We start from the raw sequence: 115,343 nt of genomic DNA, 5'->3' as shown, positions 1-115,343 counted from the left end.
TCCCCGGACGAAGAGCGTTTCACCGTGGTGTTCTTCGGCGGCGAACCGCTGAGCAATCGCAAGCTGATCGAGTACATGGTCGATTACTGTGAGAAGCGTTTCCGCGAGGCCGGCAAGTTCGTCGAGTTCGTCATGACCACCAACGCCACGCTGCTCACCGAAGAAACCGTGGACTACCTGAATGCCCACCGTTTCGGGCTTTCGGTGAGTATCGACGGGCCGAAAACCGTGCACGACCGCAACCGCATCACCGTGGGCGGGCAGGGCACTTATGACGTGGTGCGGCGCAAGGCCGAGATGCTGCTGTCGCGCTACAACAGCCGACCGGTGGGCGCTCGGGTCACGTTGACCACCGGCGTTACCGACGTCGAAACCATCTGGGATCACCTGTTCAACGAACTGGGTTTTGCCGAAGTCGGCTTTGCCCCGGTGACCTCCGGCGACATCAGCACCTTCAACCTGTCCAGCGACGAACTGATCGATGTCTTCGCCAACATGAAGAAGCTCGGCCGGCGTTACCTGGAAGCAGCGCTGGAACACCGCAACATCGGTTTTTCCAACCTGCACCAATTGATCACCGACATCCACGAAGGCCACAAAAAAGCCCTGCCGTGCGGCGCGGGCCTGAAGATGCTGGCGGTGGATCACAAGGGCGAACTGAACCTGTGTCACCGTTTTACCGGTTCGAGTCTGCCGACCTTCGGCAACGTGCACAGCGGCGTCAAACAGGTCGAATTGAACGACTTCCTGTCCCAGCGCCTCGACCGTACCAACACCGGTTGCGAGGATTGCCAGATCCGCAACCTGTGCTCCGGCGGCTGTTACCACGAGAGCTACGCCCGGTACGGCGACCCGACCCACCCGACCTATCACTACTGCGAACTGATGCGTGACTGGGTCGACTTCGGCATCGAGGTCTACACCCGGATCATGGCCCACAACCCTGCGTTTATCAGCAGCTACATCACTCCGCGCAAGGCTCACTGATATGAAACATCTCAAGGCAATCAACAATAAAGCGCTGAAACTGGACGAGGCTGCGGCCGAAAACCGTATCGAAGAAGTGGTGGCGATGAGCTCTGTGGCGGGCTGCGCCTCGACCACTGACCCAGGCTGGGAAATCGATGCGTTTGGCGGGGTGTCGTCGCTGTGCCAGCCAATGGAAGCCGACCTGTATGGCTGCTCCGACCCGTGCTGGTGGCCGGCCCAGGTGCCCGACATGATGAGCACCTACCCGGACTGGAACAAGGATGCCCAGGCGTCCAACGAAAACTGGCGCAACCTCGGCACTGTCTTCCCCAAAGACAAATGATCGGTCAGATAAAAGGATTCCAGCATGCACAGCATCAAAGCCTGCGGCCTGGCCGCATTCGCCGTCCTGAGCACGTGTTCGCTCAACGTTCTGGCCGATGAAAACTCGGCACTGCAAGACGGTCACGAGTACATGGTGACCACCAATTATCCGAACAACCTGCACGTGATCGACCTGGCCACCGACACGCTGTTCAAGACCTGCAAGATGCCCGACGCGTTCGGCCCCGGCACCGTGCAACTGTCGCCGGATCGCAAGACCGCCTATGTGCTGAACAACCACTATGCGGACGTCTACGGCGTCGAGCTGGACAGTTGCAAGCAGGTGTTCCACGCCAGCATCACCCAGAAACCGGGCGAGAAAGCGAAGTCGATGTTCGCCTTCACCCTCAGCCACGACGGCAAGGAACTGTTTGCCATCGCCAACCCGACGCTGATGCTCAATGACCGCTACGAAGTGCAGCAGCCGCGGCTCGATGTGTACAGGACTGACGCCGGCATGGACGCTAAACCCGTGCGCAGTTTTCCGGCGCCGCGGCAGCTGACCATCATGCAAAGCGGCGACGACGGCACGTTGTACGTGGCCGGGGCGGACGTCTACAAGGTCAATGTGAACACCGGAAAATTCGACGTGCTGATCCCCAGCCGCCACTGGAAACGCCCGAACTACAGCGCGCCGGACGTGCTCTACGTATGGAACCAGCAGACCTATCGCCATGATTTCTCGCTGCTCTACACCGCCGCGAAATTCAAGGACAAGAAGCAGGACCCGTTGACCGCCGAATACCTCTACGGGCTGTTCAGCATTGACCTGAAAACCGGCAAGACCGAAACCACCGACTTCGGCCCGTTGACGGAAATCTACTTCAGCGGCATGCGCTCGCCGAAGGACCCGAACCTGATGTTCGGGGTGCTCAACCGCTTGGCCAAGTACGACATCAAGGAAAAGAAAATGCTCCAGTCGGCGACGCTGGATCATTCCTACTACTGCATTTCCTTCAACAAGGACGGGAGCAAGATCTACCTGGCCGGGACGTTTAACGACGTGGCGATTTTTGATGCCGACAGCTTGAAGCAGATTGGCAGCATCAAAATGCCGGGCGGGGATATGGCGATTACCACGGCGCAGGTGTTTGTCCGGTAATTGCGGCGCCTGACAGGCCGCCATCGCGAGCAAGCTCCCACACTGGAACTGTGAACACAGGGCCAATGTGGGAGCGAGCTTGCTCGCGATAAGGCCCTAGAGAACACCGCAGATTTACTGTCCAGGCACCGGACACCCCACATCCCCCTCCTGACACTTCAGATAATTCCTGAACGTCTGGACCCGCGCCTTGGTCAAGTCAGTGGTGCAACTGCTGTAGATCAACGGATACACACTGCCACCTTCCACCCCCGACGCCGAAAACTTGCACTCGGTATCGCGAAACGCAACCCACGCCCGTTGCGCTGCCACCAGTAGTTTCTTGCGTTCGGGCTCAGCTTTCAGACGCGCGGTGATTTGCTGATACAGCGCATTCAACTCCTTGTCCGCTGCCGCATCCTGTTGCGCTGCGCACTGGTTCATCGTGGCCTGGTCGGTGGCGTTGTCGCAATCTGCGGCGAACGTCATCGAGGTGAACAACACCGGCGCCAGCGCCAGGAAAATGCGTGAATACATGGCGAGAACTCGCTGTGGCAGAGGAAATTGCGGGGCAGTGTAGCGAATCGCCAAGGGCTTGCAGCGACAGAACGCATGCCGACGCCAGCACCAGACTCGCCCGCAAACTCGAACTTATGCGCACAAATATGGCCGAATATCCCGAGCATCGTGGATCGCGACAAGCGATTGGTCCAATTTTAGGGTTGGTCTTGTGGTTGTTACTGACCTACTGTTCAGTACAGGAGGTGACTTATGAATCCAACATCAGATCGAGATCGCATCGAAAGGAAAATCCTGCTCAAGGCGAAGCGGTCGCACGTGTGGCGCGTGCTGGCCAATGCCGAAGCGTTCGGGCAGTGGTTTGGCGTTGCGCTGGAAGGCAAACGTTTCGTCGCCGGTGAGTGGACCCAGGGACAGATCACCTTTCCCGGGTATGAGCACTTGCTGTGGAATGTGCTGGTGGAGCGTGTCGAGCCAGAGCGGTTGTTTTCGTTTCGCTGGCACCCGTACGCCATCCACCCGGACGTCGACTACTCCCAGGAGCCGACCACACTGGTGAAATTCGAACTCGAAGACATGGATAACGGCACGCTGCTCAAAGTGTCCGAATCCGGTTTCGATCACATCCCTCAAACGCGCCGCGAAAAGGCGTTCCGCATGGACAGCCGTGGTTGGGAAGAGCAGATGAACAACATCGAACAGTTTCTGGCCGAAAGCGCCAAAGCCCACGAGCGCGAAGGCGGTCAAGGCTGATGCCCAATGAACTGGCGTCCTCCAGCCTCTAAGCCTGAGACGTCTAAGGGTTTTCGGAAGGGTGGGTATAGCGAATGTCTTACACGCGGTGGTAGCTATGTCGTCTATCGCAGATTGGATCCGACACGTAATCTAGCTCCATCAACTGAAGCACAGGGAGCGCTTCAGGATCATGGATGATCGACCATCAGCAAGGATTGGCTACCGACAGGGAGTCGACAATGGTCTTGGGAAAAACCCGCTTCGGCGGGTTTTTTTTTGCCTGTCGAAAAGTCCGGCAGCGCTTAGAGTCTGGCCGCTGCCCGTTCGGTGATTTGCGTGCGCAGCTCAAGCGAGGCGGCTGCACGGTGCTGTGCTTCAGCCAGGACAGTTGGCGATGCCGTTTCCGGACTGCCCGACTGGAACGGCGGTGCCGGGGCATATTCCAGCTGCAATTGCACCAACTGAGCCGTGTCTTTATCGAACAGTTCCGCCGCCAGGGTCAGGGCAAAATCGATCCCTGCGGTAATCCCGCCTCCGGTCAACAGATTGCCGTCGCGCACCACCCGGTCCTTCACCGGGATCGCCCCCAGTGGCTGGAGCAGTTCGTGATAGGCCCAGTGCGTTGTCGCCCGCTTGCCCTTGAGCAAACCCGCGGCGCCGAGCACCAGTGCACCGGTGCAGACCGACGTGACATACCGCGCGTTGGCGGCTTGAGTCTTGATGAACGCCAGTGTTTCTTCATCTTCCATCAACGGCCCGACGCCACCGCCGCCGGGAACGCAAATCACATCCAGCGCCGGGCAATCGTCGAACGTGATGGTCGGTTTCAGCACCAGACCAGTGCTCGCGGTAACCGGCACCAGGTCTTTCCAGATCAAATGCACCTTCACGTCCGGCAGTGAGGCCAACACATCGTAAGGGCCGGTCAGGTCGAGTTGCTGAACCTGGGGAAACAACAGAAAACCGATCTGCAACGTCATGGGGTCTTTCTCCTGAAGTGGGTGGACGTCTTCACTGTAGGCTCGTAGGATTTGGCGTATCCGCCAATCACCCCACGAATTACGCCAACATGCCGAAAATCATTCACGTACTCGCGTTTGCCAATGTGCAACTGCTCGACGTCACCGGTCCTTTGCAGGTTTTCGCCTCGGCCAACGACATCGCTCGCCAGAAAGGGTTGCCGCTGCCTTATGCGCCGACGGTGATTGCCAAGGGCGGCGGGGTGGTGATGTCATCGGCGGGGCTGGCCCTGTTGGCCGAACCGTTGCCCGACGGCGAAAGCGACACACTGGTGATTGCCGGTGGCTGGGGCGTTTACGCGGCGGCGGAAGATCCGGCGCTAGTGGGGTGGGTACGTGAGCATGCGGCAGCTTGCCGGCGGGTTTCGTCCGTGTGCACCGGGGCGTTTTTACTGGCGGCCAGCGGCTGGCTGGATGGCCGTCGAGTGGTCACGCACTGGACGCGTTGCGAGCAGTTGGCGCAGAAGCATCCGCGCCTTCACGTCGAACCCAATCCGATCTTCATCAACGACGGCCCGGTCTGGACCTCGGCCGGAGTCACGGCTGGCATCGACCTCGCCTTGGCCATGGTCGAAGAGGACCTCGGCCGCAACATGGCCCTGGAAGTCGCCCAGCAACTGGTGGTGTTTCTTAAGCGTCCCGGCGGGCAGTCACAATTCAGCGTGACCTTGTCTTTGCAGAAAGAAGGCGACCGGTTCGACGAACTTCATGCCTGGATCAGTGAAAATCTCACCAAAGACCTCGGCATTCCGACCTTGGCGCTACAGGCTGGCATGAGCGAACGCAGCTTTGTACGCCACTACCGCGCCGACACCGGGCAAACCCCGGCGCGAGCCATCGAATTGATTCGGGTTGAAACGGCGCGACGCTTGCTCAGCGACACCGGCGTGCCGATCAAACGGGTGGCGGTGCAATGCGGGTTTGGCAGCGAAGAAACGCTGCGGCGCAGTTTTCTGAGGGCCATGGGGGTGACACCGCAGGCGTATCGCGAGCGGTTTTCGGTCAGTGTTGCAGCAGATCCAGTAATGCGTTGAGCGTCGCCCCGGGGGCTTCCTCGGGAATGTTATGACCGACGCCTGCCAGCACGCGCCGCTCGTAAGGGCCGGTGAAATGCTCGCTGTCATCATCAATGTCCGGTGGCGGTCCGACGCCATCGTCGGCACCGCACAGGGAAATCGTCGGGACGCTGATCGGCGGCTGTCGGGTCAGCGCCTGTTCCATCCATTCCAGCGCCGGATCGCCGGCTGCATACATGAAGCGGTGGCGATAAGAATGGATGACCACCTCGACGAAGTCCGGGTTATCAAAGTCCGGCGCGCTCAATGGGTACAACTCAGGGCCTTTGATCCAGGTCGGTGACCATAACTTCCAGAGCCATTCGCACAAACTCCGGCGATTTTTCGTCAGGCCTTCTACCCCGCGTGGGGTATGGAAATAGTACTGATACCACAGGCGATGTTCCGTCTCCGGGTCCCGCGGTTCGGTGGAGTTCGGGATGTCCTGCAGGTTGTAGCCGTCCCCCGTCACCAGGCAACGAACCCGCTCCGGCCACAACGCCGCGACGATACACGCGGCGCGACCGCCCCAGTCGTAGCCACACAGGGCGGCTTGCTGGAAAGCGAGCGCGTCCATCAAGTCCAGCAAGTCCTGGGCAAGAGCGGCCTGCTGGCCGGAGCGCAAGGTGTCGGGGCTGTTGAAGCGTGTCGGGCCATAGCCGCGCAGGTACGGGACGATGACACGGTAGCCCTCGGCGGCGAGGGCTGGGGCGATGTCGTCGTAGGCGCGCGGGGAGTAGGGGAAGCCGTGGAGCAGGATCACGGGATCGCCGGTCGTGGGGCCGTGTTCCTCGTAAGCGATTTTCAGGTTTGGGGTCTGGGCAAACTGGATCAACGCGTCAGGGGTCATTCGATACTCCAGTGCGATTGTTTCGAGCGGCTTGAAGCAGCTTCCCTACGCTTCCACTTCCGCCACCTGATTAAAGTACTTCGACCGATCTGGCGTAAACGTCACCAACATCCCGGTCCGGGAGCATTCCAGCGCCCGCTCTTCAGCCAAATCAACATCCAGATCCTCCCCGCGCAAACCCTGCCATTGCGCCAGGTATTTGAGAGATCCGTATTTTTCGAGTTTTTTCAGGCTGCGACTGACACCACCCTTCCAACCCAAAACCGGTAGCTCCCCGGCAAGGCTGCGATGTGCGAGGTTGGGGAAGCGGACGGCGCGTTGACGGCCGATTTCCCAGCATTTGATCAGGCCTTTGTCTGGGCCTTCCCACAACTGATCGCGGTTCAAACCGGACCGAAGGGGAGAGTTGATGCTGCGGTGGATGCGCTGGCTCATTCAGGTTCCTTGAATTCGGGTTTTGTTGGACAGCTCCGCTGTACCCGTTGTTGCTGGATGTTAGGGGCGGATGTAACGACTGGCAACAAGGTATTTCGGGCTGTAGGAATGGGGCGTGCTGGGGTCAAAGGGGAATGTTTGTTTAATTTTTGTAGGAGGGTTGGCCCAAGTGCCCGCAAATGCTCGCCAGCGTTGGGTTGGTATGTCTTGGGAGGGTGTTTAAGCCTCTTGTGGGCAAGCTTCGTTCCTACAAGCGGCAGCGTAAAACGGGAAATTTCTGACGGGCTTTGTCGTTAATGGGTGTGGGAGCTGATGGCCGCACCAGGGTCTCAAGGCTGCCAAAAGCCCTTCTCCCCACTCAGTTTCCGATCGAGAAAACTCGCCGCGCTGATCAGCGCCAAATGGGTCAATGCTTGCGGCGTGTTCCCAAGATGTCGCGCATGTCTGTCCAGCTCTTCGGCATACAGCCCCAGCGGGTTGGCATACCTCAACAACTGTTCAAACTCCAGATGGGCCTTTTCCACCTGACCGGCCCGCGCCAGGCATTCGACGTACCAGAACGAGCACGCGGCGAAGGCGCCTTCGGTGCCGTCGAGGCCGTCGATACGGCTGTCGTCATTGCGATAGCGGTAGACCATGCCGTCGCGCACCAGGGTTTTTTCGATGGCCTGGAGGGTGGCGAGCCAGCGCGGGTCCTTGGCGCTGACGAAGCGCACCAGCGGCATCAGCAACATCGAGCCGTCGAGGGCGGTACCGCCGATGTGCTGGACGAAATGGCCGCGTTCTTCGTTCCAGAAGTTTTCCCAGATGTCGGCGTAGATGGCCTGGCGCATCTGGTCCCAGCGGGCGAACGGGGCGGGGAGTGAGCGTTTCGAGGCCAGGCGAATGGCGCGGTCCAGTGCGACCCAGCACATCAGTCGCGAGTGCAGGAAGTGATGCTGCTCGCCACGCATTTCCCAGATACCGACGTCTGCCTGCTGCCAGGTTTCGCACACCTGATCGACCACTTCCACGGTGTGTCTCCAGCCCTCGTGAGAAATGGCCTCGCCATATTTGTTGACCAGATAAATCGCGTCCATTAACTCGCCGAAGATGTCGAGCTGGATCTGATCATAGGCACCGTTGCCGATGCGCACAGGCGTCGCGCCGCCATGTCCGGACAGGTGCGCCAGTTCGACCTCCGGCAGTTCCTGTCGACCGTCCATGGCGTAGAGAATGTTGAGCTTCTTCGACTGGCCATGACAGTCGCTGACCCGACCGCGCAGCCAGCGCATGTAGTCGTTGGCTTCCTGGACGAACCCCAGGCGCATGAACGCGTAGACGGTAAACGAGGCGTCGCGGATCCAGGTGTAGCGATAATCCCAATTGCGTTCGCCGCCGGGAGCTTCCGGCAGGCCAAACGTGGCGGCGGCGAGAATCGCGCCGTGTTTGCGCGAGGTCAGCAGCTTCAGGGCGAGCGCCGAGCGGTTAACCATTTCCCGCCAGCGACCGCGATAGTTGGACTGACCGATCCAGTCGCGCCAGAACTTCAGGGTGCGCTCCAGGCACAGGTCGGCGGCACCGCCCTCAAAGCGCGGGTCGTCGAGTCCACCGAGCAGGAACTGCGCACTCTCATCTTGCTTCAGGGTGAATTCGGCCACCGCTGCATCGCCATCAACTCGCATTACCTGATCCGATGACAGACGCATGGACGGTTGATCGGCAGCCTCGAACGTCGCGTCTTTTTTGTCCATCCGCGCACGGGTCTTGGCGCGAGCGTAGTCATGACACACGGCGCAGTGCATGTGAAACGTCGCCTCACCGCTGACCACCCGGACCCTTCGCATTAACATCGGTAGATCGTCTTCGGTGTCGCCGATGGGCAGCAGGTCGGTGACTTCGACCACCGCGCGATCACTGAGCCAGCGGGTTTGCAGCACGTTGGTGTCCGGCAGGTAAATCTGCTCGCGACGGGCATCGGGCAAGTCCGGCGCCAATTGGAAGATACCGGCCTCGGGCGTATCCAGCAGCGAGCAGAAAATCGACGGGCTGTCGAATTCCGGCCAGCAGAAAAAGTCCACGCTGCCCTTGTCGTTGACCAGCGCAGCGCTGCGCATGTCGCCGATGATGCCGTGGGCGTCGATGGCGCTTTGTTGTTCGGGATGAAGATCAGCCATTGCCGCGAAACTCCGGATAGAGGCTCATGCCGCCGTCGATGAACAGGGTGGTGCCGACGATGTAGTCGGAAGCATCTGAGGCGAGAAATACCACCGCGTTGGCGATGTCTTCGACGTCGCCGATACGCCCATAAGGAATCAGTTTGAGCAGTTCTTCAGCGGCCGCCCCTTCGGTGGCCGCCCGATTGATCGCCGTGCGAATCGCCCCCGGTGCGATGCCGTTGATGCGAATGCGCTGGTGGCTGACTTCCTGGGCGAGGGTTTGCATCAGCATGTCGACGCCACCCTTGGACGCGGCGTAATTGACGTGACCAGCCCAGGGAATGCGCTGGTGCACTGAACTCATGTGGATGATTTTGCCGGCAGCACGGGACACCCCTTCGCGAACGCCTTGTCGGTTGAAAATACGCAGCGCGGCGCGGGCGCAGAGGAACTGGCCGGTGAGGTTGACGCCAATGACTCGGTTCCAGTCATCGAGGCTCATATCAACCGCATTGGCGTCTTTTTGCAGGCCGGAATTGGCGACCAGAATGTCCAGTGAACCAAAGGCATCGAGGGTTTGCGCGAACAGCCGTTCGACGTCTGCTTCTTTGGATACGTCAGCGCCGATGGCGATTGCCCGCCCGACTTCTGCATTGATCTGCCGGGCCAATTCTTCGGCCGGAGCAGGCTGGGAGTTGTAGTTGATCACCACGGCGGCCCCGGCAGCAGCCAAGGCTCTGGCGGCCCCGGCGCCGATGCCGGAGCTGGCGCCGGTGATCAGGGCTACTTGTTGGGCGAGGGAGATCTGCATGAAGGTTAGCGCCTTGCGGTGAGGGCCTAACTAGCTGACCGGTTTGAGCGCTCTAGAGTTCATTTGCCGGGAGGGTGATGGTGATTGTTCTGGCCTCATCGCAAGCAACCTCGCACACGGGGGGTGCGTCGTTCACGCATCCAGCGTGGGAGCGAGCCAGCTCGCGAAGGGACCTTCACATTCAACCAACAATTCCCCGCTTTCCCCTCAATCAGCCTTATGGCAATTTGCAGACCCCTGTCGAGACCCGCAAGCCATGGCTAATCCTTACCGCGCTCTGTTCAAAGCCCCTGGCAGCCGAGCCTTCGTGCTGGCCGGCATGATCGCGCGCATGCCGATTTCCATGACCGGCATCGGCCTGATCACCATGCTCGCGCAATTGCAGGGTGGCTATGGACTGGCCGGTGCTGTGGCGGCGACGTTTGCTCTGGCCACAGCCTTCTGTGCGCCACAGGTCTCACGATTGGTCGACCGCTACGGCCAACGCCGGATCCTGCCGATTTCGGCGCTGATCGGTGGCGGGGCGTTGTTGTTGGTGTTGCTGTGCACCCGTTTGCAGGCGCCGCACTGGACGCTGTTCGTGTTCGCCGCGCTGGCCGGTTGCATGCCCAGCATGTCGGCGATGGTGCGGGCACGCTGGACCGAGGTCTATCGCGGCCAGCCCGAACTGCAAACCGCCTATGCCCTGGAGTCGGTGCTGGACGAGGTTTGCTTTATCGTCGGGCCGCCAGTGTCGGTGGGCTTGTGTGTGGTGGCGTTCCCCGAGGCTGGACCGCTCGCTGCCTTGTTGATGTTGGCGATCGGCGTCACAGCGTTCGTCCTGCAGCGCGACACCGAGCCGGCCATTCATCCCTATGAAGAACACCAGCAAGTCTCGATCATACGTTCCGTCGAGATTCAGTGGCTGATGCTGCTGATGGTCGCCATGGGCATCATTGTTGGCGTGGTCGATGTGGTCAGTGTGGCGTTCGCCCAGCAGCAGGGCCAACCGGCGGCAGCGAGCATTGTGTTGTCGGTGTATGCGATTGGTTCATGCATCGCCGGGCTGGCGTTCGGGGCCTTGCGCTCGAAGGTGCCCTTGCCGCGATTGTTCCTGTACAGCGGGGTGGCGACGGCATTGACGACGCTGCCGTTGTTGCTGGCGAGCAACATTCTCGGGTTGTCGTTGGCAGTGTTCGTGGCCGGGCTGTTTTTTGCGCCGACCTTGATCGTCGCCATGGCCCTGGTGGAGCGCATCGTGCCGCCGGCCAAGCTGACGGAAGGCCTGACCTGGCTGGTGACCGGGTTGAGTATTGGCGTGGCGGTTGGCGCGGCGAGCTCGGGATGGCTGGTGGATGCGTTCGGGGCGCGTAGCGGGTTTTGGGTGGCGATAGCTGCCGGTCTGGTTGTCCTCATTTCCGCCGTCCAAAGCTTCCGTCATTTGAAATAACCAACGCCCTGCAGGCTCACTCCTACCAGGGGGATGTGTACGACTAATTCTCCTCGGCGCTCATCCGTTCCCTTGATAGACACCTTTTCGAGGTAAGCCCGGTGACCCAGCTGACATTGCTGTGCCTGCCCTATTCAGGCGCGAGCGCCATGGTTTACAGCCGCTGGCGGCGCAAACTGCCGGAGTGGCTCACACTGCAACCGGTGGAACTGCCCGGCCGTGGTGCGCGCTTTGGCGAACCATTGCACACCGACATGCGACGCCTGGCGCTGCAACTCGCGCAGGAGCACATCGCCACGCTCAAAACCCCTTACGCGATATTCGGCCATAGCCTGGGCGCCTTGCTCGCCTGTGAACTGGCCCATGCGTTGCGCTCGCTCGGTTGCCCGGAACCAGTGGCGCTGTTCGTTTCAGGCACCGCCGCGCCGACGATGCGCGCTGAATATGATCGCGGTTTCGCCGAGCCGAAAACCGATGCCGAGCTGATCGAGCAACTGCGCACGCTCAACGGCACCAGCGAGGAAGTGCTGGCTAACGAAGAGCTGATGACCCTGACGCTTCCGGTTTTGCGTGCTGATTTTCTGCTGTGCGGACGCTTCGAACCGCAGCAACGCCCCTTGCTTCAATGCCCGGTGCACGTGCTCGGCGGCAAGGCTGATCGCGCGACCACGGAACAGCTGATCGGCTGGAGCAAGGAAACCCACGGCAGTTTTTCCGTGGACATGCTCAGTGGTGGTCACTTCTTCATCCATGAACACGAGGCCAAGGTGCTGCGGGTGATCAAGGATCAGCTCGACATCCACCACCGCCGCCACGCCATGGCTGCCAGCGCCTGACACGATCCCTGTAGGAGCTGAGCTTGCTCGCGATGGCGGACTAATATTCAACATTGATATCGACAGATACACCGCTATCGCGAGCAAGCTCGGCTCCTACGGGGTTCACTTCACATCCCGCCTCAACCCTCGCTATTTCTTCCTTCCTGATACTTGTTCTCATTCGTTAATTTTTCCGGTGTGCATTCGTTTTATAGGGACGACGTGCCTTTGTGCTTCCCGCCACTGATCCGGATGCTTAGAAATGAATGCTGAAGACGCCTTGAAACTTGCTCGCCGGTTTATCGGGTTGCCCCTGGAAAAGCGCCAGATGTTCCTTGCGGCCTTGCACAAGGAGGGCATTGATTTCGCCCGGTTTCCCATCCCGGCCGACGCCTGCGCCGAGGATCGCCAGGCCTTGTCCTACGCCCAGCAACGCATGTGGTTTCTCTGGCAGCTGGACCCGCACAGCGGCGCGTACCACCTGCCGGGCGCGGTGCGCCTGACCGGGCGGCTGAATCAGCCCGCGCTGGAGCAAGCGTTCGCCAGTCTCGTTGAGCGTCACGAAACCCTGCGCACCGTGTTCCAGCGCCAGGCCGACGACCGCTTGCTGCAAGTGCCGGCCAGCGCGCCGCTGGTCATCGATCAGGCGGACTTCAGTGCGCTCCCGGGCACGGAGCGCGAACTCGCCGTCGCACGAGCCGCCGAACAGCAATCGGTGCTGCCGTTCGATCTGTCAGTCGGCCCGTTGCTGCGCGTCACCTTGCTCAAACTCGCCGAGCAGGAACACGTACTGCTGCTGACCTTGCACCACATCGTCTCCGACGGCTGGTCGATGAACGTGCTGATCGACGAATTCATCCGCTGCTACGACGCGTTCGACGCGGGTACACAATCGCCACTCGCGCCATTGCCGATCCAGTACAGCGACTACGCCCTGTGGCAACGCCGCTGGCTGGAAGCGGGTGAGCAGGCGCGCCAACTCGATTATTGGCAAGCACAACTGGGCAACGAACACCCGGTGCTGGAATTGCCCATCGACCACCCGCGCCCGGCCATGCCGAGCTATCGCGGCACGCGTTACGAATTTGCCGTCGATGCACAACTAGCCGAACAGCTGCGGGCCACCGCGCAGAAACACAACATCACCCTGTTCATGCTGTTGCTCGGCGCCTTCAACGTGCTGCTGTACCGCTACACCGGGCAGACCGATATCCGCGTCGGCGTGCCGATTGCCAACCGCAATCGCGCCGAGATCGAAGGCCTGATCGGCTTCTTCGTCAACACCCAGGTGCTGCGCACGCAACTCGACGGTCAGACCCGCGTCGACGACTTGTTGCGCGCCATCAAGGAAACCGCGCTCGGTGCCCAAGCCCATCAGGATTTGCCATTCGAACGTCTGGTCGAAGCGCTGAAACTGGAACGCAGCCTCAGCCACACGCCGCTGTTCCAGGTGATGTACAACCACCAGCCGCAGGTTGCGGACATTGCCACGGTCAGCACGGCGTCTGGCCTCGCGCTGGGCGTGATCGAGTGGGAAGGGCGCACTACGCAGTTCGACCTAACCCTCGATACCTATGAAAAGAGCGGCAAACTGCATGCAGCGTTGACGTACGCCAACGACCTGTTCGATGCCGACACCATCAAGCGCATGGCGCAGCACTGGACGCGTCTGCTGCAAGGCATGGTCAGTGATTCGACGCAACGCATCAGCGATTTACCGCTGCTGGATAGCGCGGGATACCAGCGCATCGTGCAGGACTGGAATTGCGCCGACGAAAGCTTTGCACAGGACCGGTGCATTCATGAACTGATCGGCCAGCAAGTTGCCGCCAGTCCGAATGCAGGGGCGGTAACCTTTGGCACCAAGCAGCTGACTTACGCCGAACTCGACATTCAGGCCAATCGCCTGGCGCACAAACTGATCGAATTGGGCGTCGGCCCAGAAGTGCGCGTTGGCGTAGCGATGCAGCGCTCGGAAAACCTGTTGGTGGCATTGTTGGCGGTACTCAAGGCCGGCGGCGCCTACGTGCCGCTGGACCCGGACTACCCGGCCGAACGCGTCGCCTACATGCTCGAAGACAGCCGCGCCTTGGTGCTGCTGACAGAACAATCGGTCGCCGCAACATTGACCGTGTCAGCCGATACCCCAGTGTTGCTGCTGGACGACAACACGTGGGCTGAGTACCCGCCAACCGTCCCCGAAACGGGCGTCACGCCGGACAACCTCGCTTACGTGATCTACACCTCCGGTTCCACCGGCCAGCCAAAAGGCGTGGCCATCGCCCATCGCAACGTACTGGCGCTGATCGACTGGTCGGCATCCGCCTACAGCCGCGAAGACATCCAAGGCGTGCTGGCCTCGACCTCGGTGTGCTTCGACCTGTCGGTGTGGGAACTGTTCGTGACCCTGGCCAACGGCGGCTCGGTGATCATCGCCCGCAACGCCCTGGAGTTGCCGCAACTGCCGGCGCGAGATCTGGTGCGCCTGATCAACACCGTACCGTCGGCGATCAATGCGTTGCAGCGCGACGGGCAGATCCCGCCGAGTGTGCGCATCATCAACCTGGCCGGCGAGCCGCTGAAACAGAGCCTGGTGGACGCGCTGTATCAGCAGCCGACCGTCGAACACGTCTACGACCTGTACGGCCCGTCGGAAGACACCACGTATTCGACCTGGACCCGACGTGCGGCCGGCGGCCGCGCGAACATCGGTCGACCACTCAAACACACCGCCAGCTATTTGCTCGACGCCGAACTGCAACCGGTACCGCAAGGCGTGTCTGCCGAGCTCTATCTGAGCGGCGCGGGCATCACCCGTGGTTACCTCGCGCGGCCGGGCATGACCGCCGAAAAGTATGTGCCGAACCCGTTCGCCAGCAACGGCGAGCGCCTGTACCGCACCGGCGACCTGACGCGCTTTCAGGCCGATGGCACGCTGCAATACGTGGGACGTATCGACCATCAGGTCAAGGTCCGTGGCTTTCGCATCGAGCTGGGTGAAATCGAAGCGCGACTGTTGCAGCAGGACACCGTGCGCGAACTGGCGGTGCTGGCGCAGGTCGGGGTCAACGGCCAGCAATTAGTGGCCTACATCGTGCCGAACGATCCCGCGTTGCTGGTCGATATCGACGCTCAAGCGACTCAGCGTGAAGCATTGAAAGCCGCGCTGCGCCAGCATCTGCCGGATTACATGGTGCCGGCGTTTCTGCTGTTCCTCGATCACCTGCCGTTGACCCCCAATGGCAAGCTCGACCGTAAGGCGTTGCCAGCGGTTGATGGCTCGCAGCAACAACGCGAACACGTCGCGCCACGTAGCGCACTGGAAAAATCCCTCGCCGTCATCTGGCAGGACGTGCTGGCCATCGACAACGTCGGTCTGGAAGACAACTTCTTCGAACTGGGCGGCGATTCCATCGTGTCCATGCAAGTGGTCAGCCGCGCGCGTCAGGCCGGGATCGTGTTGAGCCCCAAGGACCTGTTCCAGCACCAGACCATTCGCAGCCTCGCTCAAGCAGCCCGAAGCGGCAAACACGCATTGAACGACCAAGGACCGGCAATCGGCGCGGTGGCGTTGGCGCCGGTGCAACAATGGTTTTTCGAACAGGCAATCCCGGAGCGCCAGCACTGGAACCAGTCGCTGCTGCTGGTACCGCGCGAGGTGTTGAGCGCCGAGGTGCTGGGCCACGCCCTTGAGCAATTGCTGACCCACCACGACAGCTTGCGCCTGCGCTACGAGCAAACCGCTGAAGGCTGGCAGCAAACCTACGCCGCGCCGACTACGGAGTCGGTGCTGTGGCAGCGTCAGGCGCATTCCGTCGACGAACTCAACACCCTGTGCGATGAAGCCCAGCGCAGCCTCGATCTGCAAAACGGCCCACTGATGCGCGCGCTGCTGGTGGCGATGGCTGACGGTATGCAGCGCCTGTTGCTGGTGATTCATCACCTGGCGGTGGACGGTGTTTCCTGGCGCGTACTGCTGGAAGATCTTCAGCAGTTCTACAGAGACGGCCACGTATCGTTGGTTAAAACCAGCACCTATCAGCGCTGGGTCGCCCGTCTGCAAGATCATCTTCCAGCCTTTGAAACCAGCTTGGGTTACTGGCTGAGCCAACTGAAAGACGCAGCGAATAATCTGCCCTGCGACCGCCCGAACGGCGCAATGGAAAACCGTTTCGAACACAAAATCGAGCTCAAGCTCAACGCCGAACACACCCGCAAACTGCTGCAGCGTGCCCCGGCTGCCTATCGCACCCAGGTCAACGACTTGCTGCTGACCGCCCTGGCGCGCGCGGTTTGCCGCTGGAGCGGGCAGGGCAGCGCGCTGATTCAGCTCGAAGGCCATGGCCGCGAAGACCTGTTCGACAACATCGACCTGACCCGCACCGTGGGCTGGTTCACCGGTCTGTTCCCGGTCAACCTGGTGCCGTCGAGCGATCTCGGCGCCTCGATCAAAACCATCAAGGAACACTTGCGCGGCGTGCCGGACAAGGGCCTCGGCTACGGCGCACTGCGCTACCTCGGTACTCCGGAAATGCGCGCCGAGCTCGCCGCGCTGCCGCAACCGCGCATAACCTTTAACTATCTGGGGCAGTTCGACCGCCAGTTTGACGACGCCGCGATGTTCGTGCCGTCCACCGAAGGGAGCGGCGTGGCGCAGGATCCGTCGGCGCCGCTGGGCAACTGGCTGACCGTCGAAGGCCAGGTCTACGGCGGCGAGTTGTCATTGAGCTGGGGTTTCAGCCGCGAGATGTTTGACACCGCGACCATCCAGCGTCTGGCGGACGACTATGCGCAGGAGCTGACAGCGCTGATCGATCACTGCTGCGCCGTTGAAGTGCCACAAGCCACGCCGTCGGACTTCCCGCTGGCGCGCATCACGCAAGCACAACTCGACGCATTGCCGGTCGCGATGCTTGAGGACCTTTATCCGCTGTCGCCGATGCAGCAGGGCATGCTGTTCCATACGCTCTACGAACCGCAGGTCGGCGCGTACATCAGTCAGTTGCGCCTGGACATTCAAGGCCTCGATCCGCAGCGCTTTGCCCTCGCCTGGCAGACTGCACTGCAATGCCACGACATCCTGCGCAGCAGCTTCCACTGGCAGGGCCTCGACTCCGCGCATCAGGCGATTGTCCGTCAGGTGGCGTTGCCGCTCGAGGTGCTGGAAGCGATCAACACCGATACGCTCGCCGATACCGAGCGCGCCCAGGGTTTCGAATTGGGCTGCGCGCCGCTGTTCCGCTTGAAACTGGTCCGTACCGACACTGACGCCTGGCACCTGATCTACACCAGCCACCACATTTTGATGGACGGCTGGAGTAACGCGCAGCTACTGGCCGAAGTAATCCACCAGTACGCCACCGGGCAATCGCTGCCCGCACCCACCGGGCACTACCGCGATTATCTGAGCTGGTTACAGCAGCAATCCGCCGATGCTGGCGAGCACTTCTGGAAAGCCGCGCTGGCGCCGCTGCAAACGCCGACCCTGCTCGCCGAAGCCTTGCGTCCACCCGTGGGTGCCGAGGGCAATGAAGTGTATCGAGTGGCCCTCGACCGTCGCGCCACCCAGCGTCTGGCCGACTTCGCGCGTCAACAGAAAGTTACCCTCAACACGCTGCTGCAAGCGGCATGGAGCCTATTGCTGCACCGCTACACCGGTCAGGATTGCGTGGTGTTCGGGGCCACCGTCGCCGGTCGTTCGGCGCCGTTGCCGGGGATCGAAGAACAACTCGGGCTGTTCATCAACACGCTGCCGCTGGTCTGTGTGATGAAGCCTGCGCAAACCGTCAGCCAATGGCTGGGCGAGCTGCAAGCGCTGAACCTGGCCATGCGTGAGTTCGAGCATGTGCCGCTTTACGACATTCAGGGTTGGGCAGGGCAGCAGGGTTCGGCGCTGTTCGACAGCCTTCTGGTGTTCGAAAACTTCCCGGTCGCCGAAGCGCTGAAGCAGGGTGCGCCGGCCGGGTTGTCGTTCGGCAACCTGCACAACCACGAACGCACGCACTATCCGCTGACCCTCGGCATCGAACTGGGCGAAGGTTTGAACCTGGACTTCAGCTTCGACGCGGCACGGTTCAGTGCGGCGCAGATCGCTAAGTTGTCGGCCAACCTCAAGCATCTGCTGATTCAGTTGATGGCGCTGCCAAACGCGGCTTTGGGTGCGCTGGAATTGCTCGATGTCGAGGGCAAAAATGCGCTGCTTGCGCTCAGTCAGCCGGCCCCGATTCAGTTATCCACCACCTTGTTGGTCCACGAACAAATTGCCGCTCAGGCCGTCGCCACTCCGCAAGCGCTGGCGTTGCAAGTTGACGGCCAATCCCTGAGCTACGCCCAGTTGAATACCCAGGCCAACCGCCTGGCCCATCGCCTGATTGCAAACGGCGCCGGCCCCGGCAAACGTGTCGGGCTGGCACTGCACCGTGGGCCGCAACTGATCGTCAGCCTGCTGGCTGTGCTGAAAAGCGGCGCGGCGTACGTGCCGCTGGACCCGAGCTACCCGGCTGAACGCCTGGCCTACATGATCGACGACAGCTGTCTCGACGTGCTGCTGTGCGAATCCGGCCTGCTGGAAAATGCTAAAGGCGTGCGCCGTCTCAGCCTCGATGACAACACCGGCTTCCCTGAACACGATCCGCAAAACCATGCGGTTGCCGAAGACCTGGCCTACGTCATCTACACCTCCGGCTCCACCGGCCGACCCAAAGGCGTGGCCATTGCCCACGCCGCGTTACGTGAGTTCTGCCAATCCGCCGCCGACTATTCGGTGCTGTCGGCGGCGGACCGCGTGTTGCAGTTCGCGACCTTCAGTTTCGATGGCTTCGTCGAACAATGCTTCCCGACGTTGTGCGTCGGCGCGGCGTTGATCATGCGTGGCGATGCGCTGTGGGATGCCGGGCGACTGGCGGCTGAAATCGTCCAGCAAGGCGTGACCGTGGCGGACTTGCCAGCGGCTTACTGGTACTTGCTGGCCCGCGACTGCGCGAGCGGCGTGGTGCGCGATCTCGGCAATTTGCGTCAGGTGCATGTCGGCGGCGAAGCGATGTCGGTCGAAGGTTTGCGCTTGTGGCATCAGGCTGGATTGATCCACGTGCGACTGCTGAACACCTACGGCCCGACCGAGGCGACCGTGGTGTCCAGCGTGCACGAATGCCGTCTCGAGGATGCCAGCGATGCGTTTGGCATTCCGATTGGCCGCGCCATCGCCGGACGTGCGTTGTATGTGCTGGATGCTTCCGCTCAATTGCTGCCCGACGGTGGCGTCGGCGAGCTGTGCATCGGTGCATCGGCTTGCCTCGCGCAAAGCTACTTCAATCGCCCGGCGCTGACCGCCGAACGCTTCCTGCCAGATCCGTTCGCCCGTGAGCCGGGTGCGCGGCTGTACCGCAGCGGCGACTTGGTGCGCTACAACGCTGAAGGGAATCTGGAATACGTCGGCCGTATCGATCACCAAGTGAAGATTCGCGGTTTCCGCATTGAAATGGGCGAGATCGAAGCCTGCCTGCAAGCCCGCGAGGACGTGCGTGAAGCGGCGGTTATCGCCCAAGACGGGACGCAACTGGTGGCGTATGTCGTGGCCAGCGATGCGCTTGTTTCTGAAACTGACTATCTGGAACGGCTCAAGGCTGTTCTGCGTCAGTCGTTGCCGGAATACATGGTGCCCAGCCACCTGATCCTGTTGGCCAGATTGCCGCTCAACACCAACGGAAAGCTGGATCGCGGAGCCTTGCCGCGTGTTGAGTCCAGCGACGTACAGCGTGACTTCGTGGCCCCGGCCCAAGGGCTGGAAACGCAGTTGGCGTTGATCTGGCAGGACGTGTTGCAGGTCGAGCGAATAGGCCGCAACGACCATTTCTTTGCACTGGGCGGTCACTCGTTGCTGGTGCTGCAGGTGATCTCGCGGGTGCGTCAACAATTGCACCTTGAACTGTCGGTGAACAGCCTGTTTTCGGCTGCGAATCTCGCGGATTTTGCCGAACGAGCAACGCTGGCGAACGTCAGTGGCCAACCGATCCTGCAACCTGCACCGGTTGATCAACCGCCGATGCTGTCCTACGCCCAACAGCGCCAGTGGATTCTCTGGCAGCTGGCCCCGCAAAGCCCGGCCTACAACATTCCCGCCGCGTTGCGCCTCAAGGGCCTGCTCAACCTCAATGCCTTGCGCCAAGCCTTCGCGCAATTGCAGGCCCGTCACCAAACCCTGCGCACCACCTTTGAACAGGATGACCAGCAGGCGCGCTCGGTGCTGCACGACACGTTGGCGCTGCAACTGGAGCAGCGCACGCTCGATCAATCGTCGGTCGACAGCGCGGTGGCGGAAGAAATCGCCCGGCCGTTTGACCTGCGCAATGGCCCGCTGTGGCGGGTCTTGCTGTTGCACCTAAACACCGACGAACTCGTGCTGGTCCTGACCGTGCACCACATCGCCGCCGATGGCTGGTCGATGCAGATCATGGTCGATGAGTTCAGCGCTTTATATCAGGCGGCTGTCGACGGTCGCGCTGCCGGTTTGGCCAGCCTGCCGGTTAACTACATCGACTATGCCCGCTGGCAACGCGACTGGCTGGAGGCCGGCGAGGGCGCACGGCAATTGGCATGGTGGAGGGAACAGCTGGTCGGCAGCCAAACGCCGTTGGAATTGCCGAGTGAACTGACCCGTCCGGCCCGTCGCTCCGAGCGTGGCGCCAGCCTGATGCTAAACGTGGATCGAGAACTGCTGGCCGGTTTGCGCCAACGTGCCCAGGAACACCAGGTCACGCTGTTCATGCTGTTGCTGGCGAGTTTCCAGACCTTGCTGCATCGCCAGAGCGGGCAAGCGAGCATCAGCGTCGGCGTGCCAAGCGCCGGGCGTTCGCGCCTCGAAACCGAAGGACTGATCGGCTTCTTCATCAACGCCCAGGTGCTGCGTGCGGAGATCGACGGACAGCAGCCGTTCAGTGCGTTGCTGCAGCAGGTCAAACAGGTTGCCCTGGATGCGCAAGCCCATCAGGACGTGCCGTTCGAGCAACTGGTCGACGCCTTGCAACCAGACCGCAGCCTCAATCACCACCCGTTGTTCCAGGTGCTCTACAACCACCAGCAGCAGTTGGGCGCCAGCGTCGAGCGCAACGTGGCCGGTTTGCAGGTTGAGCGTTTGCACTGGCAGCAGCAGACCACCCAGTTTGATTTGGTACTCGACACCCAGGAGCAAGGCGAAGCGCTGGATGCCTGCCTGACTTACGCCACGGATCTGTACGACGAAGCGTCGATGCAGCGCTTCGGGGAGCAATGGCTGAACCTGCTGCGCGCGGTGGTCGATGATCCACAGCAACGCGTTGCCGGGCTGCCTATGCTGCACGCGCCGCAATCCGACGCATTGATTCAGCACTGGAACCCGGCATTCGAGGCACAACCGTCGTCGCCAACCTTGCATCAACTGTTCGAAGCTCAAGCCGCACAACAGCCAAACGCCATTGCACTGGTCTACGCAGGCGAGCAACTGACCTACGCCGCGCTCAATGCCCAGGCCAATCGAGTGGCGCGCACACTGCGAGAGCAGGGCGTCGGGCCGGAAGTGCGCGTCGGTATTGCCACTGAGCGGGCGATGCCGCTGGTGGTCGGCTTGCTCGCGATTCTCAAGGCCGGTGGCGCCTACGTGCCGCTCGATCCGCATTATCCGGCGGAGCGCCTGAGCTACATGATCGACAACAGCGGCATCACGCTGCTGTTGACCCAACACCACTTGATCGACGGTTTGCCCTCTCGCGATGGCGTGCAGGTGCTGAATCTGGAATCGTTGCAACTGGACGCTTTCAGCGACGAAAACCTGCCAGCGCTGGCAACCCCGGACAACCTCGCGTACGTGATCTACACCTCCGGTTCTACCGGGCGGCCGAAGGGCGCATTGCTCAGCCATGCCAACGTCGGTCGTCTGCTGAGCGCCACCGCCGCCGAGTTCAACTTCGGCCCGGACGATGTCTGGACGCTGTTCCATTCCTACGCCTTCGACTTCTCGGTGTGGGAGCTGTTTGGCTCGCTGTGCACCGGCGGACGCCTGGTGATCGTGCCGCATGACATCAGTCGTGAGCCGCAAGCGTTTCACCGCTTGCTCTGCGACGAAGGCGTGACGGTGTTGAACCAGACCCCGAGTGCGTTCCGTCAACTGTTGCCGATTGCCTGCGCCAGCCCGCGCAGCATGGCCCTGCGGCAGGTGATTTTTGGCGGCGAAGCCCTCGACGTTGCGAGCCTGCGACCCTGGTTCGAACGCTTCGGCGACCAGCAACCCACCCTGGTCAACATGTACGGCATCACCGAAACCACGGTGCACGTGACCTACCGCGCGATTCGTCTGGCCGACCTGGACGGTAAGGCGCAAAGCCCGATTGGCCTGCCGATCCGCGACCTGCGCTGGTACTTGCTCGACAGCCAGTTGCAGCCGGTGCCGGTGGGCGTCGCGGGTGAGTTGTACATCGCTGGCGCCGGTCTGGCGCGCGGTTACCACGGGCGTTTCGGCCTGACCGCCGAGCGCTTTGTGCCAAGCCCGTTCGACACGTCGCAACGCCTCTATCGCAGCGGCGACCTGGCCCGCCAGCGCGCCGACGGCAGCATCGATTACCTCGGCCGCATCGACCAGCAAGTGAAGATTCGCGGTTTCCGCATCGAACTCGGCGAAATCGAAGCCGCGTTGCTGACCCAACCGGGCGTGCGCCAAGCGGTCTTAAACGTCCATAACGCCGACGGCGGAGCGCAGGTGACCGCCTACGTCGTGGCTGAGCAAACCCCGGATGACCCGATCGCCTGGCGCGATCACCTGCGCACTGCGCTCAAGGTCGATTTGCCGGATTACATGGTGCCAAGCCACTGGCTGCTGCTCGACGCCTTGCCGCTGACGGGTAACGGCAAGCTCGACCGCAAGGCCTTGCCAGTGCCGGATGCCGAGGACTGGCAACGTCCGTTCGAAACTCCCGAAGGCGATCTCGAGCAGCAACTGTCGGCGATCTGGGCCGAGGTGCTGGGCGTGGCGCAGATCGGCCGGCGCGACAACTTCTTTGAACTGGGCGGGCATTCGTTGCTCGCCGCCCAGGCCAGTGCCCGTGTGGAACTGGAACTGGGCATCGAGCTGCCGCTGCGCGCGCTGTTCGAGTCCACCGACTTGCAGGCTTACGCCGCCATGGCCGTGCAACACGTCCCGGCTGACAACGATGCACGTCTTGATGCGCTTGAGTCGCTTCTCGACGAGATGGAGATCAACTGATGGAACACACCACTGCCCAGCGTATCGCCCGCCGTTTCGTCGGCCTGCCTGCCGACAAGCGCCGCGAGTTTCTGAACCGCATGCAAGAGCAGGGCGTGAGCTTTGGCCAATTGCCGATCCTGCCGGCTGCCGAGGCGCAAACGAGCTTTGAACTGTCGTACGCGCAGCGGCGCCAATGGTTTCTCTGGCGGCTTGATCCGCAGAGCGCTGCGTACAACATCCCGGCGGCGTTGCGCTTGCACGGGCCGCTGAATGTCGCGGCGTTGCAGCAGAGTTTTGACGTGTTGCTGGAGCGCCATCAAAGCCTGCGCAGCCGGTTTGTCGAGAATGACGGTCTAGTCATTCAGACACTGGCCGAGTTCACATCGCTGTCGATTGAGCACATCGATCTGCGCGGCGAACCTCAAGAAACTCGCCTCGATCTCGCGATGAAAAACGTCGAGTTGGAAATCGCTCGCCCGTTCGATTTGCAACACGGTCCTTTGCTGCGGGTTAGCCTGTTGCAACTGGATGCCGAAGACCACGTGCTGTCGTTGACCCTGCACCACATCGTCACTGATGGCTGGTCGATGGGTGTGTTGGTGGAGGAATTCTCCCGGCTCTACGCGGCGCATTGCCAAGGGCAGAACGCAGCACTGCAACCGCTGCCAATCCACTATTCCGATTACGCCCTGTGGCAACGCCGCTGGATGGAAGCGGGTGAACTGGAGCGCCAGCTCAATTGGTGGCGCAACACGCTGGGCAGTGAACAACTGCTGCTGGAATTGCCGACCGATCGCCCACGCCCGGCGCAACCAAGCCAGCGCGGCGCGCGTCTGGATTTCGCCCTTGATGCCACGTTGGCCAGCGGCCTGATGACCTTGGCCAAACAGCGCGGTGTCACGCCGTTCATGTTGTTGCTGGCGAGCTTCCAGGCCTTGCTCTATCGCTACAGCGGCCAGCCCGACGTGCGCGTCGGCGTGCCGATGGCCAACCGCAACCGCGCGGAAACCCGTGGCCTGATCGGCTTCTTCGTCAACACCCAGGTGATGCGTGCCGAACTCGATGGACGCCTTCCATTCAGCCAATTGCTCGACCAGACCCGCACCGCGTCGCTGGACGCCCAGGATTATCAGGACGTGCCGTTCGAGCGTCTGGTGCAGGCGCTGCAAGGTGAACGCAGCCTCAGCCACAACCCGTTGTTCCAGGTGATGTTCAACCACCAGCAAACCAAACCGGCGGCGGTCAGCGGCTTGCTCGCCGGGCTGCGGGTCGAAGCGCTGAACGCCACGGCGCGCACCACGCAATTCGACCTGCAACTGGACACGCAGGAGGAGGGCGACAAGCTGTTCGCCAGCCTGACCTATGCCACGGATCTGTTTGACGCCGAGCGCATCAAGGACTTGGCCCGTCATTGGCGCAACCTGTTGGCCGGCGTGCTGGCGAACCCGCAATGCCCGCTCGCCGAGTTGCCGCTGCTGGACGCCGACGAGCGTCTGCATATTCTTGATGACCTCAATGACACCGCACAGGCCTATCCAGGCGAGGTCTGCGTGCAGCGTCATTTCGAAGCGCGTGTGGCTGACAATGCGGCGGCGACAGCGCTGGTGTTCCAGGGCCAGAGCTTGAGTTACGCCGAATTGAACCAGCGCGCCAACCGCCTGGCCCATCACCTGCGAGCTCAGGGTGTCGGCCCGGAAGTGATCGTCGGGATTGCCTGCGAGCGTTCGTTTGAAATGGTGGTCGGCCTGTTGGCGATTCTCAAGGCCGGTGGCGCGTATGTGCCGCTGGACCCGGAATACCCGCTGGATCGCCTGGGCTACATGATCGAAGACAGTGGCATTTCGTTGCTGCTGACTCAGGAGCATCTGCTGGCGCAATTGCCTACGCCTGATAACGTACGGACCTTGTGCCTGCGCGCCGAGGACGACTGGCTGAGCGATCTGCCGGGCACTGATTTGCCCAACCTCGCCATCGCCGAAAACCTCGCCTACGTAATCTACACCTCCGGTTCCACCGGCAAACCCAAAGGCGCGGGCAACCGGCACGTAGCGTTGCATAACCGTTTGGAGTGGATGCAAGACGCCTACAACCTGCTGCCGAGCGACCGCGTGCTGCAAAAAACACCGTTCAGTTTCGACGTGTCGGTGTGGGAGTTTTTCTGGCCTTTGACGAAAGGCGCCACGCTGGTCATCGCTGCGCCGGGTGAGCATCGCGATCCGCAACGCCTCGCCGCGTTGATCGTCGAGCAAGCAATCACCACGCTGCACTTCGTGCCCTCGATGCTTTCCGCGTTCATCGGTGCCGACGAGTCGTTGGCCTGCACCTCGCTGACACGGATCATTTGCAGCGGTGAAGCGTTGCCGATGGAACTGCAACGCCAGACCTTGCGCAGCCTGCCGCAAGTTAATCTCTACAACCTCTATGGCCCGACCGAAGCAGCCATCGACGTGACCCACTGGACCTGCGTGGAAGAAGGCCGCGACAGCGTGCCGATTGGTCGCCCGATCGCCAACCTGCGCACCTGCATCCTCGACAGTGAACTGCAACCGTTGCCGCTGGGCGCGGTGGGCGAGTTGTACCTCGGTGGCGTCGGCCTGGCGCGCGGTTATCACCGTCGCGGCGCGTTGACCGCCGAGCGTTTCGTGGTCGATCCGTTCGGCAGCGGCGAGCGCCTGTATCGCACCGGAGACCTGGCGCGTTATCGCGCAGACGGTGCCATCGATTACTGCGGCCGTATCGACCACCAAGTGAAGATTCGCGGTTTGCGTATCGAATTGGGCGAAATCGAAGCGCGCCTGCAAGAGCATGCCGATGTGCAGGACGCCGTGGTGTTGGCCCTCGACGGCCCGAGTGGCAAACAATTGGTCGCGTTCCTCGTGCCGCAGGATCGCGCACTGCTGGACGCCACTGCCGGGCAACAAGGCGCGTGGCGCGAAACCCTGAAAAGCCATCTGCTCGCCAGCCTGCCGGACTACATGGTGCCGGCGCAGACCGTGCTGATCGAACAAATGCCCCTCAGCCCCAACGGCAAACTCGACCGCAAACGCCTGTCCGCGCCCACCGCGCACGTCAGCCAGCGCGCCTTCGAAGCGCCACGCAGCGAACATGAACAGGTGCTGGCGCAGATCTGGCAGGACGTGTTGGGCGTGGAACAGGTCGGGCGTCAGGACAACTTCTTCGAACTGGGCGGCGACTCGATCATCTCGATTCAAGTGGTCAGCCGCGCGCGCCGTGCGGGGCTGAGCCTTCAACCGCGTGACCTGTTCCAGCAACAGACCTTGCAAGCGCTGGCCGCTGTGGTCAAAGAACACGCGGCACCGCTGGCGCAACAAGGGCCGGTGGACGGCGTGCAAACGCTCACGCCGATCCAGCGCTGGTTCTTCGCCGAGCCCATCGCGCAACGCGCGCACTGGAACCAGTCCGTGTTGCTGACCCCGCATGAAACCCTCGAGCTGCCACGCCTGCAAGCCGCGCTGCAACGCCTGCTCAATCAACACGATGCCCTGCGTTTGCGCTTCAGTCAGGTCGACGGCCAATGGTCGGCGCGTTATGTCGGAACCGACAGCTGCGATGTGATCGACATGCTCTGGACCGCCCGCGTGGCCAGTGATGCCTCGCTGGAATCGGTGTGCGATGAAGCGCAACGCAGCCTCAGCCTTCAGGACGGTCCATTGCTGCGCGTGGCGTTGATTGCGCAGGCCGATGGTTCCCAGCGTTTGCTCTTGGTGATCCACCATTTGGCGGTGGACGGTGTGTCCTGGCGGGTGTTGCTGGAAGATTTGCAAGCTGCTTACCAAGGACAAGAACTGCCGCCGAAGACCAGCGCTTTCCAGGCCTGGGCCGACAAGCTTGATGCCTATTCCCGTTCCGAAACCGCTGCTGACGAACTGAACTGGTGGCAGGCGCAACTGAGCGTCGCCAATGATTCGCTGCCAGCCGCCAACGCACACGCCCGTCAGGCCGGGCATCTGCGCCAGGGTGTCAGCATCGGGCTGGACCGCGAACAAACCCGCCAATTGCTGCAACAGGCGCCAGCGATCTACCGCACGCAAGTCAACGACCTGCTGCTGACCGCAATGGCCCGCACCCTCAGCCGCTGGACCGGGCACGATTCGGCGCTGATTCAGCTCGAAGGCCATGGCCGCGAGGAGCTGTTCGACGACATCGACCTGACCCGCACCGTCGGCTGGTTCTCCAGCCTGTTCCCGGTACGCCTGACGCCGACCGCCGACCTGGCCGGTTCGATCAAAGCCATCAAGCAACAGCTGCGCGAAATCCCCGGCAAAGGCATGGGCTACGGCCTGTTGCGCTACATGGGCGATGCGTCGACCCAAGCGGCATTGGCCGCGTTGCCGCAGGCGCGGGTGACGTTCAACTACCTTGGCCAGTTCGACCAGAGCTTTGCCGAAGACGCATTGTTCACCCTGGCCCGCGAATCCAGCGGTGCCGCGCAATCGGCGGACGCACCGTTGCCGAACTGGCTGTCGGTGGACGGTCAGGTCTATGGCGGCGAACTAAAACTCGACTGGACCTTCAGCCGCGAACGCTTCGACCTGGGTGAGATCGAAGCTCTGGCGGCAGATTTCCGGCATGAATTGCTGGCGCTGATTGCCCATTGCCTGAGCGATGGCGCAGGCGGCGTGACCCCGGCGGACTTCCCGCTGGCGCGGCTGACCCAGGCGCAACTCGATGGTCTGCCGGTGCCGCCGGCGCAAATCGAGGACGTGTATCCGCTGTCGCCGATGCAAGCCGGTCTGTTGTTCCACAGCCTGTATGAGTCAGAGTCTGGCGCTTACGTTAACCAGGTCAGCGTCGAAGCCCGTGGCCTCGATGCCGAACGACTGGGGCGCGCGTGGCAAGCGGTGCTCGACACCCATCCGATCCTGCGCAGCAGTTTCCACTTCCCCGACGGTTTTGAAGCGCCGGTGCAGTTGGTCCATCGTCATCTGCAACTGCTGATGACCTGTCTCGACTGGCGCGGCCGCAACGATCAGGCCGAAGCGTTGATTCAATTGATTGACGACGAACGCCTGCAACTCGATCCGACCCGAGCGCCGTTGATGCGCTTGACCCTGGTGCGACTCGACGATGAGCGTCAGCAACTGATCTACACCCACCATCACCTGTTGCTGGATGGCTGGAGTAATTCGCTGCTGCTGAGCGAAGTCTTGCAGCGCTATGCCGGGCAGGAAGTACACGCACCCACCGGGCGTTTTGCCGATTACATCGGCTGGCTGCAACGTCAGGATGCGCAAGCTGATGAACTGTTCTGGCGCGAGCAACTGGCCAACCTCGACAACCCCACTTTGTTGGCGCAGAGCCTGGCCCATGGCGGCGGTAAAAACCTGTCGACGGCAACGTTCGGCGACCATCGCCAGACGTTCGACGTCGCCACCAGCCAACGTTTCAGCAAATTCGCCCGTCAGCAAAAAGTCACGCTCAACACTTTGGTCCAAGGCGCGTGGGCGCTGCTGTTACAACGCTACAGCGGCCAGCGCAGCGTGGCGTTCGGCGCGACCGTGGCGGGACGACCAGTGGATTTGCCGGGGGCCGAAAGCCAGCTGGGGCTGTTCATCAACACCTTGCCGGTGATCAGCACGCCGGATGCGCTTGAAAGCGTCGACCAGTGGCTGAGCCGCTTGCAGGCGCAGAACCTCGAACTGCGTGAGCATGAATTCACCGCGTTGAGCGATATTCAGCGCTGGGCCGGGCGTGCCGGCGAGGCGCTGTTCGACAGCCTGCTGGTGTTCGAGAACTTCCCGGTGGCCGAAGCGTTGCAACAGGGTGCACCGGCCGGGTTGAGCTTCTCGATTCCGCAGAACCATGAACGCACCAACTTCCCGTTGACGTTGGCGGTGACTGCCGAAAGCCAGCTCAGCCTGAACTGGAGCTACCAATGCGCTCAGTTCAGCGCCGAAGCGATTGCCCGCATGAGCGAGCATCTGGCCGCGCTGCTGACGGCGATGGTCGCCGCGCCACAGGCTGCATTGAGTGAACTGGAGCTGCTGACCGCAGCAGAACGCGCGCAACAATTGCTCGAGTGGAACCCCGCGTTCACCGCAACGGAGAACCCGCTGTGCGTGCATCAATTGATTGAGGCCCAGGCGGTTATCCGCCCGCACGCCACGGCGGTGATCTTCAACGACCTGGAACTGGGCTTCGACCAACTCAACCGTCGCGCCAACCAACTGGCCCATCGCCTGCGCGCATTGGGCATCGGCCCGGAAGTGCCGGTCGGCCTGGCGATGCAGCGCTCGCCGGACATGATCATCGGCTTGTTGGCGATCCTCAAGGCCGGCGGCGCCTACGTGCCGCTGGACCCGGCATATCCGGCTGAACGCTTGCGCTACCTGATGGAAGACAGCGGCATTGCGCTGCTGATCAGCCAGTCGTGGCTGCGGGAAAAACTGCCGCTGCCGCAAGGTCTGGCGGTGCTGGAAGTCGACCGCGAACCGCTGGAATCGATGGCTGACACCAACCCGGTCAACCTGACCTGTGGTGAAAACCTCGCCTACCTGATTTACACCTCGGGCTCCACCGGCCGGCCGAAAGGCGTCAGCGTCGCCCACGGTCCGCTGGCCATGCATTGCCTGTCGATTGGCGAGTTGTACGGCATGACACCGGACGACCGCGAGCTGCAATTCGCCTCGATCAGCTTCGATGGCGCCCACGAACGCTGGCTGACGCCGCTGGTATTCGGTTCGGCGGTGATGCCCCGTGACGATGAGTTGTGGAGTGTGGAGCGCACCTGCGCCGAGATCGAAAAACACCGCATCACCATCGCCTGTTTCACCCCGAGCTATCTGGCGCAGATCGCCGATTTCATGGGTGAGGCGGGGCGTGATCTGCCGATCCGTTCCTACACCCCGTGCGGTGAAGGCATGGCCAAACATGCCTTCGATGAAGTGCAGCAGGTGCTGCAACCGAAACGCCTGATCAACGGTTATGGACCGACCGAGACGGTGATCACGCCGCTGATCTGGCTGGCGTACCCGGGTACCGAATTCGACTCGGCGTTCATGCCGATTGGCCGGCCGGTCGGTAAGCGCAGCGCCTATATTCTGGACGGCGGTTTGCAGCCGCTGCCGGTCGGCGTCGCGGGTGAGTTGTACCTGGGCGGCGAGGGCGTCGCCCGAGGTTACCATCAACGTCCCGATTTGACGGCTGAACGCTTTGTGCCGGATCCGTTCGTGCCGGGCGCACGTTTGTATCGCAGTGGCGACCTTGCACGGTTCCGTGCCGATGGCGTCGTTGAGTACCTTGGCCGGATCGACCAGCAAGTGAAGATTCGCGGGTTCCGTATCGAACTCGGCGAAATCGAAGCCTGCCTGCTTGAACATGAAGGCGTGCGTGAAGCCTTCGTGATCGACCGCGACGGCCCGGTCAGCCGCCAATTGGTCGGTTACGTGGTGCCGTGCGATCCGCTCGCCGATGAGCAGGACCTGCGTGAAGCGCTGACGGCTCATCTGCGCAGCCGATTGCCGGCGCACATGCTGCCGGCGCATTTGATGTGCCTGGCCGCGTTGCCGCTGACGCCGAACGGCAAGCTTGATCGCCAAGGCTTGCCGGCGCCTGAGGCCACTCGGCAGCAGCACGATCACGTCGCTGCCGCGTCGCCGGCCGAAGCGCTGCTGGTGGACATCTGGCAGGAACTGCTGGGGCTGAAATCGGTGGGCGTCACCGAAAACTTCTTTGAACTGGGCGGGGATTCGATCATCTCGCTGCAAGCGGTGAGCCGTGCCGGGCAACGCGGGTTGGTGTTCAGTCCAAAGCAACTGTTCGAACAACAGACCATCCGCGCGTTGGCCGCGGTGGCCAGCAGTCGTGAAGCCACGTTGGTTGACGCGCCGACAGTCCCGGCGTTTGCGCTGGTGCCGCACATCGACGTTGCCGCCCGTGAAGGCCTGCAAGACGTGTATCCGTTGTCGCCGATGCAGCAAGGCATGTTGTTCCATTGCCTGGACTCACCGGAGCTCAACCCTTACGTCAACCAGCTGAGCGTGGCGGTGGACGGTTTGCAGGTGCCGCGTTTCCGCGCGGCCTGGCAGGCCTTGGTTGAGCGTCACGAAGTGCTGCGTGCGGCGTTCCGCTGGCGCGATGGCTTGGCCGATCCGCTGCAAGCGGTGTTCGCCGACGTTGAGTTGCCGATTGAAGAACTCGACTGGCGTGAGCGTAGCGACACTGAGCAGGCGTTGAAGGACCTGGCGGCAGCGGAACAGGCCAAGGGTTTCGACCTGAGCTGCCCGCCGTTGATGCGTTTCATCCTGGTGCGCCTCGGTGATGACCGTTACCAGATGATCTGGATTTACCACCACTTGCTGCTCGACGGCTGGAGTGCCTCGCGGCTGTTGGGCGACATGCTGCGCCTGTACCACAACAACACCTTGCCGACGCTGACCGGTCGTTACGCCGATTACATCGCCTGGCTGCAACGTCAGGACGGCGCACAGGCCGAAGGCTTCTGGCGCGAACGCCTGGCGTTGCTTGAAGAACCGACCATTCTGGCCAAGGCCTCGGGTGCCGCAGGTTCCGGCCACGGCGTGATGTACAGCAACCTCGACAGCGAGGCGACGCGCAAACTGCACAGCTTCGCCAAGCGCCAACGCGTGACGCTGAACACGCTGGTGCAAGGCGCCTGGCTGCTGCTGTTGCAACGCCACAGCGGCCAGCGCAGCGTAGCGTTCGGCGCCACGGTGGCCGGGCGTCCGACCGGATTGGCCGGGGCGCAAGACATGCTCGGTCTGTTCATTAACACCTTGCCGGTGATCCAGACCCTTGATCCGCAACAGCCGTTGGGCGAGTGGCTGCGCGAGTTGCAGGACTACAACCTGATGGTCCGCGACTACGAGCACACGCCGTTGTCGGACATCCAGCGCTGGGCCGGGCAGGGTGGCCAGGGCTTGTTCGACAGCATCATCGTGTTCGAAAACCATCCGGTCGACCGTGCGCTGCGCGGCGGTGAGGAAGGTGAGTTGCGCTTTGCCGAGGTCGGCAGTGGCGGCGTGACCAACTTCCCGATGGACTTGATGGTCAGCGCCAACGAAGAAGGCCTGGAAGTCGAATACCTGTTCCTGCGTGATCGCTTCAGCGACGTGGACGTGGAGCGGATTCGTGCGCAGCTCGAAGGGTTGTTGCGTGCGTTGCCGGCGGATGCGACGTGTCTGCTTGGCAATATTGGCTTGCCTGAATCGCGCATCAGCCTGCCGCAAGCGTCGATCAACAGCACCGATGTGCTGCACGCGTTCAATCAGCATGTACAAACGCAGCCGCAGAAAATCGCCTTGGTCTGCGAGGATCGGCACGTCAGTTACGCCAGGCTTGAGGCGCAGGCGAATGGCCTGGCGCAGCAACTGATCAATCGGGGTATCGGACCGGAAAGTCTGGTGGCGGTAGCGTTGCCGCGTTCCGAACGCACGATTGTCGCGTTCCTCGCGGTGCTCAAGGCCGGCGCGGCTTACCTGCCGCTGGACCTCGCGTACCCGGCCGAACGACTGGCTTATATGTTGAGCGATTCGGCCGCGAGCCTGTTGCTCTGCGACAGTGATCTGGGCGAACGGCTGCCGTTGGCGGATAGCCCGCCACGCCTGCTGCTCGATCAGTTGCGCGTTGCCGATAACGTGGCGTGCCCGGTTTCCAACCCGTTGCCGGGGCATCTGGCGTACCTGATCTACACCTCCGGCTCCACCGGTCAACCGAAGGGTGTGGCCGTGGAACGTGGACCGATTGCCCGGCATTGCCGCGGCATCATTGAGCTTTACGAACTGGCACCGCGCAGCCGTGAATTGCATTTCATGTCGTTCGCCTTCGACGGCGCTCAGGAGCGTTGGCTGAGCGTGCTGTTAGCCGGCGGCAGCCTGGTGATCCGCGAGGACACTTTGTGGACCCCGGAACAGACCCTTGAGGTGTTGCAGCGTCACGCCGTCACCGTCGCCTGCTTCCCGCCGGCGTACCTGCAACAAATGGCCGAAGTCGCCGAGCGTCTGGGCAATCCGCCAGCGGTCGAGGTGTATTGCTTTGGCGGCGACGCGGTGCCGGACGCCAGTTTCGAACAGGTCAAGCGCGCCTTGCGTCCGCAGCGACTGGTCAATGGCTATGGCCCGACCGAAACCGTGGTCACGCCGCTGTTGTGGCGCGCCGAAGCCAGCGAAACCGGCGACGCGGCGTACGCACCGATTGGGCGCGGCGTGGCCGGGCGTGGTGTGTACGTGCTCGACGCCGACCTCAATCCGTTGCCGGTGGGCGTCAGCGGCGAGCTGTATTTGGGCGGCGAATGCCTGGCGCGGGGTTATCACCAACGCCCGGGCATGAGCGCCGAGCGTTTCATCCCCGATCCGTTCGACGCCGGTGGCCGCATGTACCGCACCGGCGACCTGGTGCGCCAGCGCGAGTGCGGGTTGATCGACTACCTGGGACGGCTCGACCAGCAAGTGAAGATCCGTGGTTTCCGTATCGAACCGGGCGAGATTGAAGCGCGTCTGCGTGAGTGCGCGGGCGTGCTGGATGCCGCCGTGGTGGTCCATGACACGCCGACCGGCAAGCAATTGGTCGGTTATGTGGTGGCGGACGGCGCAGTCGGGCTGGATCGTCGCTTGAAGTCTGAACTGCAAACACAACTGCCGGATTACATGGTGCCGGCGCGGATCATGCTGCTGGAGCGCTTCCCGCTGTCGGCCAACGGCAAGCTTGATCGTCGTGCACTGCCAACCCCTGAATGGGCGCTGGGCGGCTACCGTGCGCCGCGCAATCCGCTGGAAACAGCGCTGACCGCGATCTGGCAAGAGGTGCTCGGCGTGCCGAACGTGGGCATCGATGACAACTTCTTCGAACTCGGCGGCGATTCGTTGCAGGTGCTCAAAGTGATTTCGCGGGTGCGCAGTCAGCCGCAATTGGGCTTCGAATTGAAGCTGCGGGATCTGATGCAGAAACCCTGCATCGCCGAACTCAGTGGCTATCAGGTGGCAGAACCGGCGACCGCGCCGGACCCCTTGCTGGCGCTGAATGCGCGAATCCCCAACGTGCCGGCGCTGTTTTGCCTGCACGCGGGTTTCGGCACGGTGTTCGATTACGAGCCGCTGGCGCGACGTCTGGAAGGACGGCGCACGGTGTACGGCGTTCAATGCCGGATGTTGCTGGACCCGCAGTGGCAGGACGAGTCGCTGCTGGCCATGGCGCAAGCCTATGCGCAGCGGATTCGCAGTCAACAGGCCAAGGGGCCGTATTACTTGTTGGGCTGGTCGCTGGGCGGTGCGTTGACGCAACTGGTTGCTCACGACCTGGAATCCCGGGGTGAAACGGTTGCGTTTGCCGGGCTGGTCGACAGCTACGTGGCAGGCACCGCTGAAGCGGGGGACTGGCGCGAGGATCTGGGCGACTTCCTGACGTTTGTGCTCGGGTTGCCGGCCGATGAGGCACAGGCATTGATCGCGCGGAAAGCCGCTGACTTGGACGAGCGCGCGGGCTCCATTGCCGTGATCGAGGCGGCCCTGCACGGTTCCAATGAACAAGTCGCATTGGGCGCGGGGGAGCTCACGCAGATCTTCGCTACCGGTTCACGCCTCAAGCAATTGGCGCTGGCACATCGGCAGTTGCCGGTGGTTCAAGCTTCGACGCATCGCTGGTGGATAGCTGAGCGCGACGAAGAGCGCAGGGTGTTCGAGGCGCAGGTCGGCAGCCGAGGCGTCGATCGCCTGTTGGCCGGCGGGCATTACGAATTGCTGCGTGGTGATGAGTTGCTGAATGAGTTGGAAGACTTGCTGGAGCGCCGGATGGCCATTGCGTGAACGAACGATGAAAAACCTGTGGCGAGGGGGCTTTTGTGGCGAGGGGGCTTGCCCCCTCGCCACAGGGTTCTGCTTTCGTATCGAAAATTTATTGACATCTTCGTGTAAAAGGATTCATCCCATGGCCGTATTGCCAGAACTTGAAGCATTTCTAGAACTCGCCGAGTTCGGCCGGATGACCGGCAAAAGCCGCGCGATGCATGAACAATCGCCGCAACAGGCGCGAGTCGATTTTGAAGCATCGTCAGGGTTTCTCGATGTGCCGCTGGACACCGTGGCCTGTGAGCATTTCACTATTGCTGCCCGCGACGGCCATAGCCTGTCGGCAAGGGTGTATCGCGATGGGCAAGCGGTCGAGGGCTTGCAACCGGTGGTGCTGTATTTCCATGGCGGCGGCTATGTGGTCGGCAGCCTCGACTCCCATGACGCACTGTGCCGGCGACTCGCCTCGCAGGGTGGTTTTGCGTTGCTGGCGGTGGACTATCGACTGGCGCCGGAATGGTGTTTCCCTACACCCGTGCAGGATGCCTGCGATGCCGGCAACTGGCTGGTGCGTGAAGGCGCGGCACGAGGGCTGGATGCCAATCGGGTGACAGTGGCCGGTGACAGCGTGGGCGCGACATTGGCCACGGTGCTGTCGATCATGGCAGTGCGTGAACCTGAGGAGCTGACGTTGAAACCCAAGGCGCAGGTGTTGCTGTACCCGGTGACGGATGCGCTGACCCAGCGTGCTTCGCATCGGGATTTCGCCGAGGGTTATTTGCTGGAGACGCCGACCCTGGATTGGTTCTACGCGCATTACGGGCGCACACCGCAGGATCTGGCGGACTGGCGCTGCTCGCCGTTGCTGACGGCGGATTTATCCGGCGTGTCGCCGGCGCTGGTGTACCTGGCCGGGCATGATCCGTTGCATGACGAAGGGCTGGCCTATGCCGATCGGCTGCGTGCGGCGGGAAATGAGGTGACGTTGCTGGAGCAGCCCGGGATGACCCATGACTTTATGCGCATGGCGGGGTTGTTGGGGGAGGTTGAAGGGATTCATGCGGAAGTGGCGGGGTGGGTGCGTTCGCGGGTTTGAGATGAACTGAAAAAAAACCGCCATGCCTGGATCAGGGGTGGCGGTTTTTTTGTGCCTGGCCTGACATCCAACACAAATACCCCAGACAAAAAAATACCCGCCTCTCACGACACGGGCATTTTCAGTTTTAGCTCACACCTCAGAAATCATACTTGGCCGTGATCTGCAGATTCCGCGGCTCGCCGTAGAACGTCGTACCGAAGTTGCCCAGGCCAGACATGTACTTCTTGTCGAAGACGTTATTGGCATTGGCGGTGAAGCTCAGGTGCTCGTCGTACTGATAGCGGGTCATCAGGTCGACGAGGGTGTAGCCGCCTTGCTTGAGCAGGGTGCTGCCACCTTCGCCGTTACCCACGTTCGGGCTGAAGCTCTGGCCGTAGAACGCGCTCTGCCAGCTGATACCGCCACCGACGGTGAACTGGTCCAGCGCGCCCGGCAGGCGGTAGGTGGTGAAGGTGCGCACCACGTGTTCCGGCTTGCTGGAGGCCAGCGGGAAGCCGTAGATCCGTTGCTCGTCCTTGTCGCGGGTGCGGGCGTAGGTGTAGCCGGCCGACAGGTTCCAGCCTTCGGCCAGTTCACCGGCCAGTTCCATTTCCACGCCTTTGGTGGTGGCGCCGGAGATGGCTTCATAGACGTCTCGACCGGTGCCGACGTCCGTGGTGACGTACTGGGCAACGTTGTCCTGGTTGATCTGGAACAAAGCAAAGGTGGCGTTCAGCCTGCCTTCGAAGTAAGCCGCTTTCAGGCCCGTCTCGTAGCTGTCGCCTTCAACCGGGTCAAGGGTCGAACCGCTTGCGTCCAAATAGATCTGTGGCTGGTAGATCTTGGTGTAGCTGGCATAGACCGAGTACGTATCGTTCAGGTCATAGACCACACCGGCGTACGGCGTGACAACGCCATGTTCCTTGTAGCTGGCATGGGAGTCGGTCTGGGTTGCCCCCGGATAGTACGAGTAATCTTCGTTGTACTTGAAGGTGCTCAAGCGGCCGCCGAGGATGAACGACAGGTCGTCGGTCGGACGCAGGCGGGTAGCCATGTAGACACCGTTCTGACTCTGGGTGCGTTCGTACTTGCCGTTCTTCGGGAACTCCTGTTTCGGCAGGTGGCCGTTCCAGTCGAAGAGGCTGCCCGGCACCAGTTCGAAGGCGCTGGTGTCGTAGGTGGCGCCGGTCTGGCGCGAGTGGGCGGCCATGAAGCCCGCCACCAGTTCATGCTCGCGCCCCCCCAGCGAGAACGGACCGGAGATGTTCACGTCCCCCGAGTTCTGCACGCGATGACCTTCCCAGCGTCCCCAGTACAGGAAGTTGCCTTCGCCCGTGACAGGGTCTGCGGAGCCACCGCTGGCCGAGGCCAGTTGGGTGTCGTGATCGGTGGTTTTCTGGTCGAAGCTGGCCTTGAATTTCCAGCCACTGGCCAGCGCTTGTTCAAGCGACGCGAAGTAAGTCGTGCTGTCGAAATCGCGGCGGCTCCAGTTCGCACCCGGGTTGAAGCTGCGCGAGAAGTCGGTACGGCTGCCGTCGGTGAAGTACGGTGCGTTACCGGTCCAGGTGCTGCCGCGCGGAGTGACACTGGACTTGTCGATACCAAACGTCAGCAGGGTGTCGTCCGTCAGATCGGCTTCGAGGATGCCGTAGAAGATGTCTTTTTTCTGGCTGTAGTGGTCGATGTACGAGTCTTTGTCCTGGTAGGCGCCGACGAAGCGACCACGGACGTTGCCGCTATCGGTCAGCGAACCGGAGATATCGCCTTCGGTGCGGTAGTTGTCCCAGGAACCGGCGGTGGCGCTGACCGAGGCCTTGAACTCCTTGGTCGGTTTCTTGCGGATCAGGTTGACGGTGGCAGACGGGTCGCCCGCGCCGGTCATCAGGCCGGTAGCGCCTTTGACGACTTCGATGTGGTCGAGGCTGGCCGCGTCGTCGCCGTTGTTCGGGTTCTCACCGTACACGCCGTCGTAGGGAATGTTGACGCCGTCGTACTGGAAGTTGGTGATGGCAAAGCCACGGGCGGAAAACTCGGTGCGGTCACTGTCGTACTTCTGCATCGTGACGCCGGGGGTGTTGCGCAAAGCGTCAGACACACTCTGAACGCCGCGATCGTCCATCTGCTGACGCGTTACCACGGTGACCGATTGCGGGGTTTCACGAATGCTCAGCGGCAACCCGGTCGCGGAGGCGGTGGCGCCGGTGGTGTACGAGCCGGTGTCTTCCGTGGTCAGGCCCAGGCCCTGGCCGGAAATGGTGGTCGCGCCCAATTGCAGGCCAGAACCGCCACCGGACACCAGGGTCACGGTGTTGCCATTGATCTGGAACGAAATGCCGGAACCTTGCAGCAGTGCCTTCAGGGCATCAGACGGTTCCAGCGAACCGGACACCGCACGGGACTTGATGCCGGCTACCTGGTCCGGGCTGTAGAGGATCTGCAGATTGGTCTGCATGCCCAGTTCGGTCAGCGCGTTGGAAAGCGGCTGGACGGCGATATTCACTTTTACAGGTGCAGCATTGGCCACCGAGCTCCCCAGCAAGGTGGCGGTCAGCACTACGCTTGTAAACAGGGTGCGATGCAAAGTCGGGCGCTGTACGGCCAGCGCGAGAGGTGTGCGGCGTGGTTGAGGTCGCATTACGTACCTGAGCTCCTGAAAAGTGGGGTGCAAAGTTATTGTTAATAAGAATGATTATTAAGACGGGGCATGGACGTAAAACCGGAAAGAAACCTGAGAAATAAATTTCAGAAGGGCGAGTCACGGGGGCATTTGGTTTGCCCACATGCCAGTCAGTCAGTCAGGAGAACAAACTGTGGGAGCTTGCTCGCGATAGCGGTGGGTCAGTCGCCATTCATGTTGAATGTGACGACCCCATCGCGAGCAAGCTCGCTCCCACGAGTAATCAGTGATCAGGCAGGGGCCAATTCGGTAACCACGCGGCCGCTTTCCATGCGCACCAGTTGATCGGCGACATCGAAATAACGGTCATCGTGGGAAATCACAATGATGGTCTTGCCCAGGCGTTTGAGGTCCGGCAGTAGCTCGGTATAGAAAATCCGGCGGAAGGTCGGGTCTTGATCCGCCGCCCATTCATCGAACACCAGCACTGGACGTTCCTCCAGCCACGCGTTGACCAGCGCCAGGCGCTTGCGCTGGCCGGTGGAGAGGTCAGTGGTGGTGAAGTTGCCGTCCTTGACGCGGACCTTGTGCGCGATCTCCAGCCGTTGCAGGTATTTATTGGCGTCTTCGGGGAGGTGCGTATCGCCCTGGACCACGTCATCGAACAAGTAGTAATCGGCGAAGATCGTGGTGAACAACTGACGATAATCATCGCGATTCTGCGCGTCGATGGTCTCGCCGTTGACACGGATCTCGCCCTGCTGCGGCGTGTACAGACCCAGCAGCAACTTGATCAAGGTGGTCTTGCCGCAACCGTTCTCGCCGACGATAAAGGTGATGTCGCCTTGCTTGATCGTCAGGTTGACCGGCCCGAGCTGGAACGGCGCTGCCCCTTCAACGGCCGGGAAAGCGAAACGTACATCGGCCAGTTTCAGTTCGTGCACCGCTTGTTTGACTTGGCCCTGATCGCTCAAAAGCAGATGCGGTTCTGGAGTGGAAAACTGCTCGGACAACTCGGCGATGCGGCGAAAAGCAATCTGCGCCCGGCTGACAATTGGCAGGGTGCCGATCAAGTGTTCCAGCGGGCCTTTCATGTACAGCAGCACCAGCACGAAACCGCTCATCACGGTTTTATCGGCGCTCGGCCAGAAGGTTTGCAGGGCCAGCGCCAGGCCGATCACCACGAAGAACAGCATCGAGCCAAAGGTCTTGGCGATCACGAACGTGTTGATCGAACGCACCTGGGTGTTGCAGATGAATTCGGCGGTGGCCTTGATGCCCGAGACAAACATGCGCTGGCGGCGCGGGCGATGGATGCGCAGTTCCTTGGCGCCTTCGGCAATCGCGTTGTAGTGCTTTTGCAGTTCGTCTTCAGCGTCGCGGGCGGCCATGAAACCCTTCACGCCTTTGCTCTGGGCGTAGGCCTGAATCGCCGTGCCGATCAGGATCGCGGCGACCATGATCAGGAACATCGGCCACGACAGGATCGCCAGGTAGCCCATGCAGCCGAGGGTCACGGTCACGGAAATCGCCAGCGGGGCGAAGGCGAAAGCGAAGTCGCTGATGGTGTCGACGTCGTGGGTCAGCACCGGGATCAGCCGGTGGCTGCGGTAGCGCTCGATCTGTTCGATAGGCGCCGACAAGACCTTTTCGCCGAGCTGTTTACGCAGCTTGGCGATGATGTGCTGGCCGACGTAGTTGGTGCCGATGTCGGAACAGATCGAACTCAGCAGCGCCAGCAGGCACAGGCCGGCGAACAGCGCAACGACGCCTTGGGTCAGGCCGGTGTCCGAATGCAGGGCGTTGTTGATGGTCGCCAGCAAGACCGTGACGCTCAGGCCGCCGACCATGCCCAGGAAAATGGACGCGGCGACGATCAGCCGAAAGGGTTTCAACAGGGCGAACAATTCGCCGATGGCGCCACGGGGAGGCTGGGTCATGGGAGACGGTTCCTTGGGTGGAAAGGCAGATACCCAGTAGAACGTCTGATCGAAGGCTTAATTTAGCGACCACCGATTGATGGCGGGGCGGCTGACACCACACACAACTTTGTGGGAGCGAGCTTGCTCGCGATGGCGGACTATCAGTCGACATCTACATCGACTGGAAGTCAGCCATCGCGAGCAAGCTCGCTCCCACAGGGGAAAGTGCTAAGGCTTAAGGTCACGCACCACGCGAAAGCCCATCCAGTCTCCGCGCTCTTGCGGATACTGGCTGTTGCGGTTGCCGGAGCGTGAGAACACCGGCGCTTCACCCCAGTCATTGCCGCGAATGCGCACGGCTTCGCAGTTGGCCTCTACCCACGCGCTGCCATCGGTGGGCGCACCGACGTAGTCCGGGTGTTCGCAATCTTCGACCCATTCGTACACGTTGCCATGCATGTCATACATGCCAAATGCGTTCGGCGGGTAGCTGCCCACGGGCGAGCTGTAGCTGTAACCGTCCGCCGGGCCGTAGGTGTTGGCGTGCTTGGCGATGCTGTATGACTTGCCTTCATCAAAGGGGAAAGGGAATGGCCCTTTTGTGCCACTCCGTGCGGCGTATTCCCGTTGGGCTTCGCTGACCATGTGGTAGCTCTGCCCGGTTTTTTTCGACAGCCAGGCGACGTAGTTCTTCACGTCATCGAAGTTCATGCACACCGCAGGCTGACGCGGTGTCTGCGGGTAACGTGGCTTGCTGGCGACACATTCGCGGCCTGGCCGGGTGTCGCCATTGGCAATGATCACGCCGCTCTCGCGCACATAACTGTCCCATTCACCGGCGGTGACCTGGAAGCGGCTCATGGCGAATGGCTTGGCGAAGGTCACGTCGTGCATCGGGCCTTCGTCGGGTTCACGGCCGACTTCATCGTCCGGCGTGCCCATGGTGTAAGTGCCGGCGGGCAGCACCACCATTTCCGGGCAGTCGCGGCAGTCCTTGAAGACTTTGCCGGGTGGCGGTGCGGTGGCGGCGTGGGCGCCTCCGATCATCAATGCGGTCAGGGCCAGGGCCTTGAGTGGCCGTGTCAGCAGATCACTGTTCATGCGTCATCTCGATTGAAGAAAATATGGGGCTGCATGCACGATCCAATGTGGGAGCTGTGTCATGGCGTCATGCGGTTTTGTTCAGCAGGGCCATGAAGCGGTCGATCTGGTCTTCGGTGTTGAGCAAGCCCGGCGCAATCCGGATCACCGGGCCGACATCGCGCTCCACCGAGTCGCAGACCACGCGGTTCTCCATCAACCGGGCGGCGACTTTTTCGCAGTCGCGGTCCTTGATGCGGAAGAAGGTGAAGCCGGCCGAAAGGACCGGACTCTTCGGCGTGACCAGTTCGATCTGCGGATGCTCCAGCAAGCGGCTTTTCGCATAGGCATTGAGCGCATGAATCCGCGCCTGCACCTCGGCCTTGCCCAGCTGCAGATGCAACTTGAACGCCTCGTCCAGTGCCCAGCGGTGTTCAAAGCTGTGATAGCCACCGGGGGTCATGATGGTCGAGAAGGTGGTGGCTTCGGAGAAGGTCGGAATGATCGGCGTGACGTCTTTGAGCTCGGCGGAACGGGCGCAAATGATTCCGGTGCCGCGCGGGCCGAACATCCATTTGTGAGTGCCGGCAATGAAGAAGTCGCAGTGCATGTCGGGGAAGTCGAGGTCTTCGACGCCAAAACCGTGCACACCGTCGACCACATACAGAATGCGGTCCTTGTCGTCGCGATTACGGTTCTGTTCTTCCACCAGTTTGCCAATCTCGCCGATCGGCAATTTTACGCCGCTGCCCGATTGCACCCAGGTCATGCCCAGCACGCGGGTGTGCGGGCGAATGCCTTTGGCGATGGAGCCGAGCACTTCATCGACGGACACGTCGCGGCTGTTCTCGAACAACTTGAGCTTGCGCACCTTGACCCCGTCCTTTTGCTGGCGGTAATCCAGCGCATAGTGGGTGGCGTAGTGTTCGTGTTCGGTAGTGAGGATTTCCTGATCCGGACGCACATGAATGCCGCCGTAGATCAGCGACAAGCCTTCAGTGGTGCTGCCGGTGAGGGCGATCTGCTCGGGTGTTGCGTTGAGGTAACGCCCGGCCCAGACGCGCACGTCCTGTTCGCGTTTTTCCGTTTCGCCGAGGTCCCAGTCCATCGCCCGGCCGGGGTTGCGGTCGAGCTTGGTGCGGTGCCGTTCGATGGCCTCGCGCACCGGTCGCGGGTGCGACGTCACCAGAAAGTTGGCGAAGTGCAAATAGTCCGGGTCCTGATCGAACAGCTGGCGCAATTGTGCCCACTTGTCCTCGGGCAGTGGCTGCGCGGTGGCAGCCCTTGCCGGCAACATCACAGCGCTGCTCAGGGGCAGGCCGGCCGCAAGGATCCCGGCCTGCTTGAGGAATGAACGACGGTTGGTCATCAGCAAGGTTCGCTTTTGCAAAGGGGATTCAGTGGTTCGCCACCGGCCGGGAAGACTTCTGCACCTGGTCCCAGACCCGCAGGAAATTGCCGCCCCACAACTTGGCGATATCGGCCTCGCTGTAGCCGCGGCTGATCAGCTCGGCGGTGACGTTTCGCGCTTCGCTGACATCCTTCCAGCCCTCGAGGCCGCCGCCGTCGTTGAAGTCGGAGCTGATGCCGACATGGTCGATGCCGATTTTCTTCACCGCGTAATCAATCGCGTCGCCGTAGTCCTTCAGGGTGGCTTTCGGTTCTTCGTCGACAATTGCGTAAAGCTGGCTGGCGTACTCGCCGAAACGCTGCTCGGACCAGACAGTGATCACCGGGTCACCGGGCATCAGCGCCATTTCCAGGCCTTGCAACGGTTGCAGGTCGAAGCGGGCGCGCAGGGCGTTGAGTTTGTCTTGGGTGGTTTGACTCAAGGGGCGGATGTAAGTCGGGAAACCGACGATCTGCACCACGCCGCCGCTGTTCTTGATCAACTGCATTTCCGGGTCGCTGAGGTTGCGCGGGATGTCCACCAATGCACGCGGCGCCGAGTGCGAGGCGACCATCGGCGTGCGGCTCAGTTGCGCGACTTGTTCCAGAGCCTTGGTCGACATTTGCGAGACATCGATGATCACGCCGAGGTCGTTGAGGCGATGCACCGCTTGTTTGCCGATGTCCGACAGGCCGCCGAGGGCATCGCGCGAATCATTGAAAAACGGCAAGGGGCGCGAGGAGTCGGCCCAGGCGTTATTACCGACGTAACTGAAGCCGAACATGCGCATGCCACGGGCGGCCCACGTGTCCAGGGCATTGAGGTCGTTGCCCAGCGGATAGGCGTTGAGCATGCTCATGAACACCGCGAACTTGCCTTCGCCGTGCAGGCGCCGGAAGTCGTCGGGGGTGTAGGCGATGGCGACCTGGTTGGGGAAATCGCGAACCATGGCGCTGATGATTTTGTAGCGGGTTTCCTGCTCGGATCGTGCCTCGTCGACGAAGCCGGCGGTGGGACGGTGCGGGGCATTGGCGCCGCTCCAGATTTCCGGCCAGCCGAAGATGGTCAGGGCCGCGCCGGACAGGCGTCCGCGCCCGGTCTTGACCAGGTCGAACTGCCCGCTGCCATCTTTGTCCGCTTCATTGCCGGCGGTGCCGAAGTCCAGCGGCACGGTGACGTGGCTGTCGAACGAGAGGATGCGCGTTTGCAGCTCATCGGCCTGTTGCATCACTTTGACCGGGTAGCCGGGGTTGTCCTTGAACCAGTGATCCCAGACGGCATAGCCGGCACCGGCGCTGATGGCCAGCGCCAAGGGCAGGCCCAGGTACAGCGGCTTTTTTGAACGTGGTTTTTTCATGTTCATCTCAGTCAGGTTCGTTGCCCCGGTGTGGGGGCTTTGCTATCTGGGATGGACGAGTGGCTGATCCGATAATTTAGGTATGTCTGCCGGCCTCTTCGCGGGCTTGCTCGCGAAGCTCTTAAATTTTTGAAGGGGACGAACGTTCTAGCTTGGATAAAGCCTGCTTCATGGCTGACACAGGTAGGGCAATGACGATTTCTCGACGAGGGTTCATGGCAGGCCTGGCGCTGACCGGCGCTGCCGTGCCTGCGGCTTTTTATGGGCATCGCGAATGGACGAAAGCGGATCCGACGATCACGCCCGGCGAAGCGTCTTTTGATGTGGCGGATGTCGCCGGCCAACGGTTGGCGGACACACTGCGGGGTGTGTGGCAGATTCGTTTTGAAGGGCGTGACGCCGGGATTGAAGGGTTGCCTCGCGACGGTCTGGAAGTGTTTCTGGATGTCGGCCACAAAGGGCGCGGCCTGATCGGATTTCTCGACACGGCCAAGCGTTTGCGTTCAAACGAAACACCGCGCTACCGGGTGATCGGTGATCTGGCCGACGCCAACGCGGCGCAATTGAGTTGGCGGCTGGTCAGTGCCGACGCGGCCAACGGCACGCCCGATTACGAATTCAGCATGACCCTGGACGAAGTCTGGGCCGGCTTCGGCAATGCCGGCAGCGGCACTCTCAGCGGTCGCGTCTTGAACCTCGATCGGCCGCTGATGATGACCGCGCAGGACAATCGCTTCATCGCCGTGAAACGGGTTTTCCCCGAAGCTCGCGAGCGCACGGGCCTTAACGCGCCGTTGCTGGCCTGGCTGATTTCCCCCGAGCATCGGCTGTTTCACCAGCTCTGGCATGCCTCGCGGGACAAATGGCACACCCTGGCCGAAGACAAGCGCAATGCCTTGCGCGGCCTCGGTTGGCAGCCGGGTCCGCGTGACAAGGAGCGTGATGCCCGTGGTGCGCGCAAGGATCGCAACGGTTCCGGTGTGGATTTTTTCTTCATGCACCGGCACATGCTCGGCACGGCGCGGTCGATGCAGGACTTGCCATCGTGGCAGTACTTTCCGTTGCCGCAACCGGAACTGGCCCGTGACCGCATCGGCTTCGCCCAGTACTGCGACAACCACGACGGCACCGCGCTACCGCCAACCTGGCTGGCTGACGACGATGCCGAATATTCGCAATGGGTCAGCGACATCAAGACCGCCGAGACTTATCACAGCAACTTCCAGGTCTGGGAGTCGCGCTACCGCGATCCGCGTTACCTGTCGAAGCTGACCCTGGGCCAGTTCGGCTCAGAGGTTGAACTGGGCCTGCACGACTGGCTGCACATGCGTTGGGCCTCGGTGCCGCGTGATCCATCCAACGGCCATCCCGTGCCGTTCGCCCGGGATCCGTCAGACTTTTCCGCCCGTTGGTTTGCACCGGAAAACGACTTTCTGGGTGACCCGTTTTCGTCCCATGTGAACCCGGTGTTCTGGCACTTCCATGGCTGGATCGATGATCGACTGGAAGACTGGTTTCGCGCGCATGAACGTTTTCATCCGGGGGCGGTGAGTCGGCTCGAGGTCAATGGCGTGGCGTGGTTCGCGCCGGGACGTTGGGTGGAAGTCGATGATCCGTGGCTCGGGCCGAGCACCCATGGTTGCAACACCACGCCGGGGTTGCAGGCAGGAAAATCGGTGGAGATGGACCCGGAAACCATGAAGCTGGCGTTGCGGATTACGTTTGGCGAGGATGAGAGGAAGCTCGCTGACTTGTTCAGGAAAGTGCCTCAGCGGCCCTGGTATGCGCGGCATTTGAAGGCTAAACCGGTTATCAGTTAATCAGTTAGCCCGCGTTATCGTTCATCGCGGGCAAGCCCGGCTCCCACAGGGTTTTATGTGTGCCGCATGATTTGGGTACGACATAAAACCTGTGGGAGCCGGGCTTGCCCGCGATGGCGGACTCACTGGCGACACACATTACAAAGTTTGCCACCCGCCCCCCAGTGCCTTGTACAGCGCAATACTCGCCTGCAACCGCGACAACCGCAGCTGCACATTCAAATCCTGCGCCGCATACAGCGTGCGTTGCGTCTCCAGCACCGTCAGCAAATCCTCGGCCCCGGCCTGATAACGACTTTGTGCAATATCGAATGCGGTCTGCGCCTGTTTCAGTTCCTCGCCTTGCCATTGCCGCTGTTCATCCAGCCCACGAATGCTGTTCAGCGCTTTTTCGACGTCGGCGAAACCGTTGATGATTGCGCCGCGATAAGTTTCAAGCAGTTCCACCTGGCGGGCCGTGGCCTTGTCGCGTTCGGCGCCCAGGCGTCCGTTGTTGAACACGGGCGCAAGCAACCCGGCGGTGAGGTTGTAGAACGGGCTGCGCAGAATGTCCGACGCGCGATCCGCGCCCGAGCCGATTTCGGCGCTCAATGTCACGGTAGGCAACATCGCGGCGCGGGCCACGGTGACGTCCGCCTGCGCCGCCGCCAGTTGCGCCTCGGCGCGGGCAATGTCCGGGCGACGGCTGATCAGTTCACTGGGCACGCCAGCGTCGATGGCCGGCCATGACAGCTGATCAAAGTGCTCCTGCCCCAACGACAACTGCTGCACCGGCCGGCCGAGCAGGACGGCAAGGCTGATCAACGTGTCCTGCGCCTGTTGCTGCACCAGCGGCAATTGCCGTTGTTGCGCGGCGACCAGGCTTTTCTGTTGGGCCAGCTCCAGCGCCGTGGCCGAGCCTGAATCAAACCGCGTCTGCACCAGTTTCAATACGTTCCGCGCATTCGTCAGGTTCAACTCGGCGATGCGGCTCTGTTCATGCAGCGACAGGGTTTGCGCGTAGCCGCTGGCAACACTGCTAAGCAGTGTCAATTCCACTGTGGCCTGATCGAACTGGCTGGCCTGCAAGGCAAATTGCGCGCTGTCGCGGGAAGCCCGTTGGCCGCCCCAGAAATCGATTTCGTAGCTGGCGCTGAGGTTGGCGTTGAAATAGTCCACGGCGCTGTTGTCGCTGTCGGCATCCAGTTGGCTGTAGCCATTGCCGCGCAGCAGTTTCTGGCGATTGGCATTCAACCCCGCCGTGACCTGCGGCAGTTGCGAACCGCCGGCCACCACCGTCTCGGCCTGTGCCTGGCGCACCCGGGCGACAGCGGCAGCCAGATCAAAACTGCCGACGCGCGCCTGTTCGATCAGTTGGTCCAGCTGCGGGCTGCCGAACTGCGTCCACCATTGCGGGTTGCTGCGCGCAGCGTCTTGTGTGTGCGGTGATTGCCAGGACGCGGGCGGCACGATACCGGCGTCGGGGCGCTGGGCGGGCGTGCCGCAAGCGCTGAGCAACAGGCAGAGCGTCAACAGACTGAGTGGCGGCTTCATCGAGAAATCATTCACTGGTAAGGGCCGTGACCGGGTCGAGTCGGGCAGCTTTGCGGGCCGGCATGAAGCCGAAGACAACACCGGTGACCAAGGCGCAGCCGAAGGCGCCGAGCACCGCTATCAAGGAAAATGCGACAGCGACTTCGCTGAGAATCAACACACCGCCGACGATCAGCGCCAGGGCAATTCCGGCCAGCCCGCCGACCACCGAGAGCATCACCGCCTCGGTCAAAAACTGGCGCAGGATGTCGCGCTGCCGGGCCCCGGTGGCCATGCGGATGCCAATCTCGCGGGTGCGTTCGCGCACCGTCATCAACATGATGTTCATCACGCCGATCCCGCCCACCAGCAGTGAAATCGCGGCAATCGAGCCGAGCATCAGCGACAGGGTGTTTTGCGTGCGCGCCTCGGCCTGGATCATTGCGGCGTTGTTGGTGAGTTCGAAATCCTTCTTGCCGTTGTGCAGGCGCAGCATCAACTGCTCGATGGCAGTTTCGGCTTCCTTGACCTTGCGCGCATCGGCGGCGGCGATAGCCACGTATTCCGGGTTGTGCGTGCCGAACAGCCGGACGCTGGCGGCGGAGTAGGGGATGGCGATGCGGTCGTCGCTGTCGGCGTCGCCGGAGCTGGCGCCTTTTTCCGCGAGCACGCCGACCACCTGAAACGGCACGTTTTCGATCAGGATGTAGTGGCCGATCGGGTTGGCCACATTTTTGAGCAATTTGCTCCGCACCTTGTGGCCAATCACCGCGACCGCCGCGGCGTTTCGCTCATCGGCCTCGGTGAAGTAACTGCCTTCGACCACCGGCCAGTTGAAGATCGCCGGGAAGTGGGTGTCGTTGCCACCGACGTAACTCAAATGATCGAGGTTACCGAAGCGCACCCCGGCTTCCTGACCGTTGACCGGCATGATCTGCATCACCTGCGGCAAACTGGCCACCGCAGCGACGTCATCAAGCGTGACGATGCCCGGCGCGGTGCGCGGGTTCGGCGCCGAGCCGCTGAGGTAAATGATGTTCGAACCGAAGGCGCCCATCTGCGCCATGACCTGGCGCTTGCTGCCTTCGCCGACGGCGAGCATCACCACCACCGAGGCCACGCCGATGATGATTCCGAGCAGTGTCAGCGCGGTGCGGAAGCGGTTGATCCACATCACCCGCCACGCCGCTTGTACGGCGTCAATCAGTTCGCCTTTCCACGCGCCGGTGGCCTCGGCACCTTCGCTCAGGCGCTTGCGCAGGTCCACGGCTTGTAACGCACCGGGGTTGGCTGAGATCTGGGCTTCAGGGGTGTCGCGGGCGCTGTCGCTGATGATCAGACCGTCGCGGATTTCGATGATGCGTTTGGCCCGGGCTGCCACTTCGCGGTCGTGGGTGATCAGGATGACCACGTGGCCCTGGCTCGCCAGTTCATCGAGCAGGGTCATGACCTCAGCGCCGCTGTGGCTGTCGAGGGCGCCGGTGGGTTCGTCGGCGAGGATGATATGGCCGCCGTTCATCAAGGCGCGGGCGATGGACACCCGTTGTTGTTGGCCGCCAGAAAGCTGATGCGGGCGATTGCCAGTGCGCGAGGCCAGGCCGAGGCGATCGAGCAGGGCCGCGGCGCGGGCGTGGCGTTCGGCGGCCGGCAAGCCTGCGTAGATGGCCGGCATCTCGACGTTTTCCTGGGCCGAGCCGGACGGGATCAGGTGATACCCCTGGAACACGAAACCGAAGGCTTCGCGGCGCAGCCAGGCCAGTTCATCACTGTCGAGCCCGGCGACGTTTTCCCCGGCGAAGCGGTATTCACCCGACGTCGGGCGGTCGAGGCAGCCGAGGATATTCATCAGCGTCGACTTGCCGGACCCGGAGGCGCCGACTATCGCCACGAACTCACCGGCATGGATCGACAGGTCGATACCGCGTAGCACATGCACTTCGGGAGAATCGCCACCGCCGTAGGCTTTGCGAATGCCTTGCAAGTCGATCAGAGGCGTCTGCATTCAGCCGCCCCTCCCGTCGGCCGCGCCGATCAGCAGGTGATCGCCTTCCTGCAAGCCGTCGAGGATCTGCACCCGCAGGCGATCACTGATGCCGGTGCGCACTTCGCGCGACTCGATGCTGCCGTTTTTGGCCACGACTTGTGCCGTCTGAGTGTCCGGATGTGCGCCGCCTTGTAGCGCTGCGATGGGCGCGGTGAGGACGTTTTTTGCCTGGCCGGACACGAAAAACACCTGAGTCGTCATCTCGGCCATCAGCGCGTTGTCGGCGTTATCGACGTCGAGCAACACGGTGTACAACACCACGCGGGCACTGCCGCTTTTGCTCGAACTGGCCGGGCTGCCGCCACCCTGGCTGGTCTGGTCGAGTGGCTTGGGCGGTACGGGCAGGACCTGCCGCACCGTGCTGTTCCAGCGACGATTGCCACCGCTGAGGGTGGTGAACCAGGCATTCATGCCGGGTTTGACGTGGCCGATGTCGGCTTCCGAGACTTCGGCCCATACGGTCATCGGCGATAACTTGGCGATGCGCAGAATCAGCGGGGTTTGTTGTTGCGCGTTGAGTGTCTGGCCGACCCGGGCATCGAGGGCGACGACCGTTCCAGACATTGGCGCATAGATTCGGGTGTAACCGAGCTCGGCCTGATCACTGCGCAGGCTGGCTTCGGCCTGGCGGATCTGCGCCTGGAACATGTCGATGCGCGCCTGGGTGGCGCGCAGCTCGGCCTGCGCGGTTTGCACGTCTTCCTCGCGGGTGGCGCCGCCGGCCTTGAGGTTCTGCTGGCGCTGGTACTTTTGCCGCGCGAGTTCATGCTGGGCCCGTTGCTCCTGAAGCTGAGCCTTGAGATTTTCGATGGAAAAGCGCCCGGCGTCGAGCTTGGCCTGTTGCGTGGATGGGTCGATTTCCACCAGCAATTGACCTTCCTGGACCACGTCGCCGACCTCCACATGAATCTTGTGGATCTGCCCGGAAGCCTGGGCGCCGACGTCGACATAACGCCGAGGTTGCAGGGTGCCCAGCGCCGTGACGCTGCTTTCGATGTCGCCACGGCTGACGGCCACGGTGGCGAACCTGTCGCGCCCGGGCGGAATGATTTTCCAGGCGGCGACGGCGATAACGGGGATCAGGCTAAGTGCTACAAGCAGGGCGCGTCGGGTGTGTCGTGGACGTTTCATGCAGGGTTCCGGCCAATGGGTATCGGCCCGTCGTTCGACCTGCGCGCAGCTAACAGCGACAGCCGAAAGAGACGGGGAGCTGTCCTGTAAACGAGGAAGGGTGCGGGGAATTTAGGTGCGGACACATAGGGTTACACCCAGTCGTCACGACTATTTGTGGGGCAAGGACACGCAGTACTTTAAATCTATATGAGAATTACTATAAATTACGCGCTTCGAACTGCCACTATCGTGCCACTGCCTATTTTCGGCGGTTGACGAGGGGGCTCAAGGACAGAAACCGCACCCGTGCGGCCGGGAGTCATGTTGGAAAACTACTATCGCGAGCTGGTGTGTTTCCTGAACGCCAAGCTAGGCAACCGTCAGGTGGCCGAAGATGTGGTGCATGACGCGTATGTGCGAGTTCTGGAGCGCTCCAGCGACTCACCCATCGAGCAGCCTCGGGCGTTTCTGTATCGCACGGCCCTCAATCTGGTGATCGACGACCATCGACGTAATGCCTTGCGTCAGGTCGAATCGCTGGACGTGCTCGACACCGAAGAGCGTTACTTTACGCCATCCCCGCACAATTGCCTCGATCACGGCCAGCGCCTGCAAATGCTCCAGCGTGCCTTGGCGGAACTGCCACGGCTGTGTCGCGAGAGTTTTCTGCTGCGCAAGATCGAAGGACTGTCCCACTCGGAGATCGCCGAACAGCTGGGCATTTCGCGGGCCCTGGTGGAAAAGCATATCGTCAATGCGATGAAGCATTGCCGGGTGCGGATGCGCGAGTGGGACGCCCATTGATCCCTGCCGATTAAATTTTATTTCACTGTCCTCGTTCCTACTCAACAGACGACCTGCTGTCCTGCCCAAGGCCGGTCAGGTCACTTAGGCTTACTCCCTATCTGCTTAGGGGCTCATCCAGAGGACACTGGAAATGACACAGGCAATTGCATCGCCCATCGTTCACGACCTGATCGGCGTCGGATTCGGCCCTTCGAACCTGGCGCTGGCCATCGCTTTGCAAGAGCGCGGGCCACGCCAGGGCGAGCTGGATGTTCTGTTTCTCGACAAGCAGGTGGATTACCGCTGGCACGGCAACACGCTGGTGGCCCAGAGCGAACTGCAGATCTCGTTCCTCAAGGACCTGGTGACGCTGCGTAATCCAACCAGCCCGTATTCCTTCGTCAACTACCTCAAGCATCACGGTCGCCTGGTGGACTTCATCAACCTGGGCACTTTTTATCCGTGCCGCATGGAGTACAACGACTACCTGCGCTGGGTCGCCGTGCAATTTGATTCGCAGAGCCGTTACGGCGAAGAAGTGCTCACCATCGAACCGGTGCTGCACAGCCAGCAGGTCGAAGCGCTGCGGGTGATCTCGCGCGATACCCAAGGTCAGCAGCACGTGCGCACCACCCGTTCAGTGGTGGTCAGCGCCGGCGGTACGCCGCGCATTCCGCAAGCGTTCAAGGCGCTGAAGGATGACGGACGGGTGTTCCATCACTCGCAGTACCTGGCGCAAATGGCCAGGCAGCCGTGTGCGAACAACCAGCCTATGAGCATCGCCATCATCGGCGGCGGGCAGAGTGCCGCGGAAGCCTTCATCGATCTGAACGACAGCTTCCCGTCGGTGCAGGTCGACATGATCCTGCGCGGCTCGGCATTGAAGCCGGCGGATGACAGTCCGTTCGTCAACGAAGTGTTCTCGCCGGAGTTCACCGATCTGGTGTTCCAGCAAGCCCACAGCGAACGCGAACGACTGGTCAACGAGTACCACAACACCAATTATTCGGTGGTGGACATCGACCTGATCGAACGTATCTACGGCATCTTCTATCGCCAGAAAGTCTCGGGCATTGCCCGTCATGCATTCCGCACCCTGACCACAATCGAGAAAGCCACGGCCACTGAGCACGGTATCGAGTTGGCGGTGCGCAACAACGCCACCGGTGAAGTCACGGTTCGTCTCTACGACGCCGTGGTTCTGGCCACCGGTTACGAGCGGCAGATGCACCGCGAATTGCTGGCACCCCTGGAGCAGTACCTGGGTGATTTTGAAGTGGATCGCAATTACAAACTGATCACTGATGAGCGCTGCAAGGCCGGCATTTATATGCAGGGCTTCTGCCAGGCGAGCCATGGGTTGAGCGACACGCTGTTATCGATCCTGCCAATTCGGGCGGATGAGATTGCCGGTTCGTTGTATGAGCATGGCAAGAACCGTGGGCATAGCCAGTCGGTGGTGGACTTGTTGTTGGCGACTGCCAGTTAATCTTCGGCGCCTGTCAGGCCGCCATCGCGAGCAAGCTCGCTCCCACAGGGGGCCAGTGAACACAGGTCCATTGTGGGAGCGAGCTTGCTCGCGATGGGGCCTTCAAAAGCAGCACAAATCTTGAATCCTGAACCCTTCCTGAAGAACCCCGCGATTCCCCCACCGCATGCCGTTCCTTCGTTTACTCTGCCTAAATCGCGGCGTAAGCTTCGCGCGTTTTCATCAATAGCGGAGACCCACAGTGGGTACTTGTTCGAGTGACAGTAGTCGGCCGGTTTCAGTAACCGGCACCTTCTCGGCAAGATAACGCGCCGCTTTTTTGTGCCGTTGTCTCGCCGAACAGCGAGCAGCGGCCTCCCGGTCGAGCCAGTTCTGGCCCGATTCCCGATGTCCTCTCATCGACACACTTTCGTGTGATGGCGCCTGCCTGGTTGTCATCGCCGCGACTCGACACGCCTGCTCGAAGGTTTCCCGGCTGACCCTGGGGGGCAACGCCATGAACCTGACCCTGCTCAAGGAATTCTTCGCCGGATTTCTGCGCACCCGCCACATCGCCCGGCACTTCCGACGTCTGGCGTTGCTGGAAACCTTCACCGACACCACGGTCAGCCGTGAAGTACCGCCGACGCTGGCGCAAACCCTGGTGGTTGCCGCCAACAGCGACACCGGTCAATTGCTGGAAAAACTCGGCACTCACACCGATGGCCTGAGTGAAGGGGAAGCCGACACCCTGCGCGAGCGTTTCGGCCTCAACGAGGTCGAGCATGAACAGCCATTGCCGTGGTGGACTCACCTGTGGCACTGCTACAAGAATCCGTTCAACCTGCTGCTGACGTTGCTCGCGGTCATCTCCTGGCTGACTGAGGACATGAAAGCCGCCATCGTGATTTTCTCCATGGTGGTGCTCTCGACGTTGCTGCGGTTCTGGCAGGAAACCAGGTCCAACCAGGCCGCCGACGCGCTGAAGGCGATGGTAAGCAACACCGCGACAGTCCTGCGCCGCGACGCACAGCGCATCGAGTTGCCGATCAAGCAATTGGTGCCGGGCGACTTGATCGTGCTCTCGGCGGGGGACATGATCCCCGCCGATTGCCGGGTGCTCAGCGCCAAGGACCTGTTCGTCAGTCAGGCGGCGATGACCGGCGAATCGATGCCGGTGGAAAAGTTTCCGCGCCAGCAAGACCACGACACCAGCAACCCGCTGGACCTCGACAACATTCTGTTCATGGGCACCAACGTGGTGTCCGGCACGGCGATGGCAGTGATCCTCACCACGGGCAACGACACGTATTTCGGTGCGCTGGCGCAGCGAGTGGGGGCCACTGATCGTGCGCCGACATCGTTCCAGACCGGGGTCAACAAAGTCAGCTGGCTGCTGATCCGCTTCATGTTCGTGATGGCGCCGCTGGTACTGTTCATCAATGGTTTCACCAAGGGCGACTGGACCCAGGCGCTGCTGTTCGCGTTGTCGATTGCCGTGGGCCTGACCCCGGAAATGCTGCCGATGATCGTCACCTCGACGTTGGCCAAAGGCGCGGTATTCCTGTCGCGTAAAAAAGTCATCGTCAAACGTCTGGATGCGATCCAGAACTTTGGCGCCATGGACGTGCTATGCACCGACAAGACCGGCACCCTGACCCAGGACAAAATCTTCCTCGCGCGCAATGTCGACGTCTGGGGCAACGACTCCGACGACGTGCTGGAAATGGCCTACCTCAACAGCTACTACCAGACCGGCCTGAAAAACCTGCTGGACGTAGCGGTGCTGGAACATGTGGAAATCCACCGTGAACTCAAGGTCGGCACCGCGTTTCGCAAGATCGACGAGATCCCTTTCGACTTCACCCGCCGGCGTATGTCGGTGGTGGTCGCCGAGCGTGAACATGCTCATCTGCTGATCTGCAAAGGCGCGGTGGAAGAGGTGCTTGCCGTGTGCACGCGGGTGCGTCACGGCGTGGTGGATGAAGTGCTGAGCGATGAACTGTTGGCACGGATCCGCCAGGTTACTGCCACCTTCAACGCCGAAGGGTTACGAGTCGTCGCGGTGGCTGCGCGACCAATGATCGAAGGCCGCGACACGTATAGCCTGGCCGATGAGCGGGAGCTGACACTGATTGGCTACGTGGCGTTCCTCGATCCACCCAAGGAAAGCACCGCGCCAGCCCTTAAAGCGCTGGCGGCTCACGGTGTGGCGGTGAAAGTGCTGACCGGGGACAACGAACTGGTGACCGCCAAGATCTGCCGTGAAGTCGGTCTGGAGCAGCAGGGCCTGCTGATGGGCAACGACATCGAACGCATGAGCGACGCCCAACTGGCCGTGGCGGTGGAAACCACCAACGTCTTCGCCAAACTCACGCCGTCGCACAAGGAGCGCATCGTGCGTTTACTCAAGGGCAACGGCCACGTAGTCGGGTTCATGGGCGACGGCATCAACGACGCCCCGGCGCTGCGTACCGCCGACATCGGTATTTCAGTGGACAGCGCCGTCGACATTGCCAAGGAAGCGGCCGACATCATCCTGCTGGAAAAAAGCTTGATGGTGCTGGAGGAGGGCGTGCTGGAAGGGCGCCGCACTTTCGCCAACATGCTCAAATACATCAAGATGACCGCCAGTTCGAACTTCGGCAACGTGTTCTCGGTGTTGGTGGCCAGCGCGTTCATACCGTTCCTGCCAATGCTGCCGATGCACCTGCTGGTGCAAAACCTGCTCTACGACATTTCGCAGATCGCCATCCCGTTCGATCACGTCGATGCAGAAATGCTCAAGCAACCGCAGCGCTGGCAACCGGCGGATGTCGGGCGCTTCATGCTGTTCTTCGGGCCGATCAGCTCGATCTTCGACATCACCACGTTTGCCCTGATGTGGTACGTGTTCGATGCAAACACGCCGGATCACCAGACGTTGTTCCAGTCCGGCTGGTTCGTGGTCGGGCTGCTGACCCAGACGCTGATCGTGCACATGATCCGCACCCCGAAAATCCCGTTTCTGCAAAGCCGCGCGGCGATGCCGTTGATGGTGATGACCGGGATCACCATGGCGGTCGGCATTTTCCTGCCGATGGGGCCTTTGGCGCACTATTTCAAACTGCAGGCGCTGCCATCGATGTACTTCGTCTTTCTGCCGGTGATCCTGCTGGCTTACATGGCGCTGACGCAGGCGGTGAAAGGGTTCTACATTCGCCGGTTTGGGTGGCAGTGATACCGTAACCGTTGATTCGCTTTGGATTGCTACAATGCCCGCGGTGTCTTGCAGAGGTTCATATGTTCAAAGCGATGGTGGTAGACGATCATCCGTTCATTCGGTCATCGGTCAAAATGCTCTTGAAGCAGGAAAACTTCGAGGTGGTTGCCGAGGCAGACAACGGTGCCGATGCTCTTCAGCTGGCTCGTGAACATGCACCGGACTTGATTGTTCTGGACATCGTGATGCCCAGACTTGATGGGCTGGAGGTCATCAGTCGCCTGACGGCGTTGAACCTGAAAAGCAAAATTGTCGTGCTGACGTCCAAGTCGGCGATTTTCTACTCTTTGCGTTGCATGAAGGCCGGTGCAGCCGGCTACATTTCCAAGACCGATGACCTGGATGAGCTGACCAAAGCCATCAAGGTCATCATGGATGGCTATACATTTTTTCCCAATCTGGCCATCAGCTCGGTGCGTCGCAGTGATGCACAGGCTACGGATCTCGAAATGATCCAGAACCTGTCCGACCGCGAACTGATGATTCTGCAGCAACTGTCACTAGGCTTGAGCAACAAGGAAATTGGCGAAACCATGCTGCTGAGCAGCAAGACCGTCAGCACTTACAAGTCTCGTCTGATTGAAAAGCTGAACGTGAAATCGGTGGTGTATCTCGCCGAGTTTGCCAAACGAAACCAGTTGATTTGATGAACATGAAATTACGCACATTGCTGACGCTGGTCCTGTTGTCGAGCCCGCTGGGCACGGTGCTGGGCGCCGACAATGAACCGCAAGCATTGCGCGTGTTGGGACGTTCTCAAGTCGAGGACTACAGTGTGGTGCTCGAGGCGCCGGACCTGGACTGGCTGCGGAGCAAAGGCACGTTGCTGCTGGGGACTTCGGCGCCCGATTACGCGCCGTTCGTGATCACCAACAATGGCAACGATTACGAGGGCGTGACTGCCGACTATGCGCAGCTGCTCGGCCAACTGCTGCACGTGCGCGTCGAAGTCCGTCGTTATGATTCGCGATCCGAAGTGCTTCAGGCGCTCAAGCGCGGCGAAGTGGACCTGCTGGGCACTTCCAATGATTTTGAGGCGGCAGACCCTCAACTCACACTGTCAGCGCCCTACGCCAATGACCAATCCGCCCTAGTGACCCGCATCGGCGACGGCCAGAACCTGACGCCGGACCTGGCCGGCAAGCAAGTGGCAATGCTTTATCACTACTTGCCACCGGAAAAGGTCAAGGCGTTATACCCCGATGCCGGGTTACAGCTTTATCCCTCGACGCTGAGTGCGATTGGCGCCGTCGCCTTCGGCACCGCCGATGTGTATCTTGGTGACGCCATCAGTGCCAATTACCTGATCAACAAAAATTATCTGAACAACGTCCAATTGGCCGGTTTCGTGGAGAGAAGCGGACACGATTTCTCATTCGCCCTGTCACACGAAAACCAGCGACTGTTGCGTATTGTCAATGAAGCACTGGCCGTCATCCCGAACAGTGAGCGCATCACCATCCTGCGACGCTGGGCAGGGGGCGCAAGCATGGCGGGGCTCCATTCGCCGCATTTCAGTGCCAGCGAACAACGCTGGATCGAGCAGCATCCGCGACTTCGGGTGGCAATCGATGACAGCTTCCTGCCGTTGTCTTTTTACGGGAACGAGGGCGAATTCCGAGGTCTTGCTGCTGAAGTACTGGCCAAGGTGGCGTTGCGCACGGGGTTGAAATTTGACACGCAGCGGTTGCACTCGGTCCCGGAATTGATCAAGCAGATCAGTACCGGCCAGGCTGACCTGCTGGTTAGCCTGACCCCCAGTCCCGAACGTGAACAGCTGTTACGTTTTACGCGACCCTACCTGAGCACCCCCTACGTTCTGGTCAGCCGTACGGTATCCGGCAGTCCAGGAACGCTGGATGAGATGAGCGGCAAACGGCTGGCGGTAATACGGGGTACTCCGGTGCGGGCCCTGCTGCTCGAACATTACCCGGGCATCGAACTGGTGGAGGCCGACAACGCCGAGCGCGCCATGGCGATGGTCGCCAATGGTCAGGCCGATGCGGCGGTGAGTGCCCTGATTACGGCGCGTTACATGATTTCGCGGCAGTACCGCGGTCGTTTGCGTATCACCAGTACGGTCGGTACCACCTCGGCACACATCGGTTTTGCCACGGCACGGGATGCCACGGCGCTGTACTCGATTCTCGATAAGGCGTTGTTGAGTATCCCGCCCGAGGAACTGGACGAAGTCTCCAATCGTTGGCGCAGTGAAGTGGTGGTCGATGACAGTTACTGGTTACGCAACCGCACCGCCATTCTTCAAGGATTTTCCCTGGCGGCCGTATTGTTGTTGCTGGCGCTGGGCTGGATTGCCTACCTGCGTTTGCTGATGCGCAAGCGACGACAGATTGAAGTTGCGCTCAGCGACCAGCTGGAATTCATGCGTGTTTTGATCGACGGGACGCCACACCCCATTTATGTGCGTGATCGCCAGGCCCGGTTGCTGATCTGCAACACCGGTTATCTGGAGGTATTTGGCGTCGAGCGGGACGTTGTGATCGGCAAGACCGTGATCGAGGGGGTATTGAAGAGTGTTCAGGAAGCTGCGGCCTATCACGACGACTATTTACGGGTGATGCAAGAAGGCTTGCCTCGGGTTCAGGACCGCAAGCTGACGTTGCCCGCAGAAGTCCTGACGATCTACCACTGGATGCTGCCATACCGTGGCAGCGACGGCGAAGTGGGCGGTTTGATTGGCGGCTGGATTGATATCAGTGAGCGGCAACGGCTGGTGCAAGCATTGCGTGAGGCCAAGGAAGGTGCCGACGATGCCAATCGCGCCAAAACCACCTTCCTGGCGACGATGAGTCATGAGATCCGTACACCGATGAACGCCGTGATCGGCATGCTTGAGCTGGCCATGAAAAAGGCCGAGCAGGGTATAACGGACCGTTTCGCCATCGAAGTGGCGTCCGGTGCCGCCAGAGGCTTGCTTGAGCTGATAGGCGATATTCTGGACGTTTCGCGTATCGAGTCCGGCCACCTGAGCCTGGCACCGGAACGTGCCAACCTGGGAGCATTGATAGGATCGGTCGTGCGCATTTTTGAAGGCCTGGCGCGGCAAAAGCATCTGCGGCTGGTGCTGGAAATGGATGCGGATGCCCATCGCGATGTGCTGATTGACCCGCTGCGTTTCAAGCAAGTCATCTCAAACCTGCTGAGCAACGCCATCAAGTTTACCTGCGAAGGTGAGGTGCGCCTGCAGGTCCTGACAGAGCCGGCGCAGAAACACGGTTACCTGGCCGTGTGTCTGCACATTCAGGACACCGGTTGCGGGATTTCCCTTGAGGATCAGCAGCGCTTGTTCAGGCCTTTCACCCAATCCAGTAACAATCAACAGTCGGCGCGTAGCGGTTCCGGTCTGGGGCTGGTGATCAGTCGCACGCTCTGCGAAATGATGGGCGGCCAGTTGTACATGGGCAGCGAGGAGGGCCAGGGAACACGAATCGATATTGTGCTCGATTTGCCACTGCTTGAACCCCTGACTGCGCCGGTATTGGAGCAAGAAGTACCGATGGCGTCCGGGCATGTGCTCAACATCCTGGTGATTGATGATTATCCGGCCAACCGCTTGCTGCTGGCCCAGCAACTGAATTACCTCGGTCATCGTGTCAAGGAAGCCGAAGATGGCACCCAAGGCTTGAATCTGTGGCGCAAGCAGCCCTTTGATGTGGTCATTACCGACTGCAATATGCCGAAAATGAACGGCTATGAGTTGACCCGTGCGATCCGTGAAGCGGAAAGCGCCGCAGGTCTCAGGCCAAGCCTTATTCTTGGATTCACTGCCAATGCGCAGCCCGAGGAAAAGCAACGTTGCCAACGTGCAGGGATGAACGACTGTCTGTTCAAACCGATCAGCCTCAAGGACCTGTCTGTCCGGCTGGCCACGGTGATGCCGGATGTCCTTGCTGTGCCAAGCGAGGATAAGGGTGTCGGTCGGTCGGATGCCATCGACCTGAGCAGCCTGCACACACTGGCCCAAGGTGATGAGGCGTGGATCAAAAACATGCTAGCGGACCTGTCCACCGCCAACGGCGAAGACATGGCCCGTTTGATCAATCTTTTTGCTCGCGACGACCTGCCGGGTCTCGCGGACCTGGCTCATCGAGTCAAGGGCGGCGCGCGAATGATCAAGGCGAAAGGGTTGATGGATGCTTGCGAAAGGCTGGAGGCCGTTTGCGTGCGGGGGAGCCTCCCGCAGTTGGCGGAGGCAGTCGATGCATTGCATCAGGAGATGGAGCGATTGGCACAGCGACTGGAGCGATACGCAACGTAAAGCTGCCAGTTTGCCCGGCTGGTCAGCGATGAGTCCTTTTGCGCTCGCTGCAAGGGCTCGACGAGTCAGAGCTCCAGCTTTGACTCTCGTACCTATCAGAAAGGGTGAATGAGCATTTAGGAAAAGTCCTACAGAAACCGGTATCAAGCTTCCGTAGCCTTGCGCGCCACATTGGTCACCCTGTGGGCTACAGAATGATGAACAAAGCTTTACGAATCCTGATTGCCGACGCGCAACACTTTCACCGGATGAAGGTCGAGCGTGTGTTCAACCAGTTGGGTTACTACCGAGTGGCGCCGGTTCAACACCTTGATGAGCTGTTGACCCTGATCGAGTACGGTTGCGAACCGTTTGACCTGGTGGTCATCAACGCGGCTATGGCCGCGGGTTCATTGGACCTGAGCGGTTTTTTACTCGACAACCCCCAGGTTCGCAACGCCCTGGTTTTCAACGACAACCTCGCGCAATTCGCGCCAATGTCAATCATCGGGCAAAAGACGATTCAGGTGAGCACTGCTGTGCTTCCAGACCTGAAGGGCATCCAGCGTTTGATGTCCACCGTGGACCCTTTGGTGCATGCCAATCACAACCTGGCCGGGCGCTATCAGCAAAAAATGGGCTGAGCCAGCGTTCCCGTTCGTCGGAACTGTCATTTCTGACAGGTAGTTATCATCCTTCAGCCATGTAACAGTTTTCGCGCAGTTGCTGCGTGCACTCGGGCTTTTCCGGTGGGCATACGTGGCGTCATCGTCGATTTTTCGCACAGGGAGTTTCCATGAAGTCAGTGCTGATTGTGGACGATCATCCGGTGGTTCGCGCCGCAGTCAAACTGGTCCTGGAACGGGAAGGTTTCAAACGGGTTCATGAAGCATCCAGTGTCGGGGAAGCGTCAGCGATCCTGCGTGAAGACACGCCTGATCTGGTGATTCTGGATCTGGTAATGCCCGGTGGTAACGGGCTGGATGTACTCGAGCGAATCAAAACCAGCCACTTGTCGTGTGTGGTGCTGGTATTCACGTCCCTTGACCCATTGTTTTTTCAAGAGCGTTGCATGCGCTCCGGTGCTTTGGCCTACGTCTCCAAGACCAACGACCTGAGTCAGGTGCACAAGGCCATACACGCACTGATGGCCGGGTACACCTATTTCGCCCAACTGCCCAGCGTATCGATGGACGCGCTGCAGCAAAGCGAAAAACAAATGATCGATAAACTCTCGAACCGCGAACTGACCATCCTCCAATACTTGGCTCGGGGTACCGCAAACAAGGACATCGCTGCGGCGATGCACTTGAGCCACAAGACAGTCAGTACCTACAAGACCCGTTTGATCGAAAAACTTGGCGTGCAGGCGGCCGTGCACCTGCGCGACTTTGCCATCCGCAATCACTTGATCTGAGGGCGCCTGACCGTGCGTGTCCTGTCGTGCGCCTTGCTGCTGTGTCTGGCGCCAGCGGCCCTGTCGGCCGAAGTTGCGCAGGCGAAGTATTTGCAGCTGCTGGGGCGTTCCACGGTGGAGGGCTACGCGGTCCATTTGAATGAAAAGGATCGGCAATGGCTGCGCAGCAAACGGGTCCTGCGCCTCGGAGTGAGTGGGCCGGATTACCCGCCCTTCGAAATCACGCGCAATCATGATGAGCTGGAAGGCATCACCGCCGATTACGCTCGACTGATTGCGCAACTGCTGGACATTCCGATTGAAGTTCAGCGGTATGGCACGCGGGAAGCGGCCATGGAGGCCCTGAAACACGACGAGCTTGATCTGTTGGGGACCTCGAACAATTTCGAAGCGGCCGATCCCGAGTTGATCCTGTCCAGCCCCTATGCTGAAGATCAGCCAATGCTGGCCACCCGGCTGGACGAACGCATGCCCGAGGATCTGGCGGGCAAACGCATTGCCATGGTCGATGACTATCTGCCAGCGCAGACGGTCGAAGCGTTTTATCCCCAGGCCAGGCTGCATCGCTACCCGTCTGCGCTCGATGCGCTGGGGGCGGTGGCCTATCGGAAAGACGACGTTTACCTCGGGGACCTCATCAGCGCCAATTACCTGATCAACAACAACTACCCCAATGACGTTCAGTTGGTGGGACCGTCCGGTCTCGACGCCAACCCGTTCGGCTTTGCCCTGGCGCGGGACAGCCAGCCGCTCAAAGCTGTCATCGATAAGGTCCTGGCGGCGATCCCTATGAACCAGCGCGCGCTCATTGAACAGCGCTGGAGTGCCGGCAAGGTCAACACGCTGGGTCAGTCGCGAGTCAATCTGAGCGCCAGTGAGCAGCAGTGGCTGGAACGACATCCACAGGTAACTGTCGGGGTGGTCGAGAACTTCGCGCCTCTGACGTTCTTCAATACCGAGGGACATTTCAGCGGGTTGACTGCGCAATTGCTGTCGCTGATCAGCCAGCGCAGCGGTTTGAACTTCAAGGTGCTACGGGAGCGATCCCTTGATCAACAGATTCAGCGGCTCAAGGCGGGTGAGATCGACGTCATACCCGCCATCATCCCGACCACCGAAGGTGTCGCCGATCTGCACTTTACCAGCCCCTATGTGACCAATCCGTACACCCTCGTCAGCGCAATCACACCCGATAGCCCCGAGTCACTGGACGAGATGGCCGGTAAGCGCCTGGCGATTTACCACAGCCACCCGGTGCGCGCGTTCATTCAGGCGCGGGTGCCCGGGGTGCGCATGGTGGATGTGGAAAACCCGGCGCAGGGGCTGGAGTTGGTCATGAACGGACAAGCCGACGCGGCCGTCAGTTCATTGTTCATGACCCGTTATCTGATTGCCCGGTATTACCCGGGACGCTTACGGATCAGCAGCACCGTGGGTGACGAACCGGCACGCATCGCGATGGCAACGGGCGGTAGAGACCCGGCGTTGCAATCGATCTTGAACAAGGCGTTGCTGAGTATTTCGCCTGATGAAATGGACGGTCTGGTCGCCCGCTGGGGCAATGATGTGGTGGTAGATGACAGTTATTGGCTGCGTCACCGGCCAGCCATCCTGCTGGCGTTCGCCGTTGCCGCCGCGTTGCTTTCGCTGGCTGTGAGCTGGATCGCCTGGCAACGTCGGCAGATCCGCCAGCGCCAACAATGGTTGCAGCAATTGCAAGACGCCAAAGACGCGGCCGACGATGCCAATCGCGCGAAAACCACGTTCCTGGCGACCATGAGCCATGAAATCCGTACGCCGATGAACGCCTTGATCGGCATGCTCGAAATGGCCGGGGTGCGCGCGAAAGAGGGCATCGCCGATCGTTCAGCCCTGGAGGTCGCTTCCACTGCGGCGCAGCAGTTATTGGCGTTGATCGGCGATATTCTGGACATCGCCCGCATCGAATCCGGGCATCTGTCCCTGACCCCCGAGCGTGTCAATTTGCATGCGCTGGTGGTCTCGGTGTGCCGGGTGTTCGAAGGCCTGGCGCGGGAAAAAGGCCTGGCATGGCGGGTTGATCTGGATGAACGCAGTGACCGCGACGTGTTGATTGACCCCACGCGTTTCAAGCAGGTGCTGTCCAATCTGTTGAGCAACGCAATCAAGTTTACCCAGGCAGGTGAAGTGAGCCTGACGCTGCGGGTGGTGCCGGGGATTTCAGGTCATCTGACGGTGGCGATACACATCGACGACAGCGGCATCGGTATCAGCGCGGTTGATCTGCAGCGTTTGTTCAGCCCGTTCGTCCAGGCCGGCGGCAACCTGCAGACGGGACGCAAAGGCTCTGGACTGGGGCTGGTCATCAGCCGCACCCTGTGCGAAATGATGGGCGGACGGCTGGCGCTCGACAGTGTCCTGGGACAGGGCACTCAGGCTGACATCAGTCTGTCCTTGGTGGTGTTGAAAGCCTTGCCTGCGGGCGAGGCGATAGACAGTGGATTGGCGCTATTCACCCGCCCCCTGACGATTTTGGTGGTCGATGATTATCTGGCCAATCGCTTGTTACTGACGCGTCAACTGAGCTATCTGGGGCACCGGGTCATGGAGGCCGAAGATGGCCTGCAAGCGCTTGAGTTGTGGCGTCTCCATGAGTTCGATGTGGTCATCAGCGACTGCAACATGCCCCGGTTCAGTGGTTATGAGTTGGCGGGTGCGATTCGTGATGAAGAGTGCGCCTATGGATTGCCGCCCACGCTGATTCTGGGGTTTACCGCCAACGCGCAACCTCAAGAGAGGACTCGGTGCATGGAAGCGGGCATGGACGACTGCTTGTTCAAACCCATTCTGCTGGCAGATTTGAGCGCTTGGCTGGCCGCACGGTTTGGCGGTGAGCCAATCGCCCTGCCGGCTGACACGCAAGCAAGTCTGGAGCTGGACTTGACCGGCCTGGAGCTTTACGTCGGCGAAGACCGGACGTTGATCAATCAGTTGCTGCGCGAATTGGCCAAGGCTAACCACGAAGACCTCAATCACCTGCTGCAAGCCCACGCGGGCGACGATCACCCGCGTCTTCAGGAGTTGGCGCACCGTATCAAAGGCAGCGCGCGGATGGTCCGCGCGGCGCGTTTGATCGAATGCTGCGAGCAACTTGAGCGCGCTTGCGCGCAGGGGCGTGCGGCGATGATCGATGACGCCGTCAATCAGTTGCAGCAGGCCATGACACGACTGGATCAAAGCCTCGCACGAGGCTGATGCCTAATCCCACTGCGGCGCGATGCCTTTAGGGCTGGTCAGGCGCTGACCGCGATCAAGGCCGGTGATCAACGCCATGTCGGCGTCACTCAAGGTCAGGTCGCAGGCTTTCAGGTTGCTTTGCAGGTTGGCGCGCCGGGTGGAGGAAGGGATCACGGCGTAACCGGACTGCATGGCCCACGCCAGCGTGACTTGCGCAGGGGTGGCCTGAAGGCGCTCGGCGATCTGTTGGATGATCGGGTCTTTGAGCACGTCGCCATAGGCCAGGGTCATGTAGGACGTAATCTGGATGCCCTGAGTTTGAGCGAATTCGACGACTTTGCGATTTTGCAGGTACGGGTGCAGTTCGATCTGGTTGGTGGCGATGTGTTCGGCACCGACGGCGGCGATGGCCTGTTTCATCAGGTCGACGGTAAAGTTGGAAACACCGATCTGTCGTGTCAGGCCCAGCTGTTTGGCTTCAAGCAGGGCACCCATGAATTCCTCGACCGGCACCTGGTCTTCCGGGGACGGCCAGTGGATCAACGTCAGGTCGAGGTAGTCGGTTTGCAGTTTGCGCAGGCTCTCTTTGAGGCTGTCGATCAAACGCTCCTTGGCGAAGTTGGCAACCCAGACTTTGCTGGTGATGAACAGTTCGTCGCGGGCGATTCCACTCGCGGCCATTGCGTAGCCGACCTCGGCTTCGTTTTCGTAGATCTGTGCGGTGTCGATCACCCGGTAGCCCAGTTCAAGGCCAGTGCTCACCGAATCGATGACCACCTGACCTTGCAGGCGAAACGTACCAAGACCGAATGGGGGAATAGACATCAATGACTCCTGGGTTGCCGTGGGAATGGCAGGAGTATCCCCGGCGCGCTCCTTGGGAAAAACCGCTGGAGGGGCAAAGCACTCTTTACCGCAAGTCATGAATGCAAAGCGTGATGGTAGTGGTGCCGGCCCCCTCGCGAGCAGGCCATGACTGGTTCCAAAGCCTTACCCGCGCGCCTCAAGAATCATGCAAGTCGTCGACCCCGTCGCATACAACCGCCCCTCCACATCGTAAATTCGCCCCTCGGCCAACGCCGTCGAACGCCCCAAATGAACGATCTTGCCTTCGGCGCGCACCGGCCCGCTGGCACCCGTCAGCGCACGCACATAGCTGATGCGCAGATCCAGCGTCGTATACCCCTGACCCTTCTTCAACTGCGTATGAATCGCACAGCCCATGCACGAATCCAGCAATGTCGCTGCATAACCGCCGTGCACGCTGCCAAGTGGGTTGTAATGCCGTGCGTCCGGAGTGCCCTGAAAGATAAACAGCCCCGCCGACCACTCGATGGGAATGAAATCCATCAGTGCGCCAATCGGCGGCGAGGGCAGGTCACCGTTGCCGATGCCTTCGAAGAACTCAGAAGGCGACAGCGCAATGACCTCGGCCATGGGCAGGCTGCCGGGGCCGGCAAGGCGGGCGCGTAGGGTCTGTTCCTGGGCGATCCATTGAGCGAGCGTGGCTTCGCGGGTGGGGCTTGGCATGATGATGTCCTCGGACGGAACGGATATTATGTGTGTAATCCTGGTGGATATTATGTCCGAAATAAAAACTCCGCCAGCCCCGCGTGTTGCGTCACTCAAGCGATGCCAGCTGGAGTGAAACGCCACCGGCATCGTTCCCCTGATAGAACACTAAAACTGATTTTTGCCGTCTAGTGGCGCCGAAGGGTCGGTTTTAAGCTGGATTCATGGCTTCATTCACCTCATCAGGAGACACCATGAAGAACATCATCGGTATCTACACCAGCCCCCGTACCCATTGGGTCGGCGACGGTTTTCCGGTTCGTACGCTGTTTTCCTACGACAACCTGGCCGAACACATCAGCCCGTTCCTGCTGCTGGATCATGCCGGCCCTGCCGAGTTCACCCCGACCACCGAGCGACGTGGCGTAGGTCAGCATCCGCACCGTGGGTTCGAAACCGTGACCATCGTTTACAAAGGAGAAGTCGAGCACCGCGATTCCACCGGCAGCGGTGGCACGATCGGCCCTGGCGATGTGCAATGGATGACCGCTGCGTCGGGGATTGTGCATGAGGAGTTTCACTCCAAAGGTTTTGCCAAGTCCGGCGGCACCCTGGAAATGGTGCAGTTGTGGGTCAACCTGCCAGCCAAGGACAAAATGGCCGATGCCGCTTACCAGACGATTCTCGATGGCGACATTCCGAACATCGCGCTCAAGGACCAGGCCGGCAGACTGCGCTTGATCGCCGGAAAGTTCGACGGCCACACCGGCCCGGCGCGCACGTTCACCCCGATTGACGTCTGGGACCTGCGTCTCAAGGGCGGCAAACTGCTGACTCTGGACGTGCACGAAGGTCGCAACACGGCGTTGGTGGTGTTGCGTGGCACGATTCAGGTCAATGGCCAAGAGTCGGTGCGCGAAGGACAGTTGGCCCTGTTCGACCGCACGGGCGATCAGTTGAGGCTTGAAGCCAGCCAGGATGCGGTGGTGCTATTGCTCAGCGGCGAGCCGATCGACGAGCCGATTGTCGGTCACGGCCCGTTTGTGATGAACACCGAACAAGAGATTCACCAAGCGTTCGTCGACTTCCAGTCCGGTCGTTTTGGCCGGGTGCACGGTTAATCGGTAGCACCCTGTGGGAGCAAGTCCGCTCCCACCTTTGTTTTGCATGAAACCCTCCTACACTGTGGCCAATGTGTGAGATCTTCGCGCCATTGGCCTTCGTTGGAGTCGCTTGATGCTGTCTTTTTTCACCAATCATCCATTGGTCTGCGCCATGGTCCTGATCGTGGTCGATCTTGGGCTGTGGCGGTTGATCAGCGCCAGCACCAACGGCAGTAACTGGAAATTGCTGGTCAGGCTGGTGATCTTCTCGTTGTTCAGCGTCCTGCTGTTCAATGAGGGCTTGAATCCGCTGGAGGTCGCCCCGTGGGCCGACAACGTGCCATTGCACCTGGCGGCCACCGGTTTGCAGATTGGCTGGTGGCTGTTCGGCGCGCGGACCCTGACGGTGCTGATCGGTGCGGTGATGATGCAGCGGGTCGGGCACACTGGGCGGTTGTTGCAGGATCTGCTCGGCGCGGTGATTTTCCTGATCGCGATCATCGCGGCGCTGGCGTACGTACTCGACCTCCCCGTCAAAGGCGTGCTGGCGACCTCAGGTGCCTTGGCGATCATCGTCGGCCTGGCCTTGCAAAGCACCCTCAGCGACGTGTTTTCCGGGATTGTCCTCAACACCACCAAACCCTATCAGCTGGATGACTGGATCTCCATCGACGGCACCGAAGGCCGGGTTACCGACATCGATTGGCGCGCTACGCGCATGCAAACCGCCCAAGGCAGCATGGCGGTGATTCCCAACTCCCTCGCGGCCAAGGCCAAGATCATCAACTTCAGTCGGCCGAGCGACATTTTTGGCGTGTCGATCAGTCTGCAACTGAGCCCGCATACACGCCCGCAAACGGTGATCGATGCGCTGGAGCGGGCCATGCAGGGCTGCCGCCATTTGTTGCAAAAACCGGCACCGTGCGTCGCTCTCAAGGGGTCCAGCGCTGCGGGCGTGGAATATGAAATCAGTGGTTTTGTGGTCTCGATGGATCAGAAACGCATGGTGCGCAATTTGTTGTTCGATCTGTCTTACCGGCATTTGCAGGCGGCCGGCGTCAGCCTGTTGTCGACCGTCGAATCGAATGCGCCTGCCGGCTTGTCACGGCCACGGGCCTTGCTGGAAAGCTCGGCGATTTTCTCGACCCTGCGTCATGACGAGAAAGAGACCTTCAGCCAGCACATGACCCTGCAAAACTTCCGTGCCGGGGACATGATCCTGCCGGCGGGAGAGGTCAGCGATCATTTGTTCATCATTGAGTCCGGCGTGGTCTCGGTGGAGTTGAGCCGTGCCGGGGGCAAGTTCGAATCGGGGCGCATGGGCCCGGGCGAGGTGATCGGTGAGGGCGGGATCTTGCAGGATACGGCGATGCCGGCCGACTTCATCGCCAAGACGGCTTGCAGCTTGTACCGCATCGAGAAGGACTACCTCAAGCCATGCCTGGATGCGCGGCATGACATTGGCGAATCGATGAAGGCGCTGCTGGATTTTCGCTTGAACAAGGCGCAGACGTTGACCCAGGAAGTGCCGAAGGTGGTAGAGCGAAAGGGGTTTTTGCGGTGGTTGCGCAACAGGGCTTAACGGTTTGGGATGGATGGCCGCTGCGCGGATCGCCAGCAGGCTGATTTCTCATTGGTCTCCAATGGCCTCCTCGACTTCTGGAATATTGGCTATTTGTCCGAAGGGCAGGCGGGATTAACTTAGCTCCACCCCACTTGCTCTCGGAGTCCACCATGAAACCTCGTATCGATTTCTACACCGCTTCCCCAGACGCGCTCAAAGCCATGATCGCCCTGGAAACCGCGGTGTCGAAACTGCCGCTGGAAAAGAACCTGATCGAACTGGTCAAGCTGCGCACCTCGCAAATCAACGGCTGCGCCTTCTGCCTCGACATGCACAGCGCCGATGCCCGCAAGGGTGGTGAAGACGAGCGCCGTCTGGCGACGCTGTCGGCCTGGCGTGAAACGCCTTTCTTCACTCCGCGTGAACGTGCGGCACTGGCCTGGACCGAATCCCTGACACTGGTGAGCCAGACTCACGTGCCGGACGAAGACTACGAGCTCGCCACTGCCGAATTCAGCGCGAAAGAAATGGTCGACCTGACCGTGGCCATCACCACGATCAACGCCTGGAACCGCTTGGCGATTGGTTTCCGCAAAATGCCTCAAGCCTGATCAGTGAGCGTCTGCTGACGGCGCGGCCGGTGGTTGCACCTTGCGCATCAAGGGCACCATCGCCGTGGCGATGATGAAGCAGACCATGATCATCAAAAACGCCTCGCCATAGGTTTGTGTCTGGGCTTCGCGGTAGGTCAACAGCCATAGTTGGTGCAGGCTGGCGGTGGCGCTCGTGTCACCGCTTTGGCCGAGGGTGGCAAAGTTGTTGCCGACTTGCGACAGCCACTGGTTCAACGCCTCGTTGGTGCTGTTCAGGTGTTCCGCCAACCGGGTGAAATGCAGGTTGGTGCGGTCGTTGAGGATCGTCGCACACGCGGCGATGCCGATGGCGCCGCCCAGGTTGCGCATCAGATTGAACAACCCTGAAGCATGTTTGAGCCGTGCCGGCGCCAGACCACCCAAGGTCAACGTCACCGCCGGCGGCACCGCCAATTGCTGGGCAATCCCGCGCAACGCTTGCGGCAGCATCAACTCTCTGGCACCCCAGTCATGGGTGATCGGGCTGAAATCCCACATCGACAAAGCGAACAGGCCGAGGCCGGTCATCATGATCCAGCGCAGATCGATGCGGTTGGCCAGAAAGGCGTACAACGGAATCGCCATGATCTGGAACACCCCGGTGGAGAAAACCGCCAGTCCAATGTCCAGCGCGCTATAGCCACGCACCCGGCCGAGAAACAGCGGCGTCAGGTAAATGGTGGCGAACAGGCCGATCCCGGTGACGAACGAGAAGAAACAGCCGAGGGCGAAGTTGCGGTCTTTCAAGGCGCGCAGATCGACGATCGGGTTAGCGACGTGCAAGGTCCGGCCGATAAAGGCCAGGCCGGCGAGGCCGCTGATCCAGGCGGTAGCGAGAATGGTGCTGTCGCTGAACCAGTTCCAGCGCGGGCCTTCTTCGAGGGTGTATTCCAGGCAGCCGAGAAACAGCGCCATGAACACCATGCTCAGGTAATCGGCGCCCTTGAGCAGCGACAATTCCGGCTGGTCGATTTTCACCAGCATCGGCACGGCCACGGCGACGAAAATCCCAGGCACCAGGTTGATGTAGAACAGCCAGTGCCAAGACGAAACGTCGGTGATCCAGCCGCCGATGACGGGCCCCAGCGTCGGTGCAAGCGAAGCCACCGCACCGATGGTGGCGGCGGCAATCACGCGTTGTTTGCCGGTGAAGAAAAAGAATGCCGTGGTGAACACCAGCGGGATCATCGAACCGCCGAGAAAACCTTGCAACGCGCGGAAGGCGATCATGCTCTGGATGTTCCAGGCCACGCCGCACAGCAGGCTGGCGAGGGTGAAACCGACCGCCGAAGCGCAAAACAGCCAGCGGGTCGAAAACACCCGTGAGAGCCAACCCGAAAGCGGAATCACGATGATCTCGGCAATCAGGTAACTGGTCTGCACCCATGCTGTTTCGTCGGTCCCGGCCGAAAGTCCGCCGCCGATATCACGCAGCGAAGCCGAAACGATCTGGATGTCCAACAGCGCAATGAACATGCCGATGCACATGCTGGCGAAGGCGAACACCTTGGTCGCCGTCGCCATGTTGGCGGGGTTGAGCGGCTGTGCAGGGACGGCGAGCGCGCGGCTCATGGTGCACTGGCCACGGCAGCGGTTTCAGCGGTTTCAGCGCTTTTTCGGGTGTCGACTTCAGCCGTCACCGACAGGCCTGGACGCAGGTGACCGAGCACGCCGTCGGCCGGGTCGAGGATGATGCGCACCGGCACGCGCTGGACGATCTTGGTGAAGTTGCCCGTGGCGTTCTCCGGCGGTAACACGCTGAACTGCGAGCCACTGGCGGGCGCGAGACTGCCCAGATGCCCGTGGAATTCCTGTCCCGACAGTACGTCCGCATGGATGACCACGCGTTGCCCCGGAATCATCCGCGCCAGTTGATCTTCCTTGAAGTTGGCATCCACCCACAAACCGCTGGACGGCACCACCGACAGCAACTGCGAACCGGCCTGCGCGTACGCGCCGACCCGCGCCCGGCGATTGCCGATTACGCCGTCGACCGGGGCCTTGAGTTCGGTGTAGCCCACGTTCAGTTGCGCCAGATCCCGTTCTGCCCGAGCCTGCATCAGCGCCGCGCGGCCTTGCTGTTTCTGGGTTTCGATCACGTTCAACTGACGTTGCGCAGCCAACAATTCAGCCTGAGCCCGCGAGCTGATAGCCTGAGCGGTTTTGAACGTAGCATCAGCGCGCTGAGCGCTTTCCACCGAGACCGCGTTGGTACTCACCAGTTTTTTGTAGCGGGCATTGTCATCCCGCGAGCGGGCAGTTTCCGCGCCAGCGGCATCGATCCCGGCACGCGCCTGGCCAATCACCGCGTATTGCAATTGTTCAGTAGCGTCGAGATTGGCCAGCAAAGCTTCTTCGGCAGCGACTGCGCCTTCAGCCTTGGCGAGATTGGCGCGATAGTCGCGGGAGTCGAGGCGAATCAACACATCGCCGGCCTTCACTTTCTGGTTATCGGTGACCAACACTTCGTCGATATACCCGGCGACTTTCGGGCCGATCACCGTGACGTCGCCGCCAATGTAGGCATCGTCGGTTTCTTCGATGAAACGACCGGCTGTCCACCAGTGAGAGGCATACAGTCCGCCCGCAACCAGAGCAGCGACCACCGCTGTCAGCAGGATCAACCGTTTGAGCAGGGGAGGCTTGGGTGTGCTCACCGGGACAGCTAGGTCGGATTCGAGGCTGGGCATGCGGGTCATGGGGTTTACCTGTAGGAAACGGGTGTTTATTACGCAGGTAATATGATGTATGTAATATTTACTGGCAAATGATTTTTGCTGCCGGTCGTCGAATGGTTTCCATCCAGGGTGCGAGGAAGTGGCGGGGCTGATGGATTGCGACGCGGAAGAAAATCATCAAGCGGCTGCGACGCCCGGCGTTGCGCCGGGCATCGCGTTGGCGCTTAAACGCGTTCGAAAATCGCCGCAATCCCCTGACCACCACCAATACACATGGTCACCAGCGCATAACGGCCGTTGGTGCGGTGCAGTTCGTGGATGGCTTTGGTGGCGATGATCGCGCCGGTCGCGCCGACCGGATGCCCCAGGGAAATGCCCGAACCGTTCGGGTTGACCTTGGCCGGGTCGAGGTCCAGTTCCTGGCTGACGGCACAGGCCTGGGCGGCGAAGGCGATGTTGGCTTCGATCACGTCCATGTCGGCGACGGTCAGGCCGGCACGCTTGAGCGCCAGGCGGGTGGCCGGCACAGGGCCGAGGCCCATCAGTTCCGGTTCAACACCGGCGTGGGCGTAGCTGACCAGACGGGCCAGGGGGCGCAGGTTGTTGGCTTGCACGGCGGCGCCGGTGGCCATGACCAGCGCAGCGGCGCCGTCGTTCAGGCCGGAAGCGTTGCCGGCCGTCACCGAGCCGTCTTTCTTGAACGCCGGCTTCATGCCCGCCAGTTGTTCCAGCGAGGTGGCGCGTGGGTGTTCGTCGACGCTGAACAGCTTGGTTTCCTTGCGATCACGGATTTCCACGCCAACGATTTGCTCGGTGAAGTAGCCGTTGGCGATGGCGAAGGCTGCGCGCTTTTGGTCTTCCAGGGCCAGGGCGTCTTGCATTTCACGGGTGATGCCATTGCGCTCGGCGACGTTCTCGGCGGTGATGCCCATGTGGATGCCGTGGAACGGGTCATGCAGGATGCCCAGCATGTAGTCGATGGCCTGGATGTTGCCCATGCGCGCACCCCAACGGGCGGCCGGCATGATGTAAGGCCCGCGGCTCATGGATTCGGCACCGGCACCGACGACGATGTCGGCATCGCCCAGCATCAGGGTTTGCGCGGCATTGATGATCGCTTGCAGGCCGGAACCGCACAGGCGGTTGACGTTGTAGGCCGGGGTTTCTTTCGGGATGCCGGCGTTCATCGCGGCAACGCGGGAGATGTAGGCATCGCGGGTTTCGGTCGGGATCACGCTGCCCATCACCAGATGGCCAACTTGTGCCGGGTCTACGCCGGAGCGTTGCAGGGCGGCCTTGACGGCCGTGGTCGCCAGGTCGACCAGCGGAACGTCTTTGAGCGAGCCGCCAAAGGTGCCGATGGCAGTACGTGCGGCGCTGACCACAAAAATATCCGGGGTGTTCATTACGGCTTTCCTCTTGGTGAATGCTTTTCTGTACTGCGATTGAGTAGGGCGGTCAACGCTGTTTGCGCTTCAGGTGTCGTGAGGCGTTCGATGAACAACAGGTTTTCCTGACGAATAGTGGCTTGCAACTCCGGCAGCGACGCCTGTTTGAGCAGTTGCCGGGTCTGGCGCAGTGAATCCTGCGGCAAGGCGAGCAGGCGTCGAGCCAGGTTTTGTGCGGCGTCCAGGCATTGTTGGCCGTCGTCGAACAGCTCGTTGGCCAGGCCGCAGGCAACCGCCGTAGCGCCGTCGAGGCTGTCGCCCCACAGCAGCAGACGGGCGGCGCGGGCGTGACCGATCAGGCGCGGCAATAACAGGCTGGCACCGAACTCCGGGCACAGGCCCAGGTTGACGAACGGCACGCGCAGTTTGGCGTTCCGCGTCACCAGCACCTGATCGCAATGCAGCAGCAGGGTGGTGCCAATACCGATGGCCGCGCCACACACGGCGGCGATCAACGGGGTTTTCAGGTGAATGACGACATTCATCAGGCGAAACGCCGGGCTGTCCAGATGGGTCGGCGGATGCTCGAGAAAGTCCGCCAGATCGTTGCCACTGGTAAAGCAGGTGGTGCCGCCAGTGATCACGATCACGCCGACATCGGCGTCTTCGTCTGCGGCCAGCAACTGGTCGGCGAACTGCGTGTACAGGCTGTTGTTCAGCGCGTTGAGCTTGTCGGGGCGGTTGAGCGTGAGCGTCAAGACGCCTTCGTTACGTTGTTGTTTGATCAGCTCAGTCATGGAATGCCCCGCCTGTTTTGTCCGGCAGCCACTCTAAGCGCCCGACGGGCGCGGGAGCTATGACAAAACGAGTCAACGAAACTGCTGCTTTTTGCCATGTTTTGGCCGCAGCGCTGACCGGCAAAACGGCTCACACACCCATTCGGGGTATGGCGCCGTTGGCCCTATCGCTCAATAGTGGCATCAACCGGTCGTCCAGAACCGACTTCGCTTGATAAGGTGAATTTGCTATGCGCAAGGCCCTCATGGTGATTTCCAGTCTGTTGCTAGTTCCGCTGACACTCAATGTGCACGCCGCCACTGACGTGAACGAAAACAATACGCTCCGGTTGTATAACTGGGCGGACTACATCGGCGAAAAGACCATTGCCGACTTTGAGAAAGCCTCCGGGATCAAGGTGATCTACGACACGTTCGATGCCTACGAAACCGTCCAGGCAAAGTTGCTGACGGGGCACTCCGGTTACGATCTGGTGGTGTTGAATGCCTCCCTTGCGCCACCCTTGATCAAGGCCAAAGTGTTCCAGCCGCTGGACAAGAAGTTGCTGCCGGGCTGGGCCAACCTTGACCCGAGAGTCTTGCAGGACTTGCAGGGCTTCGATGCCGGCACCGTGTATTCCGCGCCGTACACCTGGGGCAGCAACGGCATCACCTACAACGTCGACAAGATCAAGGAACGCATGCCGGACGCGCCGATCGGTTCGCTGGCGATGATCTTCGACCCGAAAATCGTCTCGCGCTTCGCCGACTGCGGCGTCACCCTGGTCGATGCGCCCACCGAAGTGATTCCGCTGGCTTTGAAGTACCTCGGACGAGACCCGCGAAGTGCGTCGCCGCAAGACTTGAAAGCTGCGCAGGACTTGTTGCTGTCCGTTCGGCCCTACATCAGGAAGTTCGATTCGGTGAACTACCTGACCAGCCTGCCCAACGGCGATGTCTGCATGGCCATGACCTGGTCCGGCGACTACGCCACCGCCATGGCCCGCGCCGAAGAGGCCAAATTGAAGATCAAGCTGGCGTACTTCATTCCCAAGGAAGGTTCGCTGATCTGGTTCGACAACATGTACATCCCCGCCGACGCGCCGCACGTGGCCAACGCGCACAAGTTCCTTGAGTACTTGATGCAGCCACAAGTGATGGCGGACGTCACCGACTACATCCACTACGCCAACAGCAACGCGGCGGCCACGCCGTTGCTGAATGCCGATGTGCGCAGCAATCCGGCGATCTACCCCGATGAAGAAACCCGCCAGCGCCTGTTTCCGCAAAAGACTCAGGACGCCAGGGAAATGCGCGCCATCACCCGCGTCTGGAGCACGGTGAAGAGCGGGATCTGATCGTTTAACCCTTCGGTTCGAGGTTTTTGTATGGCTACTCCAACGTTGAAAGCACTGCCGGCTGTTGATGACGCCCAGTTGATCAAGGCCGACAAGGCCCACTACATGCACGGCTACCACGTGTTCGACGAGCACGCCGAACAGGGCGCGCTGAACATCGTGGCCGGTGACGGCGCTTATATTTACGACGCGCACGGCAACCGTTTTCTCGATGCCGTCGGCGGCATGTGGTGCACCAATATCGGTTTGGGCCGCGAGGAAATGGCTCTGGCGATTGCCGATCAGGTGCGGCAACTGGCGTATTCGAATCCGTTTTCCGACATGTCCAACAACGTCGCCATCCAGTTGTGCGAAAAGCTCGCCAGCCTGGCGCCGGGCGATCTCGATCATGTGCTCCTGACCACCGGCGGCTCCACCGCCGTCGACACCGCGTATCGGTTGATCCAGTACTACCAGAATTGCCGTGGCAAACCGGAGAAGAAGCATGTTATCGCCCGGTTTAATGCGTATCACGGCTCCACCACGCTGACGATGTCGATCGGCAATAAAGCCGCCGACCGCGTGCCGGAATTCGATTACGCCAACGACAAGATCCACCACGTCTCCAACCCGAACCCGTACCGCGCACCGGACGGCATGGACGAGGCGCAGTTTCTCGAGTTTCTGGTCAAGGAGTTCGAAGACAAGATCCTGGCCATCGGCGCGGACAAGGTCGCGGGCTTCTTTGCCGAGCCGATCATGGGCTCGGGCGGGGTGATCATCCCGCCCAAGGGTTATCTGAAACGCATGTGGGAAGTCTGCCAGCGCTACGACATTCTGTTTGTCGCCGATGAAGTGGTGACCTCGTTCGGGCGTCTGGGCAAATTCTTCGCCTCTTATGATCTGTTTGATGTGCAGCCGGACATCATCACCACGGCCAAAGGCCTGACCTCGGCGTATCTGCCGCTGGGCGCGTGCATCTTTTCCGACCGTATCTGGAAAGTCATCGCCGAGCCCGGCAAGGGCCGCTGTTTTACCCACGGCTTCACCTACAGCGGCCATCCGGTGTGCTGCACGGCGGCGCTGAAAAACATCGAGATCATCGAGCGCGAACACCTGCTGGAGCATGTCGAGAGGGTCGGCGCCTATCTTGAAGAACGGCTGGCAACCCTCAGCGACTTGCCGCTGGTGGGCGATGTGCGCTGCCAGAAGTTCATGGCCTGCGTGGAGTTCGTGGCCGACAAACGCACCAAGGCGTTGTTCGACGATGAGGTCAATATCGGCGAGATGATTCACTCCCGGGCGCAGGCCCGAGGGTTGCTGGTGCGGCCGATCATGCACCTCAATGTCATGTCGCCGCCGCTGATCCTGACGTGCGCCCAGGTCGATGACATCGTCGAGATCCTGCGGGTGTGCATTCTTGAAGTGGCGGCCGAGCTTGAAAAAAGCGGGCAGTACGTCGGCCAATGAGTTCGATCAATCGGCGGTTACCCGGTGTCGGTTCTCCCGCTAGACTGCGGGGCATGAGCAAACCCAACGACGATACGCTGATCGCATTGCCCTTCGGGGCCTTGCACAAATGGCACGGTGACATGCGCGAGGCATTCGCCCATGTCGACGCGCCTGATGCGCTGCATTACCTGGCATCGGCGTTCGGGCATCTGGTGTCCATCGAATCGGTGATGATCAGCCTCGAACACAAGGACCGCGCGCCGCAGTTGCTGTACCAGCGCGGTATCCCGGAGCAGTATCGGGACTCGATCATCGACCGCTATTTTTCCGGCGGCTACTTGCTCGACCCGTTTTGCCTGGCGGTAGAGCAGGGGCTGGCCGAAGGGTTTTATCACCTGGAGGAAATCGCCCCGGACAACTTCTTCGACACCGAGTACTACAAGACTTATTACTTGAAGGCCGGGTGTTCCGAGGACAGTTTTTACCTGATCGATACGGGGCATGACAGCCAAGTCTCGGTCAGCCTGTTTCAGGGATTTGGCGGGGAAAGCCTGCGGGCGGAGCAGCTGAATCTGTTGCGCGCGGTGGAGCCGTTGGTTCGGGAATTCATCAGTGAGTTTGGTCGTCGCGGCTTGGCGCAAAGCACAGTCGCTGAAAGTGACGATCTGAAGCATCGCGTGCAGTCTGCCTTCGAAAACTTTGGCTGCGACGTGTTGACCGAGCGTGAGCGGGAAGTGGCGCACATGGTGCTCCGGGGGCATTCGGTGAAATCCACGGCCAGCCAGATGAGCATCTCGCCGGAGACAGTGCGCATGCACCGCAAGAACCTGTATTTGAAACTGGAAGTCGGGTCGCAGTCGGAGTTGTTTGCGTTGTTTATCGAGTGGTTGCGCCAGCACTGAACCCAAATCTACAACCCACCCCAACCCCCCTGCAGGTGTGAGCCTGCTCGCGATAGCATCACCTTCGCACCAGCGGCCGCGGTTTCTGGACAGCCTGATGGCTGCTTAGTAGCATCCGCCGCATACGTATGTTTATCCTGTACTTCGACCAACGTGGACCTTTCAAGGAATCGAAAATGCACACCTTCACCCATGGCGATACAACGGTTGTTTTCACAGTCTTGAGCGGTGAAGTGGTGGGCAGCGAAAAGCTCAGTGAAACCCGCGTGACGTCCACCGGTGGCGTCCATGTGAACGGCAAGGACAGTGAAGTAACGCCTGTGCGTATCAGTTCGGTGTCGATTATCAATCATGAGTTCTGGGTCAAGACCCCGGACGGCGTTGAGCACGATGTAAAGCTGCGTGGCGTGGATATTCCATTACGCACGGGTCAGGAAGTCTCGTTGATCAGTGCGTTGAAAAAGGATGGTTCGCCCTTGCACACCCTTTTGCAGAACCACACGGCGTCCAAACGTTGGGTGTTGCGTGACGCCAACGCGCTGCATACCGAGCTGGAACTGGCGCCTTTCAACTGGAAGACCTTGATGATCGTGTCCGGGTTATGCGTCGGGGGGCTTGCAACAGGCGGGCTGGGCATCCTGGCGGGGGCGGGCTATTTTTGCTACGCGTGGTATCAGGGCTCCCAGCGCAAGAAACTGCTGGTCAGCGATTTGAATGCCTACATCGACAAACTGCACACCCTGGCCGGTAATCGCCGCCGGACGCCAAGTCCTGCCCAAGTGGGGCAACCTTCTGCCCAGGGAGAGCTCTTTGTCGAGACAGACATCGTGATTGCGGAAGAATGCCCGGTTGACGAAGCGAAAGCGATTCAGACCAACGTCGATGCTCCGGCACAAAGCCCTGCGCTGAACAGCGACAGCGTACGACGGGCGCTGTCGCGCAATCTCTGAAGACGCTCAGTGGACAAAAAGGCACGCAGCCTCGCCAACCTGACGTCGACCGGCTTCCAGCCCGCCTGATCTGTCGCATAATGGCTCCACGGGTTTTGACACTAATCGAGTGGGTCGGACATTGATCGAACGACGGCAATTCAGCGGCGGCATGAAGGGTAAAAACCTCCGCTATCTCAACGAGCCTGCGGACAAGCCTGTGCCGATGACGCGCGCAGGCTTTTTGCTGCTCGAACACTTCTCGCTGCCGGCGTTCACCCAGGCACTGGATACGATCGTCACCGCGAATCTATTGCGCCCCGGCCTGTTCGCCTCGCGAACGTTTGGCTTGCATGACGGCGAGGTGGTCAGTGACCTGGGCCTGGTGATCCGGCCTGACGCGCGTTTCGATGCCGCGGCGATCCAGCAACTGGACCTGCTCGTGGTGTGTGGCGGCTACCGCACGGAGCTGAAGGCTGCCGATGACTTCGTACACCTGCTCAGAGCGGCGGCGGAGCGCGGCGTCACCCTGGCCGGGCTGTGGAATGGCGCCTGGTTCCTCGGCAGCGCCGGGCTGCTGGACGGTTATCGTTGCGCCATTCACCCCGAACATCGACCCGCACTGGCGGAAGTGTCCAAAGCGGCGCAGGTCACCAGCGAACCCTACGTGATTGATCGCGACCGACTGACGGCGTCCAGCCCCTCCGGGGCTTTCCACATGGCGCTGGACTGGATCAAGATGCTCCACGATAAAGCCCTGGTCGAGGGCATTGAAGACATTCTGGCGTTTGAAGAATCGCGCTACCGGCGGATCAAACCGGCGGAAAATATTTGCGTCAGCGCGCCGTTGCGCGAGGTGGTCAAGCTGATGGATGCCAACCTTGAAGAACCGCTGGAACTGGAACAACTGGCGGTCTACGCCGGCCGGTCACGTCGGCAACTGGAGCGCCTGTTCAAGGAACAACTGGGCACCACGCCGCAGCGCTATTACATGGAACTGCGCATCACCGAGGCGCGTCGGCTTTTGCAGCACACCGAGTTGTCCCAGGTGGACGTGCTGGTGGCGTGCGGGTTTGTCTCGCCGAGCCATTTCAGCAAGTGCTACAGCTCATACTTCGGCTACCGGCCATCGAAGGAAAAACGACTGGTCAAATGAACCCGCCAAGCCCTCTCCCGGCAGGAGAGGGCGGCTGCGCATCTCAGGTGTGATGAAGCTCACGGTCCTTGGTTTCCGGCAGGAACAACGTGCCGAGAATCGCCGTCATCACTGCGATCATGATCGGATACCACAACCCGTAATAAATATCCCCGGTGGCCGCGACCATGGCGAAGGCCACTGTCGGCAGAAACCCGCCGAACCAGCCGTTGCCGATGTGGTACGGCAGCGACATCGAGGTGTAGCGGATGCGCGCCGGGAACAGTTCCACCAGCCACGCGGCGATAGGCCCGTAGACCATGGTCACGTAGATCACGAGGAGGGTCAGCAGCAGCAACACCATCGGGTAGTTGGTCTTCGCCGGGTCAGCCTTCTCGGGGTAACCGGCCTCCTTCAGGGCCGTGGTGAGGGTGGCGGTAAAGGCGTCGTTGCGGGTCTTGAAGTCGGCGGCCGGCAGGCTGGTGCCCTCGAAACTCTGGACCACTTTGTCGCCGATACGCACCTGCGCGACCGTGCCCGGTTCAGCCTTCTCGTTTTTGTAGGGGATCGCCCGCTTCGCCAGCAAGCTCTTGGCCAGGTCGCATGAACTGGTGAATCGGGCTTTGCCCACCGGGTCGAACTGGAACGAGCACTGGCCCGGATCGGCGATCACCGTGACCGGGTTCTTCTCCTGCGCCACGAACACGTCGGGGTTACCGTACTGGGTCAATGCGTGGAAGATCGGGAAGTAAGTCAGCGCCGCCAGGATGCAGCCGGCCATGATGATGCCCTTGCGACCGATGCGGTCGGACAGGCTGCCAAATATCACGAAGAATGGGGTGCCGATCAGCAGTGAACCGGCAATCAGCAGGTTGGCGGTTTGCGGATCGATCTTCAGGGTTTGCAGTAGGAAAAACAGCGCATAGAACTGCCCGGTGTACCAGACCACGGCCTGGCCGGCGGTCCCGCCGAGCAACGCCATGATGACAATTTTCAGGTTGCCCCAACGGGCGAAGGATTCGGTCAGCGGCGCCTTGGACGCCTTGCCTTCTTCCTTCATTTTCTTGAACACCGGCGACTCACTGAGTTGCAGGCGGATATACACCGAGACAATCAGCAGCAGGATCGACAGCAGGAACGGAATCCGCCAGCCCCAGGCTTCGAACGCTTCGGTGCCGAGCAAGGTGCGGCAGGCAAGAATCACCAGCAGTGACAGAAACAGGCCGAGGGTCGCGGTGGTCTGAATCCACGAGGTGAAGTAACCGCGTTTGCCGGGCGGTGCATGTTCGGCCACGTACGTCGCCGCGCCGCCGTATTCACCGCCCAGCGCCAGGCCTTGCAACAGGCGCAGAGTGATCAGGATGACCGGCGCCGCCACACCGATGGTGGCGTAGCCGGGCAGGAAGCCGACGATGGCGGTGGAGACCCCCATGATCACAATGGTGATCAGGAAAGTGTGCTTGCGCCCGATCATGTCACCCAACCGGCCGAACACAATGGCGCCGAAAGGCCTGACGGCGAAGCCCGCGGCAAAGGCGAGCAGGGCGAAGATGAACGCCGTGGTCTCGTTTACACCGGTGAAGAAGTGCTTGGCGATGATCGCGGCTAGAGAGCCATACAGATAGAAGTCATACCATTCGAATACGGTGCCCAGGGACGACGCGAAAATGACTTTTCGCTCCTCCTTGGTGATGCCGTGTCCGGGCGTGCGGCCCTTGGTGGTACTGTCGATTACGGCCATGAGTGTTCTCCGTCTTGCTCTTGCTATAGGCCGGAGTACCTCTCATCTATCGCCGCACCCAGGCCATGGGGCTGATGTCGTCGGATTGCAAACTGCACGAAGCATGGCACCGACATTTCTGCCGGGTTATCTGAAGCATAATCAGCTTCGCGCAGATATCCACTCGCCAACCCACCCGACAAAAATCGTTCCCTGAAAACACGCCCCTGTAGCGTTCACCCGCACGGGCAAAGTTCTGGATCATCTTGTCCGTGGGCAGGTAAACGCTGCCGCCACCGGCACCTTTGCCCACCAGGCTGCCCTGGTTGGGCTGGACGAAGTTGCTGCCATCGCTCACCTGTTGATGCCCCAGCGACACCGAATGGCCGCCGTTCACGTAGGTGATCATCGCCGCCCAGGTGTCGTTGTCGATCTCGCCGTTGTTGTCTTCGGTGTAGCCCGATGTGCCGTAGCCTCGGGCCCGGCCGGAGGCGGTGCTGTTGGCGCCGGTCGACGTGGTGTTGAAGTAACGCAGGTCCGTGGTGAGAGAGCTTTTGCCGTCAATCGGCAGAACGTGGACCAGCCCCAGGAAATTCTGGTTGTAGAACTCTTCCAGCTGCGCGAAGTAGTACTGCGCCTTCAAGTCCTTGGTGATGCTGTAGTCGCCGCCGGCGTAGTAGAACTTGTTGCTGTCCTGCGTAGCACCGGGGACCGACAGACCGGTGCGATCCGTCGAAGCCCGGCCAACCGCATGTTCAAGCACGCCGCTGGTCACGGTCAGGTTCTCGATGTCGTTCGAGGTGATTTGGGCACCCGTGAATGACTGCGGCAACACGCGCGCATCGTTGGCGATGAGGATCGGCAACTGGGGCAGCAAGGTGCCGTAGCGATGAGCGACCTGAGCATCAGGCCGTCGGGGTGACGTGGTAATTGAGTCGAATAACGTGCGGTTAAATCAGGTAGGAAAGGCCCACGGTCAGGCCGAAAGCGACCACGGAAATGATGGTCTCAAGCACAGTCCAGGTCTTGAAGGTCTGGGCCACGGTCATGTTGAAGTATTCCTTGATCAACCAGAAGCCGCCGTCGTTGACGTGGGAAAAAATCACCGAGCCGGCACCGGTCGCCAGCACCAGCAATTCCGGGTGCGGATAACCCAAGCCAATCGCCACCGGCGCGACGATCCCCGAGGCGGTGGTCATCGCCACCGTCGCGGAACCCGTGGCAATGCGCATCAGCGCGGCGAACAACCAGCCCATGATCAGCGGCGACAGGTGAAATTCGTGGGCCAGGCTGACGATCTGGTCGGTGACGCCGGCGTCCACCAGGATCCGGTTCAGACCGCCGCCGGCGCCGACCAGCAAAGTGATGCTCGCCGTGGGTGCCAGGCATTCGTTGGTGAACTTGAGGATTGATTCACGGCTGAAGCCTTGGGCGATGCCGAGGGTCCAGAAGCTCAATAAGGTCGCCAGCAACAGCGCGATGACCGAGTTGCCGATGAACAGCAGAAACTGGTTAAACCCGCTGCCCGGCGTGGAAATCAGGTTGGCCCAGCCGCCGATCAGCATCAGCACCACCGGCAACAGAATGGTCGCCATGGTGATGCCGAAACCCGGCAGGGTGTCGCGCGGTTCGCGGTCGAGGAACTGGCGCTCCAGCGGGTTCTCGGCGGGCAGTTGAATGCGCGGCACGATGAACTTGGCGTAAAGCGGACCGGCAATGATTGCCGTCGGAATCCCGATCAAAATCGCGTACATCAACGTCTGCCCGACCGACGCGCCATACACCTGCACCGCCAGCATCGCCGCCGGGTGCGGTGGCACCAGGGCGTGAACCACGGAAAGCCCGGCGACCATCGGCAAACCGACCATCAGGATCGACACGCCGACGCGGCGCGCCACGGTAAAGGCAATCGGCACCAGCAATACAAAACCGACTTCGAAGAACAGCGGCAACCCGACCAGAAACGCAATGCAGACCATCGCCCAGTGCGCGTTCTTCTCGCCGAAGCGGTCGATCAGCGTCCGCGCCACCTGCTCGGCACCGCCGGACTCGGCCATCATCTTGCCGAGCATCGTGCCCAGCGCCACCACCAGCGCGATGTGGCCGAGGGTTTTGCCCACTCCCGCCTCGTAAGCGCCCACCACGCCGGACGCCGGCATCCCGGCCAACAAGGCCAGGCCGATGGAGACCAGGGTGATCACAATGAAGGGATTAAGTCGGTAACGGGCGATCAGCACGATCAGCGCAATGATGGCGATGGCGGCATACACCAGCAGCCAATAGCCGAAGGACAGGGTCATGCGGTACTCCTCGAAAGGGTCACGTCGAATGGGTTGTGAAACGCTTAAAACATTTCGAGAGGTGATTTTCAAACGAGGCGAAAGTAATTTTCGTGGAGGGATAAGGCGTGTCGCATAGAGGTACGGCTTGTCGTTGTTTTTGAAACTGGGAGAGGCGGATTTTCATCCTGGCGGCGGGGGTTCAGCGGGGGAATCGCGGTCAGATAACGGCGCAGCAGCAATAAACGAGGGCCAGCAATGCGGTGATTGCAAATGAGCCTAACGCCTTGGCCATGGCATGGTGCGCCGGCGCCACAGGCTCGAGCGGGGGTTGCCAGAAGGGGTCCGACAACGCTACGCGTTGATCGTAATGGTGGCGAATGACCTTGTAGGTGTATCGCAAGCCCATCAGCAGCATCAGCACAAGCAGGCTGAGTATCACCTTGCACATCAGGGCAGGTTTAGCGTCGGGCTCCATTTCCTGAAGGCACGCCGCACTGTTGACTTCCAGGACGCTGATTTGTCCGAGCGCCATCTGTGGTTGCCGGGCGCCCACGTGGATCGCCGACTGTTGTTCCAGGTCAACAGCTTGGTATTTCCACAGGGTGGTCGAGCCTTCGCGGCAGTAGGTGAACGCGACGGGGTCTGGCGCCGCCACAATGCACGCGTCGTTGATGTTGAGCTTTTTCAGGGTCTGATCGGCTGACCGGGTGAAATCCAGGTCGAGGACAGGAATGATCCCGGTGGCAGAAGCGCCCACCGAAAACAGCACGCTGCTGACGAAACAGATTGCCGAAGCCTTCAAGGTATTTTTTCCTTGTTTTTCATCAGCGTAGTGAAAAGCGCAGGTAGCGTGGTTTCGCTTGATTCGATGAGTCTAGAAGGCGGGTGGCAGCAGGACGTCAGGCTGCAAAAAAAACGTCGATAATGGCCGAAATGGCACCTGCTTCCAGTCGGGCATTATTGCGATACCCGGTTCAAAGATTTTGTGATCACCGCCGATGCTGTAGGCGCGTGGCTCGCCCGCAACGTCGATTGCAGATTTTCCAACCCGTGCTGATTCAGGGTGTTGATCTCGGTAATGTCAGCCTTCAACGCCTCAACTATCGACGTCTATTCTTCGGTCGCTGCCGCCACCGACCAAGAAATGTTCGGCCCGGTGCCGCGTATCGACGCCGGTAGGGTGTGGGGCAACCTGCACGTGTTGCTGGCTCCGGCGGTGCCGTTTGGCGCAATCAAGCAATCGGGTATGGGCTCAGTTCAACTCCCAGAACTATTGGTAAATAGAAATCCGCCCCAAGATTCAGGCGCATCCATTTTTCGGAAATGAGCGACACCTGTCGCACCTGAACAATCCCTGTCTCGCTAGGTATTCAGCCTCGGAGAGTCATGGAGCATCCTTTGCAATCGAACAAGACGTTGCAGTATGAACAGTGTGGGGTTGTGATAGTCCGAGTCGGATTCATCGCGGGTTTGCCCGCGATGCTTTCAGGCGTTTAACACCTTGCCGCCAATGGCCACCGCCACCAGCAACACCGCCATCAACCCAAAGGCAAAACTTAAACTGCTGCCATGGGCGATAAACCCGATCACCGCCGGGCCGGCGAGGATTCCCGCATAACCCAATGTGGTAATGGCCGGCACGGCAATATGTTCGGGCATGACCGTCTGTTTGCCGACGGCGGTGTACAGCACCGGCACAATGTTCGAGCAGCCCGCACCCAACAACGCATACCCCACCAGCGCCGTTTCCCAGGCCGGTGCGAAGGTGGCCAACGCCAGGCCTGCTGCGGCCGTCAGTCCACCGAATACCATCACCCGCGTCGCACCCAGACGCCGGACAATCCGGTCACCGGTCAAGCGCCCGGCGGTCATGGTCAACGCAAAGGCCGCATACCCCAGCCCCGCATACGCCGTGTCGATCCCGCGCTCCTGCGTCAGAAACACCGCACTCCAGTCGAGCGCCGCGCCTTCGGCGAGGAACACGATGAAGCACATCCCGCCAATGAACAGCACGATGCCATGGGGCACCGCAAACGCAGGGCCCGTGCTTTCGCTGCCATAAGGCAACAGGTGCGGCGCCGCTTTCAGCAGGGCAAGAACCAGCACTGCGATCACCACCCACATTGCGCCCAGCGGTGAAATGCCCAGGCCGAGCATGCCGCTGACCCCCGCCGCGCCGACGATCCCGCCGAGGCTGAACATCCCGTGAAACCCCGACATCATGTTCTTGCCGCTGGCCCGTTCGACGATCACTGCTTGCAGGTTCACCGTCGAATCCACCGTGCCCAGCCCAGCGCCGAACATGAACAACGCGGCGATCAACGCTGGCACTGACGACACCGTCGCCAGCAACGGCAACGCCGCGCAGATGAGCAACGTCCCGCCCGCCGCCACGCGCCGGCAGCCGAAACGTGATGCCAGCAACCCGGCCATCGGCATCGCCAGAATCGACCCGACCCCGAGGCACAACAGCAGCAGGCCGAGCGTCCCTTCATCCAGCCCGGCCCGTGCCTTGGCATACGGCACCAGCGGCGCCCAGGCGGCGATGCCGAGACCGGCGATGAAAAAGGCGATGCGGGTGGACATCTGCTCGAGACGGCCGGGAACAGATGAGGTTGGGGTCTTGAAGCTGGTCATATCAATCCTTGGCAAAAAACGTCTCCACATCCTTGCACAGCCTGTCGCGGTTTCGCGATATCGTCGACCCATTGATTGTCCAGACAGGAGGTGACATGACGCGGATTTACGATGCACGGGGCAACATTTATATCGTCGTGACGCCTGAGGTTGTGCGCGCTAGCGGCATTGATTTGCCTGAACAGGCTGACCTTGCCGCGCAAACCCGCGAGCAGTGGGCGTTGGCCGCGATCGACGCGTTTTGTGGCTGGGCCCCCGGCACTCAGCCGCCTGGCAGCAAGGACCATCGAAGCGACGGTTTGCTGGTGGGGCCGTTTCAATCGGCGCCGCCGTATGACCTGCTGATCGTCAATACCGACGGCACGTTGGCCGAACGCAGTGGCAATGGGCTGACGATTTTCTCCCAGTCGCTCAGTGAGCAGGGGTTGATGCCGCAGGAGGCCGGGTGTCTGCTGCGGGTTCATCACGACAAAACAGACACGGTTTCGCCGGGCGAGACGTCGGTGATACCGGCCGAAGTCGATGGCGTGCAAGGGTTCTGGCTGGACTTGGGCAAACCCTTGTTCGGGCCGCAAGCTGTGAGCGCCCACGGGGTTGAAATTGCTCAGTTGAATGGTCGGGACGTCAGCCATGTCGCGCCATTGTCGGCACTTGATCCTTCTTGGAACCACAGCCAGTTTGTACGCGTCGGCAATCCGCATTGCGTGACGCTGGTGGCGGACGCGGCTGCGTTGCCGAGCAATGAGCAGATGCGTGAACCACCGTTGGCTGAAGGGTTGCTGCGGATTGCGTATGCCATGCCGGCCGGGGCTGGTGAGCCGTGTCCGGCGGGGGTGAATGTGCAGTGGGCGATGCTTGAATCCGAAGGTCGGGTCGTCGCGCGGGTGTTTGAGCGCGGGGAAGGGCCGACGGCGTCTTCGGGCACCAGCGCCAGTGCGGTGGCGTGTGCGGCGTGGCGGGTCGGTTGGGTGTCGGCGGGAGAGGTGAACGTGGTGATGCCGGGCGGCACGGCGCCGATTTTGCTGGAGCAAGTGGAGGGGGAATTGAGTCGGGTCAGGCTGTTTGGTACGGCTCGGTTGATGGGTTGACTGTCAGACCGCCTTCGCGAGCAAGCCCACTCCCACATTTGACCGCATTCTTCTGGGAGAACTCGGTCAAATGTGGGAGTGGGCTTGCTCGCGAAGGGGCCAAAACATTCGATAAAGATTTCAGCTCAGACCACTGAACTCCACCACCGGCATCGTCCGCTTCATCAGCAACTGGCCGCCGCGCACCGAATACAGCGGCAAGCCCTGGCTGCGAATCACTTCGTAATCACTGTCCGCCGACAGCACCAGCAAGTTCGCCGGCCGTCCTGCCTCCAGCCCATAACGCTCGCCGAGGTTCATCGCCTTGGCGCTGTTGTCCGTTACCAGGTCCAGCGCACTTTGCAGGTTACGGTAACCGAGCATGTGGCAGATGTGCAGTCCCGCTTCGAGCACTCGCAGAATGTTGCCATTACCCAGCGGATACCACGGGTCAACGATCGAGTCCTGGCCGAAACACACGTTCATCCCCGCTTCGAGCAGCTCGTTGACCCGGGTCACGCCACGGCGTTTCGGGAAATTGTCGAAGCGTCCTTGCAGATGAATACTTTCAGTGGGGCAGGAGACAAAACTGATGCCGGAATGCCCGAGCAAGCGGAACAGTTTGGCGCAGTAAGCGTTGTCATAAGAACCCATCGCCGTGGTGTGGCTGGCGGTGACCCGCGAACCCATGCCGCGGCTGCGCGCCTCTTCGGCCAGCACTTCGAGGAAGCGTGAATGCGGGTCGTCGGTTTCGTCGCAATGCACGTCTACCAGGCAACCGGTGCGCTCGGCCAAGTCCATCAGGAACTTCACTGAACTCACGCCCTGATCGCGGGTGTACTCAAAGTGCGGAATGCCGCCGACCACATCGGCGCCCATGCGGATCGCTTCTTCCATCAATTCGCGGCCATTGCGAAACGACTCGATGCCTTCCTGCGGGAACGCGACGATTTGCATGTCGATCAGGTGCCGGCTTTCTTCGCGCACCTCGAGCATCGCCTTGAGCGCGGTCAACTGCGGGTCGGTGACGTCGACGTGGGTGCGCACATGCTGGATACCGTGGGCGGCGAGGGTCTGGATGGTTTTCTTGGCGCGTGTCCTGGTGTCTTCCTCGGTGATCGTGACCTTGCGCTCGCCCCAGCACTCGATGCCTTCGAACAGCGTGCCGCTCATGTTCCAGCGCGGCTCGCCGGCGGTCAGCGTGGCGTCGAGGTGAATGTGCGGCTCGACGAAGGGCGGCACCACCAGATTGCCACCGGCGTCCAGGTCCTCGGGGCCCAGGGTCGGGGCTTCGGTCTGTCGGGCGATGGTGCGAATCAGGCCGTCTTCCAGGTGCAACTCATGCAGGCCTTCTTGATTGCGCAGGCGGGCGTTGATGATGAGCATGAGGCGAGTCCTTTGGGTTGATGACTCTAAATTAGCGCGGCAGTGGCGATCCTTGCCAGTGCCGCGTGACGAAACACGACACAGCCCTTTGTAGGAGTCATTGAGTCAGAGGCAGGAATTTCAGCAATGCCGCGACGATGGCTTCAGGCGCATCTTCCTGCACCAGATGCCCGGCATTGGGAATCGGATGAAACTGCGACCCCGGTATCAGCTGATGCAGCGCCCGTCCGCGTTCGATGGGGATCCACTGATCGTCCTCGCCCCACAGAATCTGCACCGGGCACCGAACAGTCGGGTACAAACCTTCTGCCTCGCGGGTATAACGCTCGTCCATCTGGGCAATCTGCCGATAAAACGCCGCTTGCCCCCGCTCCCCCAGCCAGGGCTGCACGTAGGGCAAGAGTTCTTCATCGGGCATTTCGCGCCTGATCGCGCCGCGAATGTAGGCCGGCACGATGGCTTGTTGAATGTAATCCGGCACGCCACTGAACGCCGCTTCATGCTGGCGCACATGCTGCACGAACGGTGAGCCCCAAGGTGTCAGCGCTACGGGGTCGATCAATGTCAGGCTGCGGTAATTCTTGCCGTTCAGCAGATGCGTGCGCAACGCGGTGGCGCCACCGAAATCGTGGGCCACCACGTCGGGCCGCTCGATGGCCCAGTGATCGAGCAAATGCGCCAGCAACTCGTTCTGCACACCCAGCGACACGTCGCCTTCGATTTTCTCCGATTGGCCATAGCCCAGCAGGTCGAAGTAATGCACCCGGTGCGTGGCAATGAAGTGCGGGGCAATGCGATGCCACACATAAGAAGAGAAGGGTGTGCCATGCACGAACACCAACGCCGGGCCGTCACCGTGCACGGCGTAGCGAATCCGGTGCCCGTTGAAGCGGTATTGGCGGTCCAGCAGCCAGTCAGCCATGTGCGTGTCCTCTTGGCGGGGGGCGAGGGGAAAAGCATAGGCATAAAAAAACAGCCCTGAAGGCTGTTCGAATACTCACTGACGAAACGCATTCCCAATGTGGGAGCGAGCAAGCCCGCTCCCACAGGGGGATTTGTGTTGGCTTTTAGGACGGATTACTCGCCGTGATAGATGCAGCCGCTGGTGCACGTCTCGTGGATGCGGATCGCGCTGAGTTCCGGCAGCAGCGGCTTCAATTCAGTCCAGATGAATTTGGCCAGCACTTCGCTGGTCGGGTTTTCCAGGCCGGGAATGTCGTTCAAGTAGTTGTGGTCCAGCCGCTCGTAAAGCGGCTTGAAGATCGCCTTGATTTCCGAGAAGTCGCGAATCCAGCCGGTGTGCGGGTCGAGGTCGCCGCTCAAGTGGATCGCCACTTTGAACGAGTGACCGTGCAGGCGACCGCACTTGTGGCCTTCCGGTACGTGGGGCAGGCGGTGGGCGGATTCGAACGTAAACTCTTTGAAGATTTCCACAGTGATTTCAGCTCTGTCAGGTGGCGATCGCCGCGGCGATGTGGGCAGGCGGCGAGTTTACCAGAGCTGCGGGCGAAACACTGACTAAAGGGTCAGCAAGCGCTCGCCGAGGCGACCATTGGCGGCCAGTTCGAGGAACTCATCACCGAGGCGACGGCTTTCGTCCATGGCGGCGCGCCAGTATTTCTGCCGCGCCGGCGCATCGCCCATGAAGCGTTTGAAGTCGTTACGGTCCGGCAGTTTGCCGTAGGGCAGGCGCGCCAAGTACTCCTTCGACGGCGCCAGCAGCAGAACGTCCTGCAAGCGCGCAGGGCAGGCACGACGCCACGGCAGGGTCTTGTCGAACCAGCCGGGAATCACCCGGTCAGTGAAATGCGGGTACAGCACGATGTCGTTGCCGCTGTAGGGCAGGTCGAGGTGGTAGTCGAGCAGACCGCCATCGCGGAACGTCCCCGCACCCGCGCCGGGCAAGTCGCGCACGCCTTCCATCACCATCGGGATCGAACCGGAAGCCAGCAGCGCCTGGCGCAGGTTGCCGGCATTGAGCGCGACGAAACGCGACGGGAAGTCGTTCAGTGCATGGACCGGTGGGGCCAGGCGCGGGTCGTGGATGATCAGCCGTTCGAAGTGCCGCGACAGCCGCGCGCGACCGCGCAAGTTGTCGGCGATTACTGAGCCTAACGCCAGCCCCAGCCGGCCGCGATGATCGTCGGCCAGGTTGCCGTGGCTTTTGACCACCATGATGTTCAACCGGTAATTCGCGTTGCTCAGGATCGAGGCGTCGCGGCCGTCGAGCAGTTCATCGAGCATGCGCTGCGAGCTCTGGCTGATCTGCGCCATGGTCACGCCCTTGGCGAAGTTCTGCTCGGTGTACAAATGCCCGAGGCGGCGGATGCCTTCGGCGGCGTCCGGCAGGCAGGCGCTGGCGAAGCGCCAGGAACCGACCGAGGCGCCAATCAGCGAGCGTTCGCGCGGTGCTGTCGGTAGCCATTCGCCAAACAACGCCAGGTCCAGACCTTGAATCCCCAACGCCTTGGGGCCACCGGCAGCACCGGGCAGCGTGCCGACATCGGCGGCGCTCAAACCGTCTTTACGAATACGCGCCAACGCACGCGGGCCGGCCTTGAGCGTCAGGGAAGGGAACTTGATGTGGAGGGCGGTCATACCGGTCTCGATGGTTGGCAAGCGCAAGATTATAAACAGACAACACGGTCATTGTAGGAGTGAGCCTGCTCGCGATAGCTGTGGGTCAGTTAATACATGTGTCGACTGATCCACCGCTATCGCGAGCAGGCTCACTCCTACAGGTATCGGGTCAACCTTCAATGTCGTGTTGCCATCTTTCATGATGGCAATTCAGTTTCAATTAAGTTCAGCTCGCTAAGGTGCCCTTCGTAAGCAACACATAAAAATACGGAGACACCCATGAAAACCCTGACTGCCCTGTCCGCCGCCTCGATCATTGCCATGACCGCCAGCCTCGCCCACGCACGCGACCTCGGCCCCGACGAAGCCCTGAGGCTGCGCGACGCTGGTACCATTGTGTCTTTCGAGAAGCTCAATGCCACGGCTCTGGCCAAACATCCCGGTTCAAAAGTGACCCAGACCGAGCTGGAAGAAGAGTACGGCAAGTACATCTATCAGGTTGAGCTGCGCGACCCACAGGGCATCGAGTGGGATCTGGAATTAGACGCTGTCAGCGGCCAGGTTCTCAAGGATCATCAGGATACGTAATGAAGGTGCGTTCATTTTCACGCATAGCGCTGGTGCTTCTGGTGTTTTGCTCGGTGGTTCCGGCCCGCGACCTTGATCAGGACGAAGCCCTGCGCCTGCGTCAACAGGGGGTGATCCTGCCACTGGAGCAACTGCTGCAGCAGGCGCTGGATCGTTATCCCCGCTCCAAACTGCTGGAAGCCGAGCTGGAAGAAAAGCACGACGTCTACATCTATGAAGTCGAGTTGCTGACCGACGAGGGCGTGGTCCGCGAGCTGGACATCGAGGCCGCCAGCGGCCGTTTACTGAAAGACAAGGAAGATTGACCGATGCGATTGCTGCTGGTGGAAGACCACGTGCCGTTGGCGGACGAATTGATGGCCGGCCTCAACCGTCAAGGTTATGCGGTGGATTGGCTGGCCGACGGTCGTGATGCGGTCTATCAGGGCAACAGCGAGCCCTACGACTTGATCATCCTCGACCTCGGACTGCCGGGTTTGTCGGGGCTTGAGGTATTGGCGCAATGGCGCGAAGGCGGATTGTCGACGCCGGTGCTGATCCTCACCGCTCGCGACTCCTGGGCCGAGCGCATCGAAGGTCTCAAGGCCGGTGCCGACGATTACCTGACCAAGCCTTTCCATCCGGAAGAATTGCACCTGCGGGTTCAGGCGCTGCTGCGCCGCTCCCACGGCCAGTCCAATCAGCCGACACTCAAGGCGGCCGGGCTGCATCTCGACGAAGGCCGTCAATGCGTGACCCGCGACGGCGCCGACATTCAGCTCACCGCCGCCGAGTTTCGCCTGCTGCGCTATTTCATGCTGCACCCTGAACAGATCCTCTCCAAAAGCCACCTCGCCGAGCACCTCTACGACGGTGAAACCGAGCGCGATTCCAACGTGCTGGAAGTTCATGTCAACCACCTGCGACGCAAGCTCGGTCGCAGCGTGATCGAAACCCGTCGCGGTCAGGGTTACCTGTTCGGCGGGGCTGCTCAGTGAGGTCAATCCAGCGCCGCTTGAGCCTGGGACTGATCAGCGTCATGGTCGTCGTTGGCCTGGTGCTGGCGCAAACCAGCCTGTGGCTGTTCGAAATGGGTTTGCAGCGCTACCTCGAAGCCGGGCTGCGCGACGACAGCGAAAACCTGCTGGTGGCGCTGGTCCGTGGCCCGCAAGGTTTGCAACTGGATGAGCGGCACCTGTCACCGGCCTATCAACGGCCGTTCTCCGGGCATTACTTTCGCATCGACTTCGACGATAACCACTGGCGCTCCCGTTCGCTGTGGGATCAGGAACTGCCGCAACTGGAGCATCCGGGCCTGCACAGCAACCTGCAATTGGGGCCGGAAGGGCAGCAGTTGCTGGTATTGCGTTCCGACTATCGACGCCTCGGGCAATCCATCTCCATCAGCGTCGCGCAGGATTACACCCCGGTCCGCGAAAGCTTCAGGCGCATGCAGCAAGTGGGGCTGGGGTTGGGCCTGACCGGCTTGCTGCTGATTTTGCTGCTGCAACGCATCACCGTGCGCCGCGCGTTGCGCCCGCTGGAAAAGGCCCGCGAACAGATCGCCCAGCTGCAACAAGGCCAGCGCTCGCAACTGGATGATCAGGTGCCGGTGGAACTCGAGCCGCTGGTGGCGCAGATCAACCATTTGCTTGCGCACACCGAAGACAGCCTCAAGCGTTCGCGCAATGCCTTGGGGAACCTCGGGCATGCCTTGAAAACCCCGCTGGCGGTGCTGTTGAGCCTCGCCTCCAGTGAAAAGTTCGACGCGCATCCCGAGTTGCGTAAAGTCCTCAAGGCGCAGCTGGAACAGGTCCAGCAACGCCTCAACCGCGAACTCAACCGCGCCCGATTGTCCGGCGACGCGCTGCCGGGGGCGTTGTTTGATGGTGATGGGGAACTGCCGGGGCTGTTGGCAACGTTGAACATGATTCATGGCGAACACCTGGCGCTCAGCTACCGCGCACCGGCCGGTTTGCAATTGCCGTGGGACCGTGAGGACTTGCTTGAACTGCTCGGTAACTTACTCGATAACGCCTGCAAATGGGCGGATGCCGAGGTTCGTTTGAGCGTGAGCGAGACGGCGGGCGGGTTTGAGTTGAGCGTCGAAGACGATGGGCCGGGGATTCCCGAAGACCAGCGGGCTCAGGTGTTCAGTCGCGGTACGCGACTGGATGAACAAACCGATGGGCACGGGTTGGGGCTGGGGATTGTGCGCGACATCGTCGACACGTGGGGCGGGGTGCTGCGCTTGGACGAGAGCGAGTGGGGCGGGTTGAAGGTCGTGATCGAACTCCCCAAGCGCTGACCTCAATCCCAGACCCACCGAACATCACATGTGGGAGCGGGCTTGCTCGCGAATGCGGTGCATCAGTCGACATCTCTGTGATCTGACACACCGCCTTCGCGAGCAAGCCCGCTCCTACATTTTGATCTTCAGCGGACGCAGTAACCGGGTCAGACCCGGAACTGATCCATCAAGCTCTGCTGCTGATTCGCCAGGCTGTTCAGCGACTGGCTCACCCGCGCCGATTCGTTTGCCTGCCCCGACAGCGATTCCGTCACGTCGCGAATCGTCGCCACGTTGTTGTTGATCTCTTCAGCCACTGCGCTCTGTTCTTCCGCCGCTGATGCAATCTGCAGGTTCATGTCGCTGATCACCGTCACCGCATCGCCGATCTGGCGCAGCGCGGTCACGGCCTGGCTGACCTGCTCGACACTGCCCTGAGCCTGACGATGGCTCTTGTTCATCGAACCGACCACGTCCTGGGTGCCGCTCTGCAATTGCTCGATCACCAGACGGGTTTCCTCGACAGACTCCTGAGTGCGGCGCGCGAGGTTGCGCACTTCATCGGCGACCACGGCAAAACCGCGTCCGGCTTCACCGGCACGGGCGGCTTCGATGGCGGCGTTGAGGGCCAACAGGTTGGTTTGTTCGGCAATCGCGCGAATCACTTCCAGCACCGAACCGATTTTCTCGCTGTTCGCCGCCAGCCCTTCGACCTGCACCATGGCCGCGCTCATGTCGGCGGCGAGGTGGTCGATGCTGGTGGTGGTCTGGTCGATCACGGTCAAACCGCGGCGAGTCGCCTGATCCGCATCCTTGGCCGCCTGCGCGGCTTGCGCGGCGCTGCGGGCAACGTCCTGGGCGGTGGCGCTCATTTCGTGGGACGCGGTGGCGACCTGATCGACCTGCCGGTATTGCTGCTCCATGCCGGCGCTGGTCTGGGTGGCGATAGCGGACGACTGGTCCGCGGTGCTGCGCGCGTCCTGCACCGAGCGTTTGACCTCGGCGATGATCGGTTGCAGCTTGTCGAGGAAACGGTTGAACCAGCCGGCCAACTGGCCCAGTTCGTCCTTTTTGTCATAGGCCAGGCGCCGTGTCAGGTCGCCTTCGCCGCTGGCGATGTCTTCCAGCATGTGCGCCACACCGAGGATCGGTTTGGTCACGCTGCGGGCCATCAGCCACACCAGCAACAGGCCGATCAACGCCGCCAGCACGCCGAGGCTGAGCTCGACCAGGGTGCCGGTGGTGTTGCTGTCGTCGAGTTGTTTTTTCAGTATCTCAGCCGGGCCGACCAGGACTTTTTCCGGCACGTCGAGCAGCACGCCCCAGGATTTACCTCCGGGAATCGGCTGGAACGGCGCCAGCACTTTCAATTGGTGATCGTTGTGCAGGCTTTCGGTTTTGCTGCTGCTGGCGAGCATGCGGATCAGCTCGGCGCCGTTGGCCGTGTCCACGGCGTCCAGGCGCTGGCTGAGTTTGCTGGCGTCGGCGCTGTAGCCGGCGAGCAAACCGACCGGACTGAGGATGCTGACATTGGTCTGGCCGTCATAGAGTTTTTTGCTCGCGCCCTGACTCATCGCCTGCAGGCTGTTGAGGTTAATGTCCACCGACAGCGAGGCGATCACTTTGCCGTTGACCATCAGCGGAAACACGATGCTGGTCATCAGCACGTTCTGGCCGTCGATCACGTAGAAGTACGGTTCGATCACGCACGGTTTGAGCGAAGTGCGCGGGCAGGTGAACCAGGCGTTGGCGGGTTCGCCGCTGGGGCCGGTGCTGGTGTCGGCCATGTCACTTTCCGGCAGCGCCATGGAGGTGACCTTGCCCGGTGTCGGCTGCGACCAGTAAAGGGCGAAACGGCCCTTGTCGTTGCTGCCCAGTTCCGCCTGGCCGGTGAACAGTTCGTCCTTGCCGTCCAGCGCATTGGCTTCGAACACCAGCGACAGGCCGAGCAGCTCCGGGTTGGCTTGCAGCGCCGACTTGACCTGGCGGGTCAGGTCTTCGCGCAGGTCGAACGCGTCGAGAAAGCGCTTTTCCGCCTGATCGCGCAGGAACAGCACCTGACGCGAGAAGCCGTGACCATATTGATAGGCGTCCATGAACTGCTGGCGAATCAGCAGGGCCTGGTTTTCACCCTGGGATTCGATCCGCGCCTGGGCGGCTTCGGTAAGCATCTCCATGCTTGAGGCTTTCACCATCTCGGAGCTGTGCTCCATGCGGTACAGCGAAAGACCCACCAGCAGGGTCACGATGCCGGCCAGGCAAAGCCCGGCCAGCAGGGTAATTTTCCATTGGATGGAAAGTTGTCTAAGTGACATGGAGAGGTCCTTTATTCGATAAATATCTGAGACTTTGCACTGTAGCGGCCGTGATCCGGCTTTCTTTATCCATGCGCTCAAATAAGAAACGAAACAAAATTTGTAGCAACAACCGCAGCCCTCGCAGGATTGAGCCTGCCAGGGGGTTGCCAGCGGCAATATGGGGCAGTGTTGGCTTTGACAAGGCGCCGGTGCTGCGGCACAGTGCGCGCCCTCTAATAAAACCCATGACTTAATCCGCTGGCGGCTCTTTGCAGACTGCCGGCTGAGTTCATTTCGCGTGCCTTGAGGTAACGATGATTAATGCTGTAATTGCTGCGGTCGGCATCATGCTGATCCTCAGCCTGTCCCGCGTGCACGTAGTGATCGCGCTGATTGTCGGCGCGTTGGTGGGTGGCCTGACCGGTGGCCTGGGTATCGACGCCACGCTCAAAGCCTTCAACAGTGGCCTCGGCGGCGGCGCGACAGTGGCGTTGTCCTATGCCTTGCTCGGCGCGTTCGCCGTGGCGATTGCCAAGTCCGGCATGGCCCATGCCCTGGCGGACAAGGCCCTGGCGATGGTCGATCGGCAACACGCCAGCGGTGGCGGTCAGGTCAAGTGGCTGCTGATCGGTTTGCTGTGGGTGGTGGCCATTGCTTCGCAGAACATTCTGCCGATACATATCGCCTTTATCCCATTGCTGGTGCCGCCGCTTTTATACGTGCTGACCAAGCTGCAACTGGATCGCCGGTTGATTGCCTGCGTGATGACCTTCGGTTTGATTACCCCGTACATGTTTCTGCCGGTGGGGTTCGGCAACATTTTCCTCAACGAAATTCTGCTGGCCAACGTCGCCCGCAGCGGTGTGGACATCAGCGGCATCAACGTCACTCACGCCATGGGCATCCCGGCGCTGGGCATGGTGTTTGGCCTGGCGGTGGCGTTTTTCAGCTACCGCAAGAAGCGCGTCTACGACCTGGAAAAAATCGAGCAAGTCGAACAGGTGGCGGTGCAGTACAACCCGTTGAGCCTGATGGTAGCCGGCGTGGCCATCGTGGCGGCCTTCATTATTCAGTTGTTGCTGGACTCGATGATCATCGGCGCCCTGGCCGGGTTCCTGATTTTCTCGGTGTCGGGCATTGTGAAATGGCGCGAAACCGACGACCTGTTCACCGAAGGCATGAAGATGATGGCGATGATCGGCTTCATCATGATCGCCGCGTCCGGGTTTGCCGAGGTGATGAAAGCCACCGGCCAAGTGCAGACGCTGGTGGAGTCCTCGGCTTCGTGGATCAACCACAGCAAGGGCGTCGGCGCCTTATTGATGTTACTGGTGGGGTTGCTGGTGACCATGGGCATCGGTTCGTCGTTCTCCACCGTGCCGATCCTGGCGGCGATTTTCGTGCCGCTGTGCGTGCAGCTGGGTTTCAGCCCGCTGGCCATCGTCTGCATCGTCGGCACGGCCGGCGCCTTGGGTGACGCCGGCTCGCCAGCCTCGGACTCGACGCTGGGACCGACCTCGGGCTTGAACATCGACGGCCAGCATCACCACATCTGGGACACCGTGGTCCCGACGTTCCTGCACTACAACCTGCCGCTGCTGGCGTTTGGTTGGGTCGCCGCGATGGTTTTGTAAACACCACCGATCAAATGTAGGAGTGAGCCTGCTCGCGATAGCGGTATGTCTGTCACATCGATGTTGGATGTGCTGCCGTCATCGCGAGCAGGCTCACTCCTACAAGGGACCTCATTGCCCGGTAGCTCAACTTTTGGCCCGGCGTGCCGTTAAAGCCTTTAACCACGCCAACAAAACCAAAAGAGTGAACCGTCATGCGCATGAGCCTGAAGGCTAAAGTCCTGTCCCTTGCCGTTCTCCCGGTGTTGCTCTTTGCCCTGGTTATCAGCCTGACCACGCTGTTCGTGCTTCAGGAACAGGCGCACAAGGAAGTCGAGGAAACGCGTCAGCGCCTGCTCAGCGATGCCAAGGCCACTCTGCAAAGCTACGTGGCCGTGGCCATGACCACCATCAAACCGCTCTACGACGCGGCCACCCCCGGCGATGACGCCGCTCGGGCGCAGGTGATCAAGTTGCTGTCGGGCATCACCTACGGCAAGGAAGGCTACTTCTTCGGCTACGACTCCAACACGGTTCGCCTGTTCAAGGCCAACAGCCCCGAAGGCGTGGGCCAGAGCTTCAAGGATAACCGCGATCCGAACGGCGTCTACGTCAACCGTGACCTGGTGAAAGTCGCCAAGGACGGGACTCACTACCTGCAATACAGCTCGCCACTGCCCGGCAACACCCAGGTGCTGGTGCCTAAACTCGGTTACACCGAATACCTGTCGAAGTGGGACATGGCCGTGGGTACCTCGGTCAACCTTGACGGCATTGAAGCGCAAGTCGCTCTGGTAGAGGCCAAGGTTCAGGACCGGATGGAAGGCGTGGTGCTGAGCATCGTCGGGATTGCCGTGGTGGTGCTGCTGGTGATCGCGGCCGTCGGTATGCTGCTGGCCAACACCATCCTGCGCCCGCTGAACCTGATGAAAGCCAACCTTGATGACATTGCGGCGGGCGAGGGCGACCTGACCCGTCGCCTGACCATCACCAGCCAGGACGAACTCGGTGAACTGGCCGGCTCGTTCAACCGCTTTGTGGACAAGATCCACAGCCTGGTGCGCCAGATCACTGAAATGACCACGCAACTGACCGGGCTGGTGAACCAGGTGTCCGATCAGGCCCAGCGTTCGGACCAGGCCATGGAGCGTCAGCGTCACGAGACGGATCAGGTCGCTACAGCGATCAACGAAATGTCGGCGGCGGCGCAGGAAGTGGCGAAAAGTGCACAAAACGCAGCCGTCGCAGCACAGCAGACCGACGAAGAAGGTCAGGCCGCCAAGCGCGTGGTGGCGGGCAGTATCGTCAAGATTCATGCACTGGTGGACGACATCCGCAGCAGCGGCGTGTCCCTGGACAGCCTGCAAAAAGACGTGTCATCGATTGTCAGCGTCCTCGGGGTGATCCGTTCGATTGCCGATCAGACCAACCTGTTGGCGCTCAACGCTGCGATTGAAGCGGCACGCGCCGGTGAAGCGGGCCGTGGATTTGCGGTGGTGGCTGATGAGGTTCGGGCGCTGGCCAGTCGCACGCAGATCAGCACCCAGGAAATCCAGAGCATGATCGACCGCTTGCAGGCCGGCACTCAATCGGCGGTGGAAGCCATGCGCCGTTCCAGCGAAGCCGGCGACGGCACGTCCGCGCAGGCCAACGAGGCGGGCGCCTCGCTGGACACCATGGCGCAGTTGATTGGCACCATCAACTCGATGAACGCGCAAATCGCCAGCGCCGCGGAGGAGCAAACGGCGGTGGCCGAAGAGATCAACCGCAGCGTGCATCAGATTGCAGTGGCCGTGGACAACGTGGCGGATGAAACCCAACTCGGCGCCCAGACGTCGCGCAGCCTGGCTGACCTGGGTCAGCGCCTCGGCAAACTGGTCGGCCAGTTCCGTATCTGACACCACATATAACCTGTGGGAGCGAGCTTGCTCGCGATAGCGGAGTGTCAGCCAACATCAATGTTGGATGTGCCGCCCTCATCGCGAGCACGCTCGCTCCCACGAGGCTAAACCACCGCAGCCCGAATCTGTCGTCCCAAGACATCCATCACATCACAACCATCGCGCAACAACATCGCCGCAGCCTTCGCCAATTGCTGCACATCAGCCCCTTTGGCCCGGGTTATGTCCAGACTCGCCAAGCTTTCCATCATCTGCGTCACAGTCAGAAATCGTGAGGCGGCATTGCTGTGCAAGACATCCAGCGGTGCCTGAGTGGAAACAAGTAAAACCGGAACATCACTCTCGTTGTTGGTCATCGGCATATGCGGGTTCATGCATCACCTTCTGATTTTGCCGCGTGCATGCCGTCGATGGAGGCTTGAACCAATGAGCGTGCGGTGCCGAGCATTTGCTGGCTGGCCCAGCGTAGCGATGCGCCATGTTCCGGCCGTGTGGCGGTAGGGGCTTGATGGGCGAGAGCTTCTGCGCAACTGAGATAGACCGAAGCGTGTTCAAGGGCGTCGAGTAGCGGGATGCCGGGTTGAACGGCGAACAGGTGGTGGTCTACGTGATCGCAGGGGGCGAAAGGGGTGGAGTTTGTAGTTGGATTCGTCATGGGTGGAGCTCCGTGAAAGTTCAGAAAAGCTGCCACGAAAACGCCGTCAAACGAATTAGGGTGGCAACTGTGCGCAGGTTGACGGACCGGTCTCACGAACCCGGCGCACCCGAAGGTGCCCCACGCACAGTCGCCATATGCAATGAGCGGGCACAGAAGTGCTCGAGCAAAGGAAGGCTATGCGCGTCGTAAGAATGTCAGGCCGTCAAACCCGATCACGAATGAGTCGTGACAGGTGCGAGGATAGGGAGTGGTGGCAGGGCAGTCAATCGGCGAAAAGCCCGAAATGGCCGCTTTGCTTGTAGGCATGTTCTGGAACTGACAGTGACGCAAACTCCTCGTTGAAAAGTTGGTTACTTAAAGAAGTTTGAGTCGCGCTTGCAGGCTATGATCGAGCCTGAGTTTCGGGGCGTGATAGGAAAAAAAAGGATGTTTTCGAATATAAAGCTTGGTTTCCGGTGGGCCGTGTTGGTGTTGGTAAGCACGGCTGTAATTGCCTGTGTAGCGCTTCACGCCGTTTCGAAAACTCCTGATAGGGCAATGATTAAAACGAAAGAGCCTCTTCTCATCGAAGGGCCAAACGGTGATGAAAATTACTACGTGCTACCCCTCGGCACTACGCTGTATCACGACAAAAGCTTTCCCGAAGGACATGACCGTTATGTGGTTTATTTAAATCACAAGGGCGCTATAGCCCACGAAGAAGTGCCTATGAAGCCGGAATATGGCGGATCTTTTATCGATCCGCTTTGGGTGTCGAATGTCGATGCAGACACGTTGAAAGAAATTTTTAAGCGCTTTCCTCTATCCAAGGAAGATGTCGCTGCGGCCGTAAAGGCCAACGAAATCAGCAAGGAAGATTTGGCCGATATCATTCGCTCCATGCCGGAGTAATCGTATACCGTGCAGGGCAGGTCGCTACGGCCTGTCCCAATACGGCACAGGCCCAAAGCATTCCACAAAGAAATCAATCACCGTCCGCACCTTCACCGACAACCGTCGGCTGCCCGGCCACAACACCGCAATCTGCTGCGGCTCAAGGCTGTTGGATACCTCAAAGTCCCCCAGCACCGGCACCAGCGTGCCTTCGCGCACTGCCTCGCCAATCAACCACGACGGAAACATCACCAGCCCCAACCCTTGCTCCGCCGCTTGCAACAGGGTGTCGGCGTGGTTGCCGGTGATCGGCCCTTTGACCGAGTAGGGCGTCCAGTCCTGCTGATCCTGGCGGAAAAACCAGCGTTGCAGGCCGGTCGCGCCTTTGTAGGCCAGGCATTGGTGTGCCGCCAGATCTTCAGGATGCTGCGGCGTGCCGTGGCGTTTGAGGTAGGCCGGGCTGGCAGCGACTTGAAACCGGTGCGACGCGAGGATCCGTGCCTGCATGCTGGAGTCGTGCAGTGGCCCGATGCGAAACAGCAAGTCAGCGCCTTCTTGCAGCGGGTCGATGTAGTGGTCGGTTTGCTGGATATCCAGTTGCAGCTTCGGATAGCGCTCGCACAATTGCCCCAGCCATGGCGTCAGGTGCCGTTGGCCGAACACCACCGGGGCGTTGATTCGCACCAGCCCGCTGGGTTCGCTTTGCTGTTCCTGCAAGGCTTGCTCGGCTTCTTCCAGTTGCACCAGCACCAGTCGCGCATGATGGCCGAGCATGCGCCCGGCTTCGGTGGGCGTGACCGCGCGGGTATGGCGGTAGAGCAATTGCTGGTTCAGCGCTTGTTCCATCAGCTGGATCTGCCGGGAAATCGAAGAGGGCGCCAGACCTTCGCGCCGTGCCACTTCGGAAAAACTGCCGTAGTCGAGCACGGCGACAAACAGCCGAAGTGCCTTGAATCCGAGTTCATTGAGACCGTGCATGGTTCGTCCTGCTGTGCGGTTTACGCAAAAGTGTTGTCAGGATGCTCCCATTTATCGCAAAGCTCTGCCACCGGATAATGAGCATCGCTGAACCTGTAGGAGCTGGCGGTGCGGCGATCCGACTTGCCCGCGATGGCGGTCTGTCAGTCACATCGATATTCACTGATACGGCCTCATCGCGGGCAAGCCCGGCTCCTACAGGATCTCCGCCACAACTGATCACGAATAGGTTGCCCTTATGCAAGCGTCTTCAATCGACACCGCGGCCACACCCGCGACCAAACCCGGCCTGCGGCTATTGCTGCTGCCGCTGGTGATCCTCGCCGGCATGGGCCTTTCCGTGGAGGCCGGGTTGCTCGGGCCGCTCGGGGTTCAGGTCGGGCATTTGTGGGCGACGTTGAGCATTTTCGGGGTTGGCTCGGCGATTCTGTTTTTGCTGCTGTTGTTCAGCGGCCCGCAACACGGCCCGGCGTTGAACACGTTGCCGCGCTGGCAATTGATCGGCGGCTTTCTCGGGCCGATTTACGTGGTGGTGCTGACCCTGGCCACCCCACACATCGGCATTGCGATGACCATGATCGCGATCCTCTGCGGACAGGTTGGCAAAAGCGTGCTGATCGACCACTTCGGCTGGTTCGGTACCCGTCGCAAAAAGGTCAACGGTGAACGCTGGCTGGCCTTGCTGTTGATTGTCGTGGCACTTGTTCTGATCGCTCGGGGTTGATGATGAATCTGATTATTTTGTTGGCCGTGATCGTCGCGGCCGGTGCGGTGTTGAGTGTGCAGGCGGCGATCAATGGCCGTTTGGGCGAAACGGTCGGTGTGTTGCGCAGCAGTTTGCTGACCTTCGTGGTGGGGGCGGTGGTGACCGGGCTGCTGATCCTGTTTTTCGAGCCGGCACAGGCCGTGAGTTTGCTGGACGTGCCGAAGTGGCAGCTCAGCGGCGCACTGTTCGGCGTGGTGTACATGATGGTCATGGTCGGCGCGGTGCCAAGGATCGGCACGGCGGTGGCGACCGTGGCGGTGATTGTCGGGCAACTCGGCATGGGCATGCTGATCGACAATTTCGGCTGGCTGGGCAATCCGGCCATCGAACTGTCGAACAGCCGGATCGTGGCGATGGTGTGCCTGGGGCTGGCGTTGGTGTTCATGTATCGCAGCAGCACACGGCAGGCCTGACACAAACTCCTACACTGGTAAGACGGGCCGCCTGTGCGGCACCTCGACGACCACATCAATGGAGTCCGACTCATGATCAATAGTGACAGTATCTGCGATTGCCCCAAATGCTCATGCAAGCTGGGCGAGCATCCGATAGCGCGCCACGGTAAACACTATTGCTGCGAGGCCTGCGCCAAGCACCATGAACATGGCGAAGCATGCTCCAGCAAGGGCTGCAAGTGTGCTCACGGGAAGTAGTGCATTGCAAAATAATGGGGCCTGATCAGGCCCCATTTCATTAACTCGCCGGCCGCCACTTCACATTCTCGACCCCGAACTTTTCCGCCATCGGTTTGCTGGTCTTTTGCACCTTCTCGCGGCCGAATCGCGGGATTCTGCCCACTCCGGCGTCGCAGCTCGCCCAATGCCAGGCCTCCGCGTTGTTCATCTTGTCCAGGCGGATGATGAATGACTTGGGGACGCCATGAAGGGTGTATTCAATGACGAATAGTTTTGCGTTGTTCATAAAGCCCGTATTCCTCCCTGTGGTAATAGAAGGATCGTTGGGGTTACGGAAAATTCAGTCTTATTGTCAGACGGCGGCGGCCAGTGGCGACAAGGCCGTGGGCTGGTTACCATGCATGACCTGAAAACCTCAATGATTGCTGTCCCATGGCCCTTGCCGCGCCCCCTGACCTGAGTGACACCGATGTGCCCGTGCAACCGCTGGCGCGCACCTATCCGCGTGGCCTTTTTATCGAGCCGCACGAACATGTCTGGGGCCAATTGCTGTATGCAATGAGCGGGGTGATGTGGGTTGAAACGCCTCACGAGGCGTTGGTGGTGCCGCCGCAACGGGCGGTATGGCTACCGCCGGGCGTACCTCACGGGATTCGTGTGGTGTCGGACCTGCAGATGCGCAACATCTATCTGCGGCCGTCCCTGGCCGCCACGCTGGACAATACGGTCCAGGTCATCGAAGTCGGCGGCTTGCTGCGTGAATTGATCCTGGGCTTGGTCGAGCAGGGCAACGAAAGTGCGCCCGAGTATTACGAAGCGCTGGTCGGCCTGGCGCTGCTGGAGCTTAGACGAGCCAGGCGCTCTCTGTTGAAAATCCCATTGCCCGATGATTCCGACCGACGCCTGATGAGCCTCTGTCAGGCGGTCATGGCCGTACCCTCACTGGACATCCCGTTCGAACAACACGCTGAAAACACCGGCGCCAGCGTGCGCACCCTGGCGCGCTTGTTCAAGGACGGTCTGGGCATGGGCTTCGCCGAGTGGCGACGACAGGTGCAGTTGGCGACGGCGGTTGCCGAGCTGATTCAGGGCGTGCCGGTCAGCGCAATCGCCCGCGAGCTGGGCTATTCGCCGAGCAGTTTCAGTGACATGTTCCGCCGGGAGCTGGGTGTCGCGCCTTCACAATTTTCCAGCCATAACCGCGACCCCTAGCAGCCGGCATTGCGGGTTTGGCCGAAATTCAGAAGCACTTGGCCGGTGCCCACTGTCACCTCGCACTAGACTTTGGGCCTGTCTTCATTGCCCACGGAGTCCGCCATGAGCTACCTCATCTCGCTGGTCATCGGTCTGGGCGTCGGTTTGCTCTACGGCGCACTGGACTTTCGTTCCCCCGCACCACCGGCCATCGCGCTGGTCGGGCTGCTCGGCATGCTGGCCGGTGAAAAGTTGTGGCCCATGGGCCGGCAATTGGTCGCTGGATGGATCTCCTGAATCGTTCATTTTTCGATGGAAACGCTCATGAAAGCATTGCAGTTCGACAAAACAGGTGACCTCTCGGCCTTGCGCTACGTTGACGTGCCAACTCCTGTTCCCGGCGCCGATGAAGTGTTGGTGCAGATCAAGGCCGCTGGCCTCAACCCCAGCGATGTGAAGAACGTCCTGGGACGTTTCCCCTACACCACATTGCCAAGGATTCCCGGTCGCGATTTTGCCGGTGTCGTGGTTGAAGGACCGCAGGCATTGATCGGCCAGGAAGTCTGGGGCACCGGGCGTGAGCTGGGGTTCTTTGCCGACGGCTCCCATGCGCAATTCGTCAAGCTGCCGGCGAACGGCGTGGCGCTCAAGCCAACCCACCTGAGTTTTGCCCAGGCCGCGAGCCTCGGCGTGCCCTATACCACGGCGTGGGATGCGTTGGAGCGCAGCCTGGTGACGGCGCAAACGCGGTTATTGGTGATCGGCGGCGGGGCGGTGGGCAGCGCGGCGTTGGCGCTGGCCAAGGTACGCGGCGCCCAGGTGCTGGCGGCGGCGCGGCGACCGGAACAGGTCAAGGAGTTGCAGGCTCAGGGCTTTCAGACCCTGCAACTGGATAAACCCGAGGACTTGGGCGCCCAGGTGAACGCCGTGTACAGCGGCGGCGCCGACGTGATTTTCGACACCACCGGCTTCTGGCTCCCGGCCTCGGTCGCGGCCCTGGCCACCTTCGGCCGCATCGCCATCATCGCCGCGCCGGTAGACGGCATGGTGCAACTGCCGGCCCTCGCGCTGTATCGCAAGGGCGGCTCAGTGGTGGGGATCAATTCGTTGCTGTATGGGGTTCAGGCGTGTGCAGCGATGCTCGATCACTTCGGTAAGTTCTTTGATCAGGATTTGTTGCCGTTGCCCGAGGGGTTGTTTGAATCACCGCTGGCGGAAGGCCTTGAGCGGTACTCGGAAGTGAATCAGGGGGCTGGTGACAAGGTGATTCTGTTGCCATAACTGACACTGATGCTGGTTGTACCGGCCCCTTCGGGCGGCGTTCCGACGATGGGGCCGGCACAGTCGCCATCAATCTCGTCTGCTAGAATCGGCCGCATTGATCCCATAAGGTGCACCCCATGAGCGAGCCGATTCGTCTGACCCAATACAGCCACGGCGCAGGATGTGGTTGCAAAATCTCGCCTCAGGTTCTGGAAGTGATTCTGGCCGGCAGCGGGGCGCAGAACCTCGACCCCAAACTCTGGGTCGGCAACGCCTCGCGCGATGACGCGGCGGTGTACGCCATTGATGAAGAACGCGGCGTGGTCTCGACCACGGATTTCTTCATGCCCATCGTCGACGACCCGTTCGACTTCGGCCGCATCGCCGCCACCAATGCCATCAGCGACATTTATGCCATGGGCGGCGACCCGTTGATGGCCATTGCGATTCTCGGCTGGCCGGTGAATGTGCTGGCGCCGGAAATTGCCCGTGAAGTGATTCGCGGCGGCCGCTCGGTCTGCGACGAGGCCGGGATCCCGCTGGCGGGTGGGCACTCCATCGATGCACCGGAGCCGATCTTCGGCCTGGCCGTGACCGGTCTGGTGGAAAAACGCCACATGAAGCGCAACGACACGGCTACGGCTGGTTGTCTGCTCTATCTGACCAAGCCGCTGGGCATCGGCATCCTCACCACCGCCGAGAAGAAGGGCAAGTTGCGCACCGCCGACATTGGCCTGGCCCGCGACTGGATGTGCACCCTGAACAAACCCGGCAGCCGTTTCGGCAAGCTTGACGGCGTGACCGCGATGACTGACGTCACCGGGTTTGGTCTGCTGGGGCACCTGGTGGAAATGGCCGACGGCAGCCAACTGACCGCCCGCATCGAATACAACCGTGTGCCACGTCTGCCGGGTGTCGAGTATTACCTCGAGCAGGGCTGCGTGCCGGGCGGGACACTGCGCAATTTCGACAGTTACGCCAGCAAACTGGGACGTCTTCAGGAATTGCACAAACGCGTGCTGTGCGATCCGCAGACCAGTGGTGGCCTGCTGATTGCGGTCACGCCCGAGGGCAATGAACGGTTCCTTGCGGTGGCGGCGGAACTGGGCCTGAACCTGGAACCGATCGGTGAACTGGTTGAGCGACAGACACACGCGGTTGAGGTGTTTTGATGTCGATCGACTTCACCGATTACCGCGAGATCTTTCTCAACGACCGACCGATGATGGATGCCCGCGCGCCGGTGGAATTCAGCAAGGGTTCATTCCCCGGCGTGGTCAACCTGCCGCTGATGAATGACAGCGAGCGCCAGCGCATCGGCACCTGCTACAAGCAGCACGGGCAGCAGGCCGCCATTACGCTGGGGCATCAACTGGTGTCCGGCGAGATCAAGGCTGAGCGCATCCAGGCCTGGGCCGATTTTGCCCGGATGCACCCTGAGGGGTATTTGTATTGTTTTCGCGGCGGTTTGCGCTCGCAGATCGTCCAGCAGTGGCTCAAGGACGAGACTGGCATTGACTATCCTCGGGTGGGTGGCGGCTACAAGGCCATGCGCACTTTCTTGTTGGACACGCTCGATCAGGCGGTCGCCCAGTGCGATTTTGTCTTGTTGGGTGGGATGACCGGCACCGGCAAGACAGAGGTGCTGACGCAGTTGAGCAATGGTCTTGACCTAGAGGGCCACGCCAATCACCGCGGCTCCAGCTTCGGAAAGCGCGCGACCGGGCAACCGTCCAACATCGATTTCGAAAACCGTCTGGCAGTGGATGTCCTGAAGAAGCGTGCCCACGGCATCGAGCAGTTTGTACTGGAAGACGAGAGCCGGGCGGTCGGCAGTTGCGCCTTGCCGTTGCCGCTGTATCAGGGCATGCAGCAATTTTCAATGGTCTGGCTGGAAGACAGCCTTGAGGGCCGCGTCGAACGGATATTGCGCGACTACGTGGTGGACTTGTGTGCCGAGTTCATTGGCGTGCATGGCGATGAAGGCTTTGCGCGGTTTTCCGAGCGCTTGCTGGAAAGCCTCAACAACGTGCAGAAGCGCCTGGGTGGCGAGCGCCATCGGCGGATGCTGATAGTGATGGAAGAGGCCTTGGCGGAGCAGGGCCGAAGCGGCGCAGTGGACCTGCATCGGGGCTGGATCGAAGGGTTGCTACGTGAGTATTACGACCCGATGTATGCGTTTCAGCGGGAGAAGAAAGGGGCGCGGATTGAGTTTGCCGGGGAGAAGGCGGCGGTTCTTGAATACCTGCGGGAGCGGGTGAACCAGCGAGGGTGAATTGTCTTTTCCGGCCCCATCGCGAGCAAGCTCGCTCCCACATTAGATCTTCAGTGAACACAAATATCGTGTACCACCAGGATCCACTGTGGGAGCGAGCTTGCTCGCGAAGAGGCACTTGCAGGCGCCAAGTATCTTAGAGCAAAGCAGCCCCGATCAACCCGCTAACCACTCCAACGCCCATGGTCATCAGCGCCACGCTCACCAGCACCCGGGCATCGAAATCCTTGCGTAGCATCAGCAGTGACGGCAGGCTGATGCTCGGCAGGGTCATCAGCAACGCCACGGCCGGGGCGATGCCCATGCCCAAGGTCATCATGGTTTGCACGATCGGGATTTCCGCCGCGGTCGGAATCACAAACAACGTGCCGATGATCGCCAGCGGCACCAGCCAGAGCAGGCTGTTGGCCATGGCCCCGTCAATATGCGGAAACACCCAGACCCGCACCGCGCCCAGCACCATGACCGCCACGATGTAAACCGGAATAGTGCTCCAGAACAACTGCCACAGGGTTTTACCCCAGCGCGTCAGGAAGGGTTGCGTGTCTTTCTCGCTGGCTTCGGCGACCGCCTCGACAGCCGCTTCAGGCAGTGTTTCCGGACCACTGATGCGCTGAGCGACCATCGACACCCCGAACACCAGCACAATCCCTGCAACCAGGCGCAACGCCGTGAACCCCCAACCCAGCACAAATCCCATGAACACCAGGGTCGCCGGGTTGAGCACCGGGTTGCCAATCCAGAAGGCCAGTGCTGCGCCAACCGAGACATTCGAGCGTCGCATGCTCGCGGCCACCGGGGCGGCGCAGCACGAGCACATCATCCCCGGCAGGGCGAACAGGCCGCCGCGCAGGGTCGACGCGAAGCTGGCGCGACCGAACAGGCGCAACAGCCAGTCCCGTGGAATCAACACTTGCAGGAGGGAACCGAGAATCACCGCCAGTACGGCGGCTTTCCAGATCGCCAGGAAATACACCTTGGCATAGGTCAGGGCAGCGGCCAGCGGCGCGGTCTGTTCGTCGTTGAGGATGGAGGCGCCGATGCTGTGGTTGTCAGCGGCGATGAAGGCTTTCAGGTAGTAGGGCGACCACTTGACGTAATAGAGGCCGATACAGGCGACCAGGACGAAAAGAGCGGGTTTCCACCAGAACGACCAACCCCGGGCGGGGACAGCTGCGGAAGAGAGTGACATGGAGAGAGTCCAGACAAGGGAGAGTTGGATACATGATAGCCCGCCCCTTGACTGCCGTGGTCTTCACCGCGCGTGGGAAGTTGTCGACCGCTTAGGTCGGACAAGTCTGAGAGCCGTTATCCAGGCCTTGTTTGTAACTGTGACTGACGAGACTGGCCTTGCCGTTGTGCCAGGTCAGGGTCAGTACGTACACCGAATCGAAGTCGCTGGACTCCCAGTCCTCGGTGATGTTCTGTTTCTTGCCGACTGCATCTCCAGCGACTTTGTTGATCAACTCGGGCAGATAGCCGTGGGACCAGGCGGTGTAGATGATGGAGTTGTGGTACTTGTCGTGGAGCAATTCGTCCGCCAGGTCGCTGGTATCGTTGGCCGAGAACTTGATGTTGACCGGCAAGCCGAGCTTGATCGCGCTGGGGCTGATGGTCATCAGGGGACGGATGTAACTGTAGGAATTGTCCAGTTCGCCTTCCTCGACGTTGCGCGTCGGGTTGGCGGCAAACACGTAGTTGGCCTTGCCGAATTTTTCCGGCAACAAGGTGGCCAGGTCGATGGCGCGGTTGAGGCCCTGGCAATTGAGCTGGCCCAGACCTCCTTCGGGTTTTTCTGCGTGACGCAGGAACACCAGGGTCTGAGTGCCGTCCGCCGGTTGGGCGCGGCTTTCGCTGGACTCCAACGACAAAAACAACGCGCTCGCCGCCAGCAGCGCCGGCAGAAAAACATACGCACGGTGTTTGAAGCGTTTGGCGAATCTGGACAGGTTCATCATGTGAATAAGGGATCTTCAGCGCATTCAGTTAAGGCTGACAAACCTTTACACCACCAGCTCCCAGCTTCGGGTGTTTTCCATGTCGTTGGGCCGGTCCGTGTCCGAAAGGGCATTTCTCAGAGTCCTCTGAGCCTGTTTGGTTCGATACCGGCGAGTGCGCGGCACTTTATCGATAACCTTCAACAGCGTGCAGTCAAGGTTATCGACAAGATGTTGCGAATTTATGGACACCCTACACGTAGACGCGTTGGCGAAGGCTGACATCTTTTGATCGTCATCATCAGCGGTTTCGATAACGCGAAAAGATCGCAACCTGTGAGCACCAATCCTGGATTATGCTCAACCCTTTCTTAGGCGATGGAGGCTACTGATGACTGATCTGTCCACGTTCCCGATTACCCAAAAATGGCCGGCCCAATACCCTGACTGGATTCAGCTCTACTCCTTGCCTACCCCCAACGGCGTCAAAGTTTCGATCATGCTTGAAGAGATCGGGCTGCCCTACGAGCCGCATCGGGTCGGCTTCGACACTCAGGATCAACTGTCCCCCGAGTTTTTGTCGTTGAGCCCCAACAACAAGATCCCGGCCATCCTCGACCCTCATGGTCCCGAGGACAAACCCCTGCCATTGTTCGAGTCCGGGGCGATTCTGATTTACCTCGCCGACAAGAGCGGGCAGTTGCTCGCGCAGGAAACCGCCGCGCGTTACGAGACGATTCAGTGGCTGATGTTCCAGATGGGCGGCATCGGGCCGATGTTCGGCCAGGTTGGTTTTTTCAACAAATTTGCTGGCAAGGACTACGAAGACAAACGTCCCCGCGACCGTTACGTCGAGGAAAGTAGACGTTTGTTAAAGGTTTTGGATGGACGCCTTCAAGGGCGTGACTGGATCATGGGCGAACGCTACACCATCGCCGACATCGCGACGTTTCCGTGGGTGCGCAACCTGATCGGCTTCTACGAGGCCGGCGATCTGGTGGGCATCAAGGACTTCAAGAACGTCACGCGCGTGCTGGAGCGCTTCTTGGCGCGGCCGGCAGTGATCCGTGGGCTGGAAATCCCTAACCCTAAATAGAATGTTTCACGAACAAGGAAGATCATGCGTTCATTCGATTTCAAGCAAGTGGATGTCTTCAGCCGCGTCGCCCTGAAGGGCAATCCGCTGGCGGTTGTGTTCGGGGCCGACGCGCTCAGTGACGAACAAATGGCGGCGTTCGCGACCTGGACCAACCTCAGTGAAACCACGTTCGTGCTGGAACCGCGCGATCCGCGGGCCGACTATCGTGTGCGGATCTTCACCACCCTGAACGAGTTGCCTTTCGCCGGTCATCCGACCCTGGGCACTTGCCATGCCTGGCTTGAGGCGGGAGGCGTGCCCAAGGGCGAGGAGATCATTCAGGAGTGCGGAGTCGGGCTGGTACGGGTCCGTCGACAAGGCGCGGAGCTGGCCTTTCTCGCGCCACCCCTGATCAACGCCGGCCCGGTGGACGCCGAACGGGTGGAGCGCGTGCGACGCGGGCTCGGTCTGGCGGTCGGTGCGATTGTCCGGGCGCAGTGGGTGGATAACGGTGCTGGCTGGCTGGCGGTGATGCTCGCGGACCGCCAGCAGGTGCTGGACTTGCAACCGGATCACTCGCAAATGCTGGGCCTGGCGGTCGGCGTGATCGCACCGTGGAATCCCGTGCGTGATGGTGATGAAGCGCAATTCGAAGTACGGGCCTTTATCTCCGGGGATGGCATGCCGGAAGATCCGGCTACAGGCAGTTTGAATGCCGGGATAGCGCAGTGGTTACTCGCCGAGGGCTTGGCACCAGTGTCCTATGTGGTCAGCCAGGGCCTGACGATGGGGCGGGCGGGGCGCATTCAGGTGGATCAGGTGGGTGATGAAATCTGGATTGGGGGAGCGGTGGTGACCTGTATTTCCGGGACCCTGAAGCTTTAATTCTGTGTGAATCCAAACCTGTGAGAGCGAGCCTGCAACGTAGAGTCTCCCACAGGGTTCTGTGTTGGTCGCGGGGATTATTGCCGAACCGGTAAGGGTTTGTTCCGTGCCTGAGGTTTGTGCCTTGCACCGAGCAAGGCATAAGCTTCGCCCCCTACGACGTTAGTCTCATCCTCTGTTTTTCAGGAGTGCCCATGTCCAGCCAGTTCCCCGAAGCACGTCCACGCCGTCTGCGCCGCAATGCGAGCCTGCGCAGCCTGTTCCAGGAAACCGAATTCAGCTTGAACGATCTGGTGTTGCCGATTTTTGTCGAGGAAGAAATCGACGATTTCGTGCCGATCAAAAGCATGCCCGGCGTGATGCGCATTCCGGAGTCGAAACTGGCCGGAGAAATCGAGCGCTATGCCCGCGCCGGTATCAAGTCGGTCATGACCTTCGGCGTATCGCATCATCTGGACAGCAGCGGCAGCGACACCTGGAGCGACAACGGGCTGGTGTCGCGCATGTCGCGAATCGCCAAGGATGCCGTGCCGGACATGATTGTGATGTCTGACACATGCTTCTGCGAATACACCGACCACGGCCATTGCGGCGTGATGCACAACCACGAAGTCGATAACGACCAGACCCTGATCAACCTTGGTAAACAAGCGGTGGCTGCCGCGAGGGCGGGCGCCGATGTGATTGCTCCGTCGGCGGCGATGGACGGGCAGGTCCAGGCGATTCGCCGGGCGCTGGATGCCGCCGGTTTCAGCCAGACTGCGATCATGGCCTATTCGACCAAGTTCGCGTCGGCGCTCTACGGCCCGTTCCGTGAAGCCGGTGGCAGCGCACTCAAGGGTGATCGTAAAAGCTATCAAATGAATCCGATGAACCGCCGCGAAGCAGTACGCGAATCGCTGATGGACGAACAGGAAGGCGCGGACGCACTGATGGTCAAGCCGGCCGGCGCCTACCTCGACATCATCCGCGACATCCGCGAAGTGTCGCGTTTGCCGCTGTCGGCGTATCAGGTCAGCGGCGAGTACGCGATGATCAAATTCGCTGCGCAAGCAGGGGCGATCGATGAGGATCGAGTGGTGCGTGAAAGCCTGGGGGCGATCAAGCGGGCCGGTGCGGATCTGATCTTCACCTACTTCGCAATGGACCTGGCCCTGGCCGGGATCTAAACGCAACATGTCTACGGTGTTGAATCAGGGCGTGCCGAAGTAGGGCCGGATCCCGTGGTGCTTGAAGTACCGCTCAATCACTTTCGGATCGGAACACGTTTCGGCAATCGCCACGTACGTGTCCGGGCGCAGCAGGTAAAACCCGTTACGCCCCAACCCCGCCGCTTCAAACGCCGGTCGCCAGTCAAACACATGCAAAGGCAGATGGTGCTCGATGCACCAGGCGATCATTTCGTCGCTGGTGTCGCCATACACGTGCACCTGCCAGGTCGGATTTCTCAGTGATTCAAAGTTGTCACCCTCGCCATCATGCGCCCAGGGCAGGCG

At 60.8% G+C, this 115,343-nt stretch carries 83 protein-coding genes and 5 pseudogenes (2 of these 88 running past the window's edge); 49 read left to right on the top strand and 39 right to left on the bottom strand.

The annotated features are described in order from the left end of the window. The 3 genes in view from peaB to peaD are tightly spaced (at most 24 nt apart) and all read left to right on the top strand, a layout consistent with a single transcriptional unit that may run on beyond the window. Positions 1 to 987 carry the 3' portion of a quinohemoprotein amine dehydrogenase maturation protein gene (peaB, locus tag NL116_RS21135; protein ID WP_494373884.1) on the top strand. It extends 444 nt beyond the left edge of the window, so 987 of the gene's 1,431 nt are visible here — the last part of the coding sequence; its start codon lies beyond the left edge, outside the window; it ends in the stop codon at positions 985 to 987. Between the two features lies 1 nt (position 988). Continuing rightward, positions 989 to 1,312 (top strand): quinohemoprotein amine dehydrogenase subunit gamma, encoded by a 324-nt coding sequence (gene qhpC / locus NL116_RS21130; protein WP_008145336.1) that lies wholly within the window; start codon positions 989 to 991, stop codon positions 1,310 to 1,312. A gap of 24 nt (positions 1,313 to 1,336) precedes the next feature. Beyond that, entirely contained in the window at positions 1,337 to 2,455 is a 1,119-nt protein-coding gene (gene peaD / locus NL116_RS21125) for a quinohemoprotein amine dehydrogenase subunit beta (protein WP_494373883.1), read from the top strand. Between the two features lie 114 nt (positions 2,456 to 2,569). Here the strand turns inward: peaD and NL116_RS21120 are convergent, their stop codons facing one another. After that, complete coding sequence (locus tag NL116_RS21120; RefSeq protein ID WP_494373882.1) at positions 2,570 to 2,971, bottom strand: lysozyme inhibitor LprI family protein; 402 nt, start codon at positions 2,969 to 2,971, stop codon at positions 2,570 to 2,572. A gap of 234 nt (positions 2,972 to 3,205) precedes the next feature. Here NL116_RS21120 and NL116_RS21115 point away from each other — a divergent pair, with 234 nt between their 5' ends. Continuing rightward, entirely contained in the window at positions 3,206 to 3,706 is a 501-nt protein-coding gene (locus tag NL116_RS21115) for an SRPBCC family protein (protein WP_494373881.1), read from the top strand. Positions 3,707 to 3,990: 284 nt separating this feature from the next. Here the strand turns inward: NL116_RS21115 and inhA are convergent, their stop codons facing one another. Further along, entirely contained in the window at positions 3,991 to 4,668 is a 678-nt protein-coding gene (inhA, locus tag NL116_RS21110; RefSeq protein WP_494373880.1) for an isonitrile hydratase, read from the bottom strand. 89 nt (positions 4,669 to 4,757) lie between these two features. Between inhA and NL116_RS21105 the strand changes: the two genes are divergently transcribed. Continuing rightward, a complete protein-coding gene (locus NL116_RS21105; RefSeq protein WP_494373879.1) occupies positions 4,758 to 5,741 on the top strand; it encodes a GlxA family transcriptional regulator in 984 nt (327 codons plus the stop codon). On the opposite strand, the gene NL116_RS21100 is transcribed toward NL116_RS21105, so the two are convergent. The 4 genes from NL116_RS21100 to NL116_RS21085 form a co-directional block, all read right to left on the bottom strand. Then, positions 5,710 to 6,612 (bottom strand): alpha/beta fold hydrolase, encoded by a 903-nt coding sequence (locus NL116_RS21100; RefSeq protein WP_494373878.1) that lies wholly within the window; start codon positions 6,610 to 6,612, stop codon positions 5,710 to 5,712. The two genes, NL116_RS21105 and NL116_RS21100, sit on opposite strands and share 32 nt — an antisense overlap. Positions 6,613 to 6,657: 45 nt before the next feature. Next, on the bottom strand, positions 6,658 to 7,047 hold the full coding sequence (locus NL116_RS21095; RefSeq protein ID WP_494373877.1) for a hypothetical protein: 390 nt from the start codon (positions 7,045 to 7,047) through the stop codon (positions 6,658 to 6,660). A 329-nt stretch (positions 7,048 to 7,376) separates the two neighbouring features. After that, positions 7,377 to 9,203, bottom strand: coding sequence for a glycoside hydrolase family 15 protein (locus tag NL116_RS21090; RefSeq protein ID WP_494373876.1), 1,827 nt, complete (start codon positions 9,201 to 9,203; stop codon positions 7,377 to 7,379). Next, entirely contained in the window at positions 9,196 to 9,996 is an 801-nt protein-coding gene (locus tag NL116_RS21085; protein ID WP_494373875.1) for a glucose 1-dehydrogenase, read from the bottom strand. The genes NL116_RS21090 and NL116_RS21085 overlap by 8 nt, the downstream gene beginning before the upstream one ends. A gap of 256 nt (positions 9,997 to 10,252) precedes the next feature. Here NL116_RS21085 and NL116_RS21080 point away from each other — a divergent pair, with 256 nt between their 5' ends. The 7 genes and pseudogenes from NL116_RS21080 to NL116_RS21050 all read left to right on the top strand — a co-directional run bounded on the left by NL116_RS21080 (position 10,253) and on the right by NL116_RS21050 (position 36,313). Then, positions 10,253 to 11,425, top strand: coding sequence for an MFS transporter (locus tag NL116_RS21080; protein ID WP_494373874.1), 1,173 nt, complete (start codon positions 10,253 to 10,255; stop codon positions 11,423 to 11,425). Between the two features lie 101 nt (positions 11,426 to 11,526). Beyond that, the gene (locus NL116_RS21075) at positions 11,527 to 12,261 is read left to right on the top strand and encodes a thioesterase II family protein (RefSeq protein WP_494373873.1); all 735 of its coding nucleotides are present in this window, start codon (positions 11,527 to 11,529) and stop codon (positions 12,259 to 12,261) included. A 244-nt stretch (positions 12,262 to 12,505) separates the two neighbouring features. After that, positions 12,506 to 21,529: pseudogene (locus NL116_RS21070) on the top strand (amino acid adenylation domain-containing protein); the annotation flags it as partial. Positions 21,530 to 21,568: 39 nt separating this feature from the next. Beyond that, positions 21,569 to 23,080: pseudogene (locus NL116_RS21065) on the top strand (amino acid adenylation domain-containing protein); the annotation flags it as partial. Further along, positions 23,066 to 23,473, top strand: coding sequence for a phosphopantetheine-binding protein (locus NL116_RS21060; protein ID WP_494378106.1), 408 nt, complete (start codon positions 23,066 to 23,068; stop codon positions 23,471 to 23,473). The pseudogene NL116_RS21065 and the gene NL116_RS21060, both read left to right, overlap by 15 nt. Further along, positions 23,473 to 35,235 (top strand): amino acid adenylation domain-containing protein, encoded by an 11,763-nt coding sequence (locus tag NL116_RS21055; protein ID WP_494373872.1) that lies wholly within the window; start codon positions 23,473 to 23,475, stop codon positions 35,233 to 35,235. The genes NL116_RS21060 and NL116_RS21055 overlap by 1 nt, the downstream gene beginning before the upstream one ends. A 121-nt stretch (positions 35,236 to 35,356) precedes the next feature. After that, the gene (locus NL116_RS21050; protein WP_494373871.1) at positions 35,357 to 36,313 is read left to right on the top strand and encodes an alpha/beta hydrolase; all 957 of its coding nucleotides are present in this window, start codon (positions 35,357 to 35,359) and stop codon (positions 36,311 to 36,313) included. Between the two features lie 139 nt (positions 36,314 to 36,452). Here NL116_RS21050 and NL116_RS21045 read toward each other — a convergent pair whose 3' ends face one another. The 5 genes from NL116_RS21045 to pvdM all read right to left on the bottom strand — a co-directional run bounded on the left by NL116_RS21045 (position 36,453) and on the right by pvdM (position 44,661). Continuing rightward, a complete protein-coding gene (locus NL116_RS21045; protein ID WP_494373870.1) occupies positions 36,453 to 38,930 on the bottom strand; it encodes a TonB-dependent siderophore receptor in 2,478 nt (825 codons plus the stop codon). 272 nt (positions 38,931 to 39,202) lie between these two features. Continuing rightward, the gene (locus tag NL116_RS21040; protein WP_494373869.1) at positions 39,203 to 40,852 is read right to left on the bottom strand and encodes a cyclic peptide export ABC transporter; all 1,650 of its coding nucleotides are present in this window, start codon (positions 40,850 to 40,852) and stop codon (positions 39,203 to 39,205) included. A 210-nt stretch (positions 40,853 to 41,062) separates the two neighbouring features. Further along, positions 41,063 to 41,935: a dihydropyoverdine dehydrogenase gene (pvdO, locus tag NL116_RS21035; RefSeq protein WP_494373868.1), complete on the bottom strand. Its 873-nt coding sequence runs from the start codon at positions 41,933 to 41,935 to the stop codon at positions 41,063 to 41,065. A gap of 67 nt (positions 41,936 to 42,002) precedes the next feature. Then, positions 42,003 to 43,283, bottom strand: a complete 1,281-nt coding sequence (gene pvdN, locus NL116_RS21030) for a pyoverdine-tailoring periplasmic protein PvdN (RefSeq protein ID WP_494373867.1) — start codon at positions 43,281 to 43,283, stop codon at positions 42,003 to 42,005. Between the two features lie 28 nt (positions 43,284 to 43,311). Next, positions 43,312 to 44,661 carry a pyoverdine-tailoring dipeptidase-like protein PvdM gene (gene pvdM / locus NL116_RS21025; protein WP_494373866.1) on the bottom strand — a complete coding sequence of 450 codons (1,350 nt, stop codon included), beginning with the start codon at positions 44,659 to 44,661 and terminating at the stop codon, positions 43,312 to 43,314. A gap of 191 nt (positions 44,662 to 44,852) precedes the next feature. Between pvdM and pvdP the strand changes: the two genes are divergently transcribed. Beyond that, a complete protein-coding gene (gene pvdP, locus NL116_RS21020) occupies positions 44,853 to 46,481 on the top strand; it encodes a pyoverdine maturation tyrosinase PvdP (RefSeq protein ID WP_494373865.1) in 1,629 nt (542 codons plus the stop codon). 138 nt (positions 46,482 to 46,619) lie between these two features. Here the strand turns inward: pvdP and NL116_RS21015 are convergent, their stop codons facing one another. The 3 genes from NL116_RS21015 to NL116_RS21005 are packed head-to-tail and all read right to left on the bottom strand — an operon-like array spanning position 46,620 to position 51,168. Beyond that, positions 46,620 to 48,014: an efflux transporter outer membrane subunit gene (locus tag NL116_RS21015; RefSeq protein WP_494373864.1), complete on the bottom strand. Its 1,395-nt coding sequence runs from the start codon at positions 48,012 to 48,014 to the stop codon at positions 46,620 to 46,622. 7 nt (positions 48,015 to 48,021) lie between these two features. After that, entirely contained in the window at positions 48,022 to 49,995 is a 1,974-nt protein-coding gene (locus NL116_RS21010; RefSeq protein WP_494373863.1) for a MacB family efflux pump subunit, read from the bottom strand. Beyond that, complete coding sequence (locus tag NL116_RS21005) at positions 49,996 to 51,168, bottom strand: efflux RND transporter periplasmic adaptor subunit (protein WP_494373862.1); 1,173 nt, start codon at positions 51,166 to 51,168, stop codon at positions 49,996 to 49,998. It abuts the gene before it with no gap. Positions 51,169 to 51,471: 303 nt separating this feature from the next. Here NL116_RS21005 and NL116_RS21000 point away from each other — a divergent pair, with 303 nt between their 5' ends. From NL116_RS21000 to NL116_RS20965, 8 genes are all read left to right on the top strand, one after another. Then, complete coding sequence (locus NL116_RS21000; RefSeq protein WP_494373861.1) at positions 51,472 to 51,954, top strand: sigma-70 family RNA polymerase sigma factor; 483 nt, start codon at positions 51,472 to 51,474, stop codon at positions 51,952 to 51,954. Between the two features lie 133 nt (positions 51,955 to 52,087). Continuing rightward, a complete protein-coding gene (locus NL116_RS20995) occupies positions 52,088 to 53,425 on the top strand; it encodes a lysine N(6)-hydroxylase/L-ornithine N(5)-oxygenase family protein (RefSeq protein ID WP_494373860.1) in 1,338 nt (445 codons plus the stop codon). Between the two features lie 496 nt (positions 53,426 to 53,921). After that, the gene (gene mgtA, locus NL116_RS20990; RefSeq protein ID WP_494373859.1) at positions 53,922 to 56,624 is read left to right on the top strand and encodes a magnesium-translocating P-type ATPase; all 2,703 of its coding nucleotides are present in this window, start codon (positions 53,922 to 53,924) and stop codon (positions 56,622 to 56,624) included. 62 nt (positions 56,625 to 56,686) lie between these two features. After that, entirely contained in the window at positions 56,687 to 57,313 is a 627-nt protein-coding gene (locus NL116_RS20985) for a response regulator (RefSeq protein WP_494373858.1), read from the top strand. Beyond that, a complete protein-coding gene (locus NL116_RS20980; RefSeq protein ID WP_494373857.1) occupies positions 57,313 to 60,945 on the top strand; it encodes a transporter substrate-binding domain-containing protein in 3,633 nt (1,210 codons plus the stop codon). The genes NL116_RS20985 and NL116_RS20980 overlap by 1 nt, the downstream gene beginning before the upstream one ends. A gap of 194 nt (positions 60,946 to 61,139) precedes the next feature. Further along, the gene (locus NL116_RS20975; RefSeq protein WP_494373856.1) at positions 61,140 to 61,568 is read left to right on the top strand and encodes a hypothetical protein; all 429 of its coding nucleotides are present in this window, start codon (positions 61,140 to 61,142) and stop codon (positions 61,566 to 61,568) included. Between the two features lie 152 nt (positions 61,569 to 61,720). Beyond that, a complete protein-coding gene (locus NL116_RS20970; RefSeq protein WP_494373855.1) occupies positions 61,721 to 62,341 on the top strand; it encodes a response regulator in 621 nt (206 codons plus the stop codon). A gap of 12 nt (positions 62,342 to 62,353) precedes the next feature. Next, on the top strand, positions 62,354 to 65,575 hold the full coding sequence (locus NL116_RS20965) for a transporter substrate-binding domain-containing protein (protein WP_494373854.1): 3,222 nt from the start codon (positions 62,354 to 62,356) through the stop codon (positions 65,573 to 65,575). A 3-nt stretch (positions 65,576 to 65,578) separates the two neighbouring features. Here the strand turns inward: NL116_RS20965 and dkgB are convergent, their stop codons facing one another. Beyond that, positions 65,579 to 66,382, bottom strand: coding sequence for a 2,5-didehydrogluconate reductase DkgB (dkgB, locus tag NL116_RS20960; RefSeq protein WP_494373853.1), 804 nt, complete (start codon positions 66,380 to 66,382; stop codon positions 65,579 to 65,581). 165 nt (positions 66,383 to 66,547) lie between these two features. After that, positions 66,548 to 67,087, bottom strand: coding sequence for a PaaI family thioesterase (locus NL116_RS20955; protein ID WP_494373852.1), 540 nt, complete (start codon positions 67,085 to 67,087; stop codon positions 66,548 to 66,550). A gap of 236 nt (positions 67,088 to 67,323) precedes the next feature. Here NL116_RS20955 and NL116_RS20950 point away from each other — a divergent pair, with 236 nt between their 5' ends. The 3 genes from NL116_RS20950 to NL116_RS20940 all read left to right on the top strand — a co-directional run bounded on the left by NL116_RS20950 (position 67,324) and on the right by NL116_RS20940 (position 70,347). Then, positions 67,324 to 68,190, top strand: a complete 867-nt coding sequence (locus tag NL116_RS20950; RefSeq protein WP_494373851.1) for a pirin family protein — start codon at positions 67,324 to 67,326, stop codon at positions 68,188 to 68,190. A gap of 115 nt (positions 68,191 to 68,305) precedes the next feature. Next, positions 68,306 to 69,754 (top strand): mechanosensitive ion channel domain-containing protein, encoded by a 1,449-nt coding sequence (locus NL116_RS20945; RefSeq protein WP_494373850.1) that lies wholly within the window; start codon positions 68,306 to 68,308, stop codon positions 69,752 to 69,754. Between the two features lie 152 nt (positions 69,755 to 69,906). Further along, entirely contained in the window at positions 69,907 to 70,347 is a 441-nt protein-coding gene (locus NL116_RS20940) for a carboxymuconolactone decarboxylase family protein (protein WP_494373849.1), read from the top strand. Here the strand turns inward: NL116_RS20940 and NL116_RS20935 are convergent, their stop codons facing one another. From NL116_RS20935 to NL116_RS20920, 4 genes are all read right to left on the bottom strand, one after another. After that, on the bottom strand, positions 70,348 to 71,940 hold the full coding sequence (locus tag NL116_RS20935) for a DHA2 family efflux MFS transporter permease subunit (RefSeq protein ID WP_494373848.1): 1,593 nt from the start codon (positions 71,938 to 71,940) through the stop codon (positions 70,348 to 70,350). It lies immediately after the preceding gene. Further along, positions 71,937 to 73,067 (bottom strand): HlyD family secretion protein, encoded by a 1,131-nt coding sequence (locus NL116_RS20930; RefSeq protein ID WP_494373847.1) that lies wholly within the window; start codon positions 73,065 to 73,067, stop codon positions 71,937 to 71,939. The genes NL116_RS20935 and NL116_RS20930 overlap by 4 nt, the downstream gene beginning before the upstream one ends. Before the next feature lie 203 nt (positions 73,068 to 73,270). Beyond that, the gene (locus NL116_RS20925) at positions 73,271 to 74,452 is read right to left on the bottom strand and encodes an acetyl-CoA C-acyltransferase family protein (protein ID WP_494373846.1); all 1,182 of its coding nucleotides are present in this window, start codon (positions 74,450 to 74,452) and stop codon (positions 73,271 to 73,273) included. Beyond that, positions 74,452 to 75,231: an enoyl-CoA hydratase gene (locus NL116_RS20920; RefSeq protein WP_494373845.1), complete on the bottom strand. Its 780-nt coding sequence runs from the start codon at positions 75,229 to 75,231 to the stop codon at positions 74,452 to 74,454. The genes NL116_RS20925 and NL116_RS20920 overlap by 1 nt, the downstream gene beginning before the upstream one ends. Before the next feature lie 230 nt (positions 75,232 to 75,461). Here NL116_RS20920 and NL116_RS20915 point away from each other — a divergent pair, with 230 nt between their 5' ends. The 5 genes from NL116_RS20915 (at position 75,462) to NL116_RS20895 (ending at position 80,986) form a co-directional block, all read left to right on the top strand. Further along, positions 75,462 to 76,568, top strand: coding sequence for a polyamine ABC transporter substrate-binding protein (locus tag NL116_RS20915; protein WP_494373844.1), 1,107 nt, complete (start codon positions 75,462 to 75,464; stop codon positions 76,566 to 76,568). A gap of 30 nt (positions 76,569 to 76,598) precedes the next feature. Next, positions 76,599 to 78,017 carry an aminotransferase gene (locus NL116_RS20910; protein ID WP_494373843.1) on the top strand — a complete coding sequence of 473 codons (1,419 nt, stop codon included), beginning with the start codon at positions 76,599 to 76,601 and terminating at the stop codon, positions 78,015 to 78,017. Next, complete coding sequence (locus NL116_RS20905; protein WP_494373842.1) at positions 78,014 to 78,901, top strand: helix-turn-helix transcriptional regulator; 888 nt, start codon at positions 78,014 to 78,016, stop codon at positions 78,899 to 78,901. The genes NL116_RS20910 and NL116_RS20905 overlap by 4 nt, the downstream gene beginning before the upstream one ends. Positions 78,902 to 79,077: 176 nt before the next feature. After that, the gene (locus NL116_RS20900) at positions 79,078 to 79,851 is read left to right on the top strand and encodes a hypothetical protein (protein WP_494373841.1); all 774 of its coding nucleotides are present in this window, start codon (positions 79,078 to 79,080) and stop codon (positions 79,849 to 79,851) included. A gap of 121 nt (positions 79,852 to 79,972) precedes the next feature. Beyond that, on the top strand, positions 79,973 to 80,986 hold the full coding sequence (locus NL116_RS20895) for a GlxA family transcriptional regulator (protein WP_494373840.1): 1,014 nt from the start codon (positions 79,973 to 79,975) through the stop codon (positions 80,984 to 80,986). A 43-nt stretch (positions 80,987 to 81,029) separates the two neighbouring features. On the opposite strand, the gene NL116_RS20890 is transcribed toward NL116_RS20895, so the two are convergent. From NL116_RS20890 to NL116_RS20870, 5 genes and pseudogenes are all read right to left on the bottom strand, one after another. Beyond that, a complete protein-coding gene (locus NL116_RS20890) occupies positions 81,030 to 82,706 on the bottom strand; it encodes an MFS transporter (RefSeq protein ID WP_494373839.1) in 1,677 nt (558 codons plus the stop codon). A gap of 169 nt (positions 82,707 to 82,875) precedes the next feature. Continuing rightward, positions 82,876 to 83,574 (bottom strand): annotated as a pseudogene (locus tag NL116_RS20885) (OprD family outer membrane porin); the annotation flags it as partial. Between the two features lie 61 nt (positions 83,575 to 83,635). Beyond that, positions 83,636 to 84,985: a GntT/GntP/DsdX family permease gene (locus NL116_RS20880; RefSeq protein ID WP_494373838.1), complete on the bottom strand. Its 1,350-nt coding sequence runs from the start codon at positions 84,983 to 84,985 to the stop codon at positions 83,636 to 83,638. Positions 84,986 to 85,184: 199 nt separating this feature from the next. After that, positions 85,185 to 85,769, bottom strand: a complete 585-nt coding sequence (locus NL116_RS20875; protein ID WP_494373837.1) for a hypothetical protein — start codon at positions 85,767 to 85,769, stop codon at positions 85,185 to 85,187. A gap of 155 nt (positions 85,770 to 85,924) precedes the next feature. Beyond that, positions 85,925 to 86,104, bottom strand: a pseudogene (locus tag NL116_RS20870) (hypothetical protein); the annotation flags it as partial. Between NL116_RS20870 and NL116_RS20865 the strand changes: the two are divergent. Then, entirely contained in the window at positions 86,046 to 86,294 is a 249-nt protein-coding gene (locus NL116_RS20865; protein ID WP_494378171.1) for a hypothetical protein, read from the top strand. The pseudogene NL116_RS20870 and the gene NL116_RS20865 sit on opposite strands and share 59 nt — an antisense overlap. 158 nt (positions 86,295 to 86,452) lie before the next feature. Here NL116_RS20865 and NL116_RS20860 read toward each other — a convergent pair whose 3' ends face one another. Continuing rightward, the gene (locus NL116_RS20860; RefSeq protein WP_494373836.1) at positions 86,453 to 87,604 is read right to left on the bottom strand and encodes an MFS transporter; all 1,152 of its coding nucleotides are present in this window, start codon (positions 87,602 to 87,604) and stop codon (positions 86,453 to 86,455) included. A gap of 95 nt (positions 87,605 to 87,699) precedes the next feature. Between NL116_RS20860 and NL116_RS20855 the strand changes: the two genes are divergently transcribed. Further along, the gene (locus NL116_RS20855) at positions 87,700 to 88,692 is read left to right on the top strand and encodes a diaminopimelate epimerase (protein WP_494373835.1); all 993 of its coding nucleotides are present in this window, start codon (positions 87,700 to 87,702) and stop codon (positions 88,690 to 88,692) included. A 120-nt stretch (positions 88,693 to 88,812) separates the two neighbouring features. On the opposite strand, the gene codA is transcribed toward NL116_RS20855, so the two are convergent. From codA to NL116_RS20835, 4 genes are all read right to left on the bottom strand, one after another. Next, entirely contained in the window at positions 88,813 to 90,057 is a 1,245-nt protein-coding gene (gene codA / locus NL116_RS20850) for a cytosine deaminase (protein WP_494373834.1), read from the bottom strand. Positions 90,058 to 90,154: 97 nt separating this feature from the next. Then, positions 90,155 to 90,979: an alpha/beta fold hydrolase gene (locus NL116_RS20845; protein WP_494373833.1), complete on the bottom strand. Its 825-nt coding sequence runs from the start codon at positions 90,977 to 90,979 to the stop codon at positions 90,155 to 90,157. A 155-nt stretch (positions 90,980 to 91,134) separates the two neighbouring features. Continuing rightward, positions 91,135 to 91,491, bottom strand: coding sequence for a 6-carboxytetrahydropterin synthase QueD (gene queD / locus NL116_RS20840; RefSeq protein ID WP_494373832.1), 357 nt, complete (start codon positions 91,489 to 91,491; stop codon positions 91,135 to 91,137). Positions 91,492 to 91,575: 84 nt separating this feature from the next. Continuing rightward, positions 91,576 to 92,655: a patatin-like phospholipase domain-containing protein gene (locus tag NL116_RS20835; protein WP_494373831.1), complete on the bottom strand. Its 1,080-nt coding sequence runs from the start codon at positions 92,653 to 92,655 to the stop codon at positions 91,576 to 91,578. A gap of 261 nt (positions 92,656 to 92,916) precedes the next feature. On the opposite strand from NL116_RS20835, the gene NL116_RS20830 reads away from it, so the two are divergent. From NL116_RS20830 to NL116_RS20815, 4 genes are read left to right on the top strand one after another with little or no spacing between them, the layout of a single operon-like run. Next, positions 92,917 to 93,225: a PepSY domain-containing protein gene (locus tag NL116_RS20830; RefSeq protein WP_494373830.1), complete on the top strand. Its 309-nt coding sequence runs from the start codon at positions 92,917 to 92,919 to the stop codon at positions 93,223 to 93,225. Further along, a complete protein-coding gene (locus NL116_RS20825; RefSeq protein ID WP_494373829.1) occupies positions 93,225 to 93,530 on the top strand; it encodes a PepSY domain-containing protein in 306 nt (101 codons plus the stop codon). Before NL116_RS20830 ends, NL116_RS20825 begins: the two co-directional genes overlap by 1 nt. 3 nt (positions 93,531 to 93,533) lie before the next feature. Next, a complete protein-coding gene (locus tag NL116_RS20820; RefSeq protein WP_494373828.1) occupies positions 93,534 to 94,202 on the top strand; it encodes a response regulator transcription factor in 669 nt (222 codons plus the stop codon). Then, complete coding sequence (locus NL116_RS20815) at positions 94,199 to 95,512, top strand: sensor histidine kinase (protein ID WP_494373827.1); 1,314 nt, start codon at positions 94,199 to 94,201, stop codon at positions 95,510 to 95,512. Before NL116_RS20820 ends, NL116_RS20815 begins: the two co-directional genes overlap by 4 nt. Before the next feature lie 149 nt (positions 95,513 to 95,661). Here the strand turns inward: NL116_RS20815 and NL116_RS20810 are convergent, their stop codons facing one another. Then, complete coding sequence (locus NL116_RS20810) at positions 95,662 to 96,417, bottom strand: methyl-accepting chemotaxis protein (RefSeq protein WP_494378105.1); 756 nt, start codon at positions 96,415 to 96,417, stop codon at positions 95,662 to 95,664. Between the two features lie 102 nt (positions 96,418 to 96,519). Further along, positions 96,520 to 96,666: pseudogene (locus NL116_RS20805) on the bottom strand (HAMP domain-containing protein); the annotation flags it as partial. A gap of 1,442 nt (positions 96,667 to 98,108) precedes the next feature. Between NL116_RS20805 and NL116_RS20800 the strand changes: the two are divergent. Both NL116_RS20800 and ctpM read left to right on the top strand, forming a co-directional pair. Continuing rightward, positions 98,109 to 99,425: a Na+/H+ antiporter family protein gene (locus NL116_RS20800; RefSeq protein WP_494378104.1), complete on the top strand. Its 1,317-nt coding sequence runs from the start codon at positions 98,109 to 98,111 to the stop codon at positions 99,423 to 99,425. A 194-nt stretch (positions 99,426 to 99,619) separates the two neighbouring features. Continuing rightward, complete coding sequence (gene ctpM, locus NL116_RS20795; protein ID WP_494373826.1) at positions 99,620 to 101,302, top strand: methyl-accepting chemotaxis protein CtpM; 1,683 nt, start codon at positions 99,620 to 99,622, stop codon at positions 101,300 to 101,302. 107 nt (positions 101,303 to 101,409) lie between these two features. Here the strand turns inward: ctpM and NL116_RS20790 are convergent, their stop codons facing one another. Together NL116_RS20790 and NL116_RS20785 are read right to left on the bottom strand one after the other, a co-directional pair. Further along, complete coding sequence (locus NL116_RS20790) at positions 101,410 to 101,679, bottom strand: short-chain dehydrogenase (RefSeq protein WP_123432459.1); 270 nt, start codon at positions 101,677 to 101,679, stop codon at positions 101,410 to 101,412. After that, positions 101,676 to 101,960: a DUF3077 domain-containing protein gene (locus tag NL116_RS20785; RefSeq protein ID WP_494373825.1), complete on the bottom strand. Its 285-nt coding sequence runs from the start codon at positions 101,958 to 101,960 to the stop codon at positions 101,676 to 101,678. Before NL116_RS20785 ends, NL116_RS20790 begins: the two co-directional genes overlap by 4 nt. 387 nt (positions 101,961 to 102,347) lie before the next feature. On the opposite strand from NL116_RS20785, the gene NL116_RS20780 reads away from it, so the two are divergent. Next, on the top strand, positions 102,348 to 102,854 hold the full coding sequence (locus NL116_RS20780; RefSeq protein WP_494378103.1) for a hypothetical protein: 507 nt from the start codon (positions 102,348 to 102,350) through the stop codon (positions 102,852 to 102,854). Between the two features lie 24 nt (positions 102,855 to 102,878). Here NL116_RS20780 and NL116_RS20775 read toward each other — a convergent pair whose 3' ends face one another. Then, positions 102,879 to 103,814, bottom strand: a complete 936-nt coding sequence (locus tag NL116_RS20775; RefSeq protein ID WP_494373824.1) for a LysR family transcriptional regulator — start codon at positions 103,812 to 103,814, stop codon at positions 102,879 to 102,881. A gap of 238 nt (positions 103,815 to 104,052) precedes the next feature. Between NL116_RS20775 and NL116_RS20770 the strand changes: the two genes are divergently transcribed. The 3 genes from NL116_RS20770 to NL116_RS20760 all read left to right on the top strand — a co-directional run bounded on the left by NL116_RS20770 (position 104,053) and on the right by NL116_RS20760 (position 105,233). Further along, positions 104,053 to 104,538 (top strand): DMT family transporter, encoded by a 486-nt coding sequence (locus tag NL116_RS20770; protein ID WP_494373823.1) that lies wholly within the window; start codon positions 104,053 to 104,055, stop codon positions 104,536 to 104,538. Then, positions 104,538 to 104,993 (top strand): DMT family transporter, encoded by a 456-nt coding sequence (locus tag NL116_RS20765; protein ID WP_494373822.1) that lies wholly within the window; start codon positions 104,538 to 104,540, stop codon positions 104,991 to 104,993. The genes NL116_RS20770 and NL116_RS20765 overlap by 1 nt, the downstream gene beginning before the upstream one ends. Before the next feature lie 72 nt (positions 104,994 to 105,065). Beyond that, positions 105,066 to 105,233, top strand: coding sequence for a metallothionein (locus NL116_RS20760; RefSeq protein ID WP_494373821.1), 168 nt, complete (start codon positions 105,066 to 105,068; stop codon positions 105,231 to 105,233). A gap of 40 nt (positions 105,234 to 105,273) precedes the next feature. On the opposite strand, the gene NL116_RS20755 is transcribed toward NL116_RS20760, so the two are convergent. After that, positions 105,274 to 105,501 carry a DUF6555 family protein gene (locus tag NL116_RS20755; protein ID WP_494373820.1) on the bottom strand — a complete coding sequence of 76 codons (228 nt, stop codon included), beginning with the start codon at positions 105,499 to 105,501 and terminating at the stop codon, positions 105,274 to 105,276. 146 nt (positions 105,502 to 105,647) lie between these two features. Between NL116_RS20755 and NL116_RS20750 the strand changes: the two genes are divergently transcribed. The 5 genes from NL116_RS20750 to mnmH all read left to right on the top strand — a co-directional run bounded on the left by NL116_RS20750 (position 105,648) and on the right by mnmH (position 109,947). Then, positions 105,648 to 106,427, top strand: a complete 780-nt coding sequence (locus NL116_RS20750) for an AraC family transcriptional regulator (RefSeq protein WP_494373819.1) — start codon at positions 105,648 to 105,650, stop codon at positions 106,425 to 106,427. Between the two features lie 105 nt (positions 106,428 to 106,532). Then, positions 106,533 to 106,706, top strand: a complete 174-nt coding sequence (locus NL116_RS20745) for a DUF1427 family protein (RefSeq protein WP_081744004.1) — start codon at positions 106,533 to 106,535, stop codon at positions 106,704 to 106,706. A gap of 27 nt (positions 106,707 to 106,733) precedes the next feature. Further along, positions 106,734 to 107,690: a quinone oxidoreductase family protein gene (locus NL116_RS20740; protein ID WP_494373818.1), complete on the top strand. Its 957-nt coding sequence runs from the start codon at positions 106,734 to 106,736 to the stop codon at positions 107,688 to 107,690. A gap of 119 nt (positions 107,691 to 107,809) precedes the next feature. Further along, positions 107,810 to 108,844 carry a selenide, water dikinase SelD gene (selD, locus tag NL116_RS20735; protein ID WP_027925430.1) on the top strand — a complete coding sequence of 345 codons (1,035 nt, stop codon included), beginning with the start codon at positions 107,810 to 107,812 and terminating at the stop codon, positions 108,842 to 108,844. Beyond that, positions 108,844 to 109,947, top strand: coding sequence for a tRNA 2-selenouridine(34) synthase MnmH (gene mnmH, locus NL116_RS20730; protein WP_494373817.1), 1,104 nt, complete (start codon positions 108,844 to 108,846; stop codon positions 109,945 to 109,947). Before selD ends, mnmH begins: the two co-directional genes overlap by 1 nt. 136 nt (positions 109,948 to 110,083) lie before the next feature. On the opposite strand, the gene NL116_RS20725 is transcribed toward mnmH, so the two are convergent. Together NL116_RS20725 and NL116_RS20720 are read right to left on the bottom strand one after the other, a co-directional pair. Next, the gene (locus NL116_RS20725; RefSeq protein WP_494373816.1) at positions 110,084 to 111,139 is read right to left on the bottom strand and encodes a permease; all 1,056 of its coding nucleotides are present in this window, start codon (positions 111,137 to 111,139) and stop codon (positions 110,084 to 110,086) included. Positions 111,140 to 111,230: 91 nt separating this feature from the next. Further along, complete coding sequence (locus tag NL116_RS20720) at positions 111,231 to 111,902, bottom strand: histidine phosphatase family protein (RefSeq protein ID WP_494378102.1); 672 nt, start codon at positions 111,900 to 111,902, stop codon at positions 111,231 to 111,233. 373 nt (positions 111,903 to 112,275) lie between these two features. Here NL116_RS20720 and NL116_RS20715 point away from each other — a divergent pair, with 373 nt between their 5' ends. The 3 genes from NL116_RS20715 (at position 112,276) to hemB (ending at position 115,016) form a co-directional block, all read left to right on the top strand. Beyond that, a complete protein-coding gene (locus tag NL116_RS20715) occupies positions 112,276 to 112,980 on the top strand; it encodes a glutathione S-transferase family protein (RefSeq protein WP_494373815.1) in 705 nt (234 codons plus the stop codon). Between the two features lie 24 nt (positions 112,981 to 113,004). Then, positions 113,005 to 113,847: a PhzF family phenazine biosynthesis protein gene (locus NL116_RS20710; protein WP_494373814.1), complete on the top strand. Its 843-nt coding sequence runs from the start codon at positions 113,005 to 113,007 to the stop codon at positions 113,845 to 113,847. Positions 113,848 to 114,041: 194 nt separating this feature from the next. Continuing rightward, positions 114,042 to 115,016 (top strand): porphobilinogen synthase, encoded by a 975-nt coding sequence (hemB, locus tag NL116_RS20705; protein WP_494373813.1) that lies wholly within the window; start codon positions 114,042 to 114,044, stop codon positions 115,014 to 115,016. Between the two features lie 24 nt (positions 115,017 to 115,040). Here the strand turns inward: hemB and NL116_RS20700 are convergent, their stop codons facing one another. Further along, a protein-coding gene (locus tag NL116_RS20700) for an FAD-dependent oxidoreductase (protein ID WP_494373812.1) crosses the window boundary here: on the bottom strand, positions 115,041 to 115,343 show its 3' end. 1,233 nt of this gene lie beyond the right edge of the window; only the last 303 of its 1,536 coding nucleotides appear in the window; its start codon lies beyond the right edge, outside the window — the gene reads right to left on this strand; the stop codon is at positions 115,041 to 115,043.

This window comes from Pseudomonas sp. FBCC-B1667, assembly GCF_059133255.1.
This window is presented reverse-complemented; position numbering and strand designations above follow the sequence as displayed.

What these genes read in the sequence shown, in the direction of transcription:
- qhpC (WP_008145336.1), top strand. Translation starts at nt 989, where the DNA reads ATGAAACATCTCAAGGCAATCAACAATAAAGCGCTGAAACTGGACGAG.
- peaD (WP_494373883.1), top strand. Translation starts at nt 1,337, where the DNA reads ATGCACAGCATCAAAGCCTGCGGCCTGGCCGCATTCGCCGTCCTGAGC.
- NL116_RS21120 (WP_494373882.1), bottom strand. Translation starts at nt 2,971, where the DNA reads ATGTATTCACGCATTTTCCTGGCGCTGGCGCCGGTGTTGTTCACCTCG.
- NL116_RS21115 (WP_494373881.1), top strand. Translation starts at nt 3,206, where the DNA reads ATGAATCCAACATCAGATCGAGATCGCATCGAAAGGAAAATCCTGCTC.
- inhA (WP_494373880.1), bottom strand. Translation starts at nt 4,668, where the DNA reads ATGACGTTGCAGATCGGTTTTCTGTTGTTTCCCCAGGTTCAGCAACTC.
- NL116_RS21105 (WP_494373879.1), top strand. Translation starts at nt 4,758, where the DNA reads ATGCCGAAAATCATTCACGTACTCGCGTTTGCCAATGTGCAACTGCTC.
- NL116_RS21100 (WP_494373878.1), bottom strand. Translation starts at nt 6,612, where the DNA reads ATGACCCCTGACGCGTTGATCCAGTTTGCCCAGACCCCAAACCTGAAA.
- NL116_RS21095 (WP_494373877.1), bottom strand. Translation starts at nt 7,047, where the DNA reads ATGAGCCAGCGCATCCACCGCAGCATCAACTCTCCCCTTCGGTCCGGT.
- NL116_RS21090 (WP_494373876.1), bottom strand. Translation starts at nt 9,203, where the DNA reads ATGGCTGATCTTCATCCCGAACAACAAAGCGCCATCGACGCCCACGGC.
- NL116_RS21085 (WP_494373875.1), bottom strand. Translation starts at nt 9,996, where the DNA reads ATGCAGATCTCCCTCGCCCAACAAGTAGCCCTGATCACCGGCGCCAGC.
- NL116_RS21080 (WP_494373874.1), top strand. Translation starts at nt 10,253, where the DNA reads ATGGCTAATCCTTACCGCGCTCTGTTCAAAGCCCCTGGCAGCCGAGCC.
- NL116_RS21060 (WP_494378106.1), top strand. Translation starts at nt 23,066, where the DNA reads ATGGTGCCAAGCCACTGGCTGCTGCTCGACGCCTTGCCGCTGACGGGT.
- NL116_RS21055 (WP_494373872.1), top strand. Translation starts at nt 23,473, where the DNA reads ATGGAACACACCACTGCCCAGCGTATCGCCCGCCGTTTCGTCGGCCTG.
- NL116_RS21050 (WP_494373871.1), top strand. Translation starts at nt 35,357, where the DNA reads ATGGCCGTATTGCCAGAACTTGAAGCATTTCTAGAACTCGCCGAGTTC.
- NL116_RS21045 (WP_494373870.1), bottom strand. Translation starts at nt 38,930, where the DNA reads ATGCGACCTCAACCACGCCGCACACCTCTCGCGCTGGCCGTACAGCGC.
- NL116_RS21040 (WP_494373869.1), bottom strand. Translation starts at nt 40,852, where the DNA reads ATGACCCAGCCTCCCCGTGGCGCCATCGGCGAATTGTTCGCCCTGTTG.
- pvdO (WP_494373868.1), bottom strand. Translation starts at nt 41,935, where the DNA reads ATGAACAGTGATCTGCTGACACGGCCACTCAAGGCCCTGGCCCTGACC.
- pvdN (WP_494373867.1), bottom strand. Translation starts at nt 43,283, where the DNA reads ATGACCAACCGTCGTTCATTCCTCAAGCAGGCCGGGATCCTTGCGGCC.
- pvdM (WP_494373866.1), bottom strand. Translation starts at nt 44,661, where the DNA reads ATGAAAAAACCACGTTCAAAAAAGCCGCTGTACCTGGGCCTGCCCTTG.
- pvdP (WP_494373865.1), top strand. Translation starts at nt 44,853, where the DNA reads ATGACGATTTCTCGACGAGGGTTCATGGCAGGCCTGGCGCTGACCGGC.
- NL116_RS21015 (WP_494373864.1), bottom strand. Translation starts at nt 48,014, where the DNA reads ATGAAGCCGCCACTCAGTCTGTTGACGCTCTGCCTGTTGCTCAGCGCT.
- NL116_RS21010 (WP_494373863.1), bottom strand. Translation starts at nt 49,995, where the DNA reads ATGCAGACGCCTCTGATCGACTTGCAAGGCATTCGCAAAGCCTACGGC.
- NL116_RS21005 (WP_494373862.1), bottom strand. Translation starts at nt 51,168, where the DNA reads ATGAAACGTCCACGACACACCCGACGCGCCCTGCTTGTAGCACTTAGC.
- NL116_RS21000 (WP_494373861.1), top strand. Translation starts at nt 51,472, where the DNA reads ATGTTGGAAAACTACTATCGCGAGCTGGTGTGTTTCCTGAACGCCAAG.
- NL116_RS20995 (WP_494373860.1), top strand. Translation starts at nt 52,088, where the DNA reads ATGACACAGGCAATTGCATCGCCCATCGTTCACGACCTGATCGGCGTC.
- mgtA (WP_494373859.1), top strand. Translation starts at nt 53,922, where the DNA reads ATGAACCTGACCCTGCTCAAGGAATTCTTCGCCGGATTTCTGCGCACC.
- NL116_RS20985 (WP_494373858.1), top strand. Translation starts at nt 56,687, where the DNA reads ATGTTCAAAGCGATGGTGGTAGACGATCATCCGTTCATTCGGTCATCG.
- NL116_RS20980 (WP_494373857.1), top strand. Translation starts at nt 57,313, where the DNA reads ATGAACATGAAATTACGCACATTGCTGACGCTGGTCCTGTTGTCGAGC.
- NL116_RS20975 (WP_494373856.1), top strand. Translation starts at nt 61,140, where the DNA reads ATGATGAACAAAGCTTTACGAATCCTGATTGCCGACGCGCAACACTTT.
- NL116_RS20970 (WP_494373855.1), top strand. Translation starts at nt 61,721, where the DNA reads ATGAAGTCAGTGCTGATTGTGGACGATCATCCGGTGGTTCGCGCCGCA.
- dkgB (WP_494373853.1), bottom strand. Translation starts at nt 66,382, where the DNA reads ATGTCTATTCCCCCATTCGGTCTTGGTACGTTTCGCCTGCAAGGTCAG.
- NL116_RS20955 (WP_494373852.1), bottom strand. Translation starts at nt 67,087, where the DNA reads ATGCCAAGCCCCACCCGCGAAGCCACGCTCGCTCAATGGATCGCCCAG.
- NL116_RS20950 (WP_494373851.1), top strand. Translation starts at nt 67,324, where the DNA reads ATGAAGAACATCATCGGTATCTACACCAGCCCCCGTACCCATTGGGTC.
- NL116_RS20945 (WP_494373850.1), top strand. Translation starts at nt 68,306, where the DNA reads ATGCTGTCTTTTTTCACCAATCATCCATTGGTCTGCGCCATGGTCCTG.
- NL116_RS20940 (WP_494373849.1), top strand. Translation starts at nt 69,907, where the DNA reads ATGAAACCTCGTATCGATTTCTACACCGCTTCCCCAGACGCGCTCAAA.
- NL116_RS20935 (WP_494373848.1), bottom strand. Translation starts at nt 71,940, where the DNA reads ATGAGCCGCGCGCTCGCCGTCCCTGCACAGCCGCTCAACCCCGCCAAC.
- NL116_RS20930 (WP_494373847.1), bottom strand. Translation starts at nt 73,067, where the DNA reads ATGACCCGCATGCCCAGCCTCGAATCCGACCTAGCTGTCCCGGTGAGC.
- NL116_RS20925 (WP_494373846.1), bottom strand. Translation starts at nt 74,452, where the DNA reads ATGAACACCCCGGATATTTTTGTGGTCAGCGCCGCACGTACTGCCATC.
- NL116_RS20920 (WP_494373845.1), bottom strand. Translation starts at nt 75,231, where the DNA reads ATGACTGAGCTGATCAAACAACAACGTAACGAAGGCGTCTTGACGCTC.
- NL116_RS20915 (WP_494373844.1), top strand. Translation starts at nt 75,462, where the DNA reads ATGCGCAAGGCCCTCATGGTGATTTCCAGTCTGTTGCTAGTTCCGCTG.
- NL116_RS20910 (WP_494373843.1), top strand. Translation starts at nt 76,599, where the DNA reads ATGGCTACTCCAACGTTGAAAGCACTGCCGGCTGTTGATGACGCCCAG.
- NL116_RS20905 (WP_494373842.1), top strand. Translation starts at nt 78,014, where the DNA reads ATGAGTTCGATCAATCGGCGGTTACCCGGTGTCGGTTCTCCCGCTAGA.
- NL116_RS20900 (WP_494373841.1), top strand. Translation starts at nt 79,078, where the DNA reads ATGCACACCTTCACCCATGGCGATACAACGGTTGTTTTCACAGTCTTG.
- NL116_RS20890 (WP_494373839.1), bottom strand. Translation starts at nt 82,706, where the DNA reads ATGGCCGTAATCGACAGTACCACCAAGGGCCGCACGCCCGGACACGGC.
- NL116_RS20880 (WP_494373838.1), bottom strand. Translation starts at nt 84,985, where the DNA reads ATGACCCTGTCCTTCGGCTATTGGCTGCTGGTGTATGCCGCCATCGCC.
- NL116_RS20865 (WP_494378171.1), top strand. Translation starts at nt 86,046, where the DNA reads ATGTCAGCCTTCAACGCCTCAACTATCGACGTCTATTCTTCGGTCGCT.
- NL116_RS20860 (WP_494373836.1), bottom strand. Translation starts at nt 87,604, where the DNA reads ATGACCAGCTTCAAGACCCCAACCTCATCTGTTCCCGGCCGTCTCGAG.
- NL116_RS20855 (WP_494373835.1), top strand. Translation starts at nt 87,700, where the DNA reads ATGACGCGGATTTACGATGCACGGGGCAACATTTATATCGTCGTGACG.
- codA (WP_494373834.1), bottom strand. Translation starts at nt 90,057, where the DNA reads ATGCTCATCATCAACGCCCGCCTGCGCAATCAAGAAGGCCTGCATGAG.
- NL116_RS20845 (WP_494373833.1), bottom strand. Translation starts at nt 90,979, where the DNA reads ATGGCTGACTGGCTGCTGGACCGCCAATACCGCTTCAACGGGCACCGG.
- NL116_RS20835 (WP_494373831.1), bottom strand. Translation starts at nt 92,655, where the DNA reads ATGACCGCCCTCCACATCAAGTTCCCTTCCCTGACGCTCAAGGCCGGC.
- NL116_RS20830 (WP_494373830.1), top strand. Translation starts at nt 92,917, where the DNA reads ATGAAAACCCTGACTGCCCTGTCCGCCGCCTCGATCATTGCCATGACC.
- NL116_RS20825 (WP_494373829.1), top strand. Translation starts at nt 93,225, where the DNA reads ATGAAGGTGCGTTCATTTTCACGCATAGCGCTGGTGCTTCTGGTGTTT.
- NL116_RS20820 (WP_494373828.1), top strand. Translation starts at nt 93,534, where the DNA reads ATGCGATTGCTGCTGGTGGAAGACCACGTGCCGTTGGCGGACGAATTG.
- NL116_RS20810 (WP_494378105.1), bottom strand. Translation starts at nt 96,417, where the DNA reads ATGGAGCAGCAATACCGGCAGGTCGATCAGGTCGCCACCGCGTCCCAC.
- ctpM (WP_494373826.1), top strand. Translation starts at nt 99,620, where the DNA reads ATGCGCATGAGCCTGAAGGCTAAAGTCCTGTCCCTTGCCGTTCTCCCG.
- NL116_RS20790 (WP_123432459.1), bottom strand. Translation starts at nt 101,679, where the DNA reads ATGAACCCGCATATGCCGATGACCAACAACGAGAGTGATGTTCCGGTT.
- NL116_RS20785 (WP_494373825.1), bottom strand. Translation starts at nt 101,960, where the DNA reads ATGACGAATCCAACTACAAACTCCACCCCTTTCGCCCCCTGCGATCAC.
- NL116_RS20780 (WP_494378103.1), top strand. Translation starts at nt 102,348, where the DNA reads ATGATCGAGCCTGAGTTTCGGGGCGTGATAGGAAAAAAAAGGATGTTT.
- NL116_RS20775 (WP_494373824.1), bottom strand. Translation starts at nt 103,814, where the DNA reads ATGCACGGTCTCAATGAACTCGGATTCAAGGCACTTCGGCTGTTTGTC.
- NL116_RS20770 (WP_494373823.1), top strand. Translation starts at nt 104,053, where the DNA reads ATGCAAGCGTCTTCAATCGACACCGCGGCCACACCCGCGACCAAACCC.
- NL116_RS20765 (WP_494373822.1), top strand. Translation starts at nt 104,538, where the DNA reads ATGATGAATCTGATTATTTTGTTGGCCGTGATCGTCGCGGCCGGTGCG.
- NL116_RS20760 (WP_494373821.1), top strand. Translation starts at nt 105,066, where the DNA reads ATGATCAATAGTGACAGTATCTGCGATTGCCCCAAATGCTCATGCAAG.
- NL116_RS20755 (WP_494373820.1), bottom strand. Translation starts at nt 105,501, where the DNA reads ATGAACAACGCAAAACTATTCGTCATTGAATACACCCTTCATGGCGTC.
- NL116_RS20750 (WP_494373819.1), top strand. Translation starts at nt 105,648, where the DNA reads ATGGCCCTTGCCGCGCCCCCTGACCTGAGTGACACCGATGTGCCCGTG.
- NL116_RS20745 (WP_081744004.1), top strand. Translation starts at nt 106,533, where the DNA reads ATGAGCTACCTCATCTCGCTGGTCATCGGTCTGGGCGTCGGTTTGCTC.
- NL116_RS20740 (WP_494373818.1), top strand. Translation starts at nt 106,734, where the DNA reads ATGAAAGCATTGCAGTTCGACAAAACAGGTGACCTCTCGGCCTTGCGC.
- selD (WP_027925430.1), top strand. Translation starts at nt 107,810, where the DNA reads ATGAGCGAGCCGATTCGTCTGACCCAATACAGCCACGGCGCAGGATGT.
- mnmH (WP_494373817.1), top strand. Translation starts at nt 108,844, where the DNA reads ATGTCGATCGACTTCACCGATTACCGCGAGATCTTTCTCAACGACCGA.
- NL116_RS20725 (WP_494373816.1), bottom strand. Translation starts at nt 111,139, where the DNA reads ATGTCACTCTCTTCCGCAGCTGTCCCCGCCCGGGGTTGGTCGTTCTGG.
- NL116_RS20720 (WP_494378102.1), bottom strand. Translation starts at nt 111,902, where the DNA reads ATGAACCTGTCCAGATTCGCCAAACGCTTCAAACACCGTGCGTATGTT.
- NL116_RS20715 (WP_494373815.1), top strand. Translation starts at nt 112,276, where the DNA reads ATGACTGATCTGTCCACGTTCCCGATTACCCAAAAATGGCCGGCCCAA.
- NL116_RS20710 (WP_494373814.1), top strand. Translation starts at nt 113,005, where the DNA reads ATGCGTTCATTCGATTTCAAGCAAGTGGATGTCTTCAGCCGCGTCGCC.
- hemB (WP_494373813.1), top strand. Translation starts at nt 114,042, where the DNA reads ATGTCCAGCCAGTTCCCCGAAGCACGTCCACGCCGTCTGCGCCGCAAT.